Source organism: Pseudomonas lurida, assembly GCF_013522705.1.
Classification (GTDB): Bacteria; Pseudomonadota; Gammaproteobacteria; order Pseudomonadales; family Pseudomonadaceae; genus Aquipseudomonas; species Aquipseudomonas quebecensis.
Genome location: NZ_JAAMRE010000011.1, coordinates 56,854 through 143,808 on the forward strand (window position 1 = coordinate 56,854; position 86,955 = coordinate 143,808).

The 86,955-nt window shown below is 60.9% G+C and carries 82 protein-coding genes (1 of these 82 only partly in view); 44 read left to right on the top strand and 38 right to left on the bottom strand.

Going from position 1 to position 86,955, the window contains the following annotated elements:
• The 3 genes from G7025_RS11620 to G7025_RS11630 all read right to left on the bottom strand — a co-directional run.
• Nucleotides 1-822, bottom strand: partial view of an aminotransferase class V-fold PLP-dependent enzyme gene (locus tag G7025_RS11620; protein ID WP_181079238.1) — the 5' portion only. It extends 384 nt beyond the left edge of the window; the window shows 822 of its 1,206 coding nt (coding positions 1-822); its start codon is at nucleotides 820-822; the stop codon falls past the left edge of the window.
• A 69-nt stretch (nucleotides 823-891) separates the two neighbouring features.
• Nucleotides 892-1,926, bottom strand: coding sequence for a 2,3,4,5-tetrahydropyridine-2,6-dicarboxylate N-succinyltransferase (gene dapD / locus G7025_RS11625; protein WP_181079241.1), 1,035 nt, complete (start codon nucleotides 1,924-1,926; stop codon nucleotides 892-894).
• Between the two features lie 32 nt (nucleotides 1,927-1,958).
• On the bottom strand, nucleotides 1,959-2,267 hold the full coding sequence (locus G7025_RS11630) for an arsenate reductase (protein ID WP_231980866.1): 309 nt from the start codon (nucleotides 2,265-2,267) through the stop codon (nucleotides 1,959-1,961).
• Nucleotides 2,268-2,533: 266 nt separating this feature from the next.
• Here G7025_RS11630 and G7025_RS11635 point away from each other — a divergent pair, with 266 nt between their 5' ends.
• Entirely contained in the window at nucleotides 2,534-4,171 is a 1,638-nt protein-coding gene (locus G7025_RS11635; RefSeq protein WP_181079244.1) for a Na+/H+ antiporter, read from the top strand.
• Nucleotides 4,172-4,189: 18 nt separating this feature from the next.
• Here the strand turns inward: G7025_RS11635 and G7025_RS11640 are convergent, their stop codons facing one another.
• From G7025_RS11640 to map, 4 genes are all read right to left on the bottom strand, one after another.
• A complete protein-coding gene (locus tag G7025_RS11640; RefSeq protein ID WP_181079247.1) occupies nucleotides 4,190-4,897 on the bottom strand; it encodes a M12 family metallopeptidase in 708 nt (235 codons plus the stop codon).
• A 132-nt stretch (nucleotides 4,898-5,029) separates the two neighbouring features.
• Complete coding sequence (gene dapC, locus G7025_RS11645; protein ID WP_181079250.1) at nucleotides 5,030-6,229, bottom strand: succinyldiaminopimelate transaminase; 1,200 nt, start codon at nucleotides 6,227-6,229, stop codon at nucleotides 5,030-5,032.
• 58 nt (nucleotides 6,230-6,287) lie between these two features.
• On the bottom strand, nucleotides 6,288-8,990 hold the full coding sequence (locus tag G7025_RS11650; protein ID WP_181079253.1) for a [protein-PII] uridylyltransferase: 2,703 nt from the start codon (nucleotides 8,988-8,990) through the stop codon (nucleotides 6,288-6,290).
• A 68-nt stretch (nucleotides 8,991-9,058) separates the two neighbouring features.
• Entirely contained in the window at nucleotides 9,059-9,841 is a 783-nt protein-coding gene (map, locus tag G7025_RS11655) for a type I methionyl aminopeptidase (protein WP_181079256.1), read from the bottom strand.
• 387 nt (nucleotides 9,842-10,228) lie between these two features.
• Between map and rpsB the strand changes: the two genes are divergently transcribed.
• The 23 genes from rpsB (at nucleotide 10,229) to ispD (ending at nucleotide 36,379) form a co-directional block, all read left to right on the top strand.
• The gene (gene rpsB, locus G7025_RS11660) at nucleotides 10,229-10,966 is read left to right on the top strand and encodes a 30S ribosomal protein S2 (RefSeq protein WP_003219330.1); all 738 of its coding nucleotides are present in this window, start codon (nucleotides 10,229-10,231) and stop codon (nucleotides 10,964-10,966) included.
• A gap of 191 nt (nucleotides 10,967-11,157) precedes the next feature.
• Complete coding sequence (gene tsf / locus G7025_RS11665; RefSeq protein WP_181079258.1) at nucleotides 11,158-12,021, top strand: translation elongation factor Ts; 864 nt, start codon at nucleotides 11,158-11,160, stop codon at nucleotides 12,019-12,021.
• A 209-nt stretch (nucleotides 12,022-12,230) separates the two neighbouring features.
• On the top strand, nucleotides 12,231-12,974 hold the full coding sequence (gene pyrH / locus G7025_RS11670) for a UMP kinase (protein ID WP_003189161.1): 744 nt from the start codon (nucleotides 12,231-12,233) through the stop codon (nucleotides 12,972-12,974).
• The gene (gene frr, locus G7025_RS11675) at nucleotides 12,971-13,528 is read left to right on the top strand and encodes a ribosome recycling factor (RefSeq protein WP_034096240.1); all 558 of its coding nucleotides are present in this window, start codon (nucleotides 12,971-12,973) and stop codon (nucleotides 13,526-13,528) included. Before pyrH ends, frr begins: the two co-directional genes overlap by 4 nt.
• Nucleotides 13,529-13,545: 17 nt before the next feature.
• Nucleotides 13,546-14,301, top strand: a complete 756-nt coding sequence (gene uppS, locus G7025_RS11680; RefSeq protein WP_034096241.1) for a polyprenyl diphosphate synthase — start codon at nucleotides 13,546-13,548, stop codon at nucleotides 14,299-14,301.
• Entirely contained in the window at nucleotides 14,302-15,111 is an 810-nt protein-coding gene (locus G7025_RS11685; protein WP_181079261.1) for a phosphatidate cytidylyltransferase, read from the top strand. It begins immediately after the preceding gene.
• Entirely contained in the window at nucleotides 15,108-16,298 is a 1,191-nt protein-coding gene (ispC, locus tag G7025_RS11690) for a 1-deoxy-D-xylulose-5-phosphate reductoisomerase (RefSeq protein ID WP_181079263.1), read from the top strand. The genes G7025_RS11685 and ispC overlap by 4 nt, the downstream gene beginning before the upstream one ends.
• A 52-nt stretch (nucleotides 16,299-16,350) precedes the next feature.
• Nucleotides 16,351-17,703, top strand: coding sequence for a sigma E protease regulator RseP (gene rseP, locus G7025_RS11695; RefSeq protein ID WP_181079266.1), 1,353 nt, complete (start codon nucleotides 16,351-16,353; stop codon nucleotides 17,701-17,703).
• A 74-nt stretch (nucleotides 17,704-17,777) separates the two neighbouring features.
• Complete coding sequence (bamA, locus tag G7025_RS11700; RefSeq protein WP_181079269.1) at nucleotides 17,778-20,165, top strand: outer membrane protein assembly factor BamA; 2,388 nt, start codon at nucleotides 17,778-17,780, stop codon at nucleotides 20,163-20,165.
• Between the two features lie 45 nt (nucleotides 20,166-20,210).
• Nucleotides 20,211-20,714, top strand: a complete 504-nt coding sequence (locus tag G7025_RS11705) for an OmpH family outer membrane protein (RefSeq protein ID WP_003219314.1) — start codon at nucleotides 20,211-20,213, stop codon at nucleotides 20,712-20,714.
• A 3-nt stretch (nucleotides 20,715-20,717) separates the two neighbouring features.
• A complete protein-coding gene (gene lpxD, locus G7025_RS11710) occupies nucleotides 20,718-21,773 on the top strand; it encodes a UDP-3-O-(3-hydroxymyristoyl)glucosamine N-acyltransferase (RefSeq protein WP_181079272.1) in 1,056 nt (351 codons plus the stop codon).
• A gap of 111 nt (nucleotides 21,774-21,884) precedes the next feature.
• Nucleotides 21,885-22,325, top strand: a complete 441-nt coding sequence (gene fabZ, locus G7025_RS11715; protein ID WP_003172281.1) for a 3-hydroxyacyl-ACP dehydratase FabZ — start codon at nucleotides 21,885-21,887, stop codon at nucleotides 22,323-22,325.
• A complete protein-coding gene (lpxA, locus tag G7025_RS11720) occupies nucleotides 22,322-23,098 on the top strand; it encodes an acyl-ACP--UDP-N-acetylglucosamine O-acyltransferase (RefSeq protein ID WP_181079275.1) in 777 nt (258 codons plus the stop codon). Before fabZ ends, lpxA begins: the two co-directional genes overlap by 4 nt.
• A gap of 2 nt (nucleotides 23,099-23,100) precedes the next feature.
• On the top strand, nucleotides 23,101-24,240 hold the full coding sequence (gene lpxB, locus G7025_RS11725) for a lipid-A-disaccharide synthase (protein ID WP_181079278.1): 1,140 nt from the start codon (nucleotides 23,101-23,103) through the stop codon (nucleotides 24,238-24,240).
• A complete protein-coding gene (gene rnhB / locus G7025_RS11730; RefSeq protein WP_181079281.1) occupies nucleotides 24,237-24,869 on the top strand; it encodes a ribonuclease HII in 633 nt (210 codons plus the stop codon). The genes lpxB and rnhB overlap by 4 nt, the downstream gene beginning before the upstream one ends.
• Nucleotides 24,870-24,945: 76 nt before the next feature.
• Nucleotides 24,946-28,467: a DNA polymerase III subunit alpha gene (dnaE, locus tag G7025_RS11735; protein WP_181079284.1), complete on the top strand. Its 3,522-nt coding sequence runs from the start codon at nucleotides 24,946-24,948 to the stop codon at nucleotides 28,465-28,467.
• A gap of 140 nt (nucleotides 28,468-28,607) precedes the next feature.
• The gene (locus G7025_RS11740; RefSeq protein ID WP_181079287.1) at nucleotides 28,608-29,555 is read left to right on the top strand and encodes an acetyl-CoA carboxylase carboxyltransferase subunit alpha; all 948 of its coding nucleotides are present in this window, start codon (nucleotides 28,608-28,610) and stop codon (nucleotides 29,553-29,555) included.
• 161 nt (nucleotides 29,556-29,716) lie between these two features.
• On the top strand, nucleotides 29,717-31,027 hold the full coding sequence (gene tilS / locus G7025_RS11745) for a tRNA lysidine(34) synthetase TilS (RefSeq protein ID WP_181079289.1): 1,311 nt from the start codon (nucleotides 29,717-29,719) through the stop codon (nucleotides 31,025-31,027).
• Nucleotides 31,028-31,300: 273 nt separating this feature from the next.
• Nucleotides 31,301-32,932 (top strand): CTP synthase, encoded by a 1,632-nt coding sequence (locus tag G7025_RS11750; protein ID WP_071488807.1) that lies wholly within the window; start codon nucleotides 31,301-31,303, stop codon nucleotides 32,930-32,932.
• Between the two features lie 5 nt (nucleotides 32,933-32,937).
• On the top strand, nucleotides 32,938-33,783 hold the full coding sequence (kdsA, locus tag G7025_RS11755) for a 3-deoxy-8-phosphooctulonate synthase (protein WP_003189190.1): 846 nt from the start codon (nucleotides 32,938-32,940) through the stop codon (nucleotides 33,781-33,783).
• A 152-nt stretch (nucleotides 33,784-33,935) separates the two neighbouring features.
• Nucleotides 33,936-35,225 carry a phosphopyruvate hydratase gene (eno, locus tag G7025_RS11760; RefSeq protein ID WP_181079292.1) on the top strand — a complete coding sequence of 430 codons (1,290 nt, stop codon included), beginning with the start codon at nucleotides 33,936-33,938 and terminating at the stop codon, nucleotides 35,223-35,225.
• A gap of 171 nt (nucleotides 35,226-35,396) precedes the next feature.
• On the top strand, nucleotides 35,397-35,675 hold the full coding sequence (ftsB, locus tag G7025_RS11765) for a cell division protein FtsB (RefSeq protein ID WP_003172294.1): 279 nt from the start codon (nucleotides 35,397-35,399) through the stop codon (nucleotides 35,673-35,675).
• Nucleotides 35,672-36,379, top strand: coding sequence for a 2-C-methyl-D-erythritol 4-phosphate cytidylyltransferase (gene ispD, locus G7025_RS11770; RefSeq protein WP_181079295.1), 708 nt, complete (start codon nucleotides 35,672-35,674; stop codon nucleotides 36,377-36,379). Before ftsB ends, ispD begins: the two co-directional genes overlap by 4 nt.
• A 130-nt stretch (nucleotides 36,380-36,509) precedes the next feature.
• Here the strand turns inward: ispD and G7025_RS11775 are convergent, their stop codons facing one another.
• Nucleotides 36,510-37,406 (bottom strand): LysR substrate-binding domain-containing protein, encoded by an 897-nt coding sequence (locus tag G7025_RS11775; protein ID WP_181079298.1) that lies wholly within the window; start codon nucleotides 37,404-37,406, stop codon nucleotides 36,510-36,512.
• A 109-nt stretch (nucleotides 37,407-37,515) separates the two neighbouring features.
• Between G7025_RS11775 and G7025_RS11780 the strand changes: the two genes are divergently transcribed.
• The 8 genes from G7025_RS11780 to rpoS all read left to right on the top strand — a co-directional run bounded on the left by G7025_RS11780 (nucleotide 37,516) and on the right by rpoS (nucleotide 44,714).
• Nucleotides 37,516-38,628 carry an S-(hydroxymethyl)glutathione dehydrogenase/class III alcohol dehydrogenase gene (locus G7025_RS11780; RefSeq protein WP_181079301.1) on the top strand — a complete coding sequence of 371 codons (1,113 nt, stop codon included), beginning with the start codon at nucleotides 37,516-37,518 and terminating at the stop codon, nucleotides 38,626-38,628.
• Nucleotides 38,629-38,718: 90 nt separating this feature from the next.
• Entirely contained in the window at nucleotides 38,719-39,564 is an 846-nt protein-coding gene (gene fghA / locus G7025_RS11785) for an S-formylglutathione hydrolase (RefSeq protein ID WP_181079304.1), read from the top strand.
• A gap of 54 nt (nucleotides 39,565-39,618) precedes the next feature.
• The gene (gene ispF, locus G7025_RS11790; protein ID WP_124385465.1) at nucleotides 39,619-40,092 is read left to right on the top strand and encodes a 2-C-methyl-D-erythritol 2,4-cyclodiphosphate synthase; all 474 of its coding nucleotides are present in this window, start codon (nucleotides 39,619-39,621) and stop codon (nucleotides 40,090-40,092) included.
• Complete coding sequence (gene truD / locus G7025_RS11795; RefSeq protein ID WP_181079306.1) at nucleotides 40,089-41,147, top strand: tRNA pseudouridine(13) synthase TruD; 1,059 nt, start codon at nucleotides 40,089-40,091, stop codon at nucleotides 41,145-41,147. Before ispF ends, truD begins: the two co-directional genes overlap by 4 nt.
• Nucleotides 41,135-41,884 (top strand): 5'/3'-nucleotidase SurE, encoded by a 750-nt coding sequence (surE, locus tag G7025_RS11800; RefSeq protein ID WP_181079309.1) that lies wholly within the window; start codon nucleotides 41,135-41,137, stop codon nucleotides 41,882-41,884. The genes truD and surE overlap by 13 nt, the downstream gene beginning before the upstream one ends.
• Nucleotides 41,885-41,925: 41 nt before the next feature.
• Nucleotides 41,926-42,561, top strand: coding sequence for a protein-L-isoaspartate(D-aspartate) O-methyltransferase (locus G7025_RS11805; protein ID WP_181079416.1), 636 nt, complete (start codon nucleotides 41,926-41,928; stop codon nucleotides 42,559-42,561).
• A gap of 207 nt (nucleotides 42,562-42,768) precedes the next feature.
• A complete protein-coding gene (locus G7025_RS11810) occupies nucleotides 42,769-43,605 on the top strand; it encodes a peptidoglycan DD-metalloendopeptidase family protein (protein ID WP_181079312.1) in 837 nt (278 codons plus the stop codon).
• A gap of 104 nt (nucleotides 43,606-43,709) precedes the next feature.
• Nucleotides 43,710-44,714: an RNA polymerase sigma factor RpoS gene (gene rpoS / locus G7025_RS11815; protein ID WP_181079314.1), complete on the top strand. Its 1,005-nt coding sequence runs from the start codon at nucleotides 43,710-43,712 to the stop codon at nucleotides 44,712-44,714.
• 206 nt (nucleotides 44,715-44,920) lie between these two features.
• Here the strand turns inward: rpoS and G7025_RS11820 are convergent, their stop codons facing one another.
• The gene (locus tag G7025_RS11820) at nucleotides 44,921-45,130 is read right to left on the bottom strand and encodes a cold-shock protein (protein WP_002554837.1); all 210 of its coding nucleotides are present in this window, start codon (nucleotides 45,128-45,130) and stop codon (nucleotides 44,921-44,923) included.
• 389 nt (nucleotides 45,131-45,519) lie between these two features.
• Between G7025_RS11820 and dcd the strand changes: the two genes are divergently transcribed.
• Nucleotides 45,520-46,086: a dCTP deaminase gene (dcd, locus tag G7025_RS11825; protein WP_034096266.1), complete on the top strand. Its 567-nt coding sequence runs from the start codon at nucleotides 45,520-45,522 to the stop codon at nucleotides 46,084-46,086.
• Nucleotides 46,087-46,193: 107 nt separating this feature from the next.
• Nucleotides 46,194-46,400, top strand: coding sequence for a hypothetical protein (locus G7025_RS11830; RefSeq protein WP_181079317.1), 207 nt, complete (start codon nucleotides 46,194-46,196; stop codon nucleotides 46,398-46,400).
• 21 nt (nucleotides 46,401-46,421) lie between these two features.
• Here G7025_RS11830 and pdeM read toward each other — a convergent pair whose 3' ends face one another.
• From pdeM to G7025_RS11900, 14 genes are all read right to left on the bottom strand, one after another.
• Nucleotides 46,422-47,072 (bottom strand): ligase-associated DNA damage response endonuclease PdeM, encoded by a 651-nt coding sequence (gene pdeM, locus G7025_RS11835; RefSeq protein ID WP_181079320.1) that lies wholly within the window; start codon nucleotides 47,070-47,072, stop codon nucleotides 46,422-46,424.
• Nucleotides 47,072-49,552 carry a ligase-associated DNA damage response DEXH box helicase gene (locus tag G7025_RS11840; protein WP_181079323.1) on the bottom strand — a complete coding sequence of 827 codons (2,481 nt, stop codon included), beginning with the start codon at nucleotides 49,550-49,552 and terminating at the stop codon, nucleotides 47,072-47,074. Before G7025_RS11840 ends, pdeM begins: the two co-directional genes overlap by 1 nt.
• A gap of 57 nt (nucleotides 49,553-49,609) precedes the next feature.
• Complete coding sequence (locus G7025_RS11845; RefSeq protein ID WP_016973168.1) at nucleotides 49,610-50,374, bottom strand: ABC transporter ATP-binding protein; 765 nt, start codon at nucleotides 50,372-50,374, stop codon at nucleotides 49,610-49,612.
• 13 nt (nucleotides 50,375-50,387) lie between these two features.
• Nucleotides 50,388-51,506, bottom strand: a complete 1,119-nt coding sequence (locus G7025_RS11850; protein ID WP_181079326.1) for a succinylglutamate desuccinylase/aspartoacylase family protein — start codon at nucleotides 51,504-51,506, stop codon at nucleotides 50,388-50,390.
• 9 nt (nucleotides 51,507-51,515) lie between these two features.
• Complete coding sequence (locus G7025_RS11855) at nucleotides 51,516-52,226, bottom strand: ABC transporter permease (protein ID WP_181079329.1); 711 nt, start codon at nucleotides 52,224-52,226, stop codon at nucleotides 51,516-51,518.
• Nucleotides 52,223-52,951 carry an ABC transporter permease gene (locus G7025_RS11860; RefSeq protein ID WP_181079331.1) on the bottom strand — a complete coding sequence of 243 codons (729 nt, stop codon included), beginning with the start codon at nucleotides 52,949-52,951 and terminating at the stop codon, nucleotides 52,223-52,225. Before G7025_RS11860 ends, G7025_RS11855 begins: the two co-directional genes overlap by 4 nt.
• Before the next feature lie 57 nt (nucleotides 52,952-53,008).
• Nucleotides 53,009-53,788 carry a transporter substrate-binding domain-containing protein gene (locus tag G7025_RS11865; RefSeq protein WP_181079334.1) on the bottom strand — a complete coding sequence of 260 codons (780 nt, stop codon included), beginning with the start codon at nucleotides 53,786-53,788 and terminating at the stop codon, nucleotides 53,009-53,011.
• 201 nt (nucleotides 53,789-53,989) lie between these two features.
• Nucleotides 53,990-55,624 (bottom strand): ATP-dependent DNA ligase, encoded by a 1,635-nt coding sequence (locus tag G7025_RS11870; protein WP_181079337.1) that lies wholly within the window; start codon nucleotides 55,622-55,624, stop codon nucleotides 53,990-53,992.
• Nucleotides 55,621-56,625: a ligase-associated DNA damage response exonuclease gene (locus G7025_RS11875; protein ID WP_181079339.1), complete on the bottom strand. Its 1,005-nt coding sequence runs from the start codon at nucleotides 56,623-56,625 to the stop codon at nucleotides 55,621-55,623. The genes G7025_RS11870 and G7025_RS11875 overlap by 4 nt, the downstream gene beginning before the upstream one ends.
• Before the next feature lie 258 nt (nucleotides 56,626-56,883).
• Nucleotides 56,884-59,325 (bottom strand): penicillin acylase family protein, encoded by a 2,442-nt coding sequence (locus G7025_RS11880; protein ID WP_181079342.1) that lies wholly within the window; start codon nucleotides 59,323-59,325, stop codon nucleotides 56,884-56,886.
• 163 nt (nucleotides 59,326-59,488) lie between these two features.
• Nucleotides 59,489-59,695 carry an SEC-C metal-binding domain-containing protein gene (locus G7025_RS11885; protein ID WP_181079345.1) on the bottom strand — a complete coding sequence of 69 codons (207 nt, stop codon included), beginning with the start codon at nucleotides 59,693-59,695 and terminating at the stop codon, nucleotides 59,489-59,491.
• Complete coding sequence (locus G7025_RS11890) at nucleotides 59,692-60,174, bottom strand: LEA type 2 family protein (protein ID WP_181079348.1); 483 nt, start codon at nucleotides 60,172-60,174, stop codon at nucleotides 59,692-59,694. The genes G7025_RS11885 and G7025_RS11890 overlap by 4 nt, the downstream gene beginning before the upstream one ends.
• 17 nt (nucleotides 60,175-60,191) lie before the next feature.
• Nucleotides 60,192-60,662, bottom strand: coding sequence for a YchJ family protein (locus tag G7025_RS11895; protein ID WP_181079350.1), 471 nt, complete (start codon nucleotides 60,660-60,662; stop codon nucleotides 60,192-60,194).
• 5 nt (nucleotides 60,663-60,667) lie between these two features.
• Complete coding sequence (locus G7025_RS11900; RefSeq protein ID WP_181079353.1) at nucleotides 60,668-61,165, bottom strand: DUF6231 family protein; 498 nt, start codon at nucleotides 61,163-61,165, stop codon at nucleotides 60,668-60,670.
• A 358-nt stretch (nucleotides 61,166-61,523) separates the two neighbouring features.
• Here G7025_RS11900 and G7025_RS11905 point away from each other — a divergent pair, with 358 nt between their 5' ends.
• Nucleotides 61,524-62,282 carry a collagen-like protein gene (locus G7025_RS11905; RefSeq protein ID WP_181079356.1) on the top strand — a complete coding sequence of 253 codons (759 nt, stop codon included), beginning with the start codon at nucleotides 61,524-61,526 and terminating at the stop codon, nucleotides 62,280-62,282.
• Between the two features lie 49 nt (nucleotides 62,283-62,331).
• Here the strand turns inward: G7025_RS11905 and G7025_RS11910 are convergent, their stop codons facing one another.
• Nucleotides 62,332-62,796 (bottom strand): CopD family protein, encoded by a 465-nt coding sequence (locus G7025_RS11910; RefSeq protein WP_181079358.1) that lies wholly within the window; start codon nucleotides 62,794-62,796, stop codon nucleotides 62,332-62,334.
• Nucleotides 62,797-62,895: 99 nt separating this feature from the next.
• Between G7025_RS11910 and dinG the strand changes: the two genes are divergently transcribed.
• The 5 genes from dinG to pdxH all read left to right on the top strand — a co-directional run bounded on the left by dinG (nucleotide 62,896) and on the right by pdxH (nucleotide 70,646).
• Nucleotides 62,896-65,040 (top strand): ATP-dependent DNA helicase DinG, encoded by a 2,145-nt coding sequence (gene dinG / locus G7025_RS11915; RefSeq protein WP_181079360.1) that lies wholly within the window; start codon nucleotides 62,896-62,898, stop codon nucleotides 65,038-65,040.
• Between the two features lie 90 nt (nucleotides 65,041-65,130).
• Nucleotides 65,131-67,428: a beta-galactosidase gene (locus tag G7025_RS11920; RefSeq protein WP_181079363.1), complete on the top strand. Its 2,298-nt coding sequence runs from the start codon at nucleotides 65,131-65,133 to the stop codon at nucleotides 67,426-67,428.
• Between the two features lie 82 nt (nucleotides 67,429-67,510).
• Complete coding sequence (locus tag G7025_RS11925; protein ID WP_181079365.1) at nucleotides 67,511-68,656, top strand: serine hydrolase domain-containing protein; 1,146 nt, start codon at nucleotides 67,511-67,513, stop codon at nucleotides 68,654-68,656.
• Nucleotides 68,657-68,798: 142 nt separating this feature from the next.
• Nucleotides 68,799-69,968 (top strand): OmpA family protein, encoded by a 1,170-nt coding sequence (locus G7025_RS11930; RefSeq protein WP_181079368.1) that lies wholly within the window; start codon nucleotides 68,799-68,801, stop codon nucleotides 69,966-69,968.
• Between the two features lie 27 nt (nucleotides 69,969-69,995).
• The gene (gene pdxH / locus G7025_RS11935; protein ID WP_181079370.1) at nucleotides 69,996-70,646 is read left to right on the top strand and encodes a pyridoxamine 5'-phosphate oxidase; all 651 of its coding nucleotides are present in this window, start codon (nucleotides 69,996-69,998) and stop codon (nucleotides 70,644-70,646) included.
• 54 nt (nucleotides 70,647-70,700) lie between these two features.
• Here the strand turns inward: pdxH and G7025_RS11940 are convergent, their stop codons facing one another.
• Complete coding sequence (locus G7025_RS11940; protein WP_181079373.1) at nucleotides 70,701-70,943, bottom strand: hypothetical protein; 243 nt, start codon at nucleotides 70,941-70,943, stop codon at nucleotides 70,701-70,703.
• A 157-nt stretch (nucleotides 70,944-71,100) separates the two neighbouring features.
• On the opposite strand from G7025_RS11940, the gene G7025_RS11945 reads away from it, so the two are divergent.
• Complete coding sequence (locus G7025_RS11945; protein ID WP_181079376.1) at nucleotides 71,101-71,565, top strand: outer membrane lipoprotein; 465 nt, start codon at nucleotides 71,101-71,103, stop codon at nucleotides 71,563-71,565.
• Nucleotides 71,566-71,642: 77 nt separating this feature from the next.
• On the opposite strand, the gene nhaA is transcribed toward G7025_RS11945, so the two are convergent.
• Nucleotides 71,643-72,818 (bottom strand): Na+/H+ antiporter NhaA, encoded by a 1,176-nt coding sequence (gene nhaA / locus G7025_RS11950; RefSeq protein WP_181079378.1) that lies wholly within the window; start codon nucleotides 72,816-72,818, stop codon nucleotides 71,643-71,645.
• A 216-nt stretch (nucleotides 72,819-73,034) separates the two neighbouring features.
• On the opposite strand from nhaA, the gene G7025_RS11955 reads away from it, so the two are divergent.
• Entirely contained in the window at nucleotides 73,035-74,129 is a 1,095-nt protein-coding gene (locus tag G7025_RS11955) for a PLP-dependent cysteine synthase family protein (RefSeq protein WP_181079381.1), read from the top strand.
• Between the two features lie 45 nt (nucleotides 74,130-74,174).
• Here the strand turns inward: G7025_RS11955 and G7025_RS11960 are convergent, their stop codons facing one another.
• The 3 genes from G7025_RS11960 to G7025_RS11970 form a co-directional block, all read right to left on the bottom strand.
• Nucleotides 74,175-75,791: an NAD(P)/FAD-dependent oxidoreductase gene (locus G7025_RS11960; protein WP_181079384.1), complete on the bottom strand. Its 1,617-nt coding sequence runs from the start codon at nucleotides 75,789-75,791 to the stop codon at nucleotides 74,175-74,177.
• Nucleotides 75,792-75,897: 106 nt separating this feature from the next.
• Nucleotides 75,898-76,569 (bottom strand): COG3650 family protein, encoded by a 672-nt coding sequence (locus G7025_RS11965; RefSeq protein ID WP_181079386.1) that lies wholly within the window; start codon nucleotides 76,567-76,569, stop codon nucleotides 75,898-75,900.
• A gap of 95 nt (nucleotides 76,570-76,664) precedes the next feature.
• Nucleotides 76,665-77,264 carry a short chain dehydrogenase gene (locus tag G7025_RS11970; RefSeq protein WP_181079389.1) on the bottom strand — a complete coding sequence of 200 codons (600 nt, stop codon included), beginning with the start codon at nucleotides 77,262-77,264 and terminating at the stop codon, nucleotides 76,665-76,667.
• A gap of 103 nt (nucleotides 77,265-77,367) precedes the next feature.
• On the opposite strand from G7025_RS11970, the gene G7025_RS11975 reads away from it, so the two are divergent.
• On the top strand, nucleotides 77,368-78,276 hold the full coding sequence (locus G7025_RS11975) for a LysR family transcriptional regulator (protein WP_181079392.1): 909 nt from the start codon (nucleotides 77,368-77,370) through the stop codon (nucleotides 78,274-78,276).
• Here G7025_RS11975 and G7025_RS11980 read toward each other — a convergent pair.
• The 9 genes from G7025_RS11980 to G7025_RS12020 all read right to left on the bottom strand — a co-directional run bounded on the left by G7025_RS11980 (nucleotide 78,273) and on the right by G7025_RS12020 (nucleotide 85,904).
• On the bottom strand, nucleotides 78,273-78,758 hold the full coding sequence (locus tag G7025_RS11980; protein ID WP_181079395.1) for a DoxX family protein: 486 nt from the start codon (nucleotides 78,756-78,758) through the stop codon (nucleotides 78,273-78,275). The two genes, G7025_RS11975 and G7025_RS11980, sit on opposite strands and share 4 nt — an antisense overlap.
• On the bottom strand, nucleotides 78,755-79,531 hold the full coding sequence (locus G7025_RS11985) for an HvfC/BufC N-terminal domain-containing protein (RefSeq protein ID WP_181079397.1): 777 nt from the start codon (nucleotides 79,529-79,531) through the stop codon (nucleotides 78,755-78,757). Before G7025_RS11985 ends, G7025_RS11980 begins: the two co-directional genes overlap by 4 nt.
• Nucleotides 79,528-80,403 carry an MNIO family bufferin maturase gene (gene bufB, locus G7025_RS11990; RefSeq protein WP_181079400.1) on the bottom strand — a complete coding sequence of 292 codons (876 nt, stop codon included), beginning with the start codon at nucleotides 80,401-80,403 and terminating at the stop codon, nucleotides 79,528-79,530. The genes G7025_RS11985 and bufB overlap by 4 nt, the downstream gene beginning before the upstream one ends.
• Nucleotides 80,404-80,434: 31 nt before the next feature.
• Nucleotides 80,435-80,731 (bottom strand): BufA1 family periplasmic bufferin-type metallophore, encoded by a 297-nt coding sequence (locus G7025_RS11995; protein WP_181079403.1) that lies wholly within the window; start codon nucleotides 80,729-80,731, stop codon nucleotides 80,435-80,437.
• 175 nt (nucleotides 80,732-80,906) lie between these two features.
• Nucleotides 80,907-81,608: an ABC transporter ATP-binding protein gene (locus tag G7025_RS12000; protein ID WP_181079406.1), complete on the bottom strand. Its 702-nt coding sequence runs from the start codon at nucleotides 81,606-81,608 to the stop codon at nucleotides 80,907-80,909.
• 1 nt (nucleotide 81,609) lies between these two features.
• On the bottom strand, nucleotides 81,610-82,377 hold the full coding sequence (gene livG / locus G7025_RS12005) for a high-affinity branched-chain amino acid ABC transporter ATP-binding protein LivG (protein WP_181079408.1): 768 nt from the start codon (nucleotides 82,375-82,377) through the stop codon (nucleotides 81,610-81,612).
• Entirely contained in the window at nucleotides 82,374-83,627 is a 1,254-nt protein-coding gene (locus tag G7025_RS12010; RefSeq protein ID WP_181079411.1) for a high-affinity branched-chain amino acid ABC transporter permease LivM, read from the bottom strand. Before G7025_RS12010 ends, livG begins: the two co-directional genes overlap by 4 nt.
• Nucleotides 83,624-84,547 carry a high-affinity branched-chain amino acid ABC transporter permease LivH gene (gene livH / locus G7025_RS12015; protein WP_034096299.1) on the bottom strand — a complete coding sequence of 308 codons (924 nt, stop codon included), beginning with the start codon at nucleotides 84,545-84,547 and terminating at the stop codon, nucleotides 83,624-83,626. The genes G7025_RS12010 and livH overlap by 4 nt, the downstream gene beginning before the upstream one ends.
• Before the next feature lie 229 nt (nucleotides 84,548-84,776).
• The gene (locus G7025_RS12020; protein WP_181079412.1) at nucleotides 84,777-85,904 is read right to left on the bottom strand and encodes a branched-chain amino acid ABC transporter substrate-binding protein; all 1,128 of its coding nucleotides are present in this window, start codon (nucleotides 85,902-85,904) and stop codon (nucleotides 84,777-84,779) included.
• Nucleotides 85,905-86,258: 354 nt separating this feature from the next.
• Between G7025_RS12020 and G7025_RS12025 the strand changes: the two genes are divergently transcribed.
• Complete coding sequence (locus tag G7025_RS12025; protein ID WP_181079414.1) at nucleotides 86,259-86,576, top strand: DUF2288 domain-containing protein; 318 nt, start codon at nucleotides 86,259-86,261, stop codon at nucleotides 86,574-86,576.
• Nucleotides 86,577-86,955: the final 379 nt, after the last annotated feature.

Sequence of the window (86,955 nt, forward strand, 5' to 3'; positions counted from 1 at the left end):
CGTGCCGGCTTCGAAACCCAGCGGCGCGGGGCGGAAGCTGGCGCTGTGATAGTCCGCCTGCTGGACCATCTCGCCGCCAAATTGCCAGTGGCGCAGGCCATGCAGGGCCTCATTGCGGCCAAACAACACGCCGACGCCATCCGGGCCGTACAGTTTGTGGCTGGAAAAGGCATAGAAGTCGCAGCCCAGGGCCTGCACGTCATGGCGACCATGGACGATACCCTGGGCGCCATCCACCACGGTCAGGGCGCCGTGGGCTCGGGCCATGGCCAGCAAGGTTTCCAGCGGTTGCCAGGCTCCCAATACATTGGACAACTGGCTCACCGCCAGCAGGCGCGTGCGGGGGCCGATCAATCCTGCGGCGGCTTCAACATCGATCACGCCGTCATCATTGAGTGGCAATACCACCAGTTCCAACTCGCGACGTTCAGCCAGTTGCTGCCACGGCAGTAGATTGGCGTGGTGTTCCAGGGCGCTGATAACGATTTCATCGCCCGCTGTGAATAAGTGCTCAAGGCCATAGGCCAGGAGGTTCAGCGCAGACGTTGCGCCATGGGTAAATACGATTTGCCCGCTGTCACCTGCATTCAACCACTGTGCAACCTTGCTGCGGCTGTCTTCGAAGGCCTGGGTCGCATGAGCGCCGGGCAAGTGTTGGGCGCGGTGTACATTGGCTGCGCCGTTGGCGTAGTAATGGCTGATCGCGTCCAGCAGCGCCTGGGGTTTCTGCGTGGTGGCGGCGTTGTCCAGATAGGTCTGGTCCTGCCGTTGCAGGGTGGCGATCGCCGGAAAGTCCGCGCGCCAGGGGGAGGGCACAAGCATGATGATCAAGACTCGTATAAGCGGGCCGCACCGCGAAGGTAAGGCCCGCCAGTGGCATCGAGTGGCTGCTTAGTTGTGAGCGTGCAGCGCTTCGTTCAGTTCGATGGCCGATTTGTGGGTTTTGCACTCCACGGCACCGGTCTCGGAGTTGCGACGGAACAGCAGGTCGGGCTGGCCGGCCAGCTCGCGCGCCTTGACCACCTTCACCAGTTGGTTCTGCTCGTCGAGCAGCGCAACCTTGGTGCCGGCGGTGACGTACAGGCCCGACTCCACGGTATTACGATCGCCCAGCGGGATACCGATACCGGCATTGGCCCCGATCAGGCAGCCTTCGCCGACCTTGATCACAATGTTGCCGCCGCCCGACAGGGTGCCCATGGTGGAGCAACCGCCGCCCAGGTCCGAACCCTTGCCGACGAATACACCGGCCGATACGCGGCCTTCGATCATGCCCGGGCCTTCGGTGCCGGCGTTGAAGTTGACAAAACCTTCATGCATCACGGTGGTGCCTTCGCCGACGTAGGCGCCCAGGCGCAGGCGCGCGGCGTCAGCGATGCGCACACCGGCCGGGACCACGTAGTCGGTCATTTTCGGGAACTTGTCCACCGAGAACACTTCCAGCAGTTCGCCACGCAGGCGCGCTTCCAGTTGACGCTCGGCCAGTTCGCCGATGTCGATCGCGCCCTGGCTGGTCCACGCCACGTTCGGCAGTTGCGGGAATACACCGGCCAGGTTCAGGCCATGGGGCTTGACCAGGCGATGGGACAGCAGGTGCAGCTTGAGGTAGGCCTCAGGCGTGGAGGTCAGCGCGGCGTCGTCGGCCAGCAGGGTGGCGACCAGCGGCGTGTGGCTTTCGGCCAGACGGCTGAGCAGCGCGGCCTGGGTAGCATCGACGCCTTTGAGCGCATCCGCCATTTGCAGGGCCTGAGTGACGGTAAACGTGATGGCCTGGTTGCCTTCGCTGTAACCGAGGATCGGCGCGATGGCCGCGACGATTTCAACCGAAGGGTTGAGCAACGGCTGTGCGTAGAACACTTCCAGCCAAGCGCCTTGGCGGTTCTGAGTGCCGACGCCGAAGCCCAGGCTGAACAGGGAATGGGACATGCTGTTACCTCTACAAAAATAAAAGGGCTGGCCTACTTGAGGGCCGCCGAATAAATGTCTGGCTTGAAGCCAATCAGGGTTCTGTCGCCGAGATCCAGCACCGGGCGCTTGATCATCGAGGGTTGCGCGAGCATCAATTCAATGGCTTTCGACTGATCGAGATCGGCTTTGCGTTCGTCTTCGAGTTTGCGAAAGGTGGTGCCCGCGCGGTTCAACACCACTTGCCAGCCGTGCTCGTTGCACCATTGGGTCAAGTGTTCGCGGTCGATACCGGCCGTTTTGTAGTCATGGAACTCATAATTCACCGCGTGCTCATCGAGCCAGGTACGCGCCTTTTTCATGGTGTCGCACGCTTTGATACCGAAAAGGTGCAACGTTTTGCTTGAAGCGGTCAAGGAATTGCCCCCCTCTGATCCAATGGAATGGGCTGATGAAAGCCAAAGGTCTGGGATTATGCCACGCCCAGCGCATTTGGGTGCCGCTCGTCAGCGCCGTGCGACTTTTGTGCAAACGCCAGCGCGCAGCATAGGCGGCTAATATGGCACTTCAACGGCGTGTTGTTGCCAGAGGGGTGTCGTTGCTTGTTGATTGTCCGGGAACCCGCGTTATGCAAACCGCCTACACCGTTCTTATCCTGCTGATGCTGGTCAGCGTTTCGCGCCTGGTCGGGCGTGTCATCCCGTTGCCGTTGCCTTTGGTGCAGATTGCCGCTGGCGCCTTGCTGGCCTGGCCCACCTTGGGGCTGCACGTGGCGTTGGACCCTGAGTTATTTCTGTTTCTGTTCTTGCCGCCGCTGCTGTTCTCCGATGGCTGGCGCATGCCCAAGCGTGAATTATGGCGTTTGCGCGGGCCGATCCTGACGTTGGCGGTAGGGCTGGTGCTGTTTACCGTGGTGGGTGCCGGTTACTTCATCCACTGGATATTGCCCGCGATCCCGCTGCCGGTGGCCTTCGCCCTGGCGGCCGTGTTATCGCCGACCGATGCCGTGGCGGTGTCGGCCATTTCCCAGAATCGCTTGCCGACGCCACTGATGCACATGTTGCAGGGCGAGGCGTTGATGAATGACGCGTCGGGTCTGGTGACCTTCAAGTTCGCCTTGGCCGCGGCGTTGACCGGGGTGTTTTCGTTGGCCGATGCCAGCCTGACCTTCGTGCTGGTCGCCGTCGGTGGCCTGGCGGTGGGCGTGGCATTGAGTTGGCTGGTCGGGCGGTTGCGCGCTTGGATGATCGCACGCGGCTGGGACGATCCGGCGACGCATGTGGTGTTCATGTTGCTGCTGCCGTTCGCCGCCTATGTGCTTGCCGAGCGCTTGGGCGCCTCGGGCATTCTCTCGGCGGTGGCGGCCGGCATGATGCAAAGCTGGCTCGACCTGCTGCCACGCCAGACCAGCACACGCCTGCTTAATCGCAGCGTATGGTCGTTGCTGGAATTTGCCTTCAATGGCCTGATTTTCCTGCTGTTGGGCCTTCAGTTACCGGACATCATCAAGGCAGTGGTGAGTCATGAATCGACGCTGTGGCCGACCTTGCTGTATCGCTGTCTGGAAGTCGTCGCAATTTTCCTGGTCTTGGTGGTGTTGCGCTTCGTCTGGGTACAAAGCATCTGGCGCCTGTCGGGGCTGCTGCGAAGGCTGCGTGGCAAAAGCGAACTGACATTGGTCCCAACCGCGCGCTCCTGCTGGCTGTTGACCGTCGGCGGTGTGCGCGGTGCCGTGACCCTGGCCGGTGTCATGTCAGTGCCGCTGCTGCTCGCGCCAGGCCAGGATTTTCCCGAACGTGATTTGCTGATCTTCATCGCGGCCGGGGTAATCCTGCTGTCGTTGATCGCCGCCTGCATCGCCTTGCCGCTACTGTTGCGCGGTATCGAAAAGAGTCCTGACGAAAAGCGCCATAAAGAGGTGCGCGAGGCTTGGAAAAAGACGGCGGTGGCCGCTATCCATGCGTTGGAAATCGAGGAGTCCAACGAGACACAGGATGCGGCACAGGCGGCGTTGGCCACCGAACTCAAGGCGCGAATCATGTCGGAGTACCGCCATCAATTGGAGGTGTTCAACGACTCCGCCGAAGCACAGGCGTTGGCGTTGCAACTGGATCAATTGGAAAGCAGGTTGCGGCTCAAGGCATTGAGGGCCCAGCGATTGGAGCTGTATCGGCTCAGCCGCCAGCACCAGATCGGCGACGATGTATTGCGCGAGGTGCTGGCGGACCTGGACATGAGCGAGGCCAACCTGGGGCCGCGAAAGTGAAGGGAGTCGCTGCTGGGGTCACTCGGCGGTCGCCGGCGCCCTGGGGTATGCCTTCTTCGCCCAGGCGATATCGCCCTGGCTGAGCATCGCGTTCCTTGAGTGCACGACGGTGTCGGTGGTCCACCCGCTTTGAGTGGAATAGTGCATGACCGAGTCCGGGTCATAGGGCAAAAGGTCATACGTACCGCTGCGGGCCACCTTCAGGAAGTTGTCTTGCAGCATGCTCTGCGTGAACTGTCGACTCAGAACGGGAAGGTTCCACGAGATAGTTGCGTCGGGGTGCTGATGGGCGTGGAGGGCGCCGAGCATGTGCCCGAATTCGTGAATGACGGTGTACTCGAAGTTGGCAGCCGTATGGTCCAGAGGCAACAGCATGGTTGGGTCACCGAATCTGTTCACGGCATCGGTGCCTATTTCAGAGCTGCCTCCTCTTTTGTTGCCGTGCTGCGTGATGCGCACATCACCCGTGTCTCCCGAGACGAACTCGAAGCGTAGATTGATATGCGGCAACCACTGGCTGGCGGCGTTTTTGACGGCCACCACATAGGGATCATTCATTTCGTAATCGGATAGTGCGATCTTGAGGGTGCTGTTCTGTGGCCAGTATTTGGCAGGCTCTCCCACATTGCGGCGGGTTCTTGCGCCTCTTTCGGACGGGTGTGCGTTTTCGACGCTGCAGTCAGTGATTGACGGATAAATCGGGGTGAAGTGCGTGGGAGAAATCATGCGGGCTGACCTGTGGTGTTGAAGGACAAGGGTGTGCCTTGAGTCGTCCTGACCACAGGGTGGTTCCAGCATCAGGTATGAGGGCGTGTAAGTTTGGCCCGTATGCGTTGTGGCGCGTACGGGCCGCAGGCCTCAAATATTGCGTTGGACAAAGGCGCGCACGCGTTCGGCCGCTTCCACGCACTCCGCCAATGGCGCCACCAGCGCCATGCGCACACGCCCTGCGCCTGGGTTGAAACCGTCCACCTCGCGCGACAGATACGAGCCGGGCACTACGGTCACATGCTCCTGCACGAACAGGTCGCGACAGAACGCAGCGTCGTCGCCATTCACCTTCGGCCATAAGTAGAACCCGCCGTCCGGGGCCTGCACATCCAGCACCGGCTTGAGGATCGCCAATACGGCGTCGAATTTCTCGCGGTACAGCTCACGGTTAGCCTGGACATGAGCCTCGTCCTGCCAGGCCGCGATGCTGGCCAGTTGCGTCTGCACGGGCATAGCGCAGCCATGGTAAGTGCGGTACAGCAGGAAGGCCTTCAGAATCTCGGCATCACCGGCCACAAAACCTGAGCGTAGGCCCGGCAGGTTGGAACGCTTGGACAGGCTGTGAAACACCACGCAACGCTTGAAGTCCTGGCGACCCAGTTCAACGCAGGCGCTGAGCAGGCCCGGCGGCGGGGTTTGCTCGTCGAAATACAGCTCGCTGTAGCACTCGTCGGCGGCGATCACAAAGTCGTATTCATCGGCCAGGGCGATAAGTTTTTTCAGGGTGTCGATTGGAATCAACGCGCCGGTCGGGTTGCCGGGGGAGCACAGGAACAGGATCTGGCAACGGTTCCAGATGTCCGGCGAGACCGCGTCGAAATCCGGGTTGAAGCCGTTGCTGTCCAGGCACGGCAGATAATGCGGCTGGGCGCCGGCGAGGAACGCGGCGCCTTCGTAGATCTGGTAGAACGGGTTCGGGCTCACCACCAGTGCGTCGTCACCGCGATTGACCACGGTTTGAGTGAACGCGAACAGGGCTTCGCGGGTGCCGTTGACCGGCAGGATATTGCGCGCCGGGTCCAGCCAGCCCTTGGGCACGCTGAAGCGACGTTCGCACCAGGCACCTATGGCCTCGCGCAGCGCCGGAATGCCCAGTGTGGTGGGGTATACCGCCATCTGATCGAGATTGCTGCTCAACGCCTCGGCCACGAATGTCGGCGACTTGTGCTTGGGTTCGCCGATTGACAGGGCAATGGGGCGCTTGTCCGGGTTTGGCGTGACGCTGCCCAGCAGGGCGCGCAGTTTCTCGAACGGGTAGGGCTGCAGCTGGTTCAGGGCGTTGTTCATCGGTGGATCTCGTGCAAGGCGTTAAAACTGCAAAAGGAGCGGCGGGCCGCTCCTGATATCAAATTGTCAGGCGCGTCAGCTCGACTCCGGGCTCCTGTGTCACGCTCAACTGTTGGACGATGGCTTCCTGCAAGCGCCGGCACAGTTCAGGGTCCGACAACGGTTGGTTATCGGCATCGGTAATGAAGAACACGTCTTCGACCCGCTCGCCGAGCGTCGCAATCTTGGCGTTCTGCAGCGACAGGTCGAACTCCAGGAAGATCCCGCCGATGCGTGCCAGCAGGCCAGGGCGATCCGGCGCACTGAGCTCCAGCACGGTGACCGGGCGTTGCGCATCGTTGGAAATAGTCACCTGGGGGGCGAACGCAAAGTGCTTGAGCTGGCGCGGCACGCGGCGCTGGATGATGGTCGGGTAGTCGTCGGGGTTGCGCAGGGCCTCGGTAAGGCCTTCGCGGATCTTCTTCACGCGCGCCGGGTTATCGCCGATCGAGTCGCCATCGGTGTCGAGCACGATATAGGTGTCGAGGGTGAACTGGCTGCTGGAGGTGATGACCCGAGCGTCATGAATGTTCAGGTTGAGCTGGTCCATGGCGGCCACGGTCACGGCGAAGAAATCATGCTGGTCCGGCGCATAGATGAAAATCTGCGTGCCGCCCTCGAATTCGCGCTGGGTGGTTTCCTTGATCAACACCAGCGGGCCGCCGTCGGCGGGTTGCTGCAGGATCGCGTCGGTGTGCCAGGCCACATCGCCGGCGGTGTGGCGCAGGAAGTAATCGTCACCCAATTGCGACCACAATTGCTCGACATCGTCGGGGTCGTTGCCGCCGCGCACCAGGATATCCAGGGCGGCGCTTTGGGTTCGCCGGATCTGCTCCTCGCGGTCCACCGGGTTTTCCAGGCCACGGCGCAGGGCGCGCTTGGTCTCGGTGTACAGCTGGCGCAGCAGGCTGGCGCGCCAGGAGTTCCACAGGGTGGGGTTGGTGGCGTTGATATCGGACACCGTGAGCACGTACAGGTAGTCGAGGCGGGTTTCATCGCCGACCACCTGGGCGAAATCGTGGATCACCTGCGGGTCGGACAAGTCCTTGCGTTGGGCGGTGGTCGACATCACCAGGTGGTTCTGCACCAGCCAGACGATCAGGCGGCTGTCCCACAGCGGCAGTTGATGACGCTGACAGAAGGCCTCGGCGTCAACGGCACCGACTTCCGAGTGGTCGCCATGCCGACCTTTGCCGATGTCGTGATACAGCCCGGCCAGGTAAATCAATTCGGGCTTGGGCAGTTTGGCCATGAGCTTACTGGCCAACGGGAATTTTTCCGATACTTGGGTGTACTGCAACTTACGCAGGTGTTTGATCAGGTTGAGCGTGTGCGCGTCGACGGTATAGATGTGGAACAGGTCGTGCTGCATCTGCCCCACGATAAAGCCGAACTCGGGCAGGTAGCGCCCGAGGATGCCGTAGCGATTCATGCGGCGCAGGTTGCGGTGGATGCCGATCTTGCACTTGAACAGCTCGATGAACAGGCTGGTGTTACGGATATCGTTGCGGAAGTCGTCGTCGATCAGGTGGCGATTTTCCCGCAGCAGGCGAATGGTGTCGGCGCGCACGCCTTTGATTTCCGGCTGCTGGGCCATCAGCACGAAGATTTCCAGCATGGCGAAAGGCGTGCGGCGAAAGACATTGTCGCTGCGTGCTTCGATATAGCCGTCGTGCAACTGGAAGCGCGCGTTGATTGGCTGCGGCGGTGCTTCATCTTCGGGGGCCAGGATGACCTCTTCGAAGTGCTGAATGATCAGATCGCTCAGTTGCGCGATGCTCATGACCACGCGGTAGTACTGCTGCATGAAGCTTTCGATGCTGCTCTTGGCGTCTTCGCCTTCGAAGCCGAGCAATGTGGCGATGGAGCGCTGGTGGTCGAACAACAGGCGGTCTTCGGCGCGCCCGGCGAGCATGTGCAGGGCGTAGCGCACTTTCCACAGGAATTCCTGGGAGGAGGCCAGCAGCGCATTTTCGCTTTCCACCAGGAACGCTTCGCCGGCCAGGGCGCGCAGGTTCAGGGTGCCGTACTGGCGACGGGCAACCCACAGAATGGTCTGGATGTCCCGCAGGCCGCCGGGCGAGCCCTTGACGTTGGGTTCCAGGTTGTACTCGGTGTCGTTGTACTTGTGGTGCCGGGCTTTCTGCTCGGCGCGCTTGGCCAAAAAGAAGTCCTTGCTCGGCCACATGTGCGCGGTGCTGGTGACGTCGAGCATGCGCTGGCGCAGGCGTTCGGGGCCGGCGATGGTGCGGCTTTCCATCAGGTTGGTGATCACGGTCAGATCGGCACGGGCCTCTTCGGCGCATTCGTCCACCGAGCGTACACTCTGGCCGACTTCCAGGCCGATGTCCCACAACAGTGTGAGAAAACGCTCGATGGAATCGCGAAAGACCTCATGATCGGCGCTGCCCAGCAGGATCAGCAGGTCGATGTCGGAGTAGGGGTGCAATTCGCCACGACCGTAGCCGCCGACCGCCACCAGGGCGATATCGGCGTCGGTGCTCCAGGTGAACTGCTCCCAGGCCTTTTGCAGAATGTTATCGACAAACCAGGCGCGGTCCTCGATCAGGCGACGGATGTCGCGCCCACTGCGAAAGCGCGCGTCGAGCACCTCGCGGGCCTGGCGGATGGCTTTCTTGAAGGCGGCGATCGGGCTCGCCTTCAATGCCAGTTCGGCCTGGAACTGGCCGCGGTCGAAGAGTTCGGGATCCACCTGGGGCATCGTTCGGCTTTCCTTTCTATCTATGAATCAGTCACAACACCGTTTGGGAAAACCAACGCAGCCTTGGATTACGCCGAAACGCGCGGGATGGTGTCGTCTGCGCGCAAGGTGAAGATCTCGTAGCCCGTCTCGGTGACCAGCAAGGTGTGCTCCCACTGGGCCGAGAGCTTGCGATCCTTGGTGATGGCGGTCCAGCCGTCGCCCAGCACCTTGGTGTCGGCCTTGCCCTGGTTGATCATGGGCTCGATGGTGAAGGTCATGCCCGCCTTCAGTTCCATGCCGGTGCCGGCGCGGCCGTAGTGCAGGATCTGCGGTTCTTCGTGGAACACGGTGCCGATGCCGTGGCCGCAGAATTCGCGCACTACCGAAAAGCCGTTCTTTTCGGCATGCTTCTGGATCACTTCGCCGATGTCGCCCAGGCGGCAGCCGGGTTTGACGATCTCGATAGCCTTGTACATGCATTCCTGGGTGACCTGGGACAGGCGCTCGGCCCATACCGGAACGTTACCGACGTGGAACATGCGGCTGGTGTCGCCAAAGTAGCCGTTCTTGATCACGGTCACGTCGATGTTCAGGGTGTCGCCGTCCTTCAACGGCTTGTCGCCGGGAATACCGTGGCAGACCACATGGTTGACCGACGTGCAGATCGACTTGGGGAAGCCTTTGTAGTTGAGGGGAGCAGGGATAGCCTTCTGCACGTCGACGATATAGTCGTGGCAGATCTGGTTCAGGGTTTCGGTAGTGACGCCGGGCTTGACGTGTTCGGCAATCATTTCCAGCACGTCGGCAGCCAGTTTGCCGGCAATGCGCATGCCGGCAATGTCTTCGGCGGTTTTCAAACTAACGGTCATACAGGCTCTCTCTAGCGCGACGCGCTGAAATCAATACGGTTTACGGGTGTGCGACAAAAGGTTGCAGAATTCGCACAAGCCCCAAAAAACGCGATTCTAACAGACCAGGGTCTCAAGTCATGAACGTCTGGTGATCGCTTCTCTCTATAGGGTGGGGCTGTTTCGGCTGGTTTCAAAGGCTTGCGTTGAGACAGCCGACGGCAACTGTGATTGCGGGTTTCGTTTTCGCCCTTCGTGTGGTATAAAATGCGCCGCTTTCCGGGGATACCCCGAAAAGCTTAAATCCACACACGTGTCGACACGATGACCTGGGTGCCGGAGGCCTTGATGCCGCTGGTTGGTCATTGGGATACGTGGAGGCCAAACCCGACTTATTAAGGAACTATCATGTCCCAAGTCAACATGCGCGATATGCTGAAGGCCGGTGTGCACTTCGGTCACCAGACCCGTTACTGGAACCCGAAAATGGGTAAATACATTTTCGGCGCGCGCAACAAGATCCACATCATCAACCTTGAAAAAACCCTGCCAATGTTCAACGAAGCTCTGACTTTCGTAGAGCGCCTGGCCCAGGGCAAAAACAAGATTCTGTTCGTCGGCACCAAGCGTTCCGCCGGCAAGATCGTTGCTGAAGAAGCAGCACGTTGCGGTTCGCCGTACGTCGATCACCGCTGGTTGGGCGGCATGCTGACCAACTTCAAAACCATCCGTGCTTCCATCAAGCGTCTGCGTGACCTTGAAGTGCAAGCCGAAGACGGTACCTTCGCCAAGCTGACCAAGAAAGAAGCGCTGATGCGCACTCGTGACCTGGAAAAGCTCGATCGTTCCCTGGGTGGTATCAAGGACATGGGCGGTCTGCCTGACGCACTGTTCGTTATCGACGTTGATCACGAGCGCATCGCGATCACCGAAGCCAACAAGCTGGGCATCCCTGTTATCGGCGTAGTCGATACCAACAGCAGCCCGGAAGGCGTTGACTACATCATCCCAGGCAACGATGACGCTATCCGCGCTATCCAGCTGTACATGGGTTCGATGGCTGACGCTGTAATCCGTGGTCGTAACCACGTTGCTGGTGGTACCGAGCAGTTCGTTGAAGAAGCTCCGGTAGCTGCCGCTGAGTAATTGACGCCCTGGCGTTGACTCAGTAAGCAAAAAGGGGGCTTGGCCCCCTTTTTGCCCCCTCGAAAACCATTTGTCGGCAGCGCAGCTACATCATCTGTAACGTGCAGCGGCCTACAAGGGTGGTTCGAGAAGAATTGATCGCCCGTTTGCTCGGGTGGAATGGTTGAAAACCTATCCAAGAGGATTTTGAAATGGCAGAGATTACTGCAGCGTTGGTTAAAGAACTGCGTGAGCGTACCGGCGAAGGCATGATGGATTGCAAAAAGGCCTTGACCAAGGCCGGCGGCGACATCGAAAAAGCCATTGATGACATGCGTGCTTCCGGCGCCATCAAGGCTGCCAAGAAAGCAGGCAACGTAGCTGCTGAAGGCGCCATCGCTCTGAAAGAAGACGGCAAGTCCGCTGTTCTGCTGGAAGTGAACTCCCAGACCGACTTCCTGGCTCTGCAGGACGACTTCAAGGCATTCGTTGCGGCCAGCGTCGAAAAAGCGTTCGCTGACAAGCTGACCACCGTCGAGCCTCTGATCGAAGCTCAGGAAGCTGCCCGTCTGGTACTGGTCGGCAAGGTTGGCGAAAACGTCAACATCCGTCGCCTGGTCCGTGTTGAAGGTGACGTGGTTGGTGGTTACCTGCACGGCAACAAGATCGGCGTTGCGGTAGTTCTGAAGGGCGGCAACGTTGAGCTGGCCAAAGATATCGCGATGCACGTCGCAGCCAGCAACCCTGAGTTCCTGCTGCCTTCGGAAGTATCCGCCGAAGCCATCGAGCGCGAAAAAGCGGTGTTCCTGCAGCTGAACGAAGAGAAAATCAAAGGCAAGCCGGAAAACATTGTTGAGAACATGGTCAAAGGCCGTATCAGCAAGTTCCTGGCAGAAGCGAGCCTGGTTGAGCAGGCGTTCGTCAAGAACCCTGAAATCAAGGTTGGCGAGCTGGCCAAGAAAGCCGGCGCTGAAATCGTTTCCTTCACTTACTTCAAAGTAGGCGAAGGCATCGAGAAGCCGGTCGACAACTTCGCTGAAGAAGTTGCTGCCCAGCTGGCTGCCGCCAAGCAATAAGACAGTTTCAACTGTCGCCCGAAAGAGGCTGCCCGCTCACGCGCGCAGCCTCTTTTCAAATGGGAAGGCCGATTTTATTTGGCTTCCCGTCGGAACTGGCTTACAAAGCCGTGTTCCGATGGCGCTGTGATAGCGTCCAGCTAGAGTGAACGCAAGCCGTAAACGGCTCGCCAAGAATTTTTGAAAATACGCCGCAGGAGAGATTCGCAATGGCTCAGCAGGGCAGTGGTTATCAGGCTCGCTATAAACGCATTCTACTCAAGCTCAGCGGCGAGGCCCTGATGGGCTCGGAAGAGTTCGGGATCGATCCCAAGGTGCTCGACCGCATGGCGCTGGAAGTCGGCCAACTGGTCGGCATTGGCGTGCAAGTGGGCCTGGTGATTGGCGGTGGCAACCTGTTTCGTGGCGCGGCACTGAGTGCTGCCGGCATGGATCGGGTCACCGGTGACCACATGGGCATGCTGGCCACTGTGATGAACGCCCTGGCCATGCGCGACGCCCTGGAGCGCGCCAACATTTCGGCCATCGTAATGTCGGCTATTTCCATGGTCGGCGTGACCGATCACTATGATCGTCGCAAAGCCATGCGTCACTTGAACTCCAAAGAAGTGGTGATCTTCGCCGCAGGCACGGGCAACCCGTTCTTCACCACGGACTCGGCGGCTTGCCTGCGTGCCATCGAGATCGATGCCGACGTGGTGCTCAAGGCCACCAAGGTGGACGGTGTGTACACCGCAGACCCATTCAAAGACCCGCATGCCGAGAAGTTCGATCATCTGACCTACGATGAAGTGCTGGATCGCAAGCTGGGCGTGATGGACCTGACGGCTATTTGCCTGTGCCGCGACCACAAGATGCCGCTGCGCGTATTTAACATGAACAAGCCCGGCGCCCTGCTGAATATCGTCCATGGCGGTGCGGAAGGGACTCTGATCGAGGAAGGCCAACAATGATCAACGAAATCAAAAAAGACGCCCAAGCGCGTATGCAGAAATCCCTGGAGTCTCTGAGCCATGCATTCGGCCAGATTCGTACCGGCAAGGCGCACCCGAGCATCCTGGGCAGTGTCATGGTGCCTTACTATGGCGCCGACACCCCGCTGAGCAGCGTGGCCAACGTCACCGTCAAGGACTCGCGGACCCTGCAAGTCGTGGCCTTCGAGCGCAACATGCTCGCTGCGGTCGACAAGGCGATCCAGAGCGCCGGTCTGAACCTCAACCCGACCAACCTGGGCGAGTTGTTGCTGATCTCCATGCCTGCCCTCACCGAAGAAACCCGTAAGGGCTTCACCAAGCAGGCGCGCAGCGCGGCGGAAGACGCGCGCGTTGCAGTGCGTAACATTCGTCGCGATGCCCTGGGTGAGCTGAAGAAGCTGGTCAAGGACAAGGAAATCAGCGAAGACGAAGAGCGTCGCGCCGTTGCCGATATCGATAAGCTGACCAAGGAAGCCGAGGCGAAGATCACCCAGGCAACCGAAGAAAAAGAAAAGGACCTGATGGCCGTATAAGGGGTCAGGACGCCTTCATGGAAAAGACCAAGCAGACTGTACCCTCCGTGGTGCCGCGCCATGTCGCGATCATCATGGATGGGAATAATCGCTGGGCGAAGAAACGCTTCATGCCGGGTGTTGCCGGGCATAAAGCGGGTGTCGATGCAGTGCGGGCGGTGATTGAGGTGTGTGCCGAGGCCAAGGTGGAAGTACTCACCTTGTTCGCGTTCTCCAGTGAGAACTGGCAGCGGCCCGCCGAAGAAGTCAGCGCTCTGATGGACCTGTTCTTCAAGGCCCTGCGTCGTGAGGCCAAGCGCCTTAACGACAACAACATCAGCCTGCGCATCATTGGTGATCGCTCGCGGTTCCACCCGGAACTGCAGGCGGCCATGCGTGAAGCCGAGGCGATTACCGCCGGCGCCGACCGTTTTGTGTTGCAGATCGCAGCCAATTACGGCGGCCAGTGGGACATCGCCCAGGCCGCGCAGCGGCTGGCCCGCGAAGTGCAGGCCGGTCATCTGCGACCGGACGACATCACGCCCGAATTGCTGCAAACCTGCCTGGTGACCGGCGATCTGCCATTGCCGGACTTATGCATTCGCACCGGTGGCGAACACCGCATCAGTAACTTCCTGTTGTGGCAGTTGGCCTATACCGAGCTGTACTTCTCCGACCTGTTCTGGCCGGACTTCAAACACGATGCCATGCGCACTGCGCTGGCCGATTTCGCTTCCCGTCAGCGTCGCTTTGGTAAAACAAGCGAGCAGATCGAAGCTGGAGCCCGGGTCTAAATGCTTAAACAACGAATCATCACCGCCCTGATCCTATTGCCGATCGCCTTGTGTGGGTTTTTCCTGCTCGACGGTTCCGGCTTCGCCTTGTTTATTGGCCTGGTCGTGACCCTGGGCGCCTGGGAGTGGGCGCGCCTTGCCGGTTTTACTGCCCAGTTGCCGCGCGTGGCCTACGCAGCGGTCGTGGCGGTGTTGCTGTTTTTGATGCATACCCTGTCGAGCATCGTGGTGCCGTGGGTGTTGGGGGCGGCCGTGCTGTGGTGGGCGCTTGCGACCTTCCTGGTGCTGACCTATCCGCGTACCAGCGGCCATTGGTCCAGCGTCGCCACCAAGCTGGTGATTGGCCTGTTGATTTTGCTGCCGGCCTGGCAAGGGCTGGTGGAAATCAAGAATTCGCCGATGGGCAACTGGCTGATCATGGCGGTGATGGTGCTGGTCTGGGGCGCGGATATCGGCGCCTACTTCTCGGGCCGGGCATTCGGCAAGCGCAAGCTGGCGCCGGCCGTGAGCCCGGGCAAGAGCTGGGAGGGTGTTTACGGTGGCCTCGCCCTGACACTGGTTATCGCGCTGGTGGTCGGTCTCGTGCGCGGCTGGACAGGTAAGGAAATTATTCTGGCCCTGCTGGGCACGGCCATCGTGGTGTTTATTTCGGTGGTGGGTGATCTCACCGAAAGCATGTTCAAGCGCCAGGCCGGTATCAAGGACAGCAGTAATCTGTTGCCTGGACATGGCGGGGTGCTTGACCGTATCGACAGCCTTACCGCCGCCATTCCGATCTTTGCCGTATTGCTGTGGATGACCGCTTCGTGAGTCGCCTGCAGCAGGTGACCGTGCTGGGGGCCACCGGTTCGGTGGGGCTGAGCACGCTGGATGTGATCGTGCGTCACCCGGACCGCTATCAGGTGTTCGCGCTGACCGGCTATACCCGCCTCAGCGAGCTACTGGCATTGTGCGTGCGCCATGCGCCGCGCTTCGCCGTGGTGCCCGAGGCGGCTGCGGCGCGCGCCTTGCAGGATGATTTGCGCGCAGCCGGGCTCGCCACCCAGGTGCTGGTGGGCGAGGAGGGGCTGTGCCAGGTTTCGGCGGATGCCGAAGTCGACACCGTGGTTGCGGCCATTGTCGGTGCGGCGGGCCTGCGGCCTACCCTGGCGGCCGTCGATGCGGGCAAAAAGATCCTGTTGGCTAATAAAGAAGCACTGGTGATGTCCGGTGCACTCTTTATGCAGGCTGTGCGCAGGAGCGGGGCGGTGCTGCTGCCGCTCGACAGCGAGCACAACGCCATTTTCCAATGCATGCCCGGTGACTTCGCACGGGGTTTGAGTCAGGTCGGCGTGCGTCGGATCCTGCTCACGGCCTCGGGCGGTCCGTTCCGGCAAACGCCGTTGGCCGAGCTGGAGCAGGTCTCTCCCGACCAGGCATGTGCCCATCCGAACTGGTCGATGGGGCGCAAGATCTCCGTGGATTCGGCAAGCATGATGAACAAGGGCCTGGAGTTGATCGAGGCCTGCTGGCTGTTCGATGCGCGGCCTGAGCAGGTCGAGGTGGTGATTCACCCGCAAAGTGTGATTCATTCCCTAGTGGATTACGTGGACGGCTCGGTATTGGCGCAGTTGGGTAATCCCGATATGCGTACGCCGATCGCCAATGCTCTCGCATGGCCTGAGCGCATCGACTCGGGCGTGGCGCCGCTGGATCTGTTTGCCGTGGCTCGCCTGGATTTCGAAGCGCCCGACGAGCAGCGTTTTCCCTGTCTGCGCCTGGCGCGCCAGGCGGCGGAGGCGGGTAACAGTGCACCGGCGATGCTTAATGCGGCCAATGAAGTGGCCGTGGCGGCGTTTCTCGAGCGGCGCATCCGTTTTCCACAGATCGCGAGTATGATCGAGGACGTCTTGAGCCGTGAGCCTGTCGTAGCCGTCAATGATCTGGGCGCAGTGTTCGAGGCGGACGCCAAGGCCCGGGCCCTGGCCGAAGATTGGTTGAGCCGCAGCGCGCAATAGTCTGCAGGCGCGTTGAGCCTTCAGGCACTGGATTGGAATGCGGAGAAATTAGATGAGTGCGCTTTATATGATTGTCGGCACCCTGGTTGCTCTGGGTGTGCTGGTTACCTTCCACGAATTCGGCCACTTTTGGGTGGCGCGTCGTTGCGGCGTCAAGGTACTGCGCTTTTCCGTCGGTTTCGGCATGCCGCTGGTGCGTTGGCATGACCGCCACGGTACCGAGTTCGTGATCGCGGCCATCCCTTTGGGTGGCTACGTCAAGATGCTCGACGAACGCGAAGGCGAGGTGCCGGTTGATCAGTTGGATCAATCCTTCAATCGCAAGACCGTTCGTCAGCGTATCGCCATAGTGGCCGCCGGTCCGATCGCCAACTTTCTGTTGGCCATGCTGTTTTTCTGGGTGTTGGCCATGCTGGGCAGCCAGCAGATCCGCCCGGTGATCGGTGCGGTCGAGGCAGACAGTATCGCGGCGAAGGCCGGTCTGGTCGCGGGCCAGGAAATTGTTTCCATTGATGGCGAACCGACCACGGGTTGGGGGGCGGTCAATCTTCAGCTGGTGCGCCGCCTGGGTGAGAGCGGCACCGTCAACGTCGTGGTGCGTGAGCAGGACTCCAGCGCCGAAGCCTCACGTGCGTTGGCCCTGGACCACTGGCTCAAGGGTGCTGACGAGCCCGATCCGATCAAGTCGCTGGGCATTCGTCCGTGGCGTCCGGCGTTGCCGCCGGTGCTCGCCGAACTCGACTCCAAAGGCCCGGCCCAGGCCGCAGGCCTGAAAACCGGCGACCGCCTGCTGGCGCTCGATGGTCAGCCGTTGAGCGAATGGCAGCAGGTGGTTGATCTGGTTCGTGTGCGCCCTGATACCAGAATTGTGCTGAAAGTTGAGCGCGATGGTGCTCAAATCGACGTCCCGGTAACCCTGGCGGTGCGCGGGGAAGCCAAGGCGGCCGCAGGTTACCTGGGTGCGGGTGTCAAAAGTCCCGAGTGGCCGCCTTCGATGATGCGCGAGGTCAGCTTCGGTCCATTGGCGGCAATTGGCGAGGGTGCGAAACGCACCTGGACCATGAGCGTGCTGACGCTCGAATCCCTCAAGAAAATGTTGTTCGGCGAGCTCTCGGTAAAAAACTTGAGTGGGCCGATAACCATTGCTAAAGTGGCGGGCGCTTCTGCCCAGTCGGGTGTCGCGGATTTCCTGAATTTCCTGGCTTATCTGAGTATCAGCCTGGGGGTTCTGAATTTGTTGCCCATTCCAGTATTGGATGGGGGACATCTGTTGTTTTATCTGGTCGAGTGGGTGCGTGGTCGCCCCTTGTCGGATCGTGTGCAGGGTTGGGGGATACAGATCGGTATCAGTTTGGTGGTCGGGGTGATGTTGTTAGCCCTGGTCAACGATTTGGGTCGACTGTAACGCTTCGCTGAATTGCGAATCTGCCGCATTTTGCGGCAGTTTGTTTATTGCCAGTTGGAATAAGAAAGGACTTCATGAAACGTCTGCTGCTAACTGCGGTTCTCACCGTATTGATGATCGCCGAAGTTCACGCCGAGTCCTTCACCATCTCCGATATTCGCGTCAACGGCCTCCAGCGGGTTTCCGCCGGTAGCGTCTTTGGTGCCTTGCCGTTGAACGTCGGGGAACAGGCTGATGATCGTCGCCTGGTGGAATCCACTCGTGCGCTGTTCAAAACCGGATTCTTTCAAGACATCCAACTGGGTCGAGAAGGCAACGTCCTGGTCATCACCGTCGTCGAGCGACCATCCGTCGCCAGTATCGAGATCGAAGGCAACAAAGCGATCTCTACTGAAGACCTGATGAAAGGCCTGAAGCAATCGGGCCTGGCCGAAGGTGAAATCTTCCAACGTGCCACCCTTGAAGGCGTACGTAACGAACTGCAGCGCCAGTACGTCGCCCAGGGTCGCTACTCCGCGACCGTGGAAACGGAGGTGGTTCCGCAGCCGCGTAACCGTGTCGGCCTGAAGGTCAACATCAACGAAGGGACCGTGGCCGCCATCCAGCACATCAACGTGGTAGGCAATACCAAGTTCCCGGATGAAGACCTGGTCGACCTGTTCGAACTCAAGACCACCAACTGGTTGTCGTTCTTCAAGAACGATGACAAGTACGCCCGTGAGAAACTCTCCGGTGACCTGGAGCGCCTGCGTTCCTACTACCTGGATCGCGGCTATATCAACATGGACATCGCCTCCACCCAGGTGTCCATTACGCCGGACAAGAAGCACGTCTACATCACTGTCAACGTCAACGAAGGCGAGAAGTACAAGGTTCGTGACGTCAAGCTCAGCGGTGACTTGAAAGTGCCTGAAGACCAGGTCAAGTCCCTGTTGCTGGTGCAGAAAGACCAGGTGTTCTCGCGCAAGCTGATGACCACCACCTCCGAACTGATCACCCGCCGCCTGGGTAACGAAGGCTACACCTTCGCCAACGTCAACGGCGTGCCGACCCCCAACGACGAAGACCACACCGTTGATATCACCTTCGTGGTCGACCCCGGTAAGCGTGCTTACGTAAACCGCATCAATTTCCGTGGCAACACCAAGTCCGCCGACGAAGTGCTGCGTCGTGAGATGCGTCAGATGGAAGGTGGCTGGGCTTCGACCTACCTGATCGACCAGTCCAAGACCCGTCTTGAACGCCTGGGCTTCTTCAAGGAAGTCAACGTCGAAACGCCGGCTGTGCCAGGTGTGGACGACCAGGTTGACGTGAACTACGCCGTTGAAGAGCAGGCCTCGGGCTCGATCACCGCCAGTGTCGGTTTCGCGCAGAGCGCCGGCCTGATCCTGGGTGGCTCGATCACCCAGAACAACTTCCTGGGTACCGGTAACAAGGTTTCCATTGGCCTGACCCGCAGCGAATATCAGAGCCGCTATAACTTCGGTTATGTCGACCCCTACTGGACCGCCGACGGTGTGAGCCTGGGCTACAACGCCTTCTACCGCACCACCGACTACAAAGATCTCGACGTAGACGTAGCTAGCTATGCGATCGACAGCCTGGGTGCTGGCGTGAACATCGGCTATCCGATCAGCGAAACCTCGCGCCTGACCTTCGGCCTGACTGCGCAGCAGGATGAGATCAAGACCGGTATTTATACCGTGGACGAGATCTTCGACTTCACCCGTCGTGAAGGCGACAAGTTCCTGAACTTCAAGGCGTCCGCCGGCTGGTCCGAGTCGACCCTGAACAAAGGCGTGCTGGCAACCCGTGGCCATTCCCAGAGCCTGACGGCCGAAGTCACCACGCCGGGCAGCGACCTGTCGTTCTTCAAACTCGACTATCGCGGCCAGTTGTTCCAGCCGTTGAGCGACAACTACACCATGCGCCTGCACACCGAGCTGGGCTATGGCGACGGTTACGGTTCGACCAATGGCTTGCCGTTCTATGAAAACTACTATGCAGGTGGTTTCAACTCGGTACGTGGCTTCAAGGACAGCACTCTCGGCCCGCGCGGTACCCCGAGTCGCGGTGTTGATAAAACCGGTAACATCGGCACTCAACCTGACACTGACAACGACCCGCTGCCTTTCGGTGGGAACGTGTTGATCCAGGGTGGTGCTGAAATTCTGTTCCCACTGCCGTTCGTGAAAGATCAGCGTTCTCTGCGCACATCCGTATTCTGGGACGTGGGTAACGTGTTCGATTCCAAGTGCGAGCAGATCAAAAACCCAAGCGGTTTGAAGTCCAACACCCAGTGCAACGACGTGAGCCTCAGCAACATGGCGAGCTCCGTGGGTGTGGGTGTGACGTGGGTGACTGCGCTGGGCCCGTTGAGCTTTGCGCTGGCCATGCCAATCAAGAAACCGGATAACGCTGAAACCCAGATTTTCCAATTCTCCCTCGGCCAGACGTTCTAAGCGTCTGACCTAAGATAACGACAACGGATTCTGTAGGAGTGCATCGTGCGTAAGTTGACTCAATTGGTTCTGCTGGCAACCGTGCTGGTAGCCACCCCGGCCTTCGCCGAAATGAAAATCGCCGTTCTGAACTATCAGATGGCCCTGCTGGAATCCGATGCGGCCAAAAAATACGCCGTGGATGCCGAGAAAAAATTCGGTCCGCAACTGACCAAGCTCAAGACCCTGGAAAGCAGCGCGAAGGGCATCCAGGATCGTCTGGTGGCCGGTGGTGACAAGATGCAGCAAGGCGAGCGCGAACGTCTGGAGCTGGAATTCAAGCAAAAGGCCCGTGACTATCAGTTCCAGTCCAAAGAGCTGAACGAAGCCAAGGCTGTGGCCGATCGCGAAATGCTTAAGCAGCTCAAGCCGAAACTCGACAGCGCTGTGGAAGAAGTGATCAAGAAAGGCGCCTTTGACCTGGTGTTCGAGCGCGGCGCCGTGATTGACGTCAAGCCTCAATACGACATCACCCGTCAGGTGATCGAGCGCATGAACCAGCTGAAGTAAGCCATGACCGCGACTATCAAGCTCGGCGAGTTGGCCGAGTTCCTGGGGGCCACTTTGCATGGCTCCCCGGAGAAAGAAATCACTGGGCTAGCCACCTTGCAGGAGGCTGGCCCAGCTCAGTTGAGCTTCCTCGCAAACCCTCAATACCGTAAATACCTCGTCGACAGCCGCGCCGCAGCCGTATTGCTCAAAGCCGCCGATGCCGAAGGTTTTGCCGGGGATGCGCTGGTGGTGGCCGACCCGTACCTGGCGTACGCCAAGGTGTCGCACCTGTTCGATCCCAAACCCAAGGCAGCCGGCGGCATTCACCCGTCAGCGATGATCGCCGATGACGCCCAGGTCGACCCTGCGGCCAGCATTGGTGCCTTTGCGGTGATCGAGAGTGGTGCGCGCATTGCCGCAGGCGTCACGGTGGGGGCGCACTGCTTTATCGGTGCGCGATGCGAGATCGGTGCCGATGGCTGGCTCGCGCCGCGCGTGACGCTGTATCACGATGTGCGTATCGGCCAGCGTGTGGTCATTCAGTCGGGCGCGGTGATCGGAGGCGAAGGCTTCGGATTTGCCAACGCCAAAGGCGTCTGGCACAAGATTGCCCAGGTCGGCGGCGTGCTGATTGGCGACGACGTGGAAATCGGCGTGAACACTGCAGTTGATCGCGGGGCCCTGGCCGATACCGTGATCGGCAATGGTGTGAAGCTCGACAACCAGATCCAGATCGCCCACAACGTACAGATTGGCGATCACACCGCCATGGCGGCGTGCGTGGGGATTTCCGGCAGCACCCGTATCGGCAAGCATTGCATGCTCGCCGGCGGTGTCGGCCTGGTAGGGCATATCGATATCTGTGACAACGTCTTCATCACCGGAATGACCATGGTGACCCACTCGATTACCGAGCCGGGTGCCTACTCTTCCGGTACCGCCATGCAACCTGCGGCTGAATGGCGCAAGAGTGCGGCGCGTTTGCGCCAGCTCGACGATATGGCCCGACGGCTCAAGCAGCTGGAAAAGCGTGTTGGAGAAGTGACCCCTGGCGGTAATGCTTCATCAGAAGGCTGATACCATTTTCATATCAAGTGTGCACAGCCGCTAGACTGCCTCCTTGATTTGCTAGCGGGGCGTGCCTTTAGTCCGCCCGCCCCCAATCTTTATTACAGGCTTCCCCCCGAAATGATGGACATCAACGAGATTCGCGAATACCTGCCCCACCGTTACCCGTTCCTGCTGGTGGACCGTGTAGTGGACCTCAATGTCGAGGAAAAGCGCATTCGCGCCTACAAGAATGTCAGCATCAACGAACCGTTCTTCAACGGTCACTTCCCCGCGCATCCCATCATGCCGGGCGTGTTGATCATTGAAGCGATGGCCCAGGCTGCCGGTATCCTTGGTTTTAAAATGCTTGACCTCAAGCCTGCCGACGGCACGCTCTACTATTTCGTGGGCTCCGACAAGCTGCGTTTCCGCAACCCGGTCACCCCGGGTGATCAGTTGATCCTCGAAGCCAAATTCATCAGTTGCAAGCGCCAGATCTGGAAGTTCGAATGCCAGGCCTCGGTGGATGGCAAGCCGGTATGCTCCGCCGAGATTATCTGTGCGGAACGCAAACTATGAGTTTGATTGACCCTCGCGCAATCATCGATCCGTCGGCCGTACTGGCCGCCGACGTTGAGGTCGGCCCCTGGTCGATCGTCGGCGCAGGTGTGGAAATCGGCGAGGGGACTGTCATCGGGCCGCACGTGATCCTCAAAGGGCCGACCCGTATTGGCAAACACAATCGCATCTACCAGTTCTCCTCGGTAGGCGAAGACACACCGGACATGAAATACAAGGGTGAAGAAACACGCCTGGTCATCGGTGATCACAACATCATTCGAGAAGGCGTGACCATTCATCGCGGCACCGTGCAGGATCGCGCCGAAACCACCCTGGGTGATCACAACCTGGTGATGGCTTATGCCCATATCGGCCACGACAGCGTGATCGGCAACCACTGCATACTGGTCAATAACACCGCCTTGGCCGGGCATGTGCACGTTGACGACTGGGCGATCCTGTCGGGGTTCACGCTGGTGCACCAGTACTGCCATATCGGCGCCCACAGCTTTTCCGGCATGGGCACCGCTATCGGCAAGGACGTTCCGGCGTATGTCACGGTATTCGGCAACCCCGCCGAAGCTCGCAGCATGAACTTCGAAGGCATGCGTCGTCGTGGTTTCAGCGACGAGGCCATTCACGCCTTGCGTCGTGCCTACAAGGTGGTTTACCGCCAGGGGCTGACCGTGGAGCAGGCATTGACCCAACTCACCGAGCCGGCTGCGCTGTTCCCGGAAGTTGCGGTATTCCGCGACTCTATCCAGATGTCGACGCGCGGCATCACTCGCTGATCATGGCCAATATGCGTATAGCGCTGGTAGCCGGAGAAGCTTCCGGCGACATTTTGGGCGCAGGTCTTATGCGGGCGCTAAAGGCACAGCACCCGGCCGTGGAATTCATCGGTGTCGGTGGTCCGTTGATGCAGGCTGAGGGGCTTGTGTCCTATTTCCCTATGGAGCGCTTGTCGGTCATGGGGTTGGTAGAGGTGCTGGGGCGCCTGCGCGAACTCCTGGCGCGCCGCAAGCTGTTGATTCAGACCCTGATCAAGGAAAAGCCCGACGTCTTCATCGGCATCGATGCACCCGATTTCACCCTCAATATCGAACTCAAGCTGCGCCAGGCGGGCATCAAGACCGTGCACTACGTCAGCCCCTCCGTGTGGGCGTGGCGTCAGAAGCGCGTGCTGAAGATCCGCGAGGGTTGCGACCTGATGCTGACCCTGTTGCCCTTCGAAGCCAGGTTTTATGAAGAGAAGGGCGTGCCGGTGCGGTTTGTCGGGCATACGCTGGCCGATGAGATACCTTTGCAGGCTGATCGAGCCGCGGCCCGTGCCGAACTGGGCTTGCCCGATGGCCCGCTCGTGGCGCTCATGCCCGGCAGTCGAGGCGGTGAAGTCGGGCGCCTGGCCAGCGTCTTCTTTGATGCCGCCGAACGTCTGCAAGACCTCAAGCCCGGCGTGCGGTTTGTGTTGCCGTGTGCCAGCCCGCAACGCCGTGCTCAGATCGAAACCTTGCTTCAAGGCCGCAACCTGCCGCTAACCCTGCTCGATGGTCAATCGCACCTGGCCCTTGCGGCCTGTGATGCGGTACTGATTGCTTCGGGCACTGCTACGCTGGAAGCCCTGCTGTACAAGCGCCCCATGGTCGTGGCCTATCGTCTGGCGCCGCTGACCTTCTGGATCCTTAAACGCATGGTCAAAAGCCCTTACATCTCCCTGCCCAACCTGTTGGCCCAGCGTCTGTTGGTGCCGGAGTTGTTGCAGGACGATGCGACGCCTGACGCCCTGGCGCAAACCCTACTACCCTTGATCGACGGCGGCGAAGAGCAGACCCGTGGTTTCGATGCGATTCACCGCACACTGCGTCGTGATGCCTCGAACCAGGCGGCTGACGCCGTGTTGACCTTGATCGGCAAACAACAGGATGCTTTATGAGTACGCAAATGGGCCTGGATTTCAGCCTGGTTGCTCAAGTCCATGAGCTGGTGGCCGGCGTCGACGAAGTCGGCCGCGGCCCGCTGTGCGGCGCAGTGGTCACGGCGGCGGTGATCCTGGATCCGAACCGTCCGATTCTGGGGTTGAACGATTCGAAAAAGCTCACTGAAGCCCGCCGTGAAAAGCTGTTCGACGAAATCTGTGAAAAAGCCTTGAGCTGGCATATTGCCCGGGCTGAAGTCGAAGAAATCGACAAGCTGAATATTCTGCACGCCACCATGCTGGCCATGCAGCGTGCCGTCGAAGGCCTGCACATCACCCCGAAAATGGCCATGATCGACGGCAACCGTTGCCCGAAACTGGGGATGCCGTCGGAAGCGGTGGTGAAGGGGGATAGCAAGGTGCCTGCAATTGCGGCGGCCTCGATCCTGGCCAAAGTCAGTCGTGATCGTGAAATGGCCGCGTTTGAATTGATCTACCCCGGCTACGGCATTGGTGGGCACAAAGGCTACCCGACGCCCGTTCATCTGGAAGCTCTGGCACGCCTGGGTCCCACGCCGATTCATCGGCGCTCGTTCGCCCCGGTACGCCAGGCCTACGAGCTGCGCGAGAGCTTCATCGAGGTTTAGTCGCGAAGCTGATGTTTTTGCCAAGGCCCGGTACAATCCGGGCCTTGTTGTCTTCACGTATTGGAACAGGATCACTATGCCGGCTTCATTCGTTCACCTGCGCCTGCACACTGAGTATTCCCTGGTCGACGGCCTGGTACGGATCAAACCTCTGGTCAAAACCCTGGTGGGCATGAACATGCCTGCGGTTGCGGTGACTGATCAGAACAACATGTGTTCTCTGGTCAAGTTCTATAAGAATGCCATGGGCGCCGGCATCAAGCCGATCTGCGGCGCCGATCTGTGGCTGTCCAACAAAGACCCGGACAACCCCTTGAGCCGTATCAGCCTGCTGGCGATGAACGGCGTGGGCTATCGCAATCTGACCGAATTGATTTCCCGTGGTTTTATCGAGGGTCAGCGCAACGGCTCGATCATCATCGAGCGTGAATGGGTCGCCGAGGCCAGCGAAGGTCTGATCATGCTGTCCGCCGCCAAGGAGGGCGAGATCGGTATTGCGCTGCTGGGCGGCAACCCGCAGGAAGCCGAAGTGCTGGCTCGCGAGTGGATGCAGGTCTTTCCCGACCGTTTCTACCTGGAAGTGCAACGCACCAACCGTCCCAACGATGAAGAACACCTGCACGCCGCCGTGGCGCTGGCCGATAAGCTCGGCGCACCACTGGTGGCGACCAACGATGTGCGCTTTATCAAGCGAGAGGATTTCGAGGCCCACGAAACCCGCGTGTGCATCGGCGAAGGCCGGGCCCTGGACGATCCGCGCCGTTCGAAGAACTACAGCGAAGAGCAGTACCTTAAAAGTGCCGAAGAAATGGCCGAGCTGTTCAGCGACCTGCCCGAGGCCCTGGAAAACTCCGTCGAGATCGCCAAGCGCTGCAATATCGAGGTGAAACTGGGCAAGCACTTCCTGCCCAACTTCCCGATTCCCGATGGCATGACCATCGATGAGTATTTCCGCAAGGTGTCGTTCGATGGCCTCGAGGAGCGGCTGGCGGTCCTGCTGCCCAAGGACACCACCGAAGACTACGAAGCCAAGCGCCAGGTCTACGTCGACCGGCTGAATTTCGAGCTGGATATCATTATCCAGATGGGCTTTCCCGGCTACTTCCTGATCGTGATGGACTTTATCCAGTGGGCCAAGAACAACGGCGTGCCGGTTGGTCCGGGCCGAGGGTCAGGTGCTGGCTCGCTGGTGGCCTATGTGCAAAAGATCACCGACCTGGACCCGTTGGAATACGACCTGCTGTTCGAACGCTTCCTGAACCCGGAGCGGGTTTCCATGCCCGACTTCGACGTCGACTTTTGCATGGACGGTCGCGACCGCGTGATCGAATACGTGGCCGAGAAGTATGGCCGCAACGCCGTGAGCCAGATCATTACCTTCGGTTCCATGGCGGCCAAAGCGGTGATCCGCGACGTGGCGCGGGTGCAGGGCAAGTCCTACGGCCTGGCCGATCGCCTGTCGAAGATGATCCCGTTCGAAGTCGGCATGACGTTGGAAAAGGCTTACGAGCAGGAAGAAATCCTGCGCGATTTCATCAAGGTCGACGAAGAAGCCGCCGAAATCTGGGAGATGGCCCGCAAGCTTGAGGGCGTGGTGCGTAACGTCGGTAAGCACGCCGGCGGCGTGGTCATTGCGCCTACCAAGCTCACCGACTTTTCGCCGATCTATTGCGACGAAGAAGGCGACGGCCTGGTGACCCAGTTCGACAAGGATGACGTGGAGGCGGCCGGCCTGGTGAAGTTCGACTTCCTCGGCCTGCGCACCCTGACCATCATTGATTGGGCGCTCAAGACCATCAACCGCGACCGCGCCAAGGTGGGCGAGGAACCGCTGGATATCGCCTTTATTCCGCTGGATGACAAGCCGACGTACACCCTGCTGCAAAAAGCCGAAACCACGGCGGTGTTCCAGCTCGAGTCGCGCGGGATGAAAGAGCTGATCAAAAAGCTCAAGCCCGACTGCCTGGAAGACTTGATCGCACTGGTGGCCCTGTTCCGTCCGGGGCCGCTGCAATCGGGCATGGTGGATGACTTCATCAACCGTAAGCACGGGCGTGCCGAGCTGGCGTACCCGCACTCCGATTACCAGTACGAAGGCCTCAAGCCGGTATTGGCGCCGACCTACGGCATCATCCTGTATCAGGAACAGGTGATGCAGATCGCTCAGGTGATGGCGGGTTACACCCTTGGCGGAGCGGATATGCTGCGTCGGGCCATGGGTAAAAAGAAACCCGAGGAAATGGCCAAGCAGCGGGGCGGTTTCATTGAAGGTTGCGCCACCAACAATATCGATGCCGACCTGGCGGGTAACATCTTCGACCTGGTGGAGAAGTTCGCCGGTTACGGCTTCAACAAATCCCACTCCGCCGCCTACGGTCTGGTGTCTTATCAGACCGCCTGGCTGAAAGCCCACTATCCGGCGCCGTTCATGGCCGCGGTATTGTCGGCGGATATGCACAACACCGACAAGGTCGTGACCTTGATCGAGGAAGTGCGCACCATGAAGCTGCGCCTCGACGCGCCGGACGTGAACGCCTCGGAGTTCAAGTTCACGGTGAACGACGAAGGTCGCATCATTTATGGCCTGGGCGCGATCAAGGGCGTGGGCGAAGGCCCGGTGGAAGCCATCACCGAAGCGCGTCAGGACGGGCCTTTCAAAGACCTGTTCGATTTCTGCGCGCGGGTCGACCTCAAACGCATCAACAAGCGCACCCTCGATGGCCTGATCCGCAGCGGCGCACTCGACCGTCTCGGCCCGTATTTCCACGATGAGCCCAAGGCTTACCAGGCCAATATCGACCGCAACCGCGCCGTGCTGCTGGCCGCGATGGAAGAGGCGATCAAGGCAGCGGAACAGACTGCCCGTACCCATGACAGTGGGCATGCCGACCTGTTCGGTGGCTTGTTCGTCGAAGAAGACGCGGATGTGTACGCCAACCACCGCAAGGCCAAGGAGTTAACGCTCAAGGAACGTCTCAAGGGCGAAAAAGATACCCTGGGGCTCTACCTTACCGGCCATCCGATTGACGAGTACGAAGGCGAAATCCGCCGTTTCGCTCGCCAGCGGATCATCGACCTGAAACCGGCGCGGGATACCCAGACCGTGGCCGGCATGATCATTGCGCTGCGGGTGATGAAGAACAAAAAGGGCGACAAGATGGGCTTCATTACTCTTGATGACCGTTCGGGGCGGATCGAAGCCTCGTTGTTTGCCGATGCGTTCCATTCTGCTCAGTCGCTGTTGCAGACCGACGCCATGGTGGTGGTGGAAGGGGAGGTCAGCAACGATGACTTCTCCGGCGGCCTGCGCCTGCGGATCAAGCGGGTGATGAGCATGGAGGATGCCCGCACCAACCTGGCCGAGAGCCTGCGCCTGAAGGTGAAAACCGAGGCCCTGAAAGGCGATCAGCTACGCTGGTTGGGTGATCTGCTCAAGCGTCACCGTGGCGCGTGCCCGGTGACCATGGAGTACACCGGTAACGATGCGAAGGCCATGCTTCAGTTCGGCGAAAGCTGGCGAATTGATCCCGCCGATGGCTTGATTCAAGCATTGCGTGACCAGTTCGGGCGAGACAACGTCTTCCTCCAATACCGTTGATGGCTGGCCCGGTAGTGGCATTCAGCTTGATCGACAAAACATTTAATCTCGACCTAAACGCGCCTCTCCCTTAAGGTAGGGCGCGAATAGACAACCGGCTGGCCAGGCACTCCCTGGCCGTCGACCCAAGACGGACGCTTATGAACCCGAATTTTCTTGATTTCGAACAGCCGATCGCTGACCTGCAAGCCAAGATCGAAGAGCTGCGCCTGGTCGGCAATGACAATTCGCTGAACATCGGCGATGAGATCGCCCGCCTGCAGGAAAAGAGCAGCACGCTCACCGAGGACATCTTCGGTAAGCTGACCAGTTGGCAGATCGCGCGTCTGGCTCGCCACCCGCGCCGTCCGTACACCCTGGACTATATCCAGCACATTTTTACCGAGTTCGACGAACTGCACGGCGATCGTCACTTCTCCGACGACGCGGCTATCGTGGGTGGTATTGCACGTCTGGACGACCAGCCGGTCATGGTTATCGGCCACCAGAAAGGCCGTGAAGTGCGCGAGAAGGTGCGTCGCAACTTCGGCATGCCGCGTCCGGAAGGTTACCGCAAGGCCTGCCGCCTGATGGAAATGGCCGAGCGGTTCAAGATGCCGATCCTGACTTTTATCGATACGCCGGGCGCGTATCCAGGCATTGACGCCGAAGAGCGCAACCAGAGCGAAGCGATTGCCTGGAACCTGCGTGTCATGTCGCGCCTGAAGACCCCGATCATCGCCACCGTGATTGGTGAAGGCGGTTCCGGCGGTGCGCTGGCGATTGGCGTCTGCGACCAGTTGAACATGCTGCAATATTCGACCTACGCGGTGATCTCGCCCGAAGGTTGCGCTTCGATCCTGTGGAAAACCGCCGAAAAAGCACCGGACGCCGCCGAGGCCATGGGTATCACCGCCGACCGCCTCAAAGGCCTGGGTATCGTTGACAAAGTGATCGCCGAGCCCTTGGGCGGCGCCCATCGCGACCCGGCTGCAGCTGCCGCCACCATCCGTGCAGAATTGGGCTCGCAGCTGGCGATGCTCAAGAAGCTGGATAACGAAGCGCTGCTGGCTCGTCGCTACGAGCGCCTGATGAGCTACGGTCTCTAAGGTCGCAACAGCATTAATGTGGGAGGGGGCCTGCCCCCGATAGCGGTACGTCAGTCAGCAAATACAGTGACTGACACTCAGCAATCGGGGGCGAGCCCCCTCCCATATTTGCTGTGTGTATGCTTGGTCAACGTATTTCAGATTTGCGGCGGTAACGTTTGATGAAACCGACTTTGCCCGCCAAGCTCCTGCACGCCCTGGCCCCGTGGCGCAACGCCCCGGCTTGGCATATCGCCTTCTCTGGCGGCCTTGATTCCACTGTTCTGCTGCATCTCCTGGCCAACTCCGAGTCTATTCCGCCTCTAAGCGCTGTGCATGTCCACCATGGCTTGCAAGCCGCCGCCGACGCATGGCCGAGCCATTGTCAGTCAATCTGCGACCACCTGGGCGTGCCCCTGCGTATCATGCGCGTGCAGGTGCAGCCCGGCGCCAGTTTAGAAGGTGCGGCGCGTGAGGCGCGTTATCAGGCGTTTACCGAGGTGATGGGGGCAGGGGCGGTGATGCTCACTGCCCAGCATCGTGAAGACCAGGCCGAAACCCTGCTGTTTCGCCTGTTGCGCGGCGCGGGCGTACGTGGGTTGACGGCAATGCCCGTGCATCGTCCGTTGGCGGGTGGTCACTTGGTGCGCCCTCTGTTGCATGTCTCTCGGGGCGAGCTGGAAGCCTATGCCATGGCGCATCAGCTCCAGTGGATCGCCGACCCTTCCAATACGGACACTCAGTTCTCCCGCAATTACCTGCGCCACCGCGTATTTCCGAGACTGACCGAGCGCTGGCCGCAAGCCGTCAGCCGCCTGGCCCGCAGCGCGGAACACTTGAACGAAGCCCAGGGCTTGCTCGATGAGTTGGCCCGGATAGATCTGCAGGCAGCCGATCAGCCCTCGCCATTTCCCTGGCTGCCCTTGCCATCCCTGATGCTTGCTTGTCTGCGAGAGCTTTCCGATGCCCGGCAGCGCAACGCCTTGCGCCATTGGCTGAGTCCGCTGACACGCCTGCCCGACAGCGATCACTGGGTCGGCTGGCAGTCCTTGCGTGATGCCCGGCACGACGCGCAGCCGTTATGGCGTCTGGCTGATGGGCAATTACACCGTTGCGGCGAGCGCATCTGGTGGTTGCCTTCCTCATGGTCGGAATTTTCCGACACCGCGGTGAGCTGGCCTGATGCGCAACACCCGCTACCGTTACCCGGCAATGGCCTGCTGAGAATTGTCGGCAAGGCGCCGGCAGGTCCGTTCGAGGTCCGTTATCGCCAGGGCGGTGAAACCCTTGACGTGCCGGGCCGCGGTCGACGAGATCTGAAGCGTTTGCTCAACGAAAGCGGCGTGCCGGGCTTCGTCCGTGGCAGATTGCCGCTGCTGTATCAGGGCGAACGATTGCTCGGCGTGCCCACCCTCGCTGGACTGCGGGTCGCACCGAGTGAAGGCTGGCAATTGCATTGGGTGCCACAGACCTGCGATCAAGGTTTGAGCTGATAGAGCCTTTCCGGTAGACTACGCTCCCTTCTTGATACAACTTCTGTGGATTCGCCTGAATCGCAGCAGTTGCCGATTACCAAGCAGTCTTTGCTGGGCGATTCCAAAAAATGTGTAGCGATCAACGTACCGGTGTTCCATTGCTGGTCTGTCACCACGCGGCGGTTTTTTTGAAAGGTGCACTGTGATTAATGCAGGTGATCGGGGGCTTCGGCCTCTCTTCGCTTTCCCCGGCGGCTCGGACCGCTTTAACGCAGACTTCTAGGGTTTTTCATGACGCGCTACATATTCGTCACGGGCGGTGTTGTTTCTTCATTGGGGAAAGGCATTGCCTCCGCTTCATTGGCGGCCATCCTGGAGGCGCGGGGGCTTAAAGTCACCATGCTCAAGCTGGACCCGTACATTAACGTCGACCCGGGCACCATGAGCCCGTTCCAGCACGGTGAAGTGTTCGTCACACACGACGGCGCCGAGACCGACCTGGACCTGGGCCACTACGAGCGGTTCATCCGCACGACCATGACCCAGAACAACAACTTCACCACTGGCCGTGTCTACGAGCACGTGCTGCGCAAAGAGCGCCGTGGTGACTACCTGGGTGCAACCATCCAGGTGATCCCGCACATCACCGACGAAATCAAGCGCCGCATCATCAAGGGTGCGGGCGATGCCGACGTGGCGATGGTCGAGATCGGCGGTACCGTGGGTGACATCGAGTCCCAACCGTTCCTCGAAGCCATCCGCCAGCTGCGTTTCGAAGTCGGCGCCAAGCGCGCGATGCTGATGCACCTGACCTTGGTACCGTACATCGCCACTGCCGGCGAAACCAAAACCAAGCCAACCCAGCACTCGGTCAAGGAACTGCGTTCCATCGGCCTGCAGCCGGACGTGCTGGTATGCCGCTCCGATCACCCGATCGATATTTCCTCGCGTCGCAAGATCGCGCAGTTCACTAACGTTGAAGAACGTGCGGTGATTGCCCTGGAAGACGCCGACACCATCTACAAGATCCCGGGCATCCTGCATTCGCAGGGCCTGGACGATTTTGTGGTCGAGCGTTTCGGCCTGCAGTGCAACGGCGCGGACCTGTCCGAGTGGGAAGCGGTGGTCGACGCCAAGCTCAACCCCGAGCACGAAGTCACCATCGCCATGGTCGGCAAGTACATGGAATTACTGGACGCGTACAAGTCGCTGATCGAAGCGATGAGCCACGCCGGTATCAGCAACCGCACCAAGGTCAACCTGCGCTATATCGATTCCGAAGACATCGAGAACCAGGGCACCGCGCTGCTCGAAGGCGTGGATGCGATCCTCGTGCCTGGCGGTTTCGGCCTGCGTGGCGTGGAAGGCAAGATCACCGCCGTGCAGTACGCCCGTGAAAACAAAGTGCCGTACCTGGGTATCTGCCTGGGCATGCAAGTGGCCGTTATCGAGTTCGCCCGTAACGTGCTGGGCTGGAAAGACGCCAACTCCACCGAGTTCGACAGCAAGAGTGGTCACCCGGTCGTGGGCCTGATCACCGAGTGGGAAGACGCCACCGGTGCGGTCGAAGTGCGTACCGAAGCCTCCGATCTGGGTGGCACCATGCGCCTGGGCGCGCAGGATTGCCTGCTGGAGCCGGGCTCGCTGGTTCACGATTGCTACGGCAAGGACGTGATCGTCGAGCGTCACCGCCATCGCTATGAAGTGAACAACAACCTGCTGCCGCAGATCAAAGAAGCCGGCCTGAAAATTTCCGGTCGCTCCGGCGATGGCGCGCTGGTTGAAGTGGTCGAGGCGCCGGATCATCCGTGGTTTGTGGCCTGCCAGTTCCACCCTGAGTTCACCTCGACTCCACGTGATGGTCACCCACTGTTCAGCGGTTTCGTCAAAGCTGCACTGACGCAACATCAGAAAAAGGCGTAAACCTGATGGCCCAGAAGATCATTCGCGTAGGCGACATCGAGATTGCCAACGACAAGCCCATGGTGCTGTTCGGCGGCATGAACGTCCTGGAAAGCCGTGACATGGCGATGCAGGTCTGTGAAGAATACGTGCGGGTTACCCAGAAACTGGGTATTCCTTATGTGTTCAAGGCCAGCTTCGACAAGGCCAACCGTTCGTCCGTAACCTCCTATCGTGGCCCGGGCCTTGAAGAAGGCATGCGGATCTTCCAGGACATCAAGCAAGCCTTCGGCGTGCCGATCATCACCGATGTCCACGAGCCTGAACAGGCTGCCGTGGTCGCCGAGGTGTGCGACATCATCCAGTTGCCGGCCTTCCTGTCGCGCCAGACCGACCTGGTCGTTGCGATGGCCAAGACCGGCGCTGTGATCAATATCAAGAAAGCCCAGTTCCTCGCGCCTCAGGAAATGAAGCACATCCTGAGCAAGTGCGTGGAGGCGGGTAACGACCAGTTGATTCTCTGCGAGCGCGGTTCGAGCTTCGGCTACAACAACCTCGTGGTGGACATGCTCGGTTTCGGCATCATGAAACAGTTCGAATACCCGGTGTTCTTCGACGTGACCCACGCGCTGCAAATGCCCGGTGGTCGCTCGGACTCCGCCGGCGGGCGTCGTGCCCAGGTCACCGACCTGGCCAAGGCGGGCATGAGCCAATCCCTGGCCGGCCTGTTCCTGGAAGCCCACCCGGACCCCGACAATGCCAAGTGCGACGGTCCTTGCGCCCTGCGCCTGGACAAGTTGGAGCCGTTCCTGGCACAGCTCAAGCAGTTGGATGAGCTGGTAAAGAGTTTTCCGACGGTAGAGACCGCATAACTGCGCTTTCTCCGTGCGGGAGCCGAGCTTGCTCGCAATGAGCCCTGAGAGGGCACTATGACTGGCAAGTTTGTTCCAAATATTGCAATGTGCGCGACAAGTTAAATCGAGCGGTATAGAGCGTTTTCGTCAACTTTGGAGTGTTTACAACAATGGCAAAAATCGTCGACATCAAAGGTCGTGAAGTTCTCGACTCCCGTGGCAACCCCACCGTCGAAGCCGACGTGCTTCTCGATAACGGCATCATCGGCAGCGCCTGCGCGCCGTCCGGTGCTTCCACCGGTTCGCGCGAAGCGCTGGAACTGCGTGATGGCGACAAGAGCCGTTACCTGGGCAAGGGTGTCCTCAAGGCAGTAGCCAACATCAATGGCCCGATCCGTGACCTGCTGTTGGGTAAAGACCCGCTGGACCAGAAAGCGCTGGATCACGCGATGATCAAGCTCGACGGCACCGACAACAAAGGCAGCCTGGGCGCTAACGCCATCCTCGCCGTGTCCCTGGCCGCCGCCAAGGCCGCTGCCCAGGATCAGGACCTGCCGCTGTACGCGCACATTGCCAACCTGAACGGCACTCCAGGTGTCTACTCGATGCCGGTGCCGATGATGAACATCATCAACGGTGGCGAGCACGCCGATAATAACGTCGACATCCAGGAATTCATGGTGCAGCCGGTTGGCGCCAAGACCTTCTCCGAAGGCCTGCGCATGGGCACCGAGATTTTCCATCACCTCAAGGCTGTGCTGAAGGCCCGTGGCCTGAGCACCGCGGTCGGTGACGAGGGTGGTTTCGCCCCAAACCTGGCCTCCAACGAAGATGCCCTCAAGGTTATCTCCGAAGCCGTGGCCAACGCCGGCTACACCCTGGGCACCGACGTGACCCTGGCGCTGGACTGCGCGGCCAGTGAATTCTACGAAGACGGCAAGTACAACCTGTCCGGCGAAGGCCAGGTATTCAACTCCGAAGGTTTTGCCGAGTACCTGAAGGGCCTGACCCAGCGCTACCCGATCATCTCGATCGAAGACGGCCTGGACGAGTCCGACTGGGACGGCTGGAAAATCCTCACCGACAAGATCGGCGAAAAAGTCCAACTGGTGGGCGACGACCTGTTCGTGACCAACACCAAGATCCTGAAAGAAGGCATCGATAAAAAGATCGCCAACTCGATCCTGATCAAGTTCAACCAGATCGGCACCTTGACCGAAACCCTGGAAGCCATCCAGATGGCCAAGGCCGCCGGCTACACCGCCGTAATCTCGCACCGTTCCGGCGAAACCGAAGATTCGACCATTGCCGACCTGGCCGTGGGCACCTCGGCTGGTCAGATCAAGACCGGTTCGCTGTGCCGCTCCGACCGTGTTTCCAAGTACAACCAATTGCTGCGTATCGAAGAGCAACTGGCCGGCAAAGCCAAGTACAACGGTCGCGGTGAGTTTCGCGGCTGAGCGTCACATGGTAAAAAGTCGGCGGATTGCGTCGGAAAACTCACGGCAATGTGAATTTCGGCGTTAATCTGGTGACTATCTAGCACAAGCCTGGTTCTTCCAGGCTTCGTGCTATCAGTTGCTCCAAAAGTGATGCATGGCTGTCTTTTTCCACTGGATACCCGATATTCGATGCGCAGTCCCAATTGGTTGTTTCTCGTCTTGCTCCTGCTGCTGGCTGGCCTGCAGTACCGCCTATGGGTAGGTAACGGCAGCTTCGCGCAGGTAAAAGACCTGACCCAACAAATTGCCGACCAGCACGCCGAAAACGAACGCCTGCTGGAGCGCAACCGCGTCCTCGACGCCGAAGTGCTTGAGTTGAAAAAGGGCACGGAGACCGTTGAAGAACGGGCTCGCCATGAGTTGGGCATGGTCAAGGAGGGTGAAACCCTCTACCAGTTGGCCCAATGAGCTATCGTTTGCCGGCCTTCTGGGCCGTGATTCCTGCCGCGGGCGTCGGTGCCCGTATGGCCGCGGACCGTCCCAAGCAGTACTTGCAATTGGGCGGGCGCACTATTCTTGAACACAGCCTGGGCTGTTTTCTTGACCACCCTCTGCTCAAGGGCCTGGTGGTCAGTCTTGCTGTTGATGATCCGTATTGGCCCAACCTGGCATGTGCCGCTGACCCGCGTATCCAACGTGCGGACGGTGGTTCGCAGCGCTCGGGCTCGGTGCTCAATGCACTGCTGCACCTCAATGCCCTGGGCGCCAGCGATGACGATTGGGTGTTGGTGCATGATGCGGCGCGGCCTAACCTGAGCCGTGATGATCTCGATAAGTTACTGGCTGAGTTGGCGGACGATCCGGTCGGTGGCCTGCTGGCGGTGCCGGCTCGCGATACCCTCAAGCGCGTCGACAAGCAGGGGCGGGTGGTGGAAACCGTCGACCGCAGCTTGATCTGGCAAGCCTATACGCCGCAGATGTTCCGCCTCGGAGCCTTGCACCGCGCGTTGGCCGACAGCCTGGTGGCCGATGCGCTGATCACCGACGAGGCCTCGGCCATGGAATGGTCCGGGCAGGCGCCGCGCTTGATCGAAGGGCGCTCGGACAATATCAAGGTGACCCGGCCGGAAGACCTGGAGTGGCTGCGGCTGCGTTGGGCCAATCGCCGGTAGTCAGTTGCACCGGGTCGAGTTCATCGCAGGCAAGCCAGCTCCCACATTCGATCACGTTCTCCCCCAGGCAACTCGGTCAACTGTGGGAGCCAGGCTTGCCCGCAATGAGGCCCGCCCGGACACCCAATACTCAACCGCTGTACTCCGGCCGCTCGGCCAACCCCTCCTTCAAAAAATCCACCAACTTCCTGACCTTTGGCGACAAATGTCGTTGCTGCGGATACAGCGCCCACACCGCGGTATTCGGTGGTTGATGCGCCTCCAGCAGCGACACCAACGCGCCGCTGTGCAAGTGCTCCAGCACGTAATAGTCCGGCAGTTGGCACAACCCGACCCCTTGCAGCGCCGCATCCAACACGGCTTGCCCACTGTTGCAGCGCCAGTTTCCCTGTACCCGTTGGGAAAATTCGCGCCCGTCCTGGGCCAGTTGCCAGATGTCCGAGCTGCCGATCAGGCAATTGTGCCGACTCAATTCCGACAAGCTATGCGGCCGGCCGTACCGGGCCAGGTAGGACGGTGACGCACACAGGTACATTCGCCGAGGCGCGAGGCGGCTGGCGACCATGCTTGAGTCTTGCAGGCGCCCCAGGCGAATCGCCAGATCGAGGCCTTCGTGCACCAGATCCAGTTGGCGGTTGCTCAGCTCGATATCCACCCGCAGTTGCGGATAAAGCCCCATGAATCGCGTCACCAATGGCACGATAAAACGCTCGCCGTAAGCCACGGCACAGGTCATGCGCAACATGCCCTTGGGTTCGCTGGTCAGGTCGCCCACCGCGCGCAAGGCTTCTTCGCGTCCATCCTGCAGGCGCTGGCAGTGTTGCAGAAAGGTCTGACCGGCCTCTGTCAGTGTGACCTTGCGGGTGCTTCGGTAGAGCAGCCGCGTCTGCAGCCGGTCTTCCAGGCGCGCAACTTGCCGGCTGATATGGGACGACGAAACCCCCAGGCGTTCGGCGGCGGCGGTGAACTGGTTGCATTCGGCGACCGCGACGAACTCATCAATGCCTTCCCAGCGGTTGTCCTGCATGGCGATTATCCCTGTACAGCAATAAAGTTTTGCTTTTGGCCGGATTATTAATCAGCCGGTCATGTTTTACACTCATCGCTTCAGTTTTCAACCCGATGGAGATTTCCGGATGATCAAGTCCCGCGCCGCCGTAGCCTTCGAAGCCAAGAAACCCCTTGAGATCGTAGAAGTGGATGTCGCCATGCCAAAGGCCGGCGAAGTACTGTTGCGCGTGGTCGCGTCCGGCGTGTGCCATACCGACGCCTATACGCTGTCGGGCGCCGACCCGGAAGGCATTTTCCCGTCCATCCTTGGCCATGAAGGCGGTGCGGTGGTCGAGGCCATCGGCGAGGGCGTGACTTCAGTAGCGGTGGGTGACCATGTGATCCCGCTGTACACCCCGGAATGCGGCCAGTGCAAATTCTGTCGCTCGGGCAAGACCAACCTGTGCCAGGCCATTCGCGCCACCCAGGGCAAAGGCTTGATGCCCGATGGCACTACGCGTTTCTCCTACAAAGGGCAGCCGATTTTCCACTACATGGGCACCTCGACGTTTTCCGAGTACACCGTGCTCCCGGAAATTTCCGTGGCCAAGATTCCTAAAGAGGCACCGTTGGAAAAGGTCTGCCTGCTCGGTTGCGGCGTCACCACCGGTATCGGTGCGGTGATCAACACCGCCAAGGTCAAGCCAGGCGACACCGTGGCCATCTTCGGCCTGGGGGGCATTGGCCTGTCTGCAGTGATCGGGGCGGTCAAGGCCAAGGCCGGACGTATCATCGCCATCGACATTAACCCGGCCAAGTTCGAAATCGCCAAGCAACTGGGTGCAACCGACTGCATTAACCCGAAAGACTACGACCGCCCGATCCAGGACGTGATCGTCGACCTGACGGATGGCGGCGTGGATTTTTCCTTCGAGTGCATCGGCAATGTCCAATTGATGCGGGCCGCGCTTGAGTGCTGCCACAAAGGCTGGGGCGAATCGGTGATCATCGGCGTAGCCGGGGCCGGCCAGGAAATCGCTACCCGTCCGTTCCAACTGGTCACCGGTCGCGTCTGGCGCGGTTCGGCGTTTGGCGGCGTACGCGGTCGCAGCGAATTGCCAAGCTACGTGGAAATGGCCCAGACCGGCGAAATCCCGCTGGATACCTTCATCACCCACACCATGGGCCTGGAAGATATCAACAAAGCGTTTGACCTGATGCATGAAGGCAAGAGCATTCGTACCGTCATTCACTTTTGAAGCAGCGGCGAGCGGCAAGCTATCAGCAGCAAGTGGGTGCACGCCTTACTTGCCGTTTGAAGCTTGCCACTTGCAGCTGGGAGCACTCCCATGACCCTGGAAAATATCTCCTGCCAGAAGAGTTTTGGCGGCTGGCACAAACGCTACAAACACAATTCCCACGTGCTCGGTTGCGACATGACCTTCGCCGTCTACCTGCCGCCGCAAGCGGAGCAGGGCGGCAAGCTGCCGGTGCTGTACTGGCTGTCCGGCCTGACCTGCACCGATGAGAACTTCATGCACAAAGCCGGTGCCCAGCGCATGGCGGCGGAACTGGGGTTGATCATCGTGGCGCCGGACACCAGCCCCCGCGGCCCCGGCGTGCCGGGTGATCCTGACAACGCCTGGGACTTCGGCCTCGGCGCCGGCTTCTACCTGAACGCCACCCAGGAACCCTGGGCCAAGCACTATCGGATGCATGACTACGTGGTGCAGGAATTGCCGGCGTTGGTGGAGGCACACTTCCCGGCGTCCGATAAGCGCGGCATCAGCGGCCACTCCATGGGCGGACATGGCGCATTGGTGTGTGCGTTGCGCAACCCGGAGCGTTACCTTTCAGTGTCGGCTTTTTCGCCGATCAGCAACCCCATGGACTGCCCATGGGGCCAGAAAGCCTTTTCCCGCTACCTGGGCGAAGAACGTTCCAAATGGCGTGAGTGGGATGCCTGCGTGCTGATCAGCGAAACCTCGCACAAACTTCCATTACTGGTGGATCAAGGCGATCGCGACGATTTCCTCGCCGTGCAGCTCAAGCCTGAAGCGCTGCGCCAGGCCGCGAAGGCGGCCAACCATCCGCTGGAACTGCGCCTGCAACCAGGCTACGACCACAGCTACTTTTTCATTGCCAGCTTCATCGAAGATCATTTGCGGCATCACGCACGTGCTTTGCTCGGTTAATGTGAGAAAAAAGTAGGTAGAATCACGCCCTGAATTAAATCGGGGCGTTTTTTTATGCGTATTGGCCACGGCTACGATGTGCACCGTTTCGCTGAGGGCGATTTCATTACCCTGGGCGGTGTGCGCATTGCGCACCACCACGGATTGCTGGCGCATTCCGACGGCGATGTCGTCCTGCATGCCTTGAGCGATGCATTGCTCGGCGCGGCGGCATTGGGTGATATCGGCAAGCACTTCCCAGACACCGACCCCACTTTCAAGGGCGCCGACAGCCGCGTGCTGCTGCGCCATGTGGTCGGCCTGATCCATGCCAAAGGCTGGAAGGTCGGCAATGTCGATAACACCATTGTCGCCCAGGCACCGAAAATGGCGCCCCATATCGAATCGATGCGTGCACTGATAGCCGCAGACCTGCAAATTGAAGTGGATCAAGTCAACGTGAAAGCCACCACCACCGAAAAACTCGGGTTCACCGGTCGTGAAGAGGGCATCGCGGTGCACTCCGTCGCCTTGTTGCTGCGCGCATGACTGACCTGCAACTGCTGGGCCCGCGGGCCTATGGCGAAGCGCTGGGCAGCGCGGTACTGAAAGCCACGGCCGAAGACTTCCAAGTGGACGAAGTGCTCGACATCCCGCTGACCGGCGAGGGCGAGCACCTGTGGCTGTGGGTGGAAAAGCGCGGCTTGAACACCGAAGAGGCGGCGCGGCGGATAGCCAAGGCGGCCGGCGTGCCGTTGCGCACTGTCAGCTATGCCGGACTCAAGGATCGCCAGGCGCTGACCCGACAGTGGTTCAGCGTGCAATTGCCGGGCAAGGCCGACCCGGACATGAGCGCGGCGCAAAACGACAGCCTCACCATCCTCAAAACCGCGCGCCATAAACGCAAGCTGCAGCGCGGCGCGCATTCGGCCAACGGCTTCACCTTGCGTCTGACTCAATTGGCCGCGGATACCGCCGCGATCGACGCCCGCTTGCAGCAGATCGCCAAGCACGGCATCCCCAACTATTTCGGTACCCAGCGCTTTGGGCATAACGGTGGCAACGTCGTCGACGCTCGCGACTGGGCGGCGCGCAAGGCCTTGCCCGAGCAGCGCAATGTGCGCTCGCGGCTGCTGTCCACCGCGCGCAGTTTCCTGTTCAACAAAGTCCTGGCGGCGCGAGTCGCCGACGGCTCCTGGCAGCGCGCCCAGGTGGGCGATTTGCTCGCCTTTACCGACAGCCGCAGTTTTTTTCCGGCCGGTGAAGCCGAGTGCAGCGATCCGCGCCTGGCGATCCTGGACCTGCACCCGACGGGGCCGCAGTGGGGCGAGGGCGATTCACCTGCCGCGGGTGCCACCTTCGAGCTGGAACAGGCGGTCGCCGCCAGTGAGGCCGACCTGCGCGATTGGCTGGTCAAGGCGGGCATGAGCCAGGAACGTCGCATTCTTCGACTGCCCATTAGCGGGTTGACGTGGCATTATCCCCGGCCTGACATTCTGCAATTGGAATTCGTCCTGCCGGCCGGATGCTTCGCCACTGTCTTGGTGCGCGAGCTTGTTGATCTGGTGCCGGTGGGGCAGACGGACAGCCCATGCGTATTCTGATATCAAACGATGACGGTGCCACCGCACCCGGCCTTGCCGCGCTCCATGCCGCGCTGCAGGATTACGCCGAGTGCATAGTGGTCGCCCCCGACCAGGACAGGAGCGGCGCCAGCAGTTCGCTGACGCTCGACCGTCCCCTGCACCCGCAGGTTCTGGCCAATGGCTTTATCAGCGTGAACGGCACCCCTACCGACTGCGTACACCTGGCGATCAACAGCCTGTTGGAGCAGGAGCCGGATCTGGTGGTGTCGGGCATCAACCTCGGCGCCAACCTGGGCGATGACGTGCTGTATTCCGGCACCGTGGCCGCTGCCCTGGAAGGGCGTTTCCTGGGGCGTACCTCGTTCGCCTTCTCCTTCGCCTCACGCCAGCTCGACAACCTGCCGACCGCCGCGCATTTTGCGCGCCTGATGGTGGAGGCCCACGCTTCCCTGGACCTGCCGCCGCGCACGGTGCTGAACGTCAACGTTCCCAACCTGCCGTTGGACCATATTCGTGGTATCCAGCTCACGCGCCTGGGCCACCGCGCCCGCGCGGCGGCGCCGTTGAAGGTGGTGGACCCGCGTGGCAGGGAGGGTTATTGGATCGCGGCCGCCGGCGACGCCGAAGATGGCGGCCCCGGCACGGATTTTCACGCGGTAATGCAAGGTTATGTGTCGATTACACCGTTGCAACTCGATCGCACCTTCAGTGATGCCTTCAGTGGTCTCGATGGCTGGCTGGAGGGGTTGCGCTGATGGCACGTGAACAAGACGATCTATTGCGTCGCGGCATCGGCATGACCTCCCAGCGTACCCGCGAGCGGCTGATCCAGCGTCTCTACGAAGAGGGGCTGTCCAACGCCCAAGTGCTGGAAGTGATCCGGCGCACGCCGCGGCACCTGTTTGTCGATGAGGCCCTGGCCCATCGCGCCTATGAAGACACCGCGCTGCCCATCGGGCATAACCAGACGATTTCCCAGCCGTACATGGTGGCGCGCATGAGCGAGCTGCTGTTGGCGGCGGGCCCGTTGGACAAGGTGCTGGAAATCGGCACCGGTTCCGGTTACCAGACGGCGGTGCTGTCGCAGTTGGTGGAACGGGTGTTTTCGGTGGAGCGCATCAAGGTGTTGCAGGACCGCGCCAAGGAGCGCCTGGTTGAGCTGAACCTGCGCAACGTGGTGTTTCGTTGGGGGGACGGCTGGGAAGGCTGGCCGGCGCTGGCGCCGTATAACGGCATCATCGTCACCGCCGTGGCCACCGACGTGCCGCAGGCCCTGCTCGACCAATTGGCACCGGGTGGGCGCCTGGTCATTCCGGTCGGCTCCGGCGAAGTGCAGCAACTGATGCTTATCGTTCGTGAGGATGAAGGCTTTTCCCGGCATATCCTGGGAGCCGTGCGCTTTGTGCCGTTGCTCAACGGCCCGCTGGCCTGATCTATTTGCGCGGCCAGTGAATTCTGCTGGCGCGGATGTGTCTTACGGCGGGGTCTATCAAGTCAGCATGACGGGTGGATACATTCGGCACGCTCAAAGATTCGTTTCGCACGCGTGCCGGTAAAACTTCAATGCCCAGTTATACTTGCGTCATCTTTCCAGCCTGATACAGGCGTCCATGTTCAGCCACCACAAAGGGAGCGGCGGGTGAGTCTCACAGGTCTTGCGCAGCGTATGAGTAAAACAAGTTTTCAGCGACTGGTGCTTGGCCTCGTCTTCAGTTCCGTGTTGGTCGGCTGCTCCAGCTCGCCAAGCAGTGGCGCACGAGTCGTTGACCGCAACAGCTCGGTACCGCAAAAACCTACCGTCACCACTGGACAATACGTGGTACGCAAGGGCGATACGTTGTTCTCCATTGCCTTCCGTTATGGCTGGGACTACAAGGCGCTCGCAGCTAGAAACAATATTCCCGTGCCATATACGATTCATCCAGGCCAGACCATTCGCTTCGATGGGCGTAGCGGTTCTGCGCCTACGACAGTTGTGACAACCTCTGGATCTTCGGCCTCGTCTTCCAGCAAAACCACCATCACTACGCGGCCTGCGGGAACGGCGGTGCCGACCCCCGCAAACAAGCCGGCACCCGCGCCGTTGCCACCTGCGGGGCCTGCGCCGACCGGTTGGGGATGGCCCTCAAACGGAGTGTTGATTGGAAAATTCTCTTCAAACGGTAGTTTGAATAAAGGCATTGATATCGCCGGGGATTTGGGACAGCCTGTTTTAGCTGCGTCTGATGGGACAGTGGTGTACGCCGGGAGTGGTCTACGGGGTTACGGCGAACTCGTCATCATCAAACACAGTGACACCTACGTCAGTGCTTACGGTCACAACCGCAGGCTGTTGGTTCGGGAGGGACAGCAGGTCAAAGTCGGACAGACAATTGCCGAAATGGGGTCAACTGGTACGGACCGGGTGAAACTGCACTTTGAGATTCGCCGTCAAGGGAAGCCTGTAGATCCATTGCAATTCCTACCCCGTCGTTGATGTGTTGCCAGCCTGTTCCTAGCGTAGAAGGAACAGGCTCCAGCGTTGCCAAGGATAAAGGCGTCGCTTGAGCTTGAGGTCGAACTCACCAAAGGACTATAACAATGGCTCTCAGTAAAGAAGCGCCGGAGTTTGACATCGACGATGAGGTTCTCCTTATGGAGACCAGCATCGCTATGGAATCGATGTCGAATGAGGGACCTGCTACACCTTCAGTTCGAACCAAATCCAAGAACTCCTCCGCGTTAAAGCAACACAAATACATTGATTACACCCGGGCGCTTGATGCGACCCAGCTGTACCTCAATGAAATCGGCTTTTCCCCTCTGCTTACCCCTGAAGAGGAAGTCCATTTTGCGCGCTTGTCGCAAAAAGGCGATCCGGCTGGGCGCAAGCGCATGATTGAAAGCAACCTGCGGCTGGTAGTGAAAATTGCCCGGCGCTACGTCAATCGTGGGCTGTCCCTGTTGGACCTGATCGAGGAGGGCAATCTTGGCCTGATTCGAGCAGTGGAAAAGTTCGATCCTGAACGCGGCTTCCGTTTTTCGACCTACGCCACCTGGTGGATTCGTCAGACCATCGAACGGGCGATCATGAATCAGACCCGCACGATCCGGTTGCCGATCCATGTGGTCAAAGAGCTCAACGTCTACCTGCGGGCGGCGCGTGAGCTGACACAAAAACTCGATCATGAACCCTCACCCGAAGAAATCGCCAACCTGCTGGAAAAACCGGTAGCGGAGGTCAAGCGCATGCTTGGTCTTAACGAGCGCGTGTCTTCGGTCGACGTCTCGCTGGGTCCGGATTCGGATAAAACCCTGCTGGATACCCTCACGGATGATCGCCCTACAGACCCTTGTGAGCTGTTGCAGGACGATGATCTGTCCCAAAGCATTGACCAGTGGTTGTCTGAACTTACGGACAAGCAGCGTGAAGTGGTGATTCGCCGTTTCGGCCTGCGCGGCCATGAGAGCAGTACCTTGGAGGATGTAGGTCTGGAGATCGGTCTGACCCGCGAGCGGGTGCGGCAGATCCAGGTTGAAGGGCTCAAGCGCCTGCGTGAGATCCTGGAGAAAAATGGCCTGTCGAGTGAGTCGCTGTTTCAATAGCGTCTGCTTGAATGCCTGAATGTGGGAGGGGCTTGCCCCCGATAGCGGTGTGACAGTCAATGCAAATGTGACTGCTGACCCGCCATCGGCGGCTAGCCCCCTTCCACATTTTTATTTCAGGCATCAAGTGGGTTTGGATACCAAATCCCAGGCATAAAAAAACCCCGCTTTTAAGGGCGGGGTCTTTTCGACTAAGTCAGTACAAGTTAGATAACTTGAACTTCTTCAGCTTGCATGCCTTTCTGACCGCGGGTAGCGATGAAAGAAACCTGTTGGCCTTCTTTCAGGCTTTTGAAGCCGTCGGATTGGATAGCTTTGAAGTGAACGAACAGGTCGTCACCGGATTGTGGAGTGATGAAGCCGAAACCTTTTTCATCGTTGAACCACTTAACGGTACCAGTTTGGCGATTAGACATGGTGTATCTCCTTGGACAAAGTTAACTGCGACTCAGGAAAAGCCCTGGCCGAGACTGAGTGCAAAGAGCAGGAAAAATTCTTGGAGATGGTTGGATCGAAATTCAACATATCGTGTAGAGATTCTCAGTGACACAAGCAGCACAGTGGCGCCACCTTAACCCTTTTTCCGGAACGTGCCAATGGTATTTCCGAAGGTTTCTCTATTTTCGTGACTGGCGGTGGTATTTACCGACACCCCACGCAGCACGATGGCTCCCGGCCCCGCTGGCTGCGGCTCCAGGTCCAAGGCGCATTCATCAAGAAAACCCCCACGCCCTTTGAACCCCAACGCCGGCCCCGGTAAGATGCCTCACAGAATTTTTCCACCTCGCTATTCAGGACACCCGCCATGAGCATCAAATCGGACAAGTGGATTCGCCGCATGGCGCAAGAGCACGGCATGATCGAACCCTTTGTCGAGCGCCAGATGCGTGGAGAGGGCGCCGAACGCCTGATTTCGTACGGTGTGTCCAGCTACGGCTACGACGTGCGTTGCGCCGATGAATTCAAGGTGTTCACCAATATCAATTCGGCAACCGTCGATCCGAAAAACTTCGATGAAAAAAGCTTCGTCGATATCAAGAGCGATGTGTGCATTATCCCGCCGAACTCGTTCGCGCTGGCGCGCACCGTGGAGTTCTTTCGTATCCCGCGCGACGTGCTGACCATCTGCCTCGGCAAAAGCACCTACGCCCGTTGCGGCATTATCGTTAACGTGACCCCCCTTGAGCCGGAATGGGAAGGCCACGTGACGCTGGAGTTCTCCAACACCACCACGTTGCCGGCGAAAATCTACGCCAACGAAGGGGTGGCGCAGATGCTGTTCCTGCAGTCCGACGAGGCCTGTGAAGTGTCATACAAGGACCGTGGCGGCAAGTATCAGGGCCAGCTCGGCGTTACGCTGCCGCGCGCTTGATCGAAAGCTCCGACACGCAAAGGGAATTAGTCTGAAGAAAGTGACTCTATTGGGTGTACTGCCTCGGCACGTGTAAAACGTGTCGAGCCACGCTTGAGGAGTACCTTATGAAGATCGACCCCCGAATCAGCGCAGAACTCGCTCGCCTTGAACCCAATCAGATTGGCGTTCTGGCATGGTCTCTGATGGCCGATCCTGCCTATGCGGGCGGCATCCCCGGCCAACCTGAGCCGGATTACCCGCAGCCCACCGAGCCCACCGAGCCCGGTGAGCCTACCCTGCCGGACGAGCCGCCACCCGTGCCCGTTGCTTGAAGCCTTTAGGATTGGCCTGCATCACCTGACAGGCCATACCTCCTGATCGCCGATCACCAGAATTCGGTGATCGGCGTCCGGCTCGACCGCATAGCCCCCTGTAAACGCCCCGAACGCCGGTAGCAGGCTGACCCGTGGCCCGAGCTGAAAGCAGGGCAGGCGCAGGCTCTGGCGCCCCTTGCCGCGCAAGCGGTACACCGGATGCACATGACCTGCCAGCACATGGTGGCTGGGATGAGCGTCGGGTTCGTGCTGCAAGGCAAACGGACCCATCAACAGCGGTTCTGGCACCACGTCGATCCCGAGGTCGCCAGGCGGGTCACCCGCACGCTTATCGTGATTGCCGCGAATCAACGTCAGCGGCAGGTCACGATGCTGTTCGCGCCACGCCCGCAGCGCGCCCAACGTACCGCTGGCATGGGAGCCAGGGCCGTGCAGGAAGTCACCCAGAAACACCACTTGCGCACAATCGAATACCTCCAGCACTCGGTCCAGGCGCGCCAGGTTGTCGGTGGTGGTGCCTTGGGGCACCGGCTGTCCCAGGCTGCGATAGGCCGATGCCTTGCCAAAATGCGCGTCGGCGACCAGCAAGCACTGGCGCGCGGGCCAGTAGATGGCCTTCTGGGCCAGCAGCCATAACTCTTCGCCTTCCAATTGAACTGACCAATACATCAAGCTTTTCCGTTATCCGCGACTTTTTCCAAATCCTTGACCATCCGCGCGATGCGCTCCGAGAGTTTTTCCGAGCTCATGCTTTCGCGCATGCGCTCCACCAGTAGCGGAAATGCCAGGGGCGTGGGCCGTTCAATCAGGTGCAGCTCCAGTGTCAGAGTGGACAGGTGCCGTAGCGCCGCTTCAAGTCGACGAATGTCCAATTCGTCGCGCAATACTTCTTCGCCGGCCTGAGCCAGTAACAGGTTGTGCGGGTCATACTGCTTGAACACTTCAAAGAACAAGCCGCTGGAGGCCTGCACTTGCCGGGTGCTTTTCGGCGCGCCTGGGTAGCCGGCAAACACCAGCCCGGCGATGCGCGCGATTTCGCGAAAGCGCCGCAGGGCCAGTTCACCGGCGTTCAGGCTGGCGGCGACGTCCTCCAGCAAGCGGTCCGGGCTCAGCAGCGGGGCGTTCAACAGCGCGGGCCAATCCACCGGAGTGGCGCTGAGCAATTCCAGGCCATAGTCGTTGACCGCGATGGAGAATGTAACGGGTTGCCCCTGGCTGACGCGCCACGCCAGCAAACTGGCCAGGCCCAGGTGCACCTGGCGCCCGGCGAACGGGTAAAGGAACAGGTGCCAACCCTCGCGGGATTTCAGGGCTTCGGCCAGCAAGTGCGCGCGGGTCGGCAGGCCGGACCAACGCAGCTGCGTCTGCAGGAGTGGTTGTACCGCCTGCATCTCCGGGCCGTCGAAGTGACCCTGGGCAGCGGCATCGAAGCGTTCCACCACGGCCTGGGCCAGTTCGTTGGAAAGGGGCATGCGCCCGCCATTCCAACGCGGCACTGCGGCCTTTTTGGCGGTACTGCGGCGTACGTAGGCGGTCATGTTTTCCACCCGCACCAGCTCCAACAAGCGACCGGCAAACAGGAAACCGTCCCCCGGTTTGAGTCGCGCAATAAAGCCTTCTTCCACACTGCCCAGGTTCTTGCCGCCACCGCCCTTGCTCCAGAATTTAAGCTGGATGCTCGCATCGCTGACGATAGTGCCCACGCTCATGCGATGGCGCCTGGCCAACCGTGCATCCGGCACCCGCCAGATGCCGTGCTCGTCGGGCTCCACGCGGCGGTAATCCGGGTAAGCGGTCAGTGATAAGCCGCCGTGGCGCACAAAGCCCAGGGCCCAGGCCCAGTCGGCGTCAGTGAGGTCGCGATAGGCCCAGGCGCCGCGTACTTCCTCCAGCAACGATGCGGGCATAAAGCCGCCACCCAAGGCCATACTCACCAAGTGTTGTACGAGCACATCCAGTGGTTTGTAAGGAGATTCCCTGGCTTCGATGCGTCGCTCGGCAATTGCATCCTGCGCCGCCGCGGCTTCGATCAGTTCCAGGCTGTGAGTCGGCACCAGCGTCACCCGCGACGGCCGCCCGGGTGCGTGGCCGGAGCGCCCGGCGCGCTGCATCAGGCGCGCCACGCCCTTGGCCGAACCGATCTGCAGCACGCGCTCGACCGGCAGAAAATCCACCCCCAGGTCCAGGCTCGAGGTGCACACCACCGCCTTGAGTTGCCCGTCTTTCAGCGCCCGTTCGACCCAGTCGCGCGTCTCCCGGGACAACGAACCATGGTGAAGGGCTATCACTCCGGCCCAATCCGGCCGCGCATCGAGCAATGCCTGGTACCAGATTTCCGACTGTGCCCGGGTGTTGGTGAACACCAGGCAACTGCTGCTGGTGTCCACCTCGGCCACCACCTGCGGCAGCATTTTCAAACCAATATGTCCGGCCCAGGGGAAGCGCTCAGCCACGGGTGGCAACAGCGTATCGACGTGCAGCGCCTTGGCCGTTTGCCCCTGCACATTGATTCCTCCGCCTTGTGGGACCAGTACCTCCAAAGCGTGGGATTGATTGCCCAGCGTCGCGGAAATCCCCCACACCAGCAATTCAGGCTGCCAACGTCGCAAGCGCGCCAGGGCCAGTTGCAACTGCACCCCACGTTTGTTGCCGATCAGTTCGTGCCATTCATCCACTACCACCATGCGCACATGGGCCAGGCTGGCTTCGCTGTCGGCGCGGGCCAGCATCAGGGTCAGGCTTTCCGGGGTGGTGATCAGTGTGGTCGGCTGGCGACGGGTTTGTCGGGCGCGCTCAGCGCTACTGGTGTCGCCGGTGCGCAGGCCGACACTCCACGGGATTTGCAACGCCGCCAGCGGCGCTTCCAAGGCGCGCGCGGTGTCGGCGGCGAGGGCTCGCATCGGCGTGATCCACAACACCGTCAGCGGCTCGGCCGGTGGCTTGCGTTTGCCGGTGGCCGGTGGGCGCGTGATGGCGAAGCGATTGAGCGCGGCAAACCACAGTGCGTAAGTCTTGCCGGCACCGGTGCTGGCATGCAGCAAGCCGGAATTTCCCTCCTTGACCGCCGTCCACACGGCTTTTTGGAAGGCGAACGGTTTCCAGCCTTTGGCGGCGAACCATTGCCTGGCGAAGTCGTGGGGTTTTGCCATGCGGCGGCTGACGCTCTGGAGGGCTTATTCCACAGACCCCCCAGGCATCACAAAGGTTTACTTCAAATTACCGCTCAGGAACTGTTGCAGGCGCTCGCTCTTGGGGTTACCCAGCACGTCTTCCGGCGCGCCTTGCTCCTCCACCAGGCCTTTGTGCAGAAACAGCACCTGGCTGGACACTTTGCGCGCAAAGCTCATTTCGTGCGTGACCATGATCATGGTGCGGCCTTCCTCCGCCAGGCCCTGGATCACCTTCAGCACTTCGCCCACCAGTTCCGGATCGAGGGCCGAGGTGGGCTCGTCGAACAGCATCACCTCCGGCTCCATCGCCAATGCGCGGGCGATGGCGACGCGCTGTTGCTGCCCGCCGGAGAGAAACGCCGGGTACTGATCGGCCACGCGAGCCGGCAGGCCGACCTTGTCCAGGTAACGGCGGGCGCGGTCTTCGGCGTCCTTCTTACTGCAGCCCAACACCCGGCGCGGAGCCATGGTGATGTTCTCCAGCACGCTCATGTGGCTCCACAGGTTGAAGTGCTGGAACACCATCGCCAGCCGCGTGCGCAAGCGTTGCAGTTCGGCGTCGTCGGCCACGCGCATGCCGTGGCGGTCGCTGACCATGCGGATCGGCTGGCCGTCGAGGGTCATGGCGCCATCGTTGGGCGTTTCCAGAAAATTGATGCAACGCAAAAAGGTGCTCTTGCCCGAGCCGCTCGCGCCGATCAGGCTGATCACGTCACCGGTCCTGGCCTTGAGCGAAACACCTTTGAGCACCTCATTGTCGCCATAGCTTTTATGCAGGCCTTCAACGGTCAATTTGTACATGGGGCGTGCATCCTCAAGGCGAAAGTAGATAGCCGCTGCGGTAGGCTTCGGTGCCTGCGACATGGCCGATGACCATCCCGGCAGTGGCCATGCGGCGCAGCGAACGGGCGTAAAGCAGGCCGGCCGTGCGGCAGCGCACGGGCGTTACGCGGTCGGTAATGGGGTCGATGATTTCAGCGAGCAATTGCCCGGCTTCCAGGTACTCGCCGGGCAGGGCGGCAAACACCAGCAAGCCGCCCACCGGCGTGGCCACCGGCTCCACGCCGGCCAGCGGGGTGGCCGGGTAGGGCAGTTCGGGCAGGGGCGGTGCGTCGCCGGCGATGGCGCCGAAGCGGATCAGATAATCGATGATCGCCTGGCTGTCGAGGCTCGCCAGGCCATGGTTGACGTCGCCCTGGCCGCGCAGTTCGACGGTCACCGACAAACTGCCCAAGGGGATCGGAAACCGCGCGCCGAAGCGCTGCTGCAACTGCCACCACACCAGGCTGAAGCATTCGTCGAAGGACTGGCCGCCCGAGTCCGTGGCCAGCAGGTTGGCCTCCGAGCCAAGGTAGCGCGCCAACGCTTCGACCTGGGGCCAGGCTTCAGGTGTGGTGTACAGATGCGCCACCGCTTCGAAATCGCAGTGCAGGTCCAGCACCAGATCGGCGTCGCAGGCCAGGCGTTGCAGCACCAGGCGCTGGGACTGCAACTGGGTCGTTGCGCTTTGCCCGGCCAGGGCGCTGACCAGGGCGGCACGGATCACTCGCACGTTGTGCTGCGGATCGTCGCCGAGCAACGCTTGGACCTGATTGCCTACCTCGTCGCTGAGGTCGACGAACAGCCGATTGAAGTTCTGCCCGCTCTCCAGTTCATAGCGGCCCAGCGGGGTGTCCATCAACACCTGTTCCAGGCCCGCCGGGTTGGCGACCGGCACCAACACGATTTCGCTGCGCAGGCGCCCGGCGGCGGCCAGTTCGGCCAGGCGCGCCTTTAAATGCCAGGCCACCAGCATGCCCGGCAATTCGTCGGCATGCAGCGACGCCTGGAGGTAGACCTTGCCGTGGCTGTGTTCCGGGCCAAAGTGAAAACTGTGGATCTGCCGCGCGGTGCCGGGCACCGGCGCGATCAATTGATGAATCCGATGACGCATGAACGCTCCTTAGTGGCTGGGGCCGAGAAACGCCAGCCAACGCCGCTCCGCCAGGCGAAACAGGCCGACCAGGGCGAAGGTCACGGTCAGGTAGATCAGCGCGGCAATACCGAATGACTGAAAGGTCATAAAGGTGGCCGAGTTGGCGTCCCGAGCCACCTTGAGGATGTCCGGAATCGTCGCGGTAAACGCCACTGTGGTCGAGTGCAGCATCAGGATCACTTCGTTGCTGTAGTACGGCAGCGACCGGCGCAGCGCCGAGGGCATGATCACGTAGGCATATAGCTTCCAGCCGCTGAGCCCGTAGGCCTTGGCGGCTTCGACCTCGCCGTGGGCCATGCTGCGGATCGCGCCGGCGAAGATCTCCGTGGTGTAGGCGCAGGTGTTGAGGGCAAAGGCCAGGATGGTGCAGTTCATCGCATCGCGGAAAAACGCGTCCAGCACCGGTTGTGCACGCACGGCGGCAATGCTGTAGATGCCGGTGTAGCAGATCAGCAGCTGTATATAGAGCGGCGTGCCGCGAAACAGGTAGGTGTAGAACTGCACCGGCCAGCGCACCAGCGGGTTGCGCGATACGCGGGCAATGGACAGCGGGATCGACACCAGAAACCCGATGACCAGTGCGGCGCTGAGCAGCCACAGGGTCATGGCCAGGCCGGTGACGTGCTGGCCGTCGCTATACAGAAACGGGCGCCAGTATTCCTGCAGGAGTTCGATCATCGCACGGCCTCCCGGGCGCCAGCGGAGTAGCGGCGTTCAAGACGGCGCAGGACAAAGTTGGAGGCACTGGTGATCAACAGGTAGATCAACGCGGCCAGTACCAGGAAGTAGAACAGCTGATAAGTGCTTTTGCCGGCATCCTGTGCCGCCTTGACCAAGTCCGCCAGGCCGATGATCGACACCAGCGCGGTGGCCTTGAGCATCACCATCCAGTTATTGCCGATGCCCGGCAGGGCAAAGCGCATCATCTGCGGGAAAGTCACGTAGCGAAACCGCTGGCCGCGCTTGAGCCCGTAGGCGGTGGCGGCTTCCAGTTGGCCACGGGGTACGGCGAGAATCGCGCCGCGAAACGTCTCGGTGAAGTAGGCACCGTAGATAAAGCCCAGGGTGATTACCCCGGCGCTGAATGGGTCGATCTCGATGTACTCCCATTCCATCAAGTCGGTCAGACCGGTGAGCCAGGTTTGCAGGCTGTAGAAAATCAACAGCATCAGCACCAGGTCGGGTACGCCGCGGATCAGCGTGGTGTAGAGCTGCGCGGGGATACGCAGAAAGGGCAGGCTGGACAGTTTGGCGCTGGCGCCGAGCAACCCCAGCAATACGCTGACGGCCAGGGACAGCACCGACAATTTGATGGTCATCCAGGTGCCTTGCAGCAACAGCGGGCCGAAACCCTTCAAGCTGAGTGCGCTCAGCCCGAGGGTTTGCAACAGTTCTTCGAACATAAATCGGGACCTATGGCGATAAAAAAGCGCCCCTGAATAAACAGGGGCGCCCAGGCATTATTTGCCGCTGTACAGGTTCAGATCGCCAAAGTGTTTCTTCTGAATGGTGGCGTAGGTGCCATCATCGTGTAACGCTTTGATACCTTTATCCAAAAGGGCCTTCAACTCAGTGTTACCTTTTTTGATACCGACGGCGGTTTTGGACGGCAGCAAAGGGTCGTCGATGGCCGCGCTGACTTCATAGCCGGCGCCGGCCGGCGACTTCAAAAAGCCCAGTTCGGCTTGCAGCATGTCTTGTACCGAAGCGTCGAGGCGGCCGGAGGTCAAGTCAGCGTAAACCTGGTCCTGGTTCGCGTAGGCCTTGGTGGTTACACCGGCTTTATCCAGTACGGCCTTGGCGTAGGCTTCCTGAATGGTGCCTTGCTCGTAGCCAACGGTTTTGCCCTTGAGCGACTCCGGCGTGGAGTAGCCCGCGCCTTTCTTGAACACCAGCGAGGTCGGGCCGGAGAACAGCTCGTTAGAGAAGTCGATGGCCTTCATGCGGGCATCGGTGACGGTCATGGACGAAATCACGCCGTCGAATTTGTTGGCCTTGAGACCCGGAATCATGCCGTCGAAATCGCTTTCGACCCACTTGCACTTGACCTTCAGCTCGGCGCAGATGGCATTGCCCAAGTCGATATCGAAGCCCACCAGGCTGCCGTCGGCCGCCTTGGATTCGAACGGGGCGTAGGACGGGTCGACACCAAAACGCAATTCCTTGTATTCCTTGGCCAGCGCGGTACCGGCGGCCATGCACAGAGCCAGTGCAGAAAGGGTCAGCAATGCTTTTTTCATTATGTAATCCCTTGAAACCAAGATAAGCGCTTGTGGCGCGATTAGGACTGTTACTGAACGGTGTCAGACGGATCCCAAGTAGCAATTTCTGCACCATAGTTCCGAATGAGCGTTTTAAAAGGTAGGAAGGTAGCGTCGAGAGTGTAGGAGATGCCCAAAAATGGGCACCGATTTTTCAATGCACCATTTGGGGGATTTGTCTCAGGCCAACAGGTCCTGCAAGGTCGCGAGGTTGTCGGCGTCTTCCACACTTTTATCCTGGCGCCAGCGCAACATTCGCGGGAACCGTACCGCAATCCCGCTTTTATGGCGCTTGGACAGGGCGATGCCCTCAAACCCCAACTCGAACACCATGCTCGGCGTCACGCTGCTGACCGGGCCGAATTTTTCCACGGTGGTCTTGCGCACGATGGCATCGACCTTGCGCATTTCCTCGTCGGTCAGCCCGGAGTAGGCCTTGGCGAACGGCACCAGCGTGCGTTCGCTGCCCGGCGGGCCATCCCACACCGCAAAGGTGTAGTCGCTGTAAAGGCTGGCGCGCCGCCCGTGGCCGCGCTGGGCGTAGATCAGCACCGCGTCGACGCTGAACGGGTCGACCTTCCATTTCCACCACACGCCCATGTCCTTGGTGCGGCCCACGCCGTAGAGGCCGTCGCGTGCCTTGAGCATCATGCCTTCCACCCCCAACCTTCGAGAATCCTCGCGCTGCTGCGCCAGATCCTGCCAGGTCGCGCCCGTCAGCAGCGGCGAAGGCAGCAGCACGGGTTGGTTGCACTGGGCGATCACCTGTTCCAACTGTGCCCGGCGCTCGGCCTGGGGATGGTTGCGCCAATCGTGACCCTGGTGTTCCAGCAGGTCATAGGCGAGCACTGCCACTGGCGCGTCTTCCAGGACTTTTTTGCTCAGGGTCTTGCGACCGATCCGCTGTTGCAGCAGGGCAAAAGGTTGCACTGCGTCCTTCCACACCACGATCTCGCCGTCGATCACCGTGCCGTCGGGCAGGCCGCTCACCAGGCTGTGCAGTTCAGGAAAACGCTCCGTCACCAGCTCCTCGCCTCGGGACCAGACCCACAGGCGGCCCTCGCGCTTGACCACTTGCGCGCGAATGCCGTCCCACTTCCACTCCACCTGCCAGTTGCTGGGTGAACCAAGCAGGGTGTCGAATTGCTCCACCGGTTGCGCCAGGCCATGGGCCAGAAAAAACGGATACGGCTGCCCGCCACGCTGAGCGTGTTCGTCCGACGATTCGGCGGCGATCAGCTTCAGATACCCTTGCGGCGTAGGGCGATTGGACAAATCGGTGTAGCCCACCAGCCTTTGTGCCACGCGCTTGCTGTCCAACCCGGCCATCGCCGCGAGGGCGCGGGTGACCAGCAGTTTGGACACCCCCACACGGAAGCTGCCGGTGATCAGCTTGATACACACCATCAGGCTCGGTTGATCCAGTTGCGCCCACAGCGCCGGCAAGCGTTCGGCCAGCTCCGCCGGCGGCAGGCCACGCAAGGGCAACAGTTTTTCCTCCAGCCACACGGCCAGGCCGTCCTCCGAGGTGTAGGGCGATTCCGGCAGCAGCAGGGAAACTGTCTCGGCCAGGTCGCCCACCGATTGGTAGCTTTCTTCGAACAGCCACGGCTCGATGCCCGACGCCTCGGTGGCCATGTCACGCAGCAGGCGGGTCGGCACCAGTTGCCGTGGCCGCCCACCGGAGAGGAAATACACCGCCCACGCGGCGTCGGCCGGCGGGGCCTGGCGGAAGTAGGTTTGCAAAGCGGCAAGCTTGGCGTTGCTGGAGGTAGTGGCGTCGAGGTTGGCGTACAGCTCGGCGAAGGCCTTCATGCCGAGACCTCTTCTTCGTCGTCCCCGTATTCGGTGGTGAAGCCCTGGGCATCCAAGCCTTTTTCACGCAGATGGCGAACCAGGACGCCGACGGAGCCGTGGGTCACCATCACCCGCTCGGCGCCGGTTTGCTCGATGGCCCACAACAGGCCCGGCCAGTCGGCGTGGTCCGACAGGACAAAACCGCGATCGACTCCGCGCCGCCGTCGGGTGCCGCGCAGGCGCATCCAACCGCTGGCGAAGGCATCGCTGTAATCGCCGAAGCGGCGTATCCATGTGCCGCCGCCGGTGGAGGGCGGCGCGATGATCAGCGCCTGGCGCAGCAGCGGGTCGTTTTTCTTGAAATCGCCGGCGTACAGGGTTTCGGGGATATAGATGCCGGCATCGCGATACACCCGGTTCAACGGCTCGACCGCGCCGTGGCAGAGGATCGGGCCGATGCTGGCGTCGATGCCATGCAGGATGCGCTGGGCTTTGCCGAAGGAATAACAGAACAACACGCTGGCTTTGCCGTTGGCGATATTCCCACGCCACCACTCGTTGATTCCCGCAAAGATCTGCGCCTGCGGCTGCCAGCGGTAGATCGGCAGGCCGAAGGTGGATTCGGTAATAAACGTGTGGCACCGCACCGGCTCGAAGGGCGCGCAGGTGCCATCGGGCTCGACTTTATAGTCGCCGGACGCTACCCAGACTTCGCCCTGATATTCGAGGCGCACCTGGGCCGAACCGAGTACATGCCCCGCCGGATGGAAACTCAAGGTTACCCCGTGGTGCACCAGACGTTCGCCGTAGGGCAAGGTCTGCAGGTTGATGTCATGCCCCAGTCGCGAGCGCAGGATACCTTCGCCGGGCGCGGCTGCGAGGTAGTGGGTGTTGCCGGTGCGGGCATGGTCGCCATGGGCGTGGGTGATTACGGAGCGTTCCACCGGGCGCCAGGGGTCAATGTAGAAATCCCCGGCGGGGCAATAGAGGCCTTCGGGGCGGGCGATGACAAGGTCCATGGGATGACCGCAAGAGGGGCTTGTTACTTATGAGGCAGGGGCGAGCGCAGAAGTTCTATCTGAATGCATGTGGATCCTGGTTGTTCCAGCAGGCTACCGATGATCAACGGCGAAACCGGCTGATCGTACTTCAATGGACGTTCGACACTGGCTGAAAAGGTGGGAGGGGCATAGGCATCTGCATCAATCTAAAGGCAGACACCTGACTCTGTGGTGAGCCGGTTTACCACAACAAGCCCCTCCTGCATTTTCCAGCGTTTACTTGCCTGGGGTCAGGGTCAGGCGGGTCTTGCCGTACACCTTGTCGAAGTTCTGCGGCTGCATCGGGAAGCTCAGGTATTGCGCCTTGAGCGACGGGTCGATGCCATTGGCATAGTTCGGACTGGCCGGGTTACCGGATTGGCCGATGCCACCCTGGCCCATCATCGGTTCCGCCTGGCCGAAGTCGACGATCATGCGCAATGCCGGCACCTGGGTAGTGTTGAAATCCTGGCCCCAACTGTAAGGCGCCGAGTTCAAGGTGTTATGGTCGCCGCCACTGGCCAGCGGCCCACGGATCACTTGGCCTTGCGCGTTTTTCCAGGTGGTGCTGTGCAACTTGCCCCACTGCCACGCCTTGTGGTCCGTACCCAGTTGGCTGTCGCCAGCGGTAATGGCGGCCGCCAGGCTGCGTGCGAGGATCGTCGGCTTGTCTTCCTTCTGTGCGGTGCGCACGTCGTCCCAGAACGGGCTGTCTTCACGGCCCAGCAGGTGGTCGGCCTGGGCGGCGTAGGAGAGGCCGGCGTTGCTCACGAAGGCTTTCCAGCTGGCGCTGTTTTCCGGGCCGAGTTCGTCGAGGAAGATCTGTCGGGTGCTCTCCTGCAGGAACAGTTCGTAGAGCGCTGCGTCCGAGGACGTCGATACCAGGCGACCATCGAATGCCATCAAGCGCTTCAGCGCTTCCCGTGCCTTGGCCTGCTCGGCGGCCGGCAACCCATCCATCGCCTGCTTCAATGGCTGGGCCATGCCCGGCGCCTGGAACATGCTCTTGAGCTTGGCGGCGAAGGCCGTGGTCTGGTCGTATTGCATGGCGATCACGCTGCGGCTGTCGTGTTTGCCGGCATTGGCCAGTTGCGCCAGGCGTTCGCTGCGCTCCGGCGCATCCCAGGAGTTGGATAGCTGCATGCCATAGCCGCGTGGCGCGGTGCGCTGGTTGGCGGTGCCGATCCAGCCCTGGGGCGGGTCCTGGTCATAGGGGTGCAGCATCGCATCGGCGTAACCGTCCCAGTCAAAGCGACCCTCCCAGCCCGGCGACGGCAACAGGCCTTCACCTTCACGGCGGTTGGGAAAGCGACCGGTGACCTGCCAGCCGATATTGCTTGCGTCGGCGAAGATCATGTTCAGGGCGATCGCGCGGATTTCCCGGGTGGCGTCCGAGGCTTTACCGGCATTTTGCGCGCGGGACAGGTCGAAGAACGCGTCCAGGCTCTTATCATCTTTGAAGTCGGCGCTTTGCAGGGCCAGGCCCAAACCGCTGGTCAAGGCCTGGCTGCTATTGAGCAGAGCACCGTGGCGGGTTTCGTAGACGACTTCGCGGATTGAGCGTTGGCCCTTGATAAAGAAGGTTTCGTTACGCACGCCGGCCGGCAGCCATTTGCCGTTGTTTTCGTAATACAGGGCGGAGCCCTGGCGTTTGACCTTTTCCAGGAACAGGTCCTGGGTGTCGCCCTTGACCGCGCTCATGCTCCACGCCACTTTGCCGTTGAACCCGGACAGCAGTGTGGGCAGCCCGGCAATCGAGGCACCCACGGCCTGGTATTTCGGGGCGCGGATCTGCACGTAGCTCCACGGCGACGGTGCCTGTGGCTGGGCTGCGAAATCGCTGGCCAGCAGGCTCTTGCCGGCGCGGCTGCGCTGCGGACCGATGGCCCAGTTGCTTGACGTGGTGACCGCCAGCGCGTTGAGGCTGCTCAACTGCTGACTGACCGCGTCGAGTCCCGCCAGGCCGGTGATCTGGCCCAGATTGATGCCTTTGAGTTTGTCGGCTTCGGCCAGTGGGATCGGCTCATCCGGCGCGCTTGGTGTAAGCCAGGCGAGCTTGTCGACGCCAACTTTCTGCGCCAGCACCAGGGACGCCAATTCCTCCTGCAGGTTGGCCGACTCGCTGAAATTGAGCAGGCAGAACAGCAGTGCGGAATCTTCCGGTTTCCAGTACTCGGGCGTGTAGCCGGTCTGGGCCAGATCCGGCGGCAGCTTGTCGCGGTAGCGGAACAGATAGGCATTGACACCGCGGGCGTACACTTCGAAGAACCGCTTGAGGCGCGGCGACGAGGCGTTATACAGCTCGCCGGCACTTTTTTTCAGGTTGACCGCTCGCATAAAGCGGTCCACGTCCAACACCTCAGGGCCCGACATTTCCGCCAGACGGCCCTGGGCCAGCAGGCGCAGGGTGACCATCTGCTGGATCCGGTCGCTGGCGTGCACGTACCCAAGGCTGAACAGCGCATCGTGGAAGGTGTTGCTTTCGATCAGCGGCATGCCCTGGGCATTGCGGCGCACCGACACATTCTGGGCCAGGCCCTTGAGCGGCTGTACGCCGGCCACCGGCGGCAGGGTGTCCTGGGTGCTTTGGAGTTGGCAACCGGCCAGGCTCAATGCACTGGCCACTGCCGCGGCAACGCCGAACCGGGGAAGAAAATGTGAAAGGGCTGGCGAGGCCATGGCAAAGCTCCTGCGGGGGGTAGCGTCAGTAAAGGCGCTACGTTAGTGAGCGCGGTGAAACGACGCAAGCAGGAGTTGTGTAATTGCGTAAGCCTTGGGCAAAACAGTGTGGGAGGCGTTTGGAATCCTCCCATGAGGGTCAAGTGAATGTCAGCGGTCGCGATCAGGCGCCGTGGCACTTCTTGAATTTTTTCTCGCTGCCGCATGGGCAAGGATCGTTGCGACCAACGTCCTTCAGCGCATTGCGCACCGGCTCCTGGTGAGCATGACCGCAGTTCGGGCCGTGGACATGGCCGTGGTCATGATCATGGTGAACGTGATCGTGATCGTGGTTGCAGTCAGGACCATGGACATGGGGTTGTTGAGTCATCGATGTCGCTCCGGAATAAAATCGCCGGGGATTATCTGCCCATTGTGCGCGACCTGCACGTCATAACCGATGAATAATCCGGTTTTCAGCTCGCCTTCCAGACGGTAAGGCACGGGCTTGTCGGGTTTTTTCAGCATCTGCACCACATCACGTATCTGCGGCCACAGGTTGGTACGCACCGTGACCTTGAAAACGGCGTGGCCGTGTGGCGCCACAGTCAGCCATTCATTGGACTCGCCTTCGGTCAGCACGAAATCGCCCAGGCTTACCTTGTAGACCAAGCCGCGCACGGTCAGGTCGGCGTCGTCGCGGTTGTCTACACGAAAGTACAGCTTGAATTTCTGCTCCAGCAATTTGGCACGCACCACCTCGACCTTCACCAGCGACACGTGAGGCGGTGGCGTGTCGTCTTCAAACCACGACGCGCAGCCGCTCAGGCCGAGGGTTAACGCCAGCATCAAGCTGTATATCCGAAGCATGGCGCGATTCCTGGGGGTTAGAGGTAGCTGGAACAACACTTCTTGAATTTCTGCCCGCTGCCGCATACGCAGGCATCGTTGCGACTGGCCTTGACTTGCACTGTAGGGTCAATGAAGTACCAGCGCCCGTCATTCTGTACGAAAGAGGACTGTTCGCGGTGGCTATGTTCGCCGGTGCTGTCATGCCAGCGTGCGGTGAAGGTCACGAACGCGTGTTCCGGCTGGCCGCCGAACACCTCCGAACTTTCCACCTCAAGGCCAAGCCAAGTGCTTTGGGCGCTCCACGCGGCGATGGCGTCGCGGTCCAGGCCGGCCTGTTGCGCGGGCAGGGTGGTGGCCACCAGATAATCCACCAGGCCCAATACGTACGCACTGTAGCGCGAGCGCATCAACGCGGTGGCACAGGGCGCCGGGTGGCCGGAGTGATAATGGCCGCAGCAGGCATCCAGCAGGTTGCCACTGCCGCAGGGGCAAATGGATGTACTCATCGGGATCACCACCAGTACTTTCCGAAGTTTTCCGGGTTGGCCCAGAACCGGGCGTTGAGCCAGTCGGGCACCTGTTTATAGTCAAGCAGATCGTAGGTGAACAAGGTCAGGACCTGCTCGTCGCGCTGGAAACGCTCGCCGGCCTGCAGCGCCAGGGAGTAGAAGTCGGTGTCCTTCCAGTCGCAGGCGCCCAGGTCGACCAGCACGGCAATGCGGCTGGCATTGAGGTTGCGGATGCCGCCGAGCAGCGTCAGGCCCTGGGGTTTTGACAAGTGTTCCAGGCAGTCGACCACCAGCGCAAGGTCAAAACGCTGGGCCGCCAGGTCTGCCGGCAACGGGCCGGGCCCGGCACAGCACACTTGGCTGTCCGGGTGCGCTTGTTCAAAGGCCTCCAGCGCCGGGAACCGACCGACGCCCAACACCAGCAAGCGTTTGGGCGCGTGCTGGTCAAGGAGGGCGGCCAGGGCTTGCTGGGGTGTACGGGCAGAGTTACCGGCGGTCATCACAGATCCTCACATCAGGACCATAGAGACTAGCGCGGCTGAGCGTGCGGGCCTAGAGCGGGTGGTGGCGAAAAGTCCTGTGAAGCGGTCAATCCCAATGAATCCGGGGCTGGTACAGTTGAAAAGAGCGCGCTTTATGCTGCGGCCCCGGCGCGAGAAGTCGCGCGCTGAAACTGTACTACGCAAATCCACAACAACCGCTGACCGCCGTTGCCCCAGTGGAATCCGCTGGGGTGTTGCCGCCAGGCCTCCTGCATCGTTCCCTTCTCAAGTTTTTTGATCCTTCACTGGCAAACCGTCCGTAGAAGTCGTTACTGTGCGTCCAAAGAAAAATTCGAAAATACTCAGGAGCCCCATGATGCGTAAGGTTTTTCTGTTGGCCCTGTTGGTCAGCCCCATTGCCCTGGCCCAGAGCGTCAGTGTGGAAACCAACTCGTTGATGCGCCTGCCCAGCAGCACCAGCGTGTTGCAACTGGAGCGCCTGGACGTGGCGGACTACGGCACCTTGCTGGTGCCGGCCACCATCAGCCAGGTCACCGTGGAAGAGTTGCATCTGGGCCGCGACGCGCGCATCGCCATTGTTCCCGGCAGTACCGCGCTGCAATTGCAGGTGCGCCAGGCGCAGCTGGACCCTGGCAGCCAGATCACCTCGCGTGGGGCTCCCGGCACCCATGAAAAACCGGCCAAGGCCGGGCGCGACCTGACTTTGCGCATCAATGCCCTGACGGCCGAAGAACTCTCGGTGGACGCCCGTGGCGGCGCCGGTGCCCAGGGCTACGCCGGTCTGGATGGCGCCAACGGCGAAGACCCGGGTTGCACCTGGGGCGCGGCCGGGCGAGGCGCCAACGGGGATAATGGCGGCGATGGCTTGCCAGGCGCGGCGGGCGCGCAGGTGCGGGTCGAGTTGCCGAAAGACTTCCCGGCCGAACGGATCAAGGTGTGGGTGGATGGCGGTCCGGGCGGCCTTGCCGGAACGGCGGGCAAGCCGGGTAAAGGTGGGCAATCCAAGGGCTGCCTGGTGTACCGCACCGAGGGCGGCGAAAAAGGCCGCCCAGGTTTGGAAGGGCAGCCAGGGCCTGCCGGACCGGCGGGTGCCGTGACTATTCAGCGGCTCTGAAACGCCGCAGCGTCAAGCTGCAAGTCAAGGCTTGCAGCTTGCCTGACCCTCAGAACATCGGTCGCGCCGAAGCAATGGCCACCACCACCAGCCCGATGATCAGGTTGCTCCCCACCAACCTGCGAATCTGCCCCAGGGCCGCAGCGCCCGCCGGCCAGTCCTCGGCCGCCACCGCCGCGCGCAGCGCCGGGAATTTCAACGCCTGGATGCGGATAAACAATGCGGTCATCACCAGATACAAGCCCATCATCACCTGCACATAACGCGGCGCGGTTTCAAAGCCGTTGAAGCGCAGGTGCAGCAGGCCGACACCGCTGATCGGCAAAATCAGCACCGCCACCCAGATCCACACAAAAAAACGTTGAAACACATTCACCCACAACCTGAGCCGGGCAGGGCCTTCAAGGGCCGCCACAGCGGCGGGGCGCAGGATCATCCAGGCGAAAAACATACCGCCGACCCATACCAGGGCGGCCAATACATGCAGGGTGTAAGCGAGGCTGAAGACGGTCATTGCGGTACTCCGTTCTGCGCGGGATTAATTAGCGGGGTATGATAGCCGCCGATCCGAACCACTGAAAATTTATCCAGCGTTTTTTGCGCCCGACTATTCATGATCAGCACTGAACTCAAAACCACGATCCAGGGCGCCTACACGCGTTTTCTCGAAGCCAAGAGCTTGAAACCGCGCTACGGCCAACGCCTGATGATTGCCGAAGTGGCAAAAGTCCTCGGGGATATCGACACCGACGACGAAGGCCGCCGCGAAGGCGAGCCTGCGGTCGTGGCCGTCGAGGCCGGCACCGGTACCGGCAAGACCGTGGCCTACAGCCTGGCCGCGATCCCGACCGCCAAGGCCGCCGGCAAGCGCCTGGTGATCGCCACCGCCACGGTCGCGCTGCAGGAGCAGATCGTCTACAAAGACCTGCCCGACCTGATGCGCAACAGCGGCCTGAACTTCACGTTCGCCCTGGCCAAGGGCCGTGGCCGCTATATGTGCCTGTCCAAGCTCGACGTACTGCTGCAGGAAGGCCACGCGCAAACCGCCACCGCGCAGCTGTTCGAAGAAGAAGGCTTCAGGATTGAAGTCGATGAGGCCAGCCAGAAGCTGTTTACCAGCATGATCGAGAAACTGGCCGGCAATAAATGGGACGGTGACCGCGACAGTTGGCCCACCGCCCTGGAAGATTCCGACTGGGCGCGCCTGACCACCGACCACAGCCAGTGCACCAACCGGCATTGCCCCAACTTCGGCCAGTGCGCCTTTTACAAGGCCCGCGAAGGCATGGGCAAGGTCGATGTGATCGTCACCAACCACGACATGGTGCTGGCCGACCTGGCGCTGGGCGGCGGTGCGGTGTTGCCCGATCCGCGCGACACGCTCTATGTCTTCGACGAAGGCCACCACTTGCCCGACAAGGCCATCGGCCACTTCGCCCATTACACGCGCCTGCGCTCTACCGCCGATTGGCTGGAGTCCACCGCAAAAAATCTGACCAAACTGCTGGCCCAGCACCCGCTGCCCGGCGATCTGGGCAAGCTGATCGAGCAGGTGCCGGAGCTGGCGCGGGAGATCAAGACCCAGCAGCAGTTCATGTTCAGTGCCTGCGAGCAGGTGGCCGACTTCAAGCCCGGCGAAGACGTGGAAGGCCGCGAGCGGCCACGCCACCGTTTCGTCGGCGGCCTGATCCCCGAGCACATGCGCGAAATGGGCATCGAGCTGAAGAAGGGTTTTTCACGCCTGACCGACCTGTTCACCCGCCTCACCGACCTGCTCAAGGAAGGCATGGATGGCGAGGTCAACATCGGCATCGCCAGCAACCAGGCCGAGGAGTGGTACCCGCTGTTCGGCAGCCTGCTGTCGCGCGCGCAGGGCAACTGGGAGCTGTGGACCGCCTTTACCGTCGAAGACCCGGAAGACAACCCGCCCATGGCGCGCTGGCTGACCCTGGCCGAAAGTGGTGCGCTATTCGATATCGAGGTCAACGCCAGCCCGATCCTTGCCGCCGACATGCTGCGTCGCAACCTGTGGAACGTGGCCTATGGGGCCTTGGTGACGTCGGCCACATTGACCGCGCTGGGTACGTTCGATCGTTTCCGCATGCGCGCCGGGCTGCCGAAAAAAGCCGTCACCGCCGTGGTGCCGAGCCCCTTCCACCACGCCGACGCCGGCGTGCTGAGGGTGCCCGACCTCAAGGCCGACCCACGGGACGCGGCGGCCCACACCGCGGCAATCATCCGCGACCTGCCGGAACTGGTCGAAGGCTCGCGCGGCACCCTGGTGCTGTTCTCGTCGCGCAAGCAGATGCAGGATGTGTTCGACGGCCTGGATCGCGACTGGCGCAAGCAGGTGTTTATCCAGGGCAACCTGTCCAAGCAGGAGACCCTCAACAAGCACAAGGCGCGGGTGGACGGCGGCGACTCCAGCGTGCTGTTCGGCCTGGCGAGTTTCGCCGAGGGCGTGGACTTGCCGGGGGCCTACTGCGAACACGTGGTGATCGCCAAGATCCCTTTCTCGGTTCCGGACGATCCGGTCGAAGCGGCGCTGGCCGAATGGATCGAAGCGCGTGGCGGCAACCCGTTCATGGAAATCTCGGTGCCGGATGCCTCGCTGAAGCTGGTGCAGGCCTGCGGCCGCCTGCTGCGTACCGAACAGGATCGGGGCACCATCACCTTGCTCGACCGCCGACTGGTCACCCAGCGCTATGGCAAGGCTATCCTCAACGCATTGCCGCCGTTCCGGCGCGAAATTTCTTAATCCACCGTGGGCGAATTCGCCCACTTTGTGGTCTATCTCATCACCGTCATCACAGGCCATTCACCGGCCGTCTGGGAGAACCTTGCTCGTATGATTCGCACGCTGCCTGCTCTTTTTGCCTTGCTGTTCGCGGCGCCCTTGATCGCCGCGCCCGCCGGGCAGCAAACACTGTTCAACTTCGTCCGACCTGCCGATGTGGTCAAGGTGGCGACCCAGGACGCCAGCCTGCCGCAATACAATGCCGAGCAAACTCCCGAGGGCGAGGTGCTGCGGCGCATCACCTTTAACCCGGCGGCCGAACCGAGCCTGGTGCTCAGCCCGCAAAGCGGTGCATGGGACTGGTCGCAGTCCGGGGCCGTGAGCCTGCGCATTCAAAGTGCCATGGACTGGGCGCTGACCTTGTATGTCAAGGTGCAGAGCAATGACGGCCGCACGTTGACCAGCCGCATCGACCTGCCGGCCGGCCCGGCCCAGACCTTGCTGATCCCGCTGCAAGCCAACTCGGCGCTGAGCCAGGGCATGAAGGCCGGCCCGCCGATGCCGATCACGGTGGACGGCCAGCGTGTACTGTTGGCCAGCAGCGCCGGCGAGATCGACCGCAGCCAGGTGGTGTCGGTCAGCGTGTCGATGCTCAATCCCAATGTGGCCCAGAGCATCCTGCTGGAGCGCTTCGGCGTACAGGACGTGGAACCTGTCATCAAGGCAGCCTACAGCGAACTGGTCGACGCCTATGGTCAATCCACTCGTGCGCGCTGGCCGGAGAAGGTCAGCAGTGATGAGCAACTCAAGGCCGGCGCCGCCAGGGAGCAGCAGCAACTGCAGGCATGGCTGGCCACGCGGGACAAATCCTCGCTGGACCCTTACGGCGGCTGGAACAAAGGCCCTGCGTTCACCGCCAGCGGCTTTTTCCGCACCGAAAAACGCGACGGCCGCTGGTATCTGGTGACCCCTCAGGGACATCCGTTCTATTCCCTCGGCGTAAACACCGTGGCTGCGGACAATAGCCAGACTTATGTGGCCGGTCGTGAATGGATGTTTGCCGCCTTGCCCAAGGCCGGCGAGCCCTTCGACAAATATTACGGCAGTGCTGATCACCGCACCGGCAACGGTTCGGGCGAAGGCCGCAGCTTCGGCGCCGGGCGCTGGTACGATTTTTACCGCGCCAATCTGGAACGCGCCTACGGCACGGCAGGGTTCGACCAGAAACGCTGGGTCAACCACACCCTCGACCGTCTGCAGGCCTGGGGCTTTAACACCGTAGGCAATTGGAGCGACCCGGACCTGGCCACCGCCGACCGTGTGCCGTACACCTTGCCGCTGTCCATCGTCGGCGACTACGCCAGCATCAGCACGGGCACCGACTGGTGGGGTGGCATGCCTGACCCGTTCGACCCACGCTTTGCCATGGCCACCGAACGCGCCGTGGCCATCGCCGCCCGCGATCATCGCGACGACCCTTGGCTGATCGGCTTCTTCGCCGATAACGAACTGGCCTGGGCCGGTCCTGGCGATGACCCCAAAGCCCGCTATGCCCTGGCATATGGCACCTTGCGCATGACCACCGATGTACCGGCCAAGCGTGCGTTTCTTAAGCAATTGCGCGACAAATACCGCAACGAGGAGGGCCTGTCGAAAGCCTGGGGGATCGAGCTTACAGGCTGGGAACTGATGGAAGATCCCGGTTTCGAGCCGCCGATGCCCAGCCCTGCGCACCCGGAAATCGAGGCCGACTTCAAATACTTCCAAAAAACCTTCGCCGATGCGTATTTCAAGACCATCTCCGACTCGCTCAAATGGCACGCCCCCAACCAGTTGCTGCTCGGCGGCCGCTTTGCGGTGAGTACGCCGGAGGCCGTGGCGTCCTGCGCGCAGTATTGCGACGTGCTGAGCTTTAACATGTACACCCTCAAACCCCAGGATGGTTATGACTTCGCCGCCCTGCGTGCGCTGGACAAGCCGGTGCTGATCACCGAGTTCAACGTTGGCTCGGCCGACCGTGGTCCGTTCTGGGGCGGTGTGACGCAGTTGGCCAGGGAAGAGGATCGCGGCGCGGCGTATGCCAACTTCCTCAAGCAAGCCATGGCCGAGCCGTCCATTGTCGGCGTGCATTGGTTCCAATATCTGGACCAACCCGTGACCGGCCGTTTGCTGGACGGTGAAAACGGCCATTTCGGCCTGGCAGGCATCACCGATGTGCCATTTCAGGGCTTCGTCGAGAGCGTGCGCAAAAGCAACCTGGCGGCGGTCGAGCAACTGGGCAAGGAAGCCGAGAAAGCCAATGCGGCCGCGGCAGCGCAGGAAAAGGCAGGCGGTCGCTCGGCCCATGACGGCAAAGGCGCTGCGCAGGGCGCCGGGCACGCGGGTGGGCATTCTGGAAATGGTCATTGATTCAGCGCTGACGGGTTCACAAACCCCACAAGGGCTGGAACAATGTCGCCCACTTTTCATGGTGCTTCACGAGGGGGCTTAGGTGCAGATTCAGGGTCATTACGAGCTCCAGTTCGAAGCGGTACGTGAAGCCTTCGCCGCGTTGTTCGATGACCCGCAGGAGCGTGGAGCGGCGCTGTGCATTCAGATCGGCGGTGAGAGCGTGGTCGACCTGTGGGCCGGCACCGCCGACAAGGACGGCGCTCAAGCCTGGCACAGCGACACCATCGTCAATCTGTTCTCCTGTACCAAAACCTTCGCCGCCGTCACGGCCCTGCAACTGGTGGCCGAGGGCAAGCTGCAATTGGACGCACCGGTCGCCCAGTACTGGCCGGAATTCGCGGCGGCCGGCAAGCAAGACATCACCCTGCGCCAATTGCTGTGCCACAAGGCCGGTTTGCCGGCGATCCGCGAGGCCCTGCCCGCCGAAGCCCTGTATGACTGGAAGCTGATGGTAGACACCCTGGCTGCCGAAGCCCCGTGGTGGACACCGGGGCAGGGCCATGGCTATGCGGCGATCACCTATGGCTGGCTGGTCGGCGAGCTGCTGCGGCGTGCCGATGGCCGTGGGCCAGGCGAATCGATTGTGGCGCGGGTCGCGCAGCCGCTGGGGCTGGACTTTCATGTAGGCCTGGCCGATGACCAGTTTCATCGGGTTGCGCATATAGCCCGCAGCAAAGGCAATATGGGCGATGAAGCCGCGCAACGTTTACTGCAAGTAATGATGCGTGAACCGGCGGCCATGACCACGCGGGCTTTTACCAACCCACCGTCTATTCTGACCAGCACTAATAAACCCGAATGGCGGCGTATGCAGCAGCCAGCGGCAAATGGTCACGGTAATGCGCGCAGCCTGGCCGGTTTTTATAGTGGTTTGTTGGACGGTAGTTTGCTGGAAGCTGACATGCTCGAACAATTGACGCGCGAACACAGTATCGGGCCGGATAAAACATTATTGACCCAAACCCGCTTCGGCCTGGGCTGCATGTTGGATCAACCCCACTTGCCCAATGCCACATTCGGCCTTGGCGCCCACGCTTTCGGGCATCCGGGGGCGGGCGGTTCGGTAGGTTTTGCCGATCCTGAACATGATGTAGCGTTTGGGTTCGTCACTAATACACTCGGCCCTTATGTACTTATGGACCCGCGTGCGCAGAAGTTGGTCGGAATATTGGCCGGTTGTCTGTAAAACCCTTGCCGTTTCACAATTTTTTGTTACAAAGGCAACTATAAAAGGCGCTGAACGAAATCATGTAACTTAAATGTTCTGTAAGCGTCTGTTTAACGGGTCACTCAGACCCCCGTTTCTTTTCTCATTTTGTGGATATCTCATGTTATCGAACAAGTCCTTGGCTCTGGCGCTTTGCCTCACTGTTACCGGCTGTGCACAAACTCCACAAAATGATGCCGAAGGTGGGCATTGGTGGTCATTCGGATCGGACAAGGCGGCTACCAAGGACGTTGTGAGCCAGGCCGATGCCAAGCCGGAGGCTAAACCCGCCGCTGGCGCCAAGCCTGCCGCACCGGCCACCGCTGCTGCTCCTGCGGCGACGCCTGCCCCAGCGCCTGCGCCGGTGGCCAAGGCCGACACCGGCTCCAGCTGGTGGCCGTTTTCATCCAAGAGCGCCGATGACAAGGCCGCCGACGCCAAGGCCGATCTGAAAGCCGATCTCAAAGCCGCAGACCCGGCCCCAGCCGTGGCCAAGACCGACACGGAGACCCATTGGTGGTGGCCGTTCGAAAGCAAGCCAAAGCCATTGGCCAAGGTCGACGTCGCCAACGTGCAAATGCCTGACCCGAAAATCACTCAGGCCTGGCTGGACGACTACGAGCCGCGCCTGCGTGCTGCCATCAAGGACAGCAACCTGCAATTGGAACGCCGCGACAACGTGCTGGTGGTGATTGCCCCGGTCGACGGTTCCTACAACCCCAAGCGCCCGGCGATGTTGTTGCCAGTGACGCTGGGGCCGTTTACCCGTGTGGCCAAGGCGGTTGAGTCCGATCCCAAGACCGCCGTGCTGGTCCTGGGGCATGTCGACGCTACCGGCAGTGCCCCGGCCAGCCAGGCGTTGACCAAGGAACGTGCGCAGTCCATCGCCTCGATTTTCAGCCTCAGCGGCCTCAAGCAAGACCGCCTGATGCTGCGTGGCATGGGTGACCTGATGCCGCGTGCGGCCAACGACAGCAACCAGGGACGCGCCCTGAACCGTCGCATGGAAATCATGTTCACCCAGCGCACCACCATGCTGGCGTTGCTGAACAAGTACAACTCCGGCAAGACCCCGCCCGTGGCTGAAATGGTAGCCGTGCAGAACGTGCCGGCCCCTGCGCCGGCCGCCAAGGCGCCGGCAAAAAAAGCCGCTGCCGCCAAACCTGCCGCCAAGAAAGCCGCCGCCAAGCCGGCTGCCAAAAAGGCGCCTGCCAAGCCTGCCGCGAAGAAACCTGCTCCGGCCAAGGCCAAGGCGGCAGATCCGGCTGCAAACGACCAGGCGAAAAACTGACCCGCTGAACCAAAAGGATAAAGCCGCATGACCCAGGCACTGGCCGATATGCGTCGTGACTACACACGGGACGGTTTGAGCGAGGCCCAAGCCCCGAGCGAGCCGTTTGCGTTGTTTCACCAGTGGTTTGCCGATGCGGTGAAAACCGAGCAGCCGCCGGTGGAGGCCAATGCCATGACCCTGGCCACGGTCGATCAGGACGGTCGACCTCACTGTCGTATCCTGTTGCTCAAGGGCCTGGATACCCAGGGCTTTACCTTCTTCACCAACTACGAAAGCGCCAAGGGCCAGCAGCTCGCGGCGCGGCCGTTCGCGGCCATGACCTTCTTCTGGCCGACCCTGGAACGCCAGGTGCGCATCGAAGGGCGGGTGGTCAAGGTCACGCCTCAGGAGTCGGACGCTTATTTCCAGGTTCGTCCACTGGGTAGCCGCCTGGGCGCCTGGGCCTCACCGCAGAGCCGGGTGATTCGCGACCGTGAAGCGCTGCAGGAGCTGCTCAAGGCCACTGAACAACGCTTCAGCGACAGTCAGCCCGACTGCCCCGAGCATTGGGGTGGCTACCGCCTGTTGCCCGAGCGCATTGAGTTCTGGCAGGGCCGCGCCAGCCGCCTGCATGACCGCCTCAACTATCGTCTGCAAGACGACACCCAGTGGGTCCGCGAGCGCCTGGCGCCCTGAGCTTCACCTTTCGTCACTTCAACTGAATGATGCCCTTCACCCCGCGGTCTCTGTTCAAGAGACTGCGGGCGTGTAGTGCTGCGCGGCGTCTTTCAGCCAGCCTGGCAAGTCCCTGCGTTTGATCCTGAGGGCGCGCGCCGTCTCCAGTTGTTGCAGCATGAAACTGCGTTTATGCGGGTCATCACCTGCCAGTGACAGCGCGAGGTCGCGATCCACCCAGCGGCGGATGCGCACGTAGAGCCAGCCGTGGAAATACAGGCCGGCGAGGGTTGTGACTACAATGATGAAATAGTCCATGGATGTCCTGATGACGACCGGGGTGTTACTGTTCATCGAGTTGTCGGGTACGGGCTGTCTGTACTGGGGCTGAATGAAAACAGTTTTCTGCCGGGCTTGCCGTGACAGGCGTCAAGCGGCAGCGTTTAATGAATACCTGTCCTTTGGAGTTGATGCTATGCGTAAGTCTGTTTTACTGGTTGCCTGCTTTACCACCTTGTCGTTGCTGTTGGGTGGCTGCGCCTCGAGTCTGACCGGCGACTCGTACTCCCGTGACGAAGCGCGTCGTGTACAGACCGTTCGCATGGGTACCATCGAATCCCTGCGTCCGGTGAAAATCGAAGGCACCAAGACGCCTATCGGCGGCGCTGCCGGTGCAGTCGTCGGCGGCGTGGGTGGCAGTGCCATCGGCGGCGGTCGCGGCAGCATCGTCACGGCGGTGATCGGTGCGGTGGCCGGCGGCCTGCTGGGTTCGGCGACCGAAGAAGGCCTGACTCGTACACAGGGTGTTGAAATCACCGTACGCGAAGACGATGGCAGCATGCGCGCCTATGTTCAGGCCGTGCAGGAGAATGAAATCTTCCGCATCGGCGATCGTGTGCGCATCATGACCGTTGACGGTACCAGCCGTGTTACCCGCTGAGGGTTAATCGACGGGTAAAGAAAAACCCCAACCGGGTGACCGGTTGGGGTTTTTTGTTGCGCCGTTTACGCGCGTAGTCAGACTTTTTTGCGGCTCGCCATCGCGGTGACGGCGTAACCGATGCAAGCCGCCAGTATCGACCCGGTCAGGATACCCATGCGATCTTCACCGGCAAACTCGCTGGCCCCCGGCACAAACGCCAGGGAGCCGACGAACAGGCTCATGGTGAAGCCGATACCGCACAGGATCGCCACACCGAACACCTGGCCCCAGTTGGCGCCGGTCGGCAGAGCGGCAAGGCCGGTCTTGATGGCCAGCCAGGTCAGGCCGAACACGCCGATAGTCTTGCCGAACAGCAGGCCGGCGGCGATGCCCATGGGCACATGGTGGGTAAAGCTTTCCAGGCTGACGCCGGTGAGAGACACACCGGCGTTGGCGAAAGCAAACAACGGCAGAATGCCGTAGGCCACCCACGGGTGCAGGGCGTGTTCCAGGGTCAGCAGCGGCGAAGGCTCGGCATTTCTGGTGCGCAGCGGGATGCAGAACGCCAGGGTCACACCGGCCAGCGTGGCATGCACGCCGCTCTTGAGCACGCACACCCACAGGATCAGCCCGACGATCAAGTAGGGAGCCAGCTTGATCACGCCGAGGCGATTCATCGCGATCAACGCCACCAGGCAGGCGCCCGCACCGGCCAGGGCGGCACCGGACAGGTCGGTGGAGTAGAACACGGCGATCACAATGATCGCGCCCAGGTCATCGATGATGGCCAGGGTCATCAGGAACAGCTTCAGCGACACCGGCACGCGCTTGCCCAGCAGGGCCAGCACGCCGAGGGCGAAGGCAATGTCGGTCGCCATCGGGATCGCCCAGCCGGACAGCGCGGCAGGGAAGTCCTTGTTGATGGCCCAGTAGATCAGCGCCGGCACCACCATGCCGCCAATTGCCGCCGCGCCCGGCAACACCACTTGGGACGGTTTGGACAGATGGCCATCGAGCAGCTCGCGCTTGACCTCCAGGCCAATCAGCAGGAAGAACAGGGCCATCAGGCCATCGTTGATCCACAGCAGGGCCGGCTTGGCGATTTGCAATGCGCCGATCTGCGCCACCACCGGCACGTCCAGAAACGCGGCGTAGAGGTGCGACAACGGTGAGTTGTTGATGATCAGCGCCAACGCTGCGGCGGCGATCAGCAGCAGGCCACTGGCGGCTTCGAGCTGAAAGAAACGGGTAAACGTGCTACGCAGAGGCAAGGGATGCTCTCCAATCCAGGTTCAATAGGTGGGTACCCTAACCCGTACCGTTAGTTGTTAAAACAAAAGTTATATTCTTATTTGTTATAAGTGGCGGGTGGCAAAGGCGTTGCGCCAAAGACTAGCAATTGTGTGTCCAATTCAGTCTTCACTGTATCTGTGTGGAGTGTAGGAAACATCCTAAGATTGCGTTCAACATCCTTAGAGATATCCCCGATGAGCGACCACCGTCCCTGGGCCCGCGAAGCCATTCGCATCATTGAAGCGGACTTCCAGCGCAGCGCCGACACCCACCTGATCCCACTGCCATTACCGGGCCTGCCGGGTATCGAGTTGTATTTCAAGGATGAGTCCAGCCACCCCACCGGGAGCCTGAAGCATCGGCTGGCGCGCTCGTTGTTTCTGTATGCGCTGTGTAACGGCTGGCTCAAGCCGGGCGCGCCGGTCATTGAAGCGTCCAGTGGCTCCACGGCGATTTCGGAGGCGTACTTTGCGCGTCTGCTCGGCCTGCCGTTCATTGCGGTGATGCCCGCGACCACGTCCCAGGAAAAGATCGCGCAGATCGCGTTCTATGGCGGCAAGAGCCATCTGGTGCAGGATCCGACGCGGATTTACGCCGAGTCGGAACGTCTGGCCGAGGAAAGTGGCGGTCATTTCATGGATCAGTTCACTTATGCCGAACGTGCCACCGATTGGCGAGCGAACAACAACATTGCCGAGTCGATCTTCCAGCAGATGCGCTTTGAGCAGCACCCCGAACCAAGCTGGCTGATCTCCAGTCCGGGCACCGGCGGCACGACCGCCACCCTGGGACGTTATGTTCGCTATCGCCAGCATTGCACCCGCGTGTTATGCGCCGATGCCGAGCGTTCGGTGTTCTTCGACTTCTACCAGAGCGGCGACGCCACCCTGCGCCTGGACTGCGGTTCGCGCATCGAAGGCATCGGCCGACCACGGGTCGAAGCGTCGTTTCTGCCGAAGGTCATCGACGCGATGGTCAAGGTGCCTGATGCGCTGTCCCTGGCCGCGATGCATTACCTGGCCGAGCGCCTGGGACGACGCGTCGGCGGGTCCAGCGGGACCAACCTGATCGGCGCGCTGATGGCCGCGCAGCAGATGAAAGCGGCGGGGGAGTCGGGCTCGATCGTGGCGATTTTATGTGACGGTGGCGAGCGCTATGCCACCACCTATTACGATCAGGCGTGGCTCGCGGGGCAGGGGTATGAACTGGGTGCTTTGATATCGGCCGTTGCCGCCAGCGTGGAGCGCGGCGAACCGCTGCCCGCCAGCGTACTGCGGGCGAATATTTAAGAGGGCAGCGGCAAGTCAGAGCAGACGCACTTGCCGCTTACCGCTTCAGCCCCGCCTGGCCAACATGTCCCGCGCCAATGCCTCGGCGATCCGGATCCCGTCCACGCCCGCCGATAGAATTCCACCGGCATAACCCGCACCTTCGCCGGCCGGGAACAGGCCCTTGACGTTCAGGCTCTGCATCGATTCGTTACGGGTAATCCGCAGCGGCGACGAGGTGCGGGTCTCGATACCGGTCAAAACCGCATCGTGCAGCGAGTAGCCCTTGATCTGCTTTTCGAACGCTGGCAACGCTTCACGAATCGCTTCGATGGCGAAGTCCGGCAGCGCCAAGGCCAGATCGCCCAGCGACACGCCCGGTTTGTAGGACGGTTCCACGCTGCCCAAGGCGGTGGAGGGCTTGCCTGCAATAAAGTCACCGACCAGTTGCGCCGGTGCCTCGTAGTTGCTGCCACCGAGAACATAAGCGTGGGATTCCAGACGCTCCTGCAGCTCGATACCGGCCAGCGGGCCACCGGGGTAGTCCACTTCCGGCGTGATGCCGACCACGATGCCGGAGTTGGCATTGCGCTCGTTACGCGAGTACTGGCTCATGCCGTTGGTTACCACGCGGTGCGGCTCGGACGTGGCCGCGACTACGGTGCCACCCGGGCACATGCAGAAGCTGTAGACCGAACGGCCGTTCTTGGCGTGGTGAACCAATTTGTAGTCGGCGGCGCCGAGTTTCGGGTGGCCCGCATACTTGCCCAGGCGCGCGGCATCGATCAGCGACTGCGGGTGTTCGATGCGAAAGCCTACCGAGAACGGCTTGGCTTCCATGTACACGCCCCGGCTGTGCAGCATGCGGAACGTATCGCGGGCGCTGTGGCCGAGGGCCAGGATCACATGCCTGGACAGGATCTGCTCGCCGCCATCGAGCACCACGCCGTTCAGTTGGCCGTCTTCGATCAGTACGTCGGTTACCCGTTGCTCGAAGCGCACTTCACCGCCGAGGGCGATGATCTGCTGGCGCATATTTTCCACCACGCCGGTCAGGCGGAAGGTGCCGATATGGGGCTTGCTGACGTAGAGGATCTCTTCCGGCGCACCGGCCTTGACGAACTCGTGCAGTACTTTGCGGCCGTGGAACTGCGGGTCTTTGATCTGGCTGTACAGCTTTCCATCGGAAAAGGTCCCGGCGCCGCCCTCACCGAACTGCACGTTGGACTCGGGGTTGAGCATGCTTTTACGCCATAGGCCCCAGGTATCCTTGGTGCGCTGGCGCACTTCCTTGCCGCGTTCGAGGATGATCGGCTTGAAGCCCATCTGCGCCAGCAATAGCCCGGCAAAGATGCCGCATGGGCCGAACCCGACCACCACCGGGCGCTCCACCAGGTCGGCCGGCGCGTGGCCGACCACTTTGTAGCTGACGTCCGGGGCCGGGTTGACGTTGCGGTCATCGGCAAACTTGCGCAGCAGCGCGGCTTCGTCACCTTTGACGGTCAGGTCGATGGTGTAGATAAAGCACAGCTCCGACGATTTCTTGCGCGCGTCGTAGCTGCGTTTGAACAGCGTGAAATCGAGCAGGTCATCACTGGCGATGCCCAGGCGCTGCACGATGGCGGGCCGCAGGTCTTCTTCGGGATGGTCGATGGGCAGCTTGAGTTCGGTGATTCGTAACATGACGGGATCCGGTGTGCGGCGCCTGGTAAGGCCGGCGGTTTTGCAAACCGGCGATTATAAGCCCCAACGCGGGTGTCCCGTCATGTTAAAACAGCGCGGGCGCCGATCAATCGTCCCGCGAGCCGCCGAACGCCGCGCAGCCACGCTGGACTTTACCGTTGATCCGCAATTCGGCGCTCATGTGCTGCAGGCTGCCGCTGACGCTGTCCACGCAGCGTTGCGGGGCCACCCACAGTTCGATGTGTTCGTTGTTGGCTTCGGTCATCAGGTTGAAGCGGCCGTCTCCGAGCTGCTCCTCCACATAGGGCACTGCCAACGGCGGCAAGCCTTCGCGCTCGAGCACCATGCCCTTGGCCGCGACATTCAGGGCCCACGCAGGCTTGTGGCCATTGGCGCGCAGGATCATGCGCTTGAAGTCGGGATCGTCGCAGGCGGAGGTGGACCGTTCGACGCGGTACAGCTGCTGCAACTCCACTTCGCCCTGGGTACCGCTGGCGACGCCGGAGAACTTGCCGCGCAGGTCGGCAAACAAAGCGCCCTGCTGCCCGGCCAGGGACGCAGCTTCCTGCAGGATGCTGGTGCCGCCGGTGTCCTTGACCACGTAGTTGCGTTTGTCGTTGCACGGCTGGAACAGCAGCTTGTCGCCTGCCGCCGTCAGCTCGCCCTGCATGCGGGTCAACCCGGCGAGGGAGGGCTTGGCCGGCTCGCTTTCGAACAGCTGGCACGCGGCGAACAGGGGAAGCAAGGCGAACAGGGCGAGGGTACGGGCGGCACGCATAAAGGGTCTCCAGGCAAGTGCCGCCACGTTACGCAGGCTGGCGTCGCATCACAAGCCCACCCGCCAGCATCAGGCAATTCTTACGGAATGGACTTTCACCCCACGATAAACGTCTGGCCGGTTTGTAGGCCTTCTACGCTTTTGGCGTAGGCCAGTGCCACATCGGCAGCGCTGACCGGTTTGTAGCCACGGAAATACGGCGCGTAGCTGTCCATCGCTTCCACCAGCACTGTGGGGCTTACCGCGTTGATGCGCAGCCCGCGTGGCAATTCGATCGCCGCGGCTTTGACAAACCCGTCGATGGCACCGTTGACCAAGGCGGCCGACGCGCCGGTACGAATCGGATCGCGGTTGAGGATGCCGCTGGTGAAGGTGAAGGAGGCGCCGTCATTGGCGTACTCTCGGCCGATCAGCAGCAGGTTGACCTGACCCATCAATTTGTCCCGCAGGCCCAGTTCGAAGTCACCCTCATGCATCTCACCCAAGGCGGCGAACGTCACGCTGCCGGCGGCGCAGACCAGCGCATCGAACCTGCCGGTCTGTTCGAACAGGCTGCGGATGGACGCGCTGTCGCTGATGTCCACCTGGAAGTCGCCGCGGGTGCGGCCGATGCTGATAACGTCATGACGTTGGGCGAGCTCCGCCTTGACCGCCGAGCCGACCGTGCCGTTGGCGCCAATCAATAGGATTTTCATGGTGCTGTTCCTTCAAGGGTGAATGTCGACCCAGTCTAGGGTGGCTTTTGAACGGGATAAACGCGCTAATAGGCAACCTTTGGTTTTCATTTGGAAACAATCCATGAGCGAGATGGATGACCTTGCGGCATTCGCCGTGTTGATCGAGGCCGGCAGCTTTACCGTGGCGGCCGAGCAATTGGGCTGCAGCAAAGGCCAGTTATCCAAGCGCATCAGCCAGTTGGAAGCACAGTTCAGCGTGGTGTTGTTGCATCGCACCACGCGGCGGCTCAGCCTTACCGCGGCCGGCGCGGCGTTACTGCCCCAGGCTCAGGCGTTGGTAGCGCAGGTGGAGCGGGCGCGCCAGGCCCTGGCGCGGCTCAAGGACGACCTGGCGGGACCGGTGCGAATGACGGTGCCGGTGTCGCTGGGCGAAACCTTCTTTGATGGCTTGCTGCTGGAATTTACCGAGCAGTACCCCCAGGTGCAGATCGAGCTGGAGCTCAACAACCGCTATCGCGACCTGGCGCGGGACGGTTTCGACCTGGGGGTGCGATCAGGCGCGGTCGAGAACGAGCGCCTGGTGGCCAGACCGCTGCTGGCCTGGCGCGAAATGACCTGCGCCAGCCCGGCCTACCTGGAGCAGCATGGCGAACCTCGGACCCCGGCGGATCTGGCCCTGCACCGTTGCCTGCTCAACAGCCACTACAGCGGGCGCGAAGAGTGGCTCTACCACCAGCAGCACGAACTGTTGCGGGTACGGGTCAGCGGCACGTTCGCGTCCAATCACTACAACCTGTTGAAAAAAGCCGCACTGGTGGGCGCGGGGATCGCGCGGCTGCCGTCCTACGTGTTGCCGGCGGAGCTGGCTGACGGACGTTTACGCTGGCTGCTGCGCGATTACCAGACGGCCAGCCAGCCGATGTACCTGGTTCATCCCTATCAGGGTGGCCTGCCGCGTCGCACCCAGGTGTTGGCCGATTACCTGGTGGATTGGTTCAAGCGCGGCGGCGAGGCCCTCGATCGGCTTTAACGGTAGCGACGGGCAATCAGGTGATCGATGGACAGACGCCCCGGCCCTTTGGCGACTAACAGCAATAACAGGGCGAGCCAGGTGCCGTGGGTCGGATAAGCGTCCGGGTAGACGAACAGCTGAATCACCAGGGTCATGCCGATCAGGGCCAGCGCCGAGAACCGTGTGGCCAGCCCCAGCAGGATCAGTAACGGGAAAAAATGCTCGGCGAATGCGGCCAGGTGCGCGGCCACTTCCGGGGTCAGTAACGGCACCTTGTATTCGCTGCGAAACAGCGGCAGCGTCGAGGCTGCCAAGCGCGGCTCACCCAGCTCGAAGGTGCCGTTGACCAGGTCAATGGCAAAGCCCTGGACCTTGGTCTGCCCGGATTTCCAGAACACCGCGGCGATGGAGAAGCGCGCGAAAAACCCTATCAGGCTGTAAGGCATTTGTTCAAAAAGCTGGATGGCCCGTTTGATCAGGCACTGTGCGTGGGTGTTCATGGCGATACCTTTGAGTCCAGGTGTAAATAAGTGATGGCGTGGTGGCTGATCAACAGCGTCAGGCATTGGTGCAGGTCGAAGTCGTTGCTGGCGTCCAGGGCCCGTTCTACGGCGGTCTGCAATGTTTCGCCCCAGACGAGGCGCTGGATGAAGGTCACGGAGCCGGCGTCGATGGCGAACACCTTGACCTCCAAGCCCTGGCGCAGCACCAACGCGCCTTGCGCGTACCCGGGATTGAGGGTGGCCAGGCCGCCTTCGGTCTGATGCGCCGCCCATACTGTGACTACGGCATACGGTGACATCAGCGTGGCGACGCTGGGATGCAGCTGCAGGCGCACCGCGCCGAGGTCGGCGCGACCTTGCAAGGCGTCGAGCACGGCCTGTGGCGCCAGCGGCTGGTCATCGGCGGCGTGGTAAGCACGTACCCGCAGGCGCTCCAGGCGTGCGATATCCGCCAGGTAGCGCACGCTGGCCGCCGGTTCGAAGTCTTGGATAAACCCGGCGAAGGTGCTGCCGTATTCGCCGATCAATGGACTGGTGGGCGGATGCGCCTGCACGTAGAGGCCGGCCATGGCGCGAAAGAAGGCATCGCCCACCAGTTGCAGAGTGACCGGGTACGCCGATGCCAGCGCATTGATCAAGCCGTTGTGCACGTTATTGCGGTATACCGCAAAGCGGCTGGCCGGATCGGCACCGTTGCGGCTGAACAAACCAGCCGGGCAGGCCCGGCCGGGTTCCAGCAGTGCGCGGGCAAATGTGCCGTGGGTAGTCATGGGCGCACCTGCGACAGCTGCCATTCGGCCTGCCACGCTTGGGCCAACAACACCGATAAGGCGGGCACTTGGTTGTCCCGCTCGATCAGCGTCGGTACCGCGCCGATCCGCCCCAGCACCCGTTGATACAGCTGCCATACGGCGTTATCGATGGGGGCGCCATGGTCGTCAATCAGCAGGCGATCGCCCAGGCTGTCGGTGTCTTCGGCAAAGCCGGCCAGATGTATCTCCCCCACGGCATGCAAGGGCAGGGCGTTCAGGTAGGCATCCGGATCACGCTGGTGGTTGGTGCACGTCACATAGACATTGTTCACGTCCAGCAGCAAACCGCAGCCAGTGCGGCGGATGACCTCGCTGATGAAGTCAGTCTCGTCCAGGGTCGAACGTTCCAATAACAGGTAAGTCGACGGGTTCTCCAGCAGCATTGGCCGCTTGAGCGTGCTCTGGACCTGGTCGATGTGATCGCACACACGGTGCAGGGTGGCGCTGTCATAGGCCAGGGGCAGCAGGTCGTTGAGAAACACCGGGCCATGGCTGGACCAGGCCAGGTGTTCGGAAAAAGCCTGGGGTTGATAGCGCTCAAGCAGCGCAGCCAGGCGTGCCAGGTGGTCACGGTCGAGCGGGCCTTCGCCGCCGATGGACAGGCCCACGCCGTGCAGCGACAGCGGGTAGCGTTCACGGATCAGCCCCAGGTAGTGATGAAACGGGCCGCCGGCCATCATGTAGTTTTCGGCATGCACTTCAAAAAAACCGAGGTCGGGCGAGGTTTCAAGCACTTCGACAAAGTGCTCGTGCTTGAGCCCCAGCCCGGCCCGATCAGGCAAGCCGGGCGCCTGAGCCGGTGAGCATGTGGGCGGGAATATAGGTGTCATCGTCGATACTCAGGCGCGGCCGGGTGGGGGTTCAGGATTTGGCGGCGAACGCGGCTTCCTGGCCGAAGCCGGTCGGCGAGGTAGTGCTGGGGGTCTGGGTGCACGTACCGGCGGGGACCAGTTTCCAGGCATCGGCCTGATCCTTGGTTTTCGAGGTGCCCGCACAGGAAGTGCCGGGGCCGGCGGCGCAATCGTTCTTGCCGGCTTCAGCAACGCCGAAGCACTTTTGCATGTCATCGGCCGCGTGGGCGCTGGTGGTCAGGGCGGACAGGCTCAAGGTCGAGCCCAGGGCGAGGATGAGGGCGGTGGCGGACAGTTTGGTCGTCATTGGGGTAACTCCAGCAGTGGGTTGAGAAGCGGGCTTGAATGCCTGCTTGCACCACTAGAGGTAGGAGGACGCGGTTCGTTACAGGGGCGGGAGAAATAACCTCAAACAATGCAAAAAAAATGGGAGGGGGCTGCCCCCTCCCACATTTGGATCCGGTTCGTTCAGCAACCTTCTCTTAACCGCCCAGGTACGCCTCGCGCACTTTCGGGTCGGTCAGCAGTTGCTCGCCCGAGCCTTGCATCACCACCCGGCCGTTCTCCAGCACATAGGCACGGTCGGCGATCTTCAGCGCCTGGTTGGCGTTCTGCTCCACCAGGAACACGGTTACACCGTCCTTGCGCAGTTGTTCGATGATGTCGAAGATCTGCTGGATGATGATCGGGGCCAGGCCCAGGGACGGTTCGTCCAACAGCAGCAACTTGGGCTTGCTCATCAGCGCTCGGCCGATGGCGAGCATTTGCTGCTCGCCGCCGGACATGGTGCCGCCGCGCTGGCTGAAGCGTTCCTTGAGCCGTGGAAACAAGTGCAGCACCTTGTCCATCTGCTCCTGATAGTCGCCCTTGTCGGTGAAGAACCCGCCCATTGCCAGGTTTTCTTCCACGGTCAGACGCGAAAACACCCGACGGCCTTCCGGCACCACAGCAATGCTCTTGCGCATGATCTGCGACGACGGCTGGCCCACCAGTTCCTCACCCATATAACGGATGCTGCCACTGTAGGCCTGGGGCGAACCGCACAAGGTCATCAGCAGGGTCGACTTACCGGCACCGTTGGCACCGATCAGGGTGACGATCTCACCCTGGCGCACTTCCACATTGACGCTGTGCAGGGCCTGGATCTTGCCGTAGAAAGTGGAAACGTTTTCGAATTGCAGCATTTTACGCTTCCCCCAGATAGGCTTTGATCACTTCGGGATTGTCGCGGATCTGCTCCGGGGTTCCGTCGGCCAGCGGTGTGCCCTGGTTGATCACCACGATATGGTCGGAGATGCTCATGACCAGTTTCATGTCGTGTTCGATCAGCAGCACCGTCACGTTATTTTCCTCACGCAGTACGCTGATCAGCGCCTTGAGGTCTTCGGTTTCCTTGGGGTTCAAGCCGGCGGCCGGTTCGTCGAGCATGAGGATCCGTGGGCGGGTCATCATGCAGCGGGCGATTTCCAGCCGACGTTGCTGACCATAGGCCAGGGTGCCGGCGGGACGGTTGGCAAACTCGGTGAGGTTGACCTTGTCCAGCCAGTACGCGGCGTATTCCATGGCCTCGCGCTCGCTCTTGCGGAACGCCGGGGTCTTGAACAGGCCGGCGAAGAAGTTGGTATTCAGGTGCCGGTGCTGGGCAATCAGCAGGTTCTCGACCGCCGTCATGTCCTTGAACAGCCGCACGTTCTGGAACGTGCGCACCACGCCCTTGCGCGCGATTTCGTGACCGGCCAGGCCCTGGATCGGCTGGCCGTCCAGCAGGATGCTGCCGCCGCTCGGTTTGTAGAAGCCGGTGAGGCAGTTGAACACCGTGGTCTTGCCGGCGCCGTTGGGGCCGATCAGCGCCACAACCTGTTTCTCTTTCACAGTCAGGGCCACGCCGTTGACCGCGAGCAGGCCGCCGAAGCGCATGCTCAGATTTTCGACTTTCAGGATCTCGCGGCTCATTTGCGCAGCTCCATATGTGGACGTTGCATGGGCAGCAGGCCTTGAGGACGCCAGATCATCATCAGCACCATCAGGGCGCCGAACATCAACATGCGGTATTCGCTGAACTCACGCATCATTTCCGGCAGCAGGATCATCACGATCGCCGCCAGGATCACGCCCAACTGCGAGCCCATGCCACCCAGTACCACGATGGCGAGGATGATCGCCGATTCGATAAAGGTGAACGATTCCGGTGTCACCAGGCCCTGGCGCGCGGCAAAGAAGCTGCCGGCGAAACCGGCGAACGCAGCGCCCAGGGTGAAGGCGGAGAGCTTGATGATAGTGGGGTTCAGGCCCAGGGCGCGGCAGGCGATCTCATCTTCGCGCAGCGCTTCCCAGGCACGGCCGATCGGCATGCGCAGCAGGCGGTTGATCACGAACAGCGCAGCCAGCGCCAGCAGCAGCGCGACCAGGTAGAGGAACACCACTTTGCTCACCGGGTTGTAGTCGATCCCGAAGTATTCGTGGAACGTCTGCAGGCCTTCGGCAGCGGTGCGGTCGAAGGACAGCCCGAAGAACGTCGGCTTGGGGATGCTGCTGATGCCGTTGGGGCCGCCGGTGATGTCGGTGAGGTTACGCAGGAACAAGCGGATGATTTCACCGAAGCCCAGGGTCACGATGGCCAGGTAGTCACCGCGCAGGCGCAGCACCGGGAAGCCCAGCAGGAAGCCGAACGTGGCCGCCGCCATGCCGGCCAGCGGCAGGCAGATCCAGAAGCTCCAGCCCAGGTAGTGCGACAGCAGCGCGTAGGTGTAGGCGCCTACCGCATAGAAGCCCACATAACCGAGGTCGAGCAGGCCGGCCAGGCCCACCACGATGTTCAGGCCCAGGCCCAGCAACACGTAGATCAGGATCAGGGTGGCGATGTCGACTGCGCCGCGCGAGCCGAAGAACGGCCAGATCAACGCGGCCACGATCAGGCCGATGATGATGTAGCGCTGGGTACGCGGCAGGGTCAGGAATTGGCTGACCTTGGGCGACATCAACGGGCCACGGTTGCTTTTGAACAAAGCCCCGACCTGCTGGCTGAACAGCACCCGCAGGAACATCAGCACCGAGCACAGGGCGATGATGGTCAGGGTCACGGGACCGGTGCCATGCACTTCCAGGTTGATGCCGACAATGCTCAGTTTGAGGCCGAGTACTGGAAAGGCCACGGCCCAGACCAGCAAGGCGCTGAAGAACGCTGATTTAAGATATCTGCTCATACTTTCTCAACCTCCGGACGGCCCAAAATGCCGGTCGGACGGAACAACAACACCAGGACCAACAGGCCGAACGCCACGACGTCCTTGTACTGGTCGCCGAAAATATCGGCGCCAAACGCTTCGGCCACACCCAGCACCAGCCCGCCGAGCATGGCGCCCGGGATACTGCCGATACCGCCCAAGACCGCCGCGGTAAAGGCCTTGAGGCCTACCAGGAAACCGGCGTTGGGGTTGATCACGCCGTACTGCATGCTCAGCAGCACCGCCGCGACGGCAGCGAGCGCGGCACCGATCACGAAGGTCAGGGCGATGATGTTGTTGGTGTTGATGCCCAACAGGTTGGCCATCTTGATGTCTTCGGCGCAGGCCCGGCAGGCGCGGCCCAGACGGGAGCGAGAGATAAACACGGTCAGGCCCAGCATCGCCACCAGCGTGACCACGAAGACCAGGATCTGCATGTAGGAAATCAGGACTTCTTCCGCGCCGCCTGGGCCGAAGGAGATGCTCCCCGGGATCAGGTTGGGGATGGATTTATCCTTGGAGTCCTGGGACAGCAATACGGTGTTCTGCAGGAAAATCGACATGCCGATGGCGGAAATCAACGGGATCAGACGGTTGCTGCCGCGCAGGGGACGGTAGGCAACGCGTTCGATACTGTAGCCATAGGCACTGGTTACGACGATCGATGCAATGAAGGCAGCGGTCATCAACAGCGGCAGGGAGTGGATACCCATCATGGCCAGCCCGGCAAGGGCGATGAAGGCCACGTAGGAACCAATCATGTACACCTCGCCATGGGCGAAGTTGATCATTCCAATGATGCCGTAAACCATTGTGTAGCCAATGGCTATCAAGGCATAGGTGCTGCCAATGGTCAGGCCATTAACCAGCTGTTGGAAAAAATGATAGATCTCAGGCATTACAGCGCTCCTAAAAACCCGATACGCATTTCACTGGTGGAGTCATGTTCCGGCCCCGTGCTGTGTTCTGTGAGCACATTTGCACGTAGCGTTTGCCAGCGAACCGCTGGTGACGGTTTTAAGATTTTCAGGTGAGCCAGCGCCCGGATCGCGGGTGACATGGCCCATAAACCTCGTAAAACAAAGCCCACTGCTTTCACAGTGGGCTTGTTGACCAGTAATGCCTGGCTTACTGAGGAGAAACTTCGGTTTTAGGTTTGCCGAAGTGCCATTCGTAGACCACGAACTTGAAGTCTTTCAGGTCGCCCTTTTTGTCAAAGCTCAGGTCGCCGGTAGGGGTCTTGAAAGTGCCGGCGTGGATGGCTTCGGCCACTTTGGCGGTGTCTTCGCTCTTGGCGGCGGTGATACCGCCTGCGATCAGTTCGACAGCCGAGTAGGCCGGGAACACGAACGGACCGCTTGGGTCTTTACCGTCGGCCTTGATCGCGTCAACGATGGCTTTGTTGGCAGGCTCTGCGTCGAAAGACTTCGGCAGGGTCACCAGCAGGCCTTCGGAAGCACCCTGGGCGATTTGCGATATGGAGTCGTTACCCACACCTTCCGGCCCCATGAACTTGGCTTTCAGACCTTTTTCCTGGGACTGGCGCAGGATCAGGCCCAGTTCCGGGTGGTAGCCGCCGTAGTAAACGAAATCGACGTTGGCTTGCTTGAGCTTCTGGATGATCGAGGAGAAGTCTTTGTCACCGGCGTTCAGGCCTTCGAAGACGGCAACCTTCACGCCTTTCTTCTCAAGGGTCTGCTTGACGGCGGTGGCGATACCTTCACCGTATTGTTGCTTGTCGTGCAGGACGGCGACGATTTTCGGCTTCACGTGGTCGGCGATGTAATTGCCGGCCGCCGGACCCTGGGCGCTGTCCAGGCCGATGGTGCGGAAGATCAGCTTGTAGCCACGGGCGGTGATGTCCGGGCTGGTGGCGGCCGGGGTGATCATGATCACGCCTTCGTCTTCATAGATGTCGGACGCTGGCTGGGTGGAGCTGGAGCAGAGGTGACCGACCACATACTTGACGCCGTCGTTGACGACTTTGTTGGCTACGGCAACAGCTTGTTTCGGATCGCACGCATCATCGTATTCGACGGCTACGAGCTGCTTGCCATCGACGCCGCCTTTGGCATTGATGTCTTTGATCGCCTGTTTTGCACCGACGAACTGCATGTCACCGTACTGGGTCACAGGGCCGGTCTTCGGACCGGCGATGCCGATCTTGATGGTGTCGGCAGCGAACGAATGGCCCGCAACCCCAGCCAGGACCATAGCGGCAAACAGTTTGGAAATCTGCTTAGTAGCCTTATTCATAGTGCTCCACTCTTACTGTTGTATTTTTTATAGTTCTAGCGGCCTGATCGGCAGCTGAACCGGATCGGATATCTGGAATATCCCCCGGCAACCGCCTGGCAACTGTACCGGTACAGTGTAGAGCGCCGGTTGATCGCTTGAAAAGCTGGCTGCCAGGGGCAAATTCCGTGGGTGTCGCTTTAACGACAGGAAAAGACAGAATTGCGGCGCGGGTGGTGACAGACGCTTCGGCAATCCTTGGCTTTCCTGACGTTTTTCTCGATGACTCAATTGCAACCGGGTTTTTCTGCCTTGGGTTTTTCTAAACGAGACGTGACGCTATGATTGCGCCGACTTTTTCCAAGGTGGACTCCCATGACGCAAGAACCTAGCACCCTCTATGCCAAGCTGCTCGGTGAAACCGCCGAAATCTCCTGGAAGGAGCTTGAGCCATTCTTTGCCAAGGGTGCCCTATTGTGGGTCGATGCCAGCCTGGATTTGATCGAGGCGGCTGAGGGCATGGCCGCAGATAACCGCGACAAAGTCGCCGCCTGGCTGGCCTCCGGCAGCCTGGGCGAAGTGTCTGCGACGCGGGCGCTGGACTTGGTCGAGCGTGACCCGAGCCTATGGGCGGTTGTGGTTTCGCCGTGGATTCTGATCCAGGAAAGGGCGGTGCGAGGAGGGGCGCACTAAAAGGGTGCATGTATTTTTGCGCGTCGAGTGTGTAGCGGAGTAACCGCTGCGCCGGTGATGGCACCTTGCCGTGAAGAAAGGTCACAGATCAGGGTGACGTAAACGTCACGGGAACAGTTTTGCGTGGGAAGGAATGCGTGGGGAATTGTTTCCGGGTGTGGCAATAAAGGTTGTGATTTGTGAGTTAGTGGGTCGGGGGGGGGCGCGTCGTCTGGAGTGGGGCCGCTTCGCGGCCCAGCGCGGGGCAAGCCCGCTCATACATGGACGCCCCCAGTATGCCAAGCACTCAATTCGTGAAAACACAGACGGGATAAGGTTGCAGCCATACATCCGGACTTTAAGTGAGGCGGTGCCTCTGTCCCTGATGGAATTCGCTGAT

Bases quoted from the DNA above. Each gene is read 5' to 3' on its own strand.
- bufB (WP_181079400.1), bottom strand. From the start codon at position 80,403: ATGACACCTATATTCCCGCCCACATGCTCACCGGCTCAGGCGCCCGGC.
- uppS (WP_034096241.1), top strand. From the start codon at position 13,546: ATGGAAAAGACCAAGCAGACTGTACCCTCCGTGGTGCCGCGCCATGTC.
- tsf (WP_181079258.1), top strand. From the start codon at position 11,158: ATGGCAGAGATTACTGCAGCGTTGGTTAAAGAACTGCGTGAGCGTACC.
- pyrH (WP_003189161.1), top strand. From the start codon at position 12,231: ATGGCTCAGCAGGGCAGTGGTTATCAGGCTCGCTATAAACGCATTCTA.
- livG (WP_181079408.1), bottom strand. From the start codon at position 82,377: ATGAGCCGCGAGATCCTGAAAGTCGAAAATCTGAGCATGCGCTTCGGC.
- lpxB (WP_181079278.1), top strand. From the start codon at position 23,101: ATGGCCAATATGCGTATAGCGCTGGTAGCCGGAGAAGCTTCCGGCGAC.
- G7025_RS11995 (WP_181079403.1), bottom strand. From the start codon at position 80,731: ATGACGACCAAACTGTCCGCCACCGCCCTCATCCTCGCCCTGGGCTCG.
- frr (WP_034096240.1), top strand. From the start codon at position 12,971: ATGATCAACGAAATCAAAAAAGACGCCCAAGCGCGTATGCAGAAATCC.
- G7025_RS11650 (WP_181079253.1), bottom strand. From the start codon at position 8,990: ATGCCCCAGGTGGATCCCGAACTCTTCGACCGCGGCCAGTTCCAGGCC.
- pdxH (WP_181079370.1), top strand. From the start codon at position 69,996: ATGACCCAGGCACTGGCCGATATGCGTCGTGACTACACACGGGACGGT.
- G7025_RS11860 (WP_181079331.1), bottom strand. From the start codon at position 52,951: ATGTTCGAAGAACTGTTGCAAACCCTCGGGCTGAGCGCACTCAGCTTG.
- G7025_RS11845 (WP_016973168.1), bottom strand. From the start codon at position 50,374: ATGTACAAATTGACCGTTGAAGGCCTGCATAAAAGCTATGGCGACAAT.
- rpsB (WP_003219330.1), top strand. From the start codon at position 10,229: ATGTCCCAAGTCAACATGCGCGATATGCTGAAGGCCGGTGTGCACTTC.
- G7025_RS11945 (WP_181079376.1), top strand. From the start codon at position 71,101: ATGCGTAAGTCTGTTTTACTGGTTGCCTGCTTTACCACCTTGTCGTTG.
- G7025_RS11880 (WP_181079342.1), bottom strand. From the start codon at position 59,325: ATGGCCTCGCCAGCCCTTTCACATTTTCTTCCCCGGTTCGGCGTTGCC.
- dapC (WP_181079250.1), bottom strand. From the start codon at position 6,229: ATGAACAACGCCCTGAACCAGCTGCAGCCCTACCCGTTCGAGAAACTG.
- rnhB (WP_181079281.1), top strand. From the start codon at position 24,237: ATGAGTACGCAAATGGGCCTGGATTTCAGCCTGGTTGCTCAAGTCCAT.
- dapD (WP_181079241.1), bottom strand. From the start codon at position 1,926: ATGTCCCATTCCCTGTTCAGCCTGGGCTTCGGCGTCGGCACTCAGAAC.
- G7025_RS11740 (WP_181079287.1), top strand. From the start codon at position 28,608: ATGAACCCGAATTTTCTTGATTTCGAACAGCCGATCGCTGACCTGCAA.
- dinG (WP_181079360.1), top strand. From the start codon at position 62,896: ATGATCAGCACTGAACTCAAAACCACGATCCAGGGCGCCTACACGCGT.
- G7025_RS11920 (WP_181079363.1), top strand. From the start codon at position 65,131: ATGATTCGCACGCTGCCTGCTCTTTTTGCCTTGCTGTTCGCGGCGCCC.
- pdeM (WP_181079320.1), bottom strand. From the start codon at position 47,072: ATGTATTGGTCAGTTCAATTGGAAGGCGAAGAGTTATGGCTGCTGGCC.
- G7025_RS11750 (WP_071488807.1), top strand. From the start codon at position 31,301: ATGACGCGCTACATATTCGTCACGGGCGGTGTTGTTTCTTCATTGGGG.
- ispD (WP_181079295.1), top strand. From the start codon at position 35,672: ATGAGCTATCGTTTGCCGGCCTTCTGGGCCGTGATTCCTGCCGCGGGC.
- G7025_RS11965 (WP_181079386.1), bottom strand. From the start codon at position 76,569: ATGCGTGCCGCCCGTACCCTCGCCCTGTTCGCCTTGCTTCCCCTGTTC.
- G7025_RS11890 (WP_181079348.1), bottom strand. From the start codon at position 60,174: ATGCTTCGGATATACAGCTTGATGCTGGCGTTAACCCTCGGCCTGAGC.
- dcd (WP_034096266.1), top strand. From the start codon at position 45,520: ATGAGCATCAAATCGGACAAGTGGATTCGCCGCATGGCGCAAGAGCAC.
- ispF (WP_124385465.1), top strand. From the start codon at position 39,619: ATGCGTATTGGCCACGGCTACGATGTGCACCGTTTCGCTGAGGGCGAT.
- lpxA (WP_181079275.1), top strand. From the start codon at position 22,322: ATGAGTTTGATTGACCCTCGCGCAATCATCGATCCGTCGGCCGTACTG.
- livH (WP_034096299.1), bottom strand. From the start codon at position 84,547: ATGCCTGAGATCTATCATTTTTTCCAACAGCTGGTTAATGGCCTGACC.
- G7025_RS11780 (WP_181079301.1), top strand. From the start codon at position 37,516: ATGATCAAGTCCCGCGCCGCCGTAGCCTTCGAAGCCAAGAAACCCCTT.
- surE (WP_181079309.1), top strand. From the start codon at position 41,135: ATGCGTATTCTGATATCAAACGATGACGGTGCCACCGCACCCGGCCTT.
- lpxD (WP_181079272.1), top strand. From the start codon at position 20,718: ATGACCGCGACTATCAAGCTCGGCGAGTTGGCCGAGTTCCTGGGGGCC.
- rseP (WP_181079266.1), top strand. From the start codon at position 16,351: ATGAGTGCGCTTTATATGATTGTCGGCACCCTGGTTGCTCTGGGTGTG.
- G7025_RS11900 (WP_181079353.1), bottom strand. From the start codon at position 61,165: ATGACCGCCGGTAACTCTGCCCGTACACCCCAGCAAGCCCTGGCCGCC.
- G7025_RS11930 (WP_181079368.1), top strand. From the start codon at position 68,799: ATGTTATCGAACAAGTCCTTGGCTCTGGCGCTTTGCCTCACTGTTACC.
- G7025_RS11870 (WP_181079337.1), bottom strand. From the start codon at position 55,624: ATGAAGGCCTTCGCCGAGCTGTACGCCAACCTCGACGCCACTACCTCC.
- G7025_RS11970 (WP_181079389.1), bottom strand. From the start codon at position 77,264: ATGAAAATCCTATTGATTGGCGCCAACGGCACGGTCGGCTCGGCGGTC.
- G7025_RS11940 (WP_181079373.1), bottom strand. From the start codon at position 70,943: ATGGACTATTTCATCATTGTAGTCACAACCCTCGCCGGCCTGTATTTC.
- G7025_RS11840 (WP_181079323.1), bottom strand. From the start codon at position 49,552: ATGGCAAAACCCCACGACTTCGCCAGGCAATGGTTCGCCGCCAAAGGC.
- G7025_RS11855 (WP_181079329.1), bottom strand. From the start codon at position 52,226: ATGATCGAACTCCTGCAGGAATACTGGCGCCCGTTTCTGTATAGCGAC.
- G7025_RS11775 (WP_181079298.1), bottom strand. From the start codon at position 37,406: ATGCAGGACAACCGCTGGGAAGGCATTGATGAGTTCGTCGCGGTCGCC.
- truD (WP_181079306.1), top strand. From the start codon at position 40,089: ATGACTGACCTGCAACTGCTGGGCCCGCGGGCCTATGGCGAAGCGCTG.
- G7025_RS11895 (WP_181079350.1), bottom strand. From the start codon at position 60,662: ATGAGTACATCCATTTGCCCCTGCGGCAGTGGCAACCTGCTGGATGCC.
- tilS (WP_181079289.1), top strand. From the start codon at position 29,717: ATGAAACCGACTTTGCCCGCCAAGCTCCTGCACGCCCTGGCCCCGTGG.
- G7025_RS11830 (WP_181079317.1), top strand. From the start codon at position 46,194: ATGAAGATCGACCCCCGAATCAGCGCAGAACTCGCTCGCCTTGAACCC.
- G7025_RS12020 (WP_181079412.1), bottom strand. From the start codon at position 85,904: ATGAATAAGGCTACTAAGCAGATTTCCAAACTGTTTGCCGCTATGGTC.
- G7025_RS11985 (WP_181079397.1), bottom strand. From the start codon at position 79,531: ATGACTACCCACGGCACATTTGCCCGCGCACTGCTGGAACCCGGCCGG.
- G7025_RS11960 (WP_181079384.1), bottom strand. From the start codon at position 75,791: ATGTTACGAATCACCGAACTCAAGCTGCCCATCGACCATCCCGAAGAA.
- rpoS (WP_181079314.1), top strand. From the start codon at position 43,710: ATGGCTCTCAGTAAAGAAGCGCCGGAGTTTGACATCGACGATGAGGTT.
- fabZ (WP_003172281.1), top strand. From the start codon at position 21,885: ATGATGGACATCAACGAGATTCGCGAATACCTGCCCCACCGTTACCCG.
- G7025_RS12025 (WP_181079414.1), top strand. From the start codon at position 86,259: ATGACGCAAGAACCTAGCACCCTCTATGCCAAGCTGCTCGGTGAAACC.
- G7025_RS11975 (WP_181079392.1), top strand. From the start codon at position 77,368: ATGAGCGAGATGGATGACCTTGCGGCATTCGCCGTGTTGATCGAGGCC.
- G7025_RS11865 (WP_181079334.1), bottom strand. From the start codon at position 53,788: ATGAAAAAAGCATTGCTGACCCTTTCTGCACTGGCTCTGTGCATGGCC.
- G7025_RS11885 (WP_181079345.1), bottom strand. From the start codon at position 59,695: ATGACTCAACAACCCCATGTCCATGGTCCTGACTGCAACCACGATCAC.
- G7025_RS11805 (WP_181079416.1), top strand. From the start codon at position 41,926: ATGACCTCCCAGCGTACCCGCGAGCGGCTGATCCAGCGTCTCTACGAA.
- G7025_RS11635 (WP_181079244.1), top strand. From the start codon at position 2,534: ATGCAAACCGCCTACACCGTTCTTATCCTGCTGATGCTGGTCAGCGTT.
- bamA (WP_181079269.1), top strand. From the start codon at position 17,778: ATGAAACGTCTGCTGCTAACTGCGGTTCTCACCGTATTGATGATCGCC.
- kdsA (WP_003189190.1), top strand. From the start codon at position 32,938: ATGGCCCAGAAGATCATTCGCGTAGGCGACATCGAGATTGCCAACGAC.
- fghA (WP_181079304.1), top strand. From the start codon at position 38,719: ATGACCCTGGAAAATATCTCCTGCCAGAAGAGTTTTGGCGGCTGGCAC.
- dnaE (WP_181079284.1), top strand. From the start codon at position 24,946: ATGCCGGCTTCATTCGTTCACCTGCGCCTGCACACTGAGTATTCCCTG.
- G7025_RS11630 (WP_231980866.1), bottom strand. From the start codon at position 2,267: ATGAAAAAGGCGCGTACCTGGCTCGATGAGCACGCGGTGAATTATGAG.
- G7025_RS11640 (WP_181079247.1), bottom strand. From the start codon at position 4,897: ATGATTTCTCCCACGCACTTCACCCCGATTTATCCGTCAATCACTGAC.
- G7025_RS11850 (WP_181079326.1), bottom strand. From the start codon at position 51,506: ATGCGTCATCGGATTCATCAATTGATCGCGCCGGTGCCCGGCACCGCG.
- eno (WP_181079292.1), top strand. From the start codon at position 33,936: ATGGCAAAAATCGTCGACATCAAAGGTCGTGAAGTTCTCGACTCCCGT.
- G7025_RS11980 (WP_181079395.1), bottom strand. From the start codon at position 78,758: ATGAACACCCACGCACAGTGCCTGATCAAACGGGCCATCCAGCTTTTT.
- G7025_RS12000 (WP_181079406.1), bottom strand. From the start codon at position 81,608: ATGCTGCAATTCGAAAACGTTTCCACTTTCTACGGCAAGATCCAGGCC.
- G7025_RS11905 (WP_181079356.1), top strand. From the start codon at position 61,524: ATGCGTAAGGTTTTTCTGTTGGCCCTGTTGGTCAGCCCCATTGCCCTG.
- G7025_RS11910 (WP_181079358.1), bottom strand. From the start codon at position 62,796: ATGACCGTCTTCAGCCTCGCTTACACCCTGCATGTATTGGCCGCCCTG.
- map (WP_181079256.1), bottom strand. From the start codon at position 9,841: ATGACCGTTAGTTTGAAAACCGCCGAAGACATTGCCGGCATGCGCATT.
- G7025_RS11685 (WP_181079261.1), top strand. From the start codon at position 14,302: ATGCTTAAACAACGAATCATCACCGCCCTGATCCTATTGCCGATCGCC.
- G7025_RS12010 (WP_181079411.1), bottom strand. From the start codon at position 83,627: ATGAGCAGATATCTTAAATCAGCGTTCTTCAGCGCCTTGCTGGTCTGG.
- ftsB (WP_003172294.1), top strand. From the start codon at position 35,397: ATGCGCAGTCCCAATTGGTTGTTTCTCGTCTTGCTCCTGCTGCTGGCT.
- G7025_RS11820 (WP_002554837.1), bottom strand. From the start codon at position 45,130: ATGTCTAATCGCCAAACTGGTACCGTTAAGTGGTTCAACGATGAAAAA.
- G7025_RS11955 (WP_181079381.1), top strand. From the start codon at position 73,035: ATGAGCGACCACCGTCCCTGGGCCCGCGAAGCCATTCGCATCATTGAA.
- G7025_RS11875 (WP_181079339.1), bottom strand. From the start codon at position 56,625: ATGGACCTTGTCATCGCCCGCCCCGAAGGCCTCTATTGCCCCGCCGGG.